The sequence below is a fragment of the Enterobacter asburiae genome (genome assembly GCF_024599655.1).
In the GTDB taxonomy this organism is placed as follows: Bacteria; Pseudomonadota; Gammaproteobacteria; order Enterobacterales; family Enterobacteriaceae; genus Enterobacter; species Enterobacter asburiae_D.
On sequence record NZ_CP102247.1, the window covers coordinates 402,293 to 514,492 of the forward strand.

The 112,200-nt window shown below is 56.7% G+C and carries 115 protein-coding genes and 1 pseudogene (2 of these 116 only partly in view); 74 read left to right on the plus strand and 42 right to left on the minus strand.

Features of this window, described 5'->3' with window-relative positions; all coding sequences use genetic code 11:
* From NQ230_RS01860 to NQ230_RS01900, 9 genes are all read right to left on the minus strand, one after another.
* On the minus strand, positions 1–1,105 hold the 5' portion of the coding sequence (locus NQ230_RS01860) for a class I adenylate-forming enzyme family protein (protein WP_257259727.1). Its footprint begins 257 nt before the window's first position; only the first 1,105 of its 1,362 coding nucleotides appear in the window; the start codon lies at positions 1,103–1,105; the stop codon falls past the left edge of the window.
* Complete coding sequence (locus NQ230_RS01865; protein ID WP_257259729.1) at positions 1,098–1,685, minus strand: COG4648 family protein; 588 nt, start codon at positions 1,683–1,685, stop codon at positions 1,098–1,100. The genes NQ230_RS01860 and NQ230_RS01865 overlap by 8 nt, the downstream gene beginning before the upstream one ends.
* A 6-nt stretch (positions 1,686–1,691) precedes the next feature.
* A complete protein-coding gene (locus tag NQ230_RS01870; RefSeq protein WP_257259731.1) occupies positions 1,692–1,943 on the minus strand; it encodes an acyl carrier protein in 252 nt (83 codons plus the stop codon).
* Between the two features lie 12 nt (positions 1,944–1,955).
* The gene (locus NQ230_RS01875) at positions 1,956–2,213 is read right to left on the minus strand and encodes a phosphopantetheine-binding protein (protein WP_008503081.1); all 258 of its coding nucleotides are present in this window, start codon (positions 2,211–2,213) and stop codon (positions 1,956–1,958) included.
* Positions 2,194–3,009, minus strand: coding sequence for a lysophospholipid acyltransferase family protein (locus NQ230_RS01880; protein ID WP_257259734.1), 816 nt, complete (start codon positions 3,007–3,009; stop codon positions 2,194–2,196). The genes NQ230_RS01875 and NQ230_RS01880 overlap by 20 nt, the downstream gene beginning before the upstream one ends.
* On the minus strand, positions 3,006–3,728 hold the full coding sequence (locus NQ230_RS01885) for a beta-ketoacyl synthase chain length factor (RefSeq protein ID WP_257259735.1): 723 nt from the start codon (positions 3,726–3,728) through the stop codon (positions 3,006–3,008). Before NQ230_RS01885 ends, NQ230_RS01880 begins: the two co-directional genes overlap by 4 nt.
* A gap of 68 nt (positions 3,729–3,796) precedes the next feature.
* On the minus strand, positions 3,797–4,861 hold the full coding sequence (locus tag NQ230_RS01890; RefSeq protein ID WP_121426139.1) for a class I SAM-dependent methyltransferase: 1,065 nt from the start codon (positions 4,859–4,861) through the stop codon (positions 3,797–3,799).
* Positions 4,862–4,930: 69 nt separating this feature from the next.
* Positions 4,931–5,320, minus strand: coding sequence for a lipoprotein (locus NQ230_RS01895; protein ID WP_213822700.1), 390 nt, complete (start codon positions 5,318–5,320; stop codon positions 4,931–4,933).
* A 335-nt stretch (positions 5,321–5,655) separates the two neighbouring features.
* Positions 5,656–6,705 (minus strand): AI-2E family transporter, encoded by a 1,050-nt coding sequence (locus NQ230_RS01900; protein ID WP_032644598.1) that lies wholly within the window; start codon positions 6,703–6,705, stop codon positions 5,656–5,658.
* A gap of 109 nt (positions 6,706–6,814) precedes the next feature.
* On the opposite strand from NQ230_RS01900, the pseudogene NQ230_RS01905 reads away from it, so the two are divergent.
* Positions 6,815–8,066 (plus strand): annotated as a pseudogene (locus NQ230_RS01905) (MFS transporter).
* Positions 8,067–8,070: 4 nt separating this feature from the next.
* Here the strand turns inward: NQ230_RS01905 and NQ230_RS01910 are convergent.
* Complete coding sequence (locus NQ230_RS01910; RefSeq protein WP_023309515.1) at positions 8,071–8,628, minus strand: DcrB family lipoprotein; 558 nt, start codon at positions 8,626–8,628, stop codon at positions 8,071–8,073.
* Between the two features lie 72 nt (positions 8,629–8,700).
* Positions 8,701–9,366, minus strand: a complete 666-nt coding sequence (locus tag NQ230_RS01915; RefSeq protein WP_032648297.1) for a 7-cyano-7-deazaguanine/7-aminomethyl-7-deazaguanine transporter — start codon at positions 9,364–9,366, stop codon at positions 8,701–8,703.
* A gap of 167 nt (positions 9,367–9,533) precedes the next feature.
* Here NQ230_RS01915 and tusA point away from each other — a divergent pair, with 167 nt between their 5' ends.
* The gene (tusA, locus tag NQ230_RS01920) at positions 9,534–9,776 is read left to right on the plus strand and encodes a sulfurtransferase TusA (RefSeq protein WP_008503071.1); all 243 of its coding nucleotides are present in this window, start codon (positions 9,534–9,536) and stop codon (positions 9,774–9,776) included.
* 199 nt (positions 9,777–9,975) lie between these two features.
* On the opposite strand, the gene yhgN is transcribed toward tusA, so the two are convergent.
* Positions 9,976–10,569, minus strand: coding sequence for an NAAT family transporter YhgN (yhgN, locus tag NQ230_RS01925; protein WP_003861574.1), 594 nt, complete (start codon positions 10,567–10,569; stop codon positions 9,976–9,978).
* 177 nt (positions 10,570–10,746) lie between these two features.
* On the opposite strand from yhgN, the gene asd reads away from it, so the two are divergent.
* From asd to glgP, 6 genes are all read left to right on the plus strand, one after another.
* Positions 10,747–11,850 carry an aspartate-semialdehyde dehydrogenase gene (gene asd / locus NQ230_RS01930; protein ID WP_033146834.1) on the plus strand — a complete coding sequence of 368 codons (1,104 nt, stop codon included), beginning with the start codon at positions 10,747–10,749 and terminating at the stop codon, positions 11,848–11,850.
* Between the two features lie 249 nt (positions 11,851–12,099).
* Complete coding sequence (glgB, locus tag NQ230_RS01935; RefSeq protein ID WP_121426199.1) at positions 12,100–14,286, plus strand: 1,4-alpha-glucan branching enzyme; 2,187 nt, start codon at positions 12,100–12,102, stop codon at positions 14,284–14,286.
* Complete coding sequence (gene glgX / locus NQ230_RS01940) at positions 14,283–16,256, plus strand: glycogen debranching protein GlgX (protein WP_121426136.1); 1,974 nt, start codon at positions 14,283–14,285, stop codon at positions 16,254–16,256. Before glgB ends, glgX begins: the two co-directional genes overlap by 4 nt.
* A 17-nt stretch (positions 16,257–16,273) precedes the next feature.
* The gene (gene glgC, locus NQ230_RS01945; protein ID WP_023333724.1) at positions 16,274–17,569 is read left to right on the plus strand and encodes a glucose-1-phosphate adenylyltransferase; all 1,296 of its coding nucleotides are present in this window, start codon (positions 16,274–16,276) and stop codon (positions 17,567–17,569) included.
* Positions 17,569–19,002 carry a glycogen synthase GlgA gene (glgA, locus tag NQ230_RS01950; RefSeq protein WP_023309509.1) on the plus strand — a complete coding sequence of 478 codons (1,434 nt, stop codon included), beginning with the start codon at positions 17,569–17,571 and terminating at the stop codon, positions 19,000–19,002. Before glgC ends, glgA begins: the two co-directional genes overlap by 1 nt.
* A gap of 18 nt (positions 19,003–19,020) precedes the next feature.
* Positions 19,021–21,468 carry a glycogen phosphorylase gene (glgP, locus tag NQ230_RS01955; RefSeq protein WP_029740650.1) on the plus strand — a complete coding sequence of 816 codons (2,448 nt, stop codon included), beginning with the start codon at positions 19,021–19,023 and terminating at the stop codon, positions 21,466–21,468.
* A gap of 85 nt (positions 21,469–21,553) precedes the next feature.
* On the opposite strand, the gene glpD is transcribed toward glgP, so the two are convergent.
* Positions 21,554–23,062 (minus strand): glycerol-3-phosphate dehydrogenase, encoded by a 1,509-nt coding sequence (gene glpD, locus NQ230_RS01960; RefSeq protein WP_023333722.1) that lies wholly within the window; start codon positions 23,060–23,062, stop codon positions 21,554–21,556.
* Positions 23,063–23,250: 188 nt separating this feature from the next.
* Here glpD and glpE point away from each other — a divergent pair, with 188 nt between their 5' ends.
* The 3 genes from glpE to NQ230_RS01975 are packed head-to-tail and all read left to right on the plus strand — an operon-like array spanning position 23,251 to position 25,236.
* Positions 23,251–23,583 (plus strand): thiosulfate sulfurtransferase GlpE, encoded by a 333-nt coding sequence (glpE, locus tag NQ230_RS01965; protein WP_006177908.1) that lies wholly within the window; start codon positions 23,251–23,253, stop codon positions 23,581–23,583.
* 47 nt (positions 23,584–23,630) lie between these two features.
* Positions 23,631–24,461, plus strand: a complete 831-nt coding sequence (gene glpG / locus NQ230_RS01970) for a rhomboid family intramembrane serine protease GlpG (RefSeq protein ID WP_121426134.1) — start codon at positions 23,631–23,633, stop codon at positions 24,459–24,461.
* Positions 24,462–24,477: 16 nt separating this feature from the next.
* On the plus strand, positions 24,478–25,236 hold the full coding sequence (locus NQ230_RS01975; RefSeq protein WP_008503060.1) for a DeoR/GlpR family transcriptional regulator: 759 nt from the start codon (positions 24,478–24,480) through the stop codon (positions 25,234–25,236).
* Between the two features lie 81 nt (positions 25,237–25,317).
* Here NQ230_RS01975 and malT read toward each other — a convergent pair whose 3' ends face one another.
* On the minus strand, positions 25,318–28,023 hold the full coding sequence (gene malT / locus NQ230_RS01980) for an HTH-type transcriptional regulator MalT (RefSeq protein ID WP_257259749.1): 2,706 nt from the start codon (positions 28,021–28,023) through the stop codon (positions 25,318–25,320).
* Positions 28,024–28,609: 586 nt separating this feature from the next.
* Between malT and malP the strand changes: the two genes are divergently transcribed.
* Both malP and malQ read left to right on the plus strand, forming a co-directional pair.
* A complete protein-coding gene (malP, locus tag NQ230_RS01985; RefSeq protein ID WP_121426132.1) occupies positions 28,610–31,003 on the plus strand; it encodes a maltodextrin phosphorylase in 2,394 nt (797 codons plus the stop codon).
* A 9-nt stretch (positions 31,004–31,012) separates the two neighbouring features.
* Complete coding sequence (gene malQ, locus NQ230_RS01990; RefSeq protein WP_257259752.1) at positions 31,013–33,094, plus strand: 4-alpha-glucanotransferase; 2,082 nt, start codon at positions 31,013–31,015, stop codon at positions 33,092–33,094.
* 86 nt (positions 33,095–33,180) lie between these two features.
* Here the strand turns inward: malQ and gntT are convergent, their stop codons facing one another.
* The 3 genes from gntT to gntX all read right to left on the minus strand — a co-directional run bounded on the left by gntT (position 33,181) and on the right by gntX (position 36,212).
* Positions 33,181–34,497 carry a gluconate transporter gene (gene gntT / locus NQ230_RS01995; RefSeq protein ID WP_121426130.1) on the minus strand — a complete coding sequence of 439 codons (1,317 nt, stop codon included), beginning with the start codon at positions 34,495–34,497 and terminating at the stop codon, positions 33,181–33,183.
* A gap of 394 nt (positions 34,498–34,891) precedes the next feature.
* Entirely contained in the window at positions 34,892–35,467 is a 576-nt protein-coding gene (gene nfuA / locus NQ230_RS02000) for a Fe-S biogenesis protein NfuA (RefSeq protein WP_029742206.1), read from the minus strand.
* Positions 35,468–35,528: 61 nt separating this feature from the next.
* The gene (gntX, locus tag NQ230_RS02005) at positions 35,529–36,212 is read right to left on the minus strand and encodes a DNA utilization protein GntX (RefSeq protein ID WP_159515059.1); all 684 of its coding nucleotides are present in this window, start codon (positions 36,210–36,212) and stop codon (positions 35,529–35,531) included.
* Positions 36,213–36,249: 37 nt separating this feature from the next.
* Here gntX and bioH point away from each other — a divergent pair, with 37 nt between their 5' ends.
* The gene (bioH, locus tag NQ230_RS02010) at positions 36,250–37,023 is read left to right on the plus strand and encodes a pimeloyl-ACP methyl ester esterase BioH (protein ID WP_213329112.1); all 774 of its coding nucleotides are present in this window, start codon (positions 36,250–36,252) and stop codon (positions 37,021–37,023) included.
* 111 nt (positions 37,024–37,134) lie between these two features.
* Positions 37,135–37,404 carry a YdgH/BhsA/McbA-like domain containing protein gene (locus NQ230_RS02015; RefSeq protein ID WP_023309499.1) on the plus strand — a complete coding sequence of 90 codons (270 nt, stop codon included), beginning with the start codon at positions 37,135–37,137 and terminating at the stop codon, positions 37,402–37,404.
* 33 nt (positions 37,405–37,437) lie between these two features.
* Here NQ230_RS02015 and feoC read toward each other — a convergent pair whose 3' ends face one another.
* The 5 genes from feoC to greB form a co-directional block, all read right to left on the minus strand.
* Positions 37,438–37,674 (minus strand): [Fe-S]-dependent transcriptional repressor FeoC, encoded by a 237-nt coding sequence (gene feoC, locus NQ230_RS02020; RefSeq protein ID WP_121426127.1) that lies wholly within the window; start codon positions 37,672–37,674, stop codon positions 37,438–37,440.
* A gap of 10 nt (positions 37,675–37,684) precedes the next feature.
* Complete coding sequence (feoB, locus tag NQ230_RS02025) at positions 37,685–40,003, minus strand: Fe(2+) transporter permease subunit FeoB (protein ID WP_257259757.1); 2,319 nt, start codon at positions 40,001–40,003, stop codon at positions 37,685–37,687.
* Between the two features lie 30 nt (positions 40,004–40,033).
* A complete protein-coding gene (feoA, locus tag NQ230_RS02030; protein ID WP_008503050.1) occupies positions 40,034–40,261 on the minus strand; it encodes a ferrous iron transporter A in 228 nt (75 codons plus the stop codon).
* 351 nt (positions 40,262–40,612) lie between these two features.
* Positions 40,613–42,943, minus strand: coding sequence for a Tex family protein (locus NQ230_RS02035; protein WP_257259760.1), 2,331 nt, complete (start codon positions 42,941–42,943; stop codon positions 40,613–40,615).
* 87 nt (positions 42,944–43,030) lie between these two features.
* The gene (gene greB, locus NQ230_RS02040; protein ID WP_014885539.1) at positions 43,031–43,504 is read right to left on the minus strand and encodes a transcription elongation factor GreB; all 474 of its coding nucleotides are present in this window, start codon (positions 43,502–43,504) and stop codon (positions 43,031–43,033) included.
* A 228-nt stretch (positions 43,505–43,732) separates the two neighbouring features.
* Here greB and ompR point away from each other — a divergent pair, with 228 nt between their 5' ends.
* Together ompR and envZ are read left to right on the plus strand one after the other, a co-directional pair.
* Positions 43,733–44,452 carry an osmolarity response regulator transcription factor OmpR gene (ompR, locus tag NQ230_RS02045; RefSeq protein WP_001157751.1) on the plus strand — a complete coding sequence of 240 codons (720 nt, stop codon included), beginning with the start codon at positions 43,733–43,735 and terminating at the stop codon, positions 44,450–44,452.
* Positions 44,449–45,795, plus strand: coding sequence for a two-component system sensor histidine kinase EnvZ (envZ, locus tag NQ230_RS02050; RefSeq protein WP_023309494.1), 1,347 nt, complete (start codon positions 44,449–44,451; stop codon positions 45,793–45,795). The genes ompR and envZ overlap by 4 nt, the downstream gene beginning before the upstream one ends.
* 128 nt (positions 45,796–45,923) lie before the next feature.
* Here envZ and pckA read toward each other — a convergent pair whose 3' ends face one another.
* From pckA to NQ230_RS02075, 5 genes are all read right to left on the minus strand, one after another.
* Positions 45,924–47,540: a phosphoenolpyruvate carboxykinase (ATP) gene (gene pckA, locus NQ230_RS02055; protein ID WP_121426125.1), complete on the minus strand. Its 1,617-nt coding sequence runs from the start codon at positions 47,538–47,540 to the stop codon at positions 45,924–45,926.
* Positions 47,541–47,931: 391 nt separating this feature from the next.
* Complete coding sequence (gene hslO / locus NQ230_RS02060; RefSeq protein ID WP_162269339.1) at positions 47,932–48,816, minus strand: Hsp33 family molecular chaperone HslO; 885 nt, start codon at positions 48,814–48,816, stop codon at positions 47,932–47,934.
* Positions 48,817–48,833: 17 nt separating this feature from the next.
* A complete protein-coding gene (gene hslR, locus NQ230_RS02065; RefSeq protein ID WP_023333710.1) occupies positions 48,834–49,235 on the minus strand; it encodes a ribosome-associated heat shock protein Hsp15 in 402 nt (133 codons plus the stop codon).
* The gene (yrfG, locus tag NQ230_RS02070) at positions 49,232–49,915 is read right to left on the minus strand and encodes a GMP/IMP nucleotidase (RefSeq protein WP_032641117.1); all 684 of its coding nucleotides are present in this window, start codon (positions 49,913–49,915) and stop codon (positions 49,232–49,234) included. The genes hslR and yrfG overlap by 4 nt, the downstream gene beginning before the upstream one ends.
* A 67-nt stretch (positions 49,916–49,982) precedes the next feature.
* Complete coding sequence (locus tag NQ230_RS02075) at positions 49,983–52,118, minus strand: intracellular growth attenuator family protein (protein ID WP_121426124.1); 2,136 nt, start codon at positions 52,116–52,118, stop codon at positions 49,983–49,985.
* A 321-nt stretch (positions 52,119–52,439) separates the two neighbouring features.
* Between NQ230_RS02075 and nudE the strand changes: the two genes are divergently transcribed.
* Positions 52,440–53,000 carry an ADP compounds hydrolase NudE gene (nudE, locus tag NQ230_RS02080; RefSeq protein ID WP_023333707.1) on the plus strand — a complete coding sequence of 187 codons (561 nt, stop codon included), beginning with the start codon at positions 52,440–52,442 and terminating at the stop codon, positions 52,998–53,000.
* Between the two features lie 79 nt (positions 53,001–53,079).
* On the opposite strand, the gene mrcA is transcribed toward nudE, so the two are convergent.
* The gene (mrcA, locus tag NQ230_RS02085) at positions 53,080–55,632 is read right to left on the minus strand and encodes a peptidoglycan glycosyltransferase/peptidoglycan DD-transpeptidase MrcA (RefSeq protein WP_257259764.1); all 2,553 of its coding nucleotides are present in this window, start codon (positions 55,630–55,632) and stop codon (positions 53,080–53,082) included.
* Positions 55,633–55,752: 120 nt separating this feature from the next.
* On the opposite strand from mrcA, the gene NQ230_RS02090 reads away from it, so the two are divergent.
* The 12 genes from NQ230_RS02090 (at position 55,753) to trpS (ending at position 65,736) form a co-directional block, all read left to right on the plus strand.
* Positions 55,753–56,529 carry a pilus assembly protein PilM gene (locus NQ230_RS02090; protein ID WP_159515052.1) on the plus strand — a complete coding sequence of 259 codons (777 nt, stop codon included), beginning with the start codon at positions 55,753–55,755 and terminating at the stop codon, positions 56,527–56,529.
* Entirely contained in the window at positions 56,526–57,020 is a 495-nt protein-coding gene (locus NQ230_RS02095) for a PilN domain-containing protein (protein WP_121426120.1), read from the plus strand. Before NQ230_RS02090 ends, NQ230_RS02095 begins: the two co-directional genes overlap by 4 nt.
* A 3-nt stretch (positions 57,021–57,023) precedes the next feature.
* Positions 57,024–57,479 (plus strand): HofO family protein, encoded by a 456-nt coding sequence (locus NQ230_RS02100; RefSeq protein ID WP_121426119.1) that lies wholly within the window; start codon positions 57,024–57,026, stop codon positions 57,477–57,479.
* A complete protein-coding gene (locus tag NQ230_RS02105; RefSeq protein ID WP_159515051.1) occupies positions 57,469–57,873 on the plus strand; it encodes a HofP DNA utilization family protein in 405 nt (134 codons plus the stop codon). Before NQ230_RS02100 ends, NQ230_RS02105 begins: the two co-directional genes overlap by 11 nt.
* The gene (gene hofQ, locus NQ230_RS02110) at positions 57,785–59,023 is read left to right on the plus strand and encodes a DNA uptake porin HofQ (protein WP_257259769.1); all 1,239 of its coding nucleotides are present in this window, start codon (positions 57,785–57,787) and stop codon (positions 59,021–59,023) included. Before NQ230_RS02105 ends, hofQ begins: the two co-directional genes overlap by 89 nt.
* 286 nt (positions 59,024–59,309) lie before the next feature.
* Complete coding sequence (gene aroK, locus NQ230_RS02115) at positions 59,310–59,831, plus strand: shikimate kinase AroK (RefSeq protein WP_003861630.1); 522 nt, start codon at positions 59,310–59,312, stop codon at positions 59,829–59,831.
* A 57-nt stretch (positions 59,832–59,888) separates the two neighbouring features.
* On the plus strand, positions 59,889–60,977 hold the full coding sequence (aroB, locus tag NQ230_RS02120; RefSeq protein WP_121426116.1) for a 3-dehydroquinate synthase: 1,089 nt from the start codon (positions 59,889–59,891) through the stop codon (positions 60,975–60,977).
* A gap of 92 nt (positions 60,978–61,069) precedes the next feature.
* Positions 61,070–62,386, plus strand: a complete 1,317-nt coding sequence (gene damX / locus NQ230_RS02125; protein ID WP_257259770.1) for a cell division protein DamX — start codon at positions 61,070–61,072, stop codon at positions 62,384–62,386.
* A 67-nt stretch (positions 62,387–62,453) separates the two neighbouring features.
* A complete protein-coding gene (gene dam / locus NQ230_RS02130) occupies positions 62,454–63,266 on the plus strand; it encodes an adenine-specific DNA-methyltransferase (protein WP_023309480.1) in 813 nt (270 codons plus the stop codon).
* A 41-nt stretch (positions 63,267–63,307) separates the two neighbouring features.
* Complete coding sequence (gene rpe, locus NQ230_RS02135) at positions 63,308–63,985, plus strand: ribulose-phosphate 3-epimerase (RefSeq protein WP_024907923.1); 678 nt, start codon at positions 63,308–63,310, stop codon at positions 63,983–63,985.
* Positions 63,978–64,739 (plus strand): phosphoglycolate phosphatase, encoded by a 762-nt coding sequence (gene gph, locus NQ230_RS02140; protein ID WP_213822715.1) that lies wholly within the window; start codon positions 63,978–63,980, stop codon positions 64,737–64,739. Before rpe ends, gph begins: the two co-directional genes overlap by 8 nt.
* Complete coding sequence (gene trpS / locus NQ230_RS02145) at positions 64,732–65,736, plus strand: tryptophan--tRNA ligase (RefSeq protein ID WP_193140123.1); 1,005 nt, start codon at positions 64,732–64,734, stop codon at positions 65,734–65,736. Before gph ends, trpS begins: the two co-directional genes overlap by 8 nt.
* 139 nt (positions 65,737–65,875) lie before the next feature.
* Here trpS and NQ230_RS02150 read toward each other — a convergent pair whose 3' ends face one another.
* The 4 genes from NQ230_RS02150 to nirB all read right to left on the minus strand — a co-directional run bounded on the left by NQ230_RS02150 (position 65,876) and on the right by nirB (position 70,564).
* Complete coding sequence (locus tag NQ230_RS02150; protein ID WP_008503029.1) at positions 65,876–66,046, minus strand: YhfL family protein; 171 nt, start codon at positions 66,044–66,046, stop codon at positions 65,876–65,878.
* Between the two features lie 143 nt (positions 66,047–66,189).
* Positions 66,190–67,563 carry a siroheme synthase CysG gene (gene cysG, locus NQ230_RS02155; protein ID WP_257259773.1) on the minus strand — a complete coding sequence of 458 codons (1,374 nt, stop codon included), beginning with the start codon at positions 67,561–67,563 and terminating at the stop codon, positions 66,190–66,192.
* A gap of 134 nt (positions 67,564–67,697) precedes the next feature.
* Positions 67,698–68,024: a nitrite reductase small subunit NirD gene (gene nirD / locus NQ230_RS02160; RefSeq protein WP_121426111.1), complete on the minus strand. Its 327-nt coding sequence runs from the start codon at positions 68,022–68,024 to the stop codon at positions 67,698–67,700.
* Positions 68,021–70,564, minus strand: coding sequence for a nitrite reductase large subunit NirB (gene nirB, locus NQ230_RS02165; protein ID WP_257259776.1), 2,544 nt, complete (start codon positions 70,562–70,564; stop codon positions 68,021–68,023). Before nirB ends, nirD begins: the two co-directional genes overlap by 4 nt.
* A gap of 239 nt (positions 70,565–70,803) precedes the next feature.
* Between nirB and NQ230_RS02170 the strand changes: the two genes are divergently transcribed.
* Positions 70,804–72,120 (plus strand): cytosine deaminase, encoded by a 1,317-nt coding sequence (locus NQ230_RS02170; protein WP_257259778.1) that lies wholly within the window; start codon positions 70,804–70,806, stop codon positions 72,118–72,120.
* A 3-nt stretch (positions 72,121–72,123) separates the two neighbouring features.
* Here NQ230_RS02170 and tsgA read toward each other — a convergent pair whose 3' ends face one another.
* The gene (gene tsgA, locus NQ230_RS02175; protein WP_121426109.1) at positions 72,124–73,308 is read right to left on the minus strand and encodes an MFS transporter TsgA; all 1,185 of its coding nucleotides are present in this window, start codon (positions 73,306–73,308) and stop codon (positions 72,124–72,126) included.
* 278 nt (positions 73,309–73,586) lie between these two features.
* Here tsgA and ppiA point away from each other — a divergent pair, with 278 nt between their 5' ends.
* The 4 genes from ppiA (at position 73,587) to argD (ending at position 76,751) form a co-directional block, all read left to right on the plus strand.
* Positions 73,587–74,159, plus strand: coding sequence for a peptidylprolyl isomerase A (gene ppiA, locus NQ230_RS02180; RefSeq protein ID WP_023309471.1), 573 nt, complete (start codon positions 73,587–73,589; stop codon positions 74,157–74,159).
* Between the two features lie 106 nt (positions 74,160–74,265).
* Positions 74,266–74,850: a putative adenosine monophosphate-protein transferase Fic gene (locus NQ230_RS02185; RefSeq protein WP_159515045.1), complete on the plus strand. Its 585-nt coding sequence runs from the start codon at positions 74,266–74,268 to the stop codon at positions 74,848–74,850.
* A gap of 30 nt (positions 74,851–74,880) precedes the next feature.
* Positions 74,881–75,444 carry an aminodeoxychorismate synthase component 2 gene (gene pabA / locus NQ230_RS02190; protein ID WP_257259779.1) on the plus strand — a complete coding sequence of 188 codons (564 nt, stop codon included), beginning with the start codon at positions 74,881–74,883 and terminating at the stop codon, positions 75,442–75,444.
* Positions 75,445–75,530: 86 nt separating this feature from the next.
* Positions 75,531–76,751, plus strand: coding sequence for a bifunctional acetylornithine/succinyldiaminopimelate transaminase (gene argD / locus NQ230_RS02195; protein WP_029742139.1), 1,221 nt, complete (start codon positions 75,531–75,533; stop codon positions 76,749–76,751).
* On the opposite strand, the gene NQ230_RS02200 is transcribed toward argD, so the two are convergent.
* Positions 76,748–78,835, minus strand: a complete 2,088-nt coding sequence (locus tag NQ230_RS02200; protein ID WP_121426106.1) for a YccS/YhfK family putative transporter — start codon at positions 78,833–78,835, stop codon at positions 76,748–76,750. The genes argD and NQ230_RS02200 overlap by 4 nt on opposite strands.
* Positions 78,836–78,892: 57 nt before the next feature.
* Entirely contained in the window at positions 78,893–79,525 is a 633-nt protein-coding gene (crp, locus tag NQ230_RS02205; protein WP_000242758.1) for a cAMP-activated global transcriptional regulator CRP, read from the minus strand.
* 311 nt (positions 79,526–79,836) lie between these two features.
* Here crp and NQ230_RS02210 point away from each other — a divergent pair, with 311 nt between their 5' ends.
* A complete protein-coding gene (locus NQ230_RS02210; RefSeq protein ID WP_008503018.1) occupies positions 79,837–80,241 on the plus strand; it encodes an OsmC family protein in 405 nt (134 codons plus the stop codon).
* 86 nt (positions 80,242–80,327) lie between these two features.
* On the opposite strand, the gene NQ230_RS02215 is transcribed toward NQ230_RS02210, so the two are convergent.
* Genes NQ230_RS02215 through NQ230_RS02225 form a run of 3 tightly spaced genes read right to left on the minus strand, consistent with a single transcriptional unit; the run spans position 80,328 to position 82,465 of the window.
* The gene (locus NQ230_RS02215) at positions 80,328–81,197 is read right to left on the minus strand and encodes a phosphoribulokinase (protein WP_032662303.1); all 870 of its coding nucleotides are present in this window, start codon (positions 81,195–81,197) and stop codon (positions 80,328–80,330) included.
* 30 nt (positions 81,198–81,227) lie between these two features.
* Positions 81,228–81,446 carry a YheU family protein gene (locus NQ230_RS02220; protein ID WP_063144226.1) on the minus strand — a complete coding sequence of 73 codons (219 nt, stop codon included), beginning with the start codon at positions 81,444–81,446 and terminating at the stop codon, positions 81,228–81,230.
* Entirely contained in the window at positions 81,443–82,465 is a 1,023-nt protein-coding gene (locus NQ230_RS02225; RefSeq protein ID WP_121426105.1) for a hydrolase, read from the minus strand. Before NQ230_RS02225 ends, NQ230_RS02220 begins: the two co-directional genes overlap by 4 nt.
* 228 nt (positions 82,466–82,693) lie before the next feature.
* Here NQ230_RS02225 and mdcA point away from each other — a divergent pair, with 228 nt between their 5' ends.
* The 8 genes from mdcA (at position 82,694) to mdcH (ending at position 89,745) form a co-directional block, all read left to right on the plus strand.
* The gene (gene mdcA, locus NQ230_RS02230; protein ID WP_032648362.1) at positions 82,694–84,349 is read left to right on the plus strand and encodes a malonate decarboxylase subunit alpha; all 1,656 of its coding nucleotides are present in this window, start codon (positions 82,694–82,696) and stop codon (positions 84,347–84,349) included.
* Entirely contained in the window at positions 84,349–85,206 is an 858-nt protein-coding gene (locus NQ230_RS02235) for a triphosphoribosyl-dephospho-CoA synthase (RefSeq protein WP_257259781.1), read from the plus strand. The genes mdcA and NQ230_RS02235 overlap by 1 nt, the downstream gene beginning before the upstream one ends.
* A 9-nt stretch (positions 85,207–85,215) precedes the next feature.
* Positions 85,216–85,515 (plus strand): malonate decarboxylase acyl carrier protein, encoded by a 300-nt coding sequence (gene mdcC, locus NQ230_RS02240; RefSeq protein ID WP_257259782.1) that lies wholly within the window; start codon positions 85,216–85,218, stop codon positions 85,513–85,515.
* Complete coding sequence (locus NQ230_RS02245; RefSeq protein WP_257259784.1) at positions 85,508–86,341, plus strand: biotin-independent malonate decarboxylase subunit beta; 834 nt, start codon at positions 85,508–85,510, stop codon at positions 86,339–86,341. Before mdcC ends, NQ230_RS02245 begins: the two co-directional genes overlap by 8 nt.
* On the plus strand, positions 86,341–87,141 hold the full coding sequence (gene mdcE / locus NQ230_RS02250; protein ID WP_121426198.1) for a biotin-independent malonate decarboxylase subunit gamma: 801 nt from the start codon (positions 86,341–86,343) through the stop codon (positions 87,139–87,141). Before NQ230_RS02245 ends, mdcE begins: the two co-directional genes overlap by 1 nt.
* 128 nt (positions 87,142–87,269) lie before the next feature.
* On the plus strand, positions 87,270–88,229 hold the full coding sequence (locus tag NQ230_RS02255) for an AEC family transporter (RefSeq protein ID WP_257259785.1): 960 nt from the start codon (positions 87,270–87,272) through the stop codon (positions 88,227–88,229).
* 2 nt (positions 88,230–88,231) lie between these two features.
* A complete protein-coding gene (locus NQ230_RS02260; RefSeq protein ID WP_257259787.1) occupies positions 88,232–88,849 on the plus strand; it encodes a malonate decarboxylase holo-ACP synthase in 618 nt (205 codons plus the stop codon).
* Entirely contained in the window at positions 88,849–89,745 is an 897-nt protein-coding gene (mdcH, locus tag NQ230_RS02265; protein ID WP_257259790.1) for a malonate decarboxylase subunit epsilon, read from the plus strand. Before NQ230_RS02260 ends, mdcH begins: the two co-directional genes overlap by 1 nt.
* A 63-nt stretch (positions 89,746–89,808) precedes the next feature.
* Here mdcH and NQ230_RS02270 read toward each other — a convergent pair whose 3' ends face one another.
* Positions 89,809–90,741: a LysR substrate-binding domain-containing protein gene (locus tag NQ230_RS02270; RefSeq protein ID WP_213822723.1), complete on the minus strand. Its 933-nt coding sequence runs from the start codon at positions 90,739–90,741 to the stop codon at positions 89,809–89,811.
* Positions 90,742–90,756: 15 nt separating this feature from the next.
* Complete coding sequence (locus NQ230_RS02275; protein ID WP_257259793.1) at positions 90,757–92,661, minus strand: ABC transporter ATP-binding protein; 1,905 nt, start codon at positions 92,659–92,661, stop codon at positions 90,757–90,759.
* A 138-nt stretch (positions 92,662–92,799) separates the two neighbouring features.
* Between NQ230_RS02275 and kefG the strand changes: the two genes are divergently transcribed.
* From kefG to slyD, 4 genes are all read left to right on the plus strand, one after another.
* Positions 92,800–93,351: a glutathione-regulated potassium-efflux system ancillary protein KefG gene (gene kefG / locus NQ230_RS02280; RefSeq protein WP_014885493.1), complete on the plus strand. Its 552-nt coding sequence runs from the start codon at positions 92,800–92,802 to the stop codon at positions 93,349–93,351.
* Complete coding sequence (kefB, locus tag NQ230_RS02285) at positions 93,351–95,156, plus strand: glutathione-regulated potassium-efflux system protein KefB (RefSeq protein WP_023309462.1); 1,806 nt, start codon at positions 93,351–93,353, stop codon at positions 95,154–95,156. The genes kefG and kefB overlap by 1 nt, the downstream gene beginning before the upstream one ends.
* 13 nt (positions 95,157–95,169) lie before the next feature.
* Positions 95,170–95,370, plus strand: a complete 201-nt coding sequence (locus NQ230_RS02290; protein ID WP_010436300.1) for a YheV family putative zinc ribbon protein — start codon at positions 95,170–95,172, stop codon at positions 95,368–95,370.
* A gap of 94 nt (positions 95,371–95,464) precedes the next feature.
* The gene (gene slyD, locus NQ230_RS02295; RefSeq protein ID WP_257259795.1) at positions 95,465–96,055 is read left to right on the plus strand and encodes a peptidylprolyl isomerase; all 591 of its coding nucleotides are present in this window, start codon (positions 95,465–95,467) and stop codon (positions 96,053–96,055) included.
* A gap of 197 nt (positions 96,056–96,252) precedes the next feature.
* Here the strand turns inward: slyD and NQ230_RS02300 are convergent, their stop codons facing one another.
* Complete coding sequence (locus NQ230_RS02300) at positions 96,253–96,471, minus strand: protein SlyX (RefSeq protein ID WP_121426197.1); 219 nt, start codon at positions 96,469–96,471, stop codon at positions 96,253–96,255.
* 238 nt (positions 96,472–96,709) lie between these two features.
* On the opposite strand from NQ230_RS02300, the gene fkpA reads away from it, so the two are divergent.
* From fkpA to bfr, 11 genes are all read left to right on the plus strand, one after another.
* The gene (gene fkpA / locus NQ230_RS02305) at positions 96,710–97,528 is read left to right on the plus strand and encodes an FKBP-type peptidyl-prolyl cis-trans isomerase (RefSeq protein ID WP_023309460.1); all 819 of its coding nucleotides are present in this window, start codon (positions 96,710–96,712) and stop codon (positions 97,526–97,528) included.
* A 166-nt stretch (positions 97,529–97,694) separates the two neighbouring features.
* Entirely contained in the window at positions 97,695–98,417 is a 723-nt protein-coding gene (locus NQ230_RS02310) for a helix-turn-helix transcriptional regulator (RefSeq protein ID WP_045330517.1), read from the plus strand.
* Positions 98,417–98,803 carry a sulfurtransferase complex subunit TusD gene (gene tusD / locus NQ230_RS02315; protein WP_121426097.1) on the plus strand — a complete coding sequence of 129 codons (387 nt, stop codon included), beginning with the start codon at positions 98,417–98,419 and terminating at the stop codon, positions 98,801–98,803. The genes NQ230_RS02310 and tusD overlap by 1 nt, the downstream gene beginning before the upstream one ends.
* Positions 98,803–99,162 (plus strand): sulfurtransferase complex subunit TusC, encoded by a 360-nt coding sequence (gene tusC, locus NQ230_RS02320; RefSeq protein ID WP_121426096.1) that lies wholly within the window; start codon positions 98,803–98,805, stop codon positions 99,160–99,162. Before tusD ends, tusC begins: the two co-directional genes overlap by 1 nt.
* A gap of 7 nt (positions 99,163–99,169) precedes the next feature.
* Positions 99,170–99,457: a sulfurtransferase complex subunit TusB gene (gene tusB / locus NQ230_RS02325; RefSeq protein ID WP_054830114.1), complete on the plus strand. Its 288-nt coding sequence runs from the start codon at positions 99,170–99,172 to the stop codon at positions 99,455–99,457.
* A gap of 124 nt (positions 99,458–99,581) precedes the next feature.
* Positions 99,582–99,956, plus strand: a complete 375-nt coding sequence (gene rpsL, locus NQ230_RS02330) for a 30S ribosomal protein S12 (protein WP_000246815.1) — start codon at positions 99,582–99,584, stop codon at positions 99,954–99,956.
* A 96-nt stretch (positions 99,957–100,052) separates the two neighbouring features.
* Positions 100,053–100,523, plus strand: a complete 471-nt coding sequence (gene rpsG / locus NQ230_RS02335) for a 30S ribosomal protein S7 (RefSeq protein ID WP_004106370.1) — start codon at positions 100,053–100,055, stop codon at positions 100,521–100,523.
* Positions 100,524–100,619: 96 nt separating this feature from the next.
* Positions 100,620–102,734, plus strand: a complete 2,115-nt coding sequence (gene fusA / locus NQ230_RS02340; protein ID WP_032662329.1) for an elongation factor G — start codon at positions 100,620–100,622, stop codon at positions 102,732–102,734.
* A gap of 69 nt (positions 102,735–102,803) precedes the next feature.
* Positions 102,804–103,988 (plus strand): elongation factor Tu, encoded by a 1,185-nt coding sequence (gene tuf, locus NQ230_RS02345; RefSeq protein ID WP_014068448.1) that lies wholly within the window; start codon positions 102,804–102,806, stop codon positions 103,986–103,988.
* A gap of 179 nt (positions 103,989–104,167) precedes the next feature.
* Entirely contained in the window at positions 104,168–104,362 is a 195-nt protein-coding gene (bfd, locus tag NQ230_RS02350) for a bacterioferritin-associated ferredoxin (protein WP_008503493.1), read from the plus strand.
* A gap of 72 nt (positions 104,363–104,434) precedes the next feature.
* Positions 104,435–104,911, plus strand: a complete 477-nt coding sequence (bfr, locus tag NQ230_RS02355; protein WP_008503492.1) for a bacterioferritin — start codon at positions 104,435–104,437, stop codon at positions 104,909–104,911.
* Here the strand turns inward: bfr and NQ230_RS02360 are convergent.
* Positions 104,895–105,368, minus strand: coding sequence for a prepilin peptidase (locus tag NQ230_RS02360; RefSeq protein WP_121426196.1), 474 nt, complete (start codon positions 105,366–105,368; stop codon positions 104,895–104,897). The genes bfr and NQ230_RS02360 overlap by 17 nt on opposite strands.
* 380 nt (positions 105,369–105,748) lie before the next feature.
* Here NQ230_RS02360 and rpsJ point away from each other — a divergent pair, with 380 nt between their 5' ends.
* The 15 genes from rpsJ to rpsN all read left to right on the plus strand — a co-directional run.
* The gene (gene rpsJ, locus NQ230_RS02365; RefSeq protein WP_001181005.1) at positions 105,749–106,060 is read left to right on the plus strand and encodes a 30S ribosomal protein S10; all 312 of its coding nucleotides are present in this window, start codon (positions 105,749–105,751) and stop codon (positions 106,058–106,060) included.
* 32 nt (positions 106,061–106,092) lie between these two features.
* The gene (gene rplC / locus NQ230_RS02370) at positions 106,093–106,722 is read left to right on the plus strand and encodes a 50S ribosomal protein L3 (RefSeq protein WP_006178923.1); all 630 of its coding nucleotides are present in this window, start codon (positions 106,093–106,095) and stop codon (positions 106,720–106,722) included.
* A gap of 10 nt (positions 106,723–106,732) precedes the next feature.
* Positions 106,733–107,338 (plus strand): 50S ribosomal protein L4, encoded by a 606-nt coding sequence (rplD, locus tag NQ230_RS02375; RefSeq protein WP_000424395.1) that lies wholly within the window; start codon positions 106,733–106,735, stop codon positions 107,336–107,338.
* Positions 107,335–107,637 carry a 50S ribosomal protein L23 gene (gene rplW / locus NQ230_RS02380; protein WP_000617546.1) on the plus strand — a complete coding sequence of 101 codons (303 nt, stop codon included), beginning with the start codon at positions 107,335–107,337 and terminating at the stop codon, positions 107,635–107,637. The genes rplD and rplW overlap by 4 nt, the downstream gene beginning before the upstream one ends.
* Before the next feature lie 17 nt (positions 107,638–107,654).
* Positions 107,655–108,476, plus strand: coding sequence for a 50S ribosomal protein L2 (gene rplB / locus NQ230_RS02385; RefSeq protein ID WP_000301859.1), 822 nt, complete (start codon positions 107,655–107,657; stop codon positions 108,474–108,476).
* Between the two features lie 16 nt (positions 108,477–108,492).
* A complete protein-coding gene (gene rpsS, locus NQ230_RS02390) occupies positions 108,493–108,771 on the plus strand; it encodes a 30S ribosomal protein S19 (protein ID WP_001138117.1) in 279 nt (92 codons plus the stop codon).
* A 14-nt stretch (positions 108,772–108,785) separates the two neighbouring features.
* Positions 108,786–109,118, plus strand: a complete 333-nt coding sequence (gene rplV / locus NQ230_RS02395) for a 50S ribosomal protein L22 (RefSeq protein ID WP_002919773.1) — start codon at positions 108,786–108,788, stop codon at positions 109,116–109,118.
* Between the two features lie 17 nt (positions 109,119–109,135).
* Positions 109,136–109,837 carry a 30S ribosomal protein S3 gene (gene rpsC, locus NQ230_RS02400; protein WP_000529945.1) on the plus strand — a complete coding sequence of 234 codons (702 nt, stop codon included), beginning with the start codon at positions 109,136–109,138 and terminating at the stop codon, positions 109,835–109,837.
* Between the two features lie 12 nt (positions 109,838–109,849).
* A complete protein-coding gene (gene rplP / locus NQ230_RS02405) occupies positions 109,850–110,260 on the plus strand; it encodes a 50S ribosomal protein L16 (protein WP_002919759.1) in 411 nt (136 codons plus the stop codon).
* Entirely contained in the window at positions 110,260–110,451 is a 192-nt protein-coding gene (gene rpmC / locus NQ230_RS02410) for a 50S ribosomal protein L29 (protein WP_003863282.1), read from the plus strand. Before rplP ends, rpmC begins: the two co-directional genes overlap by 1 nt.
* Positions 110,451–110,705, plus strand: a complete 255-nt coding sequence (rpsQ, locus tag NQ230_RS02415) for a 30S ribosomal protein S17 (RefSeq protein WP_008503489.1) — start codon at positions 110,451–110,453, stop codon at positions 110,703–110,705. The genes rpmC and rpsQ overlap by 1 nt, the downstream gene beginning before the upstream one ends.
* 166 nt (positions 110,706–110,871) lie before the next feature.
* Positions 110,872–111,243, plus strand: a complete 372-nt coding sequence (gene rplN, locus NQ230_RS02420) for a 50S ribosomal protein L14 (protein ID WP_002919748.1) — start codon at positions 110,872–110,874, stop codon at positions 111,241–111,243.
* 10 nt (positions 111,244–111,253) lie between these two features.
* Positions 111,254–111,568, plus strand: a complete 315-nt coding sequence (rplX, locus tag NQ230_RS02425) for a 50S ribosomal protein L24 (protein WP_003863287.1) — start codon at positions 111,254–111,256, stop codon at positions 111,566–111,568.
* A gap of 14 nt (positions 111,569–111,582) precedes the next feature.
* A complete protein-coding gene (gene rplE, locus NQ230_RS02430; protein ID WP_001096206.1) occupies positions 111,583–112,122 on the plus strand; it encodes a 50S ribosomal protein L5 in 540 nt (179 codons plus the stop codon).
* A 14-nt stretch (positions 112,123–112,136) separates the two neighbouring features.
* Positions 112,137–112,200, plus strand: the 5' portion of a protein-coding gene (rpsN, locus tag NQ230_RS02435; RefSeq protein ID WP_003863291.1) for a 30S ribosomal protein S14. It continues 242 nt past the right edge of the window; the window shows 64 of its 306 coding nt (coding positions 1–64); the start codon lies at positions 112,137–112,139; the stop codon falls past the right edge of the window.

The following is a 112,200-nucleotide window of genomic DNA, read 5'->3' on the forward strand; positions in this document are numbered from 1 at the left end:
CGCAAATGCCGTCGAGCTCCAGAAGGCGACGTTCGATCTCATTAAGCGAGATGCGCTTTTCTTCAATTTTGACCACCCGCCCGCGACGACCGACGATGCTGAACAGCCCCTCGCTGTCGAAGTGGAGGATATCGTCCAGCTGGAGTCCTTCTTCCTCATGGATCAGTGGCGACGTGACGCGACAGGCGTCATCTTCCTGATGGAATATGACGCCGGGGAACGCGAGCCACGGGACGTTATCCTGCTGGCGATGGCGCCAGGCGAGGATCCCGGTTTCGGTACTGCCATAAATTTCGTCCGGCCAGATGTTAAGCCAGCCCGCGGTGGTGGAGACGTCACACCAGGGCAGCATTCCGCCTGCTGAAATCAGCATCCTGACGGGCGGCGCGGCCAGCTCGGTATCCAGGCGCTTCAGGAACGCCGGGCTGCTGATGAACAGGTAATGCCTGTCATGAGGAAGGGCGGACAGCTGCTCAGCGTAGTAGAGCATCGCGGCATGCAGCGGCAGGCCCAGCGCCATCGGCAAGACAATGCGGAATGTCAGACCGTACAGATGTTGCGGTACGACCGAGGCGACAACGCTACAGCCGGCCAGACGATCGCCGAAGCGGTCAGCCAGCAGACGGGCTTCGCGATCCAGACTGACGATGTGCTTAATCACCCGGCGCGGGGTACCCGTGGAGCCGGAGGTGAACAGTTCAACGAAGCGGCTTTCGTCAATCTCCGGCAGGGCCGCCCAGCGGCTAGCCGTCTGATGGCTTGAGGCCACCACGATCAGCTTCCCATGGAAGCCGAGAGTCCGATCGCTCAGAATGCCGCTAAACAACGCCTGCTGCTCTTCAAGCTGCGAGACGCGGCTATGGCCGGGAATGACCGGCGTTTTACCGGCGTGCAGCGAGGCCAGCAGCGCAACAATAAACAGGTAGCTGTTTTCAAAGCACAGCGCCCAGCGTTCGCCATCCTGCTGACGCAGGGTGTCGACCAGTAAGGTCACGTCGTGGCGCAGCTGGCCCAGCGTCCAGGTACGATCGTCAAGCCAGGCAACGGGCGTATCGTCAGGGCGCGGCGCGTTTAGCCACTGGCCCAGCGGAAGGGGGTTAGTCATTGTGCATCTCTTTTTTTATCACCCGCTGGCGTACCAGCCACTCGGCCGCCATCAGCGTCCCCATCAGGATGTAGGCCACCATACCGTTCCACAGCGTCCACAGATGCATGTCGCCGTGGAGGACGGTGAACAGCGCCATCGCGCCGTTACCGATGAAAAAGCCGCACCAGACGAGGGTCACCTTGCGGGTATAGCGCACGCCCTCCGGGGGCAAATTTGGCTCGCGCAGGCGCGCCAGCCGCTCGACAAGCGGCATTGCGGTCCACAGCGACCCCCCGAACACGGCCAGCATCACAAGGTTGACGACCACCGGGTAGAGCAGCAGCCACTGGTGGGTTTTCAGCAGGTAGCTGGCCGCGCAGAGCGTGATACCCGCCAGCGCCACGCACTGCACCACATACCGCATCGGGCCAGCGTTCCGCTGCGCCTGACGCAGCCGCAGCAGCAATACCAGCGCCATCACCGGTAACAGCCACTGCAGGCTGTTATGGGTCAGCCCAAATCCAATCAGGAAGGGCCACGCCAGCAGCATCAGCCCCGTCAGCAGTGGGATGACCGGGAACGTCCGTCCACCACGCACCGTGTCTTACTCTTCGCGCAGAAGCTGTTCGACGGCGTCTACCACATCCTGAACGGTACGAACCGATTTAAAGGTTTCCGGCTTGATTTTCTTGCCCGTTTTTTTCTGCAGATGAACAATCATGTCCACCGCGTCAATGCTGTCCAGCTCCAGGTCTTCGTAAAGACGGGCTTCGGGCGAAATATCCTGCGGGTCGATTTCAAAAAGCTTGGTCAGAAGACCACAGACTTCCTGATAAATGGTTTCTTGTTCGATCATCGTGATCACATCTCAGGCGCGTTGAGCGTTAATAAAGGACGCCAGCGTGGCGACGGAAAAGAAGTGCTGGCGCATCTCTTCGCTTTCGGCGGAAAGCACCACGCCATACTGGTTTTTCACGGCCAGACCCAGTTCCAGCGCGTCGATAGAGTCGAGACCCAGCCCGTCGCCAAACAGCGCGGCATCGGTGTCAATGTCCTCTGCGGTAAGCTCGTCCAGATTCAGCGTGGTGATAATGAGATTCTTAATTTCAAGATAAAGCGCTTGCATCATTAATTCCTGACAAAGATTGAAGGCCTGATGTTAATCGATGCTGTAGATGCCGGTTTAACTGCCTTGCCGCCAGCGCCGGTTCTTGTTCATTTGCATCGTAAAATTCGTCGATGTTCACGCGGTCGCGGACATCCACGGTGAAGACAGGTTTTTCTGGCGGTACATCATACCAGCGACTTTTTTTATCCAGCAGGTGTTGGCTGCAGTGGATCAGCACCACCCGCAGATCGCTGTTACAGCGCACGGCGATATTTGCCGCGCCGCGCTGGAGGGAGATAGCCTCGCCAAACCGGGTACGCGTGCCTTCCGGGAAGATTAAAAGCGTGTCGCCCTGAGCCAGACGCTGCTGGCTGGCCGCGAGCAGGGGCCCGGCTTCGCTGTTAATCAGGTAATCCGCCGCGCGGATAACGCCGCTGACAAAGGGGTTGCGCAGCAGCGCGCTCTTCACCAGACAGTCGGTTTCCGGCATCACCGACGCCAGAATCACGTAGTCAATTAACGTGGGGTGGTTAGCCACCACCAGACAACCCCGATCGCTGCGCAGCGCGTCAAGATTGTGAATGCGATAGTCCAGTACTCCGAGGCTGCGCGCCACGGTCAGGAAGAAGCGGAAGCTGGCCGCAATGCTGCGACGCGCCAGGCGACGACGGCTGGCGCGGTCGCGCTGGACGATCAGCAGCAGGTTGAACCAGACCAGCGACAGCAGCAGCCCGCCCACGCCAAACAGCGCGAAGCAGAAGCCGGTCATCGCCAGACGCCATAGCCAGTTGATACGGGCGGCCAGGCGGTTCATGCGCGCGTCCATTGCCACAGCAAACGTTCGCCCGGCACGACAAACTGACGTTCCTCGCTGAGATAGCGTTGCAGGAACATCAGGCTTTGCGGCAGGGCGGGTTCTTCACCCGTGCTGCCGCTGCGGGTTTCGCACTGCAAGTCGTTGCCGGATTCAATCACCAGCGCCAGCGCGTACGGCCAGGTGGGCATCTGCGGCGGTAACGCCGAATGGTAAAATTCCGGCAGCGCGCCGTCAAAATCGACCAGCAGGACGCGGGAGTAGCCCGCATGCAGCAGGCTCAGCACTTCGCATAAGGCCTGCTGGAAGGTGTCCAGCCCGGCCGAAATGGATGACGAGACGATGGGCTGGCGTGCGGTAATCGTGAGATTGCCCACTGCGGAATTGTGCACGGACATGGCGAAGTCGGTGGGGGAAACGGACTGCCCGGTCGCCAGAGCATGCAGAATACGGTAGTTGCGCTCCAGCTCGCCGTGACGGCTGGCATAGACGACGGCATCAATGGCGTGGTTTTGCAGCATGGCAAGACCAATGTCCACCGCCAGCTTACTGCCTGAATTGAGGCGGCGCGCGGTCATCATGGGTAGAGCGGTCAGCCGGGGAAGCGGGGCCGCTGGGTCAACGGCCAGCTGCAGGCGCGACCACGCCTGCCACTCTGTGGCATCGCTGAGTCCTGGCGCTCTCGCCTGCCAGTCGATAATGTTCAGTGAAAATTTCATCTACGCGCGTCCGCGAAAAAAAACCGTATTCAAAGGGCAGTCTGGGCCACCCGGGCAGCTAAGCTGCTCTATTGTTCACGTTTGGTGCATATCAGCAGGGTATGACCGACCCCGAGGTTGTCCAGCCGCTGTTCAACGCTGAAACCTGCGCTCTCCAGATAGCGATAAAACTTCTCTACGCTGTAAAACCGGCTATTACCATTCGCCATACAGGTGAAATAGAGCGAGGTGGCATTCAGGCTGAAAGAGGCCGCTTCAAATTTCTGGGCATCCCAGAAAAGCTCCATGATGCACAAACGTGCGCCTGGCTTCATGACCTGTGCGACGCGCGTCAGCATGGCGACAATCTGATCCGGAGAGAAACAATCCAGGAACTGGCTCATCCACCAGACGTCGGCGTCACCCGGCAATGCTGCTGGGCTAAGCATATCGACAGCATGGAATGCAATACGATGAGAAAAACCTGCTTTTGCGATGTTTTCCTGCGCCAGCGCTATCTGCTGCGGCAGATCGAGGATCGTCACGGCAACATTTTCGTCATAGCGGCAGCAGCGTAACGACCATTTACCCGTATTTCCGCCCACATCGTACAATTTTGTCGGCGAGCTTGCGAATATATATGGCAACGCAGCGTCAAAAGCGGCGTCAGAATAGTAATGATCGAAGGCGAACCAGCTCTCTTTCGCCGGAGCCGGTAATTGGGATAAGGCCGGGTAGATGGTTGGCCAGTTGCCAAACACGGCTAATCCGGCTGGCTTTTCTTCCTGCAGGGCGTCCGCCAGGTGAAATAGCCCCTGGTAACAAACGTCCTGGGTGAAATCCATATTTACGCGGGTCATTTCGTCGTGCAGTAAAAAATGGCCCACTTTCGCCAGAAAATAACGTCCATTCTGTTGGGTAACGATTCGACCGCTTAATCCCATATCCAGCAGTACGCTGACGCTATAGCCGCCGAGCGTGCTGTGTTCGGTTATTTCCTCGAGGCTGGCACCCTGTTTACCTTGTTTATCGAGCCAGGCGAGAACGCCTGAGTTACGCAGACAAAGCGCAGTCTGGAATAACATCGGGGCAAAGGCGATGCGCTGCGCTTCGGTAATGGCATCCAGTGCGCTGAGTGTGTCCTTTTCGTACATTACTGCGTAACCTTTTAGGGCAATAAAGAGAGGTTATCGGGCCATACGCGGCCCGACTTTAGAAAAATATTACAGCGCGGCGCCAGCGGAGAGGTTCAGCTGAATATCGTGGTCGAGGTTATTCACCCAGCGGTTATAATTTTTGTGAATTTTACCGTCTGCCGCTTTCAGGTTAAGGCTGTTTTCATAGTTGATTGAATAGCTTGTTGCCGTGTACGGAATACTCACCTGGACCGAGTGATCGCGTGACTGCAGACGTCCCTTAATCACCCCTGGACCCGCTTCCGTCATGATCCAGTCACGCTTTTGGCCTGCTTTCAAAATAGCCGTTTTTACCTGATCGGCAGTATGACCCGGGCTGACAATAGAGTGAACCTGAGCGATTGGGGCGGTACGCGCACAGCCTGCCAGTGCGCCAACGAATACGGCAGCAGCACACCATTTAACGATCTTTTTCATCAACAACTCCATATCAATAATAACAATTAAAGGTAGTGTTTTTTACAAATAATATTCATCCGGCTTTAGTTAGCGCCAGATGTCTTTTTAATCAATATTAATGTTTGCATTACGTTGACGCGAAGATGGGCATAATATCATGGAAAATAAATAAGAATTTCATTTTTTATAATTTGCGTTAAATCATGAATTGCGTATCAACATAATGCGTGCGGCGTAAATAAAGACAGGGCGAATATCGCCTTAACGCAAATAAAAATACCGCGACGGATTAAGGTCGCGGTAATTTACGGCGTATTACTGACGGTTTAAACCTACCTGTACAGGTAGGTCGGTTACCCGGGTAGCCGGCTTTTCGGCCTCCCCGGCCCGAGCAGGATCGCCAGCTTGCTGCCGCCTTTGGTGGTTTCCATCCAGATTTTACATACGCTGGTCAGGGGGACCGACAGCAGCATGCCGACCGGGCCCAGCAGCCATCCCCAAACCAGTAAGGATAAAAACACCACCAGCGTCGACATGCCCAGCCGGTGTCCCATCATGCGCGGCTCAAGAATATTGCCCAGCACCATATGCACGACGAGGAACAGTGCGCCGACCAGCATACATTCGTAGAAGCCGTTAAACAGAAACGCCTGAATCATCGGCGGCACGGCGGAAAGCACCGCGCCAATATTGGGCACGTAGTTCAGCAGAAAGGCCAGCACGCCCCACATCAGCGCGAACTGCACGTCCATCAGCATCAGTCCCAGCCAGACTATGACCCCGGTCCAGACGCTCAGGAGCGTTTTCAGCGCCAGGTATTTGGAGACGCCCTTCAGTGCGCGGTGTAATCCCGCAATGTGAATTTGTGGATTGTTCAGTGCAAAGCGCAGCTTATAGGGGACGTGGCGGACTTCGAACAGCATGAACACCACCGTCATGACCAGCAGCAGAATGCTGGCCATCGCGCCGGAAAGCCCCGTCATCAAGGTGGTGGCGTAGGTCATGACCTTCTCTGAGTCCATCCTGCGCAGCATCCGTTCGGGTGAGATATGCAGATTAAGAAAGGGCACCATCTCCTGCAGCGCGACAATCTTACGCGTCAGCTCTTTGTTGTACTGCGGCAGCATGGTGGAGAATTCGCTCAGCGATGCCGCCAGCACGCCGAAGAGCGCCGTCAGGGCAATCAGCATCACGATGACGACGATGGTGATGGCTACCGGACGGCTGACGCCCCGGCGTAAAAACCAGGTGACCAGAGGATTAAGCACAATGGCAAAAAAGAGCGCCAGCAGGAGCTGAACAATAATGTCGGCGGCAGCATGGATACCCGCAAGGATAACCACCAGACAGGCGAGTTTTAATAAGATGTGGAGTCCTGCTTTGTCGGACGGGTTAGCGATCATGCGTGTTCCTTAATATGATGACCCGGTAAGTGTAGTGCCCGGGCTCCGCTTCGTCTGGGGCCGTTAATCTGAAAGTCGGGGCTGATTTTCTTATTGCGCCGTGGTAATAGTGAAACACTGTTGTAAAAAACCCAGGTAGAACCCCATGCCGAACCTGCCGCTGAACCGGCACTGAGCGGACTGCGCCTCAATCTGCGCATCGTTTCCGTTGTGATTTTCAACTTTGCCAGCTATCTGACCATTGGGCTGCCGCTGGCGGTCCTGCCGGGCTATGTCCATGACGTGATGGGCTTCAGCGCTTTCTGGGCGGGGCTGGTGATTAGCCTGCAATATTTCGCCACGCTCCTCAGCCGCCCGCATGCCGGGCGCTACGCGGACACGTTCGGTCCAAAAAGCATCGTGGTGGTGGGACTGTGCGGCTGTTTCCTCAGTGGCCTGAGCTATCTGATGGCTGCCGCAACCAGCCACTGGCCGCTGGTCAGCCTGGCGCTGCTCTGCCTGGGCCGCGTCATTCTGGGCATTGGACAAAGTCTGGCGGGAACCGGCTCGACGCTGTGGGGCGTGGGTGTGGTAGGCGCGCCGCACATTGGCCGGGTGATCTCCTGGAACGGGATTGTCACCTACGGTGCGATGGCGCTCGGTGCGCCGCTCGGCGTGGCCTGCTATGCGCTGGGCGGGCTGCATGGGCTGGCCATCACCATTATGGCGGTCGCGCTGCTGGCGATCCTCTTTGCGCTGCCGCGCCCGAAAGTGAAGGCCAGCAAAGGCAAGCCGCTGCCGTTTCGGGCGGTTCTGGGGCGCGTCTGGCCGTACGGCATGGCCCTGGCGCTGGCGACCACCGGCTTCGGCGTGATAGCGACCTTCATTACTCTGTTCTACGACGCCAAAGGCTGGGACGGCGCGGCCTTTGCGTTAACCCTGTTCAGCTGTGCGTTTGTTGGCGCCCGCCTGCTTTTCCCTAACGGCATCAACCGTCTGGGCGGGCTGAACGTGGCGATGATCTGCTTTACGATAGAGATTGTCGGGCTGCTGCTGACCGGAATAGCGATGGTGCCCTGGGTCGCGAAAGTGGGCGTGTTCCTCGCGGGGCAGGCTTTTCCCTGGTCTTCCCGGCGCTGGGCGTGGTGGCGGTAAAAGCCGTCCCGCAGCAGAATCAGGGGGCGGCGCTGGCGACCTATACGGTGTTTATGGATATGTCTTTAGGCGTTACCGGCCCGCTGGCGGGGCTGGTGATGGCCTGGGCAGGAGTTCCGGTGATCTATCTTGCCGCGGCGGGTCTGGTGGTGATTGCGCTGCTGCTGACGTGGCGGCTAAAAAAATGGCCCCCGGTGCTGGCACCGGAGGCCACGTCATCGTCGTGACGCGTTACTGGATCACGATGGTGTTAATGATGTTTTCAGCAGCCGTCTGCGCTTTCTGCTGATCTTCCGCTGGCAGGGTGATCTGCAGGGTCAGCAGTTTGTTATCAACCTTGCCCAGCACCACAGAAGAGTAGGCGGTCTGGCCTTTTGCAGAGATGATGCTGTCGAGCTGTTGCAGCGTGTGGCCTTTCAGCTCGATGGATTTATTGGTCACGACCTGCAGCTGCGGATCGCGGCCGCGCTGCTGATCTTCCAGACGTTTGGACAGAACGGCCAGGTCTTCGCTGGTGTCGTCGCCCACAATCACAATGACCGCTTTCTGCCCGGTTGCGTCGGAGTACACGTGCATGTTGTTCGCCTGGGTGCCCAGCTTGCCGCTCTGGTCAGTCATATCGGCTGGCAGAGAGAAACTGAGTTTGCCATCCATCAGATTCACCGGCTGGCCGGTCGCGTTGCTCTCTGCGGATGCGCCCTGAGCAGGCGTTTTCGTGTCGCTGTTATCACAGGCTGCAAGACCCACAACCAGCAGGCCAATCCCGACATATTTAACCAGATTGCGCATTGACTTCTTCCTTTCGATAAACGGCCATAACGGCTCATTCGCTCATCTTATCACAACTGATAAAGCGAACCCTTAACCAGCCTGCAATGCCGTGATTTCAGATTTATCTGCCAGCCTTTTCAGCAGCATATTGAGCAGCACGCCGTACATTGGCAGGAAGAAGACAATGCTGATGAGGACCTTGAAGCAGTAGTCCACCAGCGCGATTTCCATCCAGTGTTCAGCCATGAACGCATCCGGGCTGCGCCAGAAGGCGATGAAGAAGAAGGCCAGCGTATCGCTCACGTTCCCGAACAGCGTGGAGGCGGTTGGCGCCATCCACCAGCGATGATTCTGACGCAGGCGGTTAAACACATGCACGTCGAGGATCTGCCCCAGCGCGTAGGCCATAAAGCTTGCCGCGGCGATACGGGCAACAAACAGGTTGAAGTGGGTTAACGCCTCAAAGCCCTGCCAGCTTCCCATATAAAACAGAGACGAAATCACGTACGAGATGAACAGCGCCGGGAGCATGACCGAAAAAATAATGCGGCGAGCCAGCGGAGCGCCAAAGATACGCACGGTCAAATCGGTCGCGAGGAAAATAAACGGGAAGCTGAACGCGCCCCAGGTGGTATGAAAACCAAAGATGGAGATCGGGAGCTGCACCAGATAGTTGCTGGAGGTGATCACCAGCAAATGGAAAAGCGAAAGCCAGAACAACGCTTTTACGCGCTGTGATTCAGAAAACGACGTCATATTGTGACCTTTTTATACGTTGGGGTGAGGGAACCCAATAAAAACCGCAGCATGATACTGCTTTGGCAGGACATTGCAATGGTTAGTTTTTACGCAATCGTTAACCTGGTTTGCATTGATCGCAACCGGGCGTAAACTACAGCCGTTTTTACCAGACCGAGAAGACCATGACCGACCTGTTTTCCAGCCCAGACCACACTCTTGATGCCCAGGGCCTTCGCTGCCCGGAGCCGGTAATGATGGTACGCAAAACCGTGCGCAACATGCAGACCGGTGAAACACTGCTGATTATTGCCGATGACCCGGCCACGACCCGCGATATTCCCGGTTTTTGTACCTTTATGGAACATGAGCTGGTGGCACAGCAGACCGAGGCGCTGCCGTACCGGTATTTGATTCGTAAGGGTTAGATGGGCTGTCCTTTGCGGCCTGATGCCCTCACCCCGGCCCTCTCCCACGGGGAGAGGGAGAAAGTCAGCCTTTCACCAAAATAAGGCTCCAGTGCGTTAGTTGTAGGCCGGGTAAGGCGAAGCCGCCACCCGGCAAAAATCTGTCCTCTGCGGCCTGACGCCCTCACCCCGGCCCTCTCCCACAGGGAGAGGGAGAAAGTCATCCTTTCATCCACGCCCTGATCCCGTCCAGGAACATCTGCGTTGCCATCATTACCAGAATCAGCCCCATCAGGCGTTCCAGCGCGTTTACCCCTTTCTCACCCAGCAGGCGAAGGAACAGGGACGACTGCAGCAGGATAATAAACGTTCCGCCCCAGGCGATCAGCAGGGCAATCACCAGATGGCTCATCTGGTTAGGATACTGATGCGACAGCAGCATCAGCGTAGCCAGAATGGTTGGCCCGGCGACGAGGGGAATCGCCAGCGGCACAATAAACGGCTCTTCACCCGCAGGCAGGCCGCTGCTGCTGCCTTCCGCGCTCGGGAAAATCATCTTAATGGCAATCAGGAACAGAATAATCCCGCCGGAAATCGAAACGGTTTCGGCGCGCAGGTTCAGGAACGCGAGAATTTTTTCACCCGCAAACAGGAAGATAAACATCACCAGCAGGGCGATGAGCAGCTCGCGGATCATGATCGCCCGGCGGCGCTTCGGCTCGGTGTGCTTCAGCACCGACATGAAGATCGGCAGGTTACCCAGTGGATCCATTATCAGAATCAATAAAACCGCTGCGGAAATGATTTCACTCATGTAAATTATCCCTGAAATTCTCTATGGTTATTATGATAATTAGCTGTATTTCTGATTGCCGGGCAATCATCGATTAATTTCGCTTGCGACTTTGGCAGCATTTTGTAATGTGAAGCATATCCCAGTTCAATACTGGCTTGCACAAACAGCACACACCCTCAGCAGGAAAAAAATGCTATGAAAAACGTTGGTTTTATCGGCTGGCGCGGTATGGTCGGCTCTGTACTCATGCAACGCATGGTTGAAGAGCGCGATTTCGACGCTATCCGCCCGGTCTTCTTCTCCACTTCCCAGCTCGGCCAGGCTGCTCCGTCCTTTGGTGGTACCACAGGCACGTTGCAGGATGCTTACGATCTGGAAGCGCTGAAGGCACTCGACATTATTGTGACGTGCCAGGGCGGCGATTATACCAACGAAATCTATCCAAAGCTGCGTGAAAGCGGCTGGCAGGGCTACTGGATTGACGCGGCCTCTTCGCTGCGTATGAAAGACGATGCCATCATCATTCTCGACCCGGTTAACCAGGGCGTCATCACCGACGGCCTGAACAACGGCGTGAAAACCTTTGTTGGCGGCAACTGCACCGTCAGCCTGATGCTGATGTCCCTCGGCGGCCTGTTCGCGCAGGATCTGGTGGAGTGGGTTTCCGTGGCGACCTACCAGGCCGCGTCAGGCGGCGGCGCGCGTCACATGCGCGAGCTGCTGACCCAGATGGGCCAGCTGCACCAGAGCGTCGCGACCGAGCTGGCAAACCCGGCGTCTGCGATTCTGGATATCGAGCGTAAGGTCACCCAGCTGACCCGCAGCGGCGAACTGCCGGTAGACAACTTCGGCGTACCGCTGGCCGGTGGCCTGATCCCGTGGATCGACAAACAGTTGGATAACGGCCAGACCCGCGAAGAGTGGAAGGGCCAGGCTGAGACCAACAAAATCCTCGCGACCGCGAACACCATTCCGGTTGACGGTCTGTGCGTGCGTATCGGCGCGCTGCGCTGCCACAGCCAGGCCTTCACCATTAAACTGAAAAAAGATGTGTCTATTCCGACCGTGGAAGAGCTGCTGGCCGCGCACAACCCGTGGGCGAAAGTGGTGCCAAACGATCGCGATATCACCATGCGCGAACTGACGCCGGCAGCCGTCACCGGCACGCTGACCACGCCGGTTGGCCGTCTGCGCAAGCTGAACATGGGGCCGGAGTACCTCTCCGCGTTCACCGTTGGCGACCAGCTCCTGTGGGGCGCCGCCGAGCCGCTGCGCCGCATGCTGCGCCAGCTGGCGTAATAATTTGTTAAATACCGGGGGTGATTTTCACCCCTTTTTTTTGCGTACTACATGGAGTAACACGCGTATGTCTTATTTTTTATCAGGAGTCATCTAGAGCGTTGGCTATGCTTTAAGGAAGAGTCATTTCTTACCTGAGGTTCGAACGGAGCAGAATGGATGCACATTTTTGTGCTGTCCCGTTCAGGTCACATTAAAAGTCGTCCCGGAGCGCTTAAAAAGGACGACATAAAAAACAGGATGAATACCATGTCCGATCGTGTGGATAGAGACGTGATTAATGCGCTTATTGCGGGTCATTTTGCTGACCCCTTTTCTGTGCTTGGGATGCATCAAACTGAGAATGGCCTTGAAGTTCGGGCACTGTTACCGGATGCCACAGAAGTCTGGGTGATTGAACCCAAAACCGGCCGCAAGGTGGGTAATCTTGAATGCCTCGATTCCCGTGGCTTCTTCTCGGGCGTAATGCCCCGTCGTAAAAACCCTTTTCGCTATCAGCTCGCCGTTCTCTGGCACGGTCAGCAAAACCTGATTGACGATCCTTACAGCTTTGGCCCTCTGCTTAAAGAGATGGACGCCTGGCTGCTCTCCGAAGGAACGCACCTTCGCCCTTATGAAACGCTGGGTGCCCATGCCGATACCATGGACGGCATTACCGGCACGCGGTTCTCCGTGTGGGCGCCTAACGCCCAGCGCGTCTCCGTTGTCGGCCAGTTCAACTACTGGGACGGTCGCCGCCATCCGATGCGCCTGCGCCGGGAAACCGGCATCTGGGAGCTGTTTATCCCCGGCGCGCACCCCGGGCAGCTTTATAAATTCGAGATGATCGACGCCAACGGCAAGCTGCGCATTAAAGCCGACCCGTATGCCTTCGAAGCGCAGATGCGCCCGGATACCGCGTCGCTGATTTGCGGCCTGCCTGAGAAGGTCGTCCAGACGGAGGAGCGTAAACAGGCCAACCGCTTTGATGCACCCATCTCCGTCTATGAGGTACATCTTGGCTCCTGGCGTCGCCACACCGATAACAACTTCTGGCTCAGCTACCGTGAGCTTGCCGACCAGCTGGTGCCGTATGCCAAATGGATGGGCTTTACCCACCTTGAGCTGCTGCCGGTCAACGAGCATCCGTTCGACGGCAGCTGGGGCTATCAGCCCACCGGACTGTATGCGCCAACGCGCCGCTTCGGCACGCGCGATGACTTCCGCTATTTCATTGATGCCGCGCACGCCGCCGGGCTGAACGTCATCCTCGACTGGGTGCCGGGCCATTTCCCGTCGGATGATTTTGCGCTGGCAGAGTTTGACGGCACGAAGCTGTACGAGCACAGCGACCCGCGCGAAGGGTATCACCAGGACTGGAACACGCTGATCTACAACTATGGTCGCCGTGAGGTCTCAAACTACCTGGTCGGGAATGCCCTTTACTGGATCGAGCGGTTTGGTATTGATGCCCTGCGCGTCGATGCGGTGGCGTCGATGATCTACCGGGACTACAGCCGCAAAGAGGGTGAGTGGATCCCGAACGAGTTTGGCGGCCGTGAAAACCTGGAAGCGATTGAATTCCTGCGCAATACCAACCGCATTATCGGCGAGCAGGTGGACGGTGCCGTGACCATGGCGGAAGAGTCCACCGACTTTGCGGGCGTCTCCCGTCCGCCGTCATTAGGCGGTCTGGGGTTCTGGTATAAGTGGAACCTGGGCTGGATGCACGACACGCTCGACTACATGAAGCTGGATCCGGTCCACCGTAAGTACCATCACGACAAGCTGACGTTCGGGATGCTCTACAACTACACCGAAAACTTCATGCTGCCGCTGTCGCACGATGAAGTGGTGCACGGCAAAAAATCCATTCTCGACCGCATGCCGGGCGACGCGTGGCAGAAGTTTGCCAACCTGCGCGCCTACTACGGCTGGATGTTTGCCTTCCCGGGCAAGAAACTGCTGTTTATGGGCAATGAGTTCGCTCAGGGTCGCGAGTGGAACCACGACGCCAGCCTCGACTGGCATCTGCTCGAAGGCGGTGACAACTGGCACCACGGGGTGCAGCGCCTGGTGCGCGACCTGAACCTGACCTATCGCCACCACAAAGCGCTGCACGAGCTCGACTTCGATCCGTACGGCTTTGAATGGCTGGTGGTGGACGACCATGAGCGCTCGGTGTTTGTCTTTGTGCGTCGTGACAAAGCGGGTAACGAGATCATCGTCGCCAGCAACTTCACGCCGGTGCCGCGCGAACACTACCGCTTCGGCATTAACCAGCCGGGCAAATGGCGCGAAATTCTGAATACCGACTCGATGCACTACCACGGCAGCAACGCCGGTAACGGCGGGCTGGTACAGAGCGACGCCATCGAAAGCCACGGACGACCCAACTCCCTGAGCCTGACGCTGCCGCCGCTTGGTACCATCTGGCTGATGCGGGAGGGCGAATGACGCAGCTTTCGGCAGGTAAACCCGAACCGCTCGGCGCGCGTTTTGACGGAAAGGGGGTCAATTTCACCCTCTTTTCCGCTCACGCTGAGCGGGTAGAACTGTGCGTGTTTGATGGGGAAGGTAACGAGCACCGTTACGATTTACCTGAGCGCACGGGGGATACCTGGCACGGCTACCTGGCCGGAGGACGGCCAGGCATGCACTACGGCTTTCGTGTACACGGTCCGTGGGATCCGGCGCAGGGCCACTGGTTTAACCCGGCGAAGCTGCTGATCGACCCGTGCGCGCACCGCGTGGACGGTGAATTTAAAGATGACCCGCTCTTCCACGTGGGCTACGGCGAGCCCGACCACCGCGACAGCGCGCCCGTCGCGCCAAAAAGCGTGGTGGTGAACGATCTTTATGACTGGGAAGACGATGCCCCGCCGCAGACGCCGTGGGGCAATACCGTCATTTATGAAGCCCACGTCAAAGGGCTGACGTACCTGCACCCGTCAATCCCCAAAGAGATGCGCGGCACCTATAAGGCGCTCGGGCATCCCACCATGATCGCCTACCTGAAACACCTCGGCATCACGGCGCTGGAACTGCTGCCCGTCGCCCATTTTGCCAGCGAGCCGCGCCTGCAGCGGCTGGGGCTAAGCAACTACTGGGGCTACAACCCGCTGGCGATGTTCGCGCTTGAGCCACGCTATGCCGCCCATCCGGAAAAGGCGCGGGACGAGTTTCGCGATGCGGTGAAGGCGCTTCATACGGCGGGCATTGAGGTCATTCTGGACGTCGTGCTGAACCACAGTGCCGAAAGCGATCTCGACGGTCCGACGCTCTCCATGCGCGGAATTGATAACCGTAGCTATTATTGGATCAGGCAGGATGGCGATTATGAGAACTGGACCGGCTGCGGTAACACGCTCAACCTCAGCCATCCGGCGGTCACGCATTTTGCTTATGAATGCCTGAAATACTGGGTAGAAACGTTCCACGTCGACGGTTTTCGTTTTGACCTGGCGCCCGTGATGGGCCGCACGCCGGCGTTCAGCCAGCAGGCGCCGCTGTTTGAGGCGATAAAAAACTGTCCGGTGCTCTCGCAGGTGAAGCTCATTGCCGAGCCGTGGGACATCGGGGAAGGCGGTTATCAGGTCGGGAATTTCCCGCCGCTGTTTGCCGAGTGGAACGATCACTACCGCGATGCCGCGCGCCGCTTCTGGCTGGAACGGAATTTGTCGCTGGGGGAGTTCGCCGGACGCTTTGCCGCTTCAAGCGATCTCTTTAAGCGCGACGGCAAACGCCCGTCGGCTACCGTCAATCTGTTGACGGCGCACGACGGTTTTACGCTCAGGGACTGCGTTTGTTTCAATCAGAAACACAATGAGGCAAACGGCGAAGAGAATCGCGATGGCACTAACAATAACCATAGCTTTAATCATGGTATAGAAGGGTTAGGCGGAAGCCTTGACGTTATCGAGCGGCGACGCGCCAGCGTACATGCGCTGCTGACAACGCTTTTATTGTCGCAGGGCACGCCGATGCTGCTGGCAGGCGATGAGCACGGCCACAGCCAGCACGGTAACAACAATGCGTATTGCCAGGACAACACGTTAACCTGGCTCGACTGGGGTGAAGCCAACAGCGGGCTGATTCATTTTACCGCTGCGCTGATCCATCTTCGCCAGCAGATCCCCGCGCTGACCGCCGACCGCTGGTGGGAAGAGGGTGACGGCAACGTTCGCTGGTTGAATCAAGACGCGCAACCGTTAAGCGCGCAAGAGTGGCAACACGGCGTACCACGCCTGCAAATCCTGCTCTCGGATAAATGGCTGGTCACGCTGAACGCGACGGATGACGTCGCAGAGATTGTTTTACCTGAAGGGGAATGGCGAGCTGTTCCCCCCTTTGCCGGAGCGGATAATCCGGTAGTAATGGCTGTCTGGCACGGGCCTGCGCACGGAGTGTGCGTATTCCAAAGATGATAAAAAAGGAGTTAGTCATGGTTAGATTAGAGAAGAACGATCCCTTAATGTTGGCACGCCAGCTACCATTAAAAACGGTTGCCCTGATACTTGCGGGTGGGCGTGGTACCCGTCTGAAAGATTTGACCATCAAGCGCGCCAAACCGGCTGTTCACTTTGGTGGTAAGTTCCGCATCATCGACTTTGCGCTCTCCAACTGCCTGAACTCGGGCATTCGCCGTATTGGCGTCATCACGCAGTATCAGTCGCACACGCTGGTTCAGCATATCCAGCGCGGCTGGTCATTCTTCAGCGAAGAGATGAACGAGTTTGTCGATCTCCTTCCCGCTCAGCAACGCGTCCACGGCGAGAACTGGTACCGCGGGACGGCGGATGCGGTGACGCAGAACCTCGATATCATTCGTCGCTACAGCGCGGAATACATCGTGATCCTCGCCGGGGACCACATCTACAAGCAAGATTACTCCCACATGCTCATCGACCACGTCGAAAAAGGGGCGCGCTGCACCGTGGCGTGTCTGCCTGTGCCCGTTGCTGAAGCGACGGCGTTTGGCGTGATGCACGTGGATGCCGACGACAAAATTATCGACTTTGTTGAAAAACCGGCGAACCCGCCAACCATGCCGGGCGATGACACCAAATCACTCGCCAGCATGGGGATCTATGTCTTTGATGCAGATTATCTTTATGAGCTGCTGGAAGAAGACGACAAAGACGAAAACTCCAGCCACGACTTCGGTAAAGACATCATTCCGAAAATCACGAAAGCTGGCATGGCGTATGCACATCCTTTCCCGCTGTCCTGCGTGCAGTCCGACCCGAATGCGGAACCCTACTGGCGCGATGTGGGAACCCTGGAAGCGTACTGGAAAGCGAACCTCGACCTGGCGTCGGTCACGCCTGAGCTGGATATGTACGACCAGAACTGGCCGATTCGTACCCATATGGAATCGCTGCCGCCGGCGAAATTCGTGCAGGACCGCTCCGGCAGCCACGGTATGACTCTGAACTCGCTGGTGTCCGGCGGGTGCATTATTTCAGGCTCGGTGGTGGTGCAGTCGGTGCTGTTCCCCCGCGTGCGGATAAATTCATTCTGTAATATCGATTCGGCAGTCTTACTGCCTGATGTCTGGGTAGGGCGCTCGTGTCGTCTGCGTCGCTGCGTTATCGATCGTGCCTGCGTCATTCCCGAAGGGATGGTGATTGGTGAAAACGCGGAAGAAGACGCACGTCGTTTCTATCGTTCGGAAGAGGGGATCGTGTTAGTCACACGGGAAATGTTGCGGAAGCTGCAGATCAAACAGGAGCGATGATGCAGGTTTTACACGTATGTTCTGAGATGTTCCCGTTGTTAAAAACGGGCGGTCTGGCAGATGTTCTGGGCGCATTACCGGCGGCGCAAATCGCCGGAGGCGTGGATACCCGAGTCCTGCTGCCCGCCTTTCCGGATATCCGGCGCGGTATACCTGATGCAAAAGTGGTGACCCGCCGTGAGACCTTCGCCGGACGCATCACCCTGCTGTTTGGACATTACAATGGCGTAGGGATTTACCTGATCGACGCGCCGCACTTATACGATCGACCGGGCAGCCCGTATCACGATACGAACCTGTTCGCCTACACCGACAACGTGCTGCGCTTTGCGCTGCTCGGCTGGGTCGGCGCAGAAATGGCGACGGGGCTGGATCCGTTCTGGCGCCCGGATGTGGTGCACGCGCACGACTGGCACGCCGGGCTTGCCCCAGCGTATCTCGCGGCGCGCGGCCATCCGGCCAAATCGGTCTTTACCGTGCATAACCTGGCATATCAGGGGATGTACTATGCCCATCACATGAGTGAAATCGATCTGCCATTATCGTTCTATAACATGCACGGGCTGGAATTTAACGGGCAGATCTCGTTCCTGAAAGCCGGGCTGTACTACGCCGATCACATCACGGCGGTGAGCCCGACCTATGCGCGTGAGATCACCCAGCCGGAGTTTGGCTACGGTATGGAAGGGTTGCTTCAGCAGCGCCATCGCGAAGGCCGCCTGTCGGGCATTCTGAACGGCGTGGATGAACAGATCTGGAGCCCGGAGACCGATCTCCTGCTGGCGGCGCGCTATGGCCGTGATTCCGTGGAAGACAAAGCGGAAAACAAACGCCAGCTGCAGATTGCGATGGGCCTGAAGGTTAACGACAAGGTGCCGCTTTTCGCGGTGGTCAGCCGCCTGACCAGCCAGAAAGGGCTGGATCTGGTGCTGGAGGCGCTGCCCGGTTTACTGGAGCAGGGCGGGCAGCTGGCGCTGCTCGGCGCGGGCGACCCGGTGCTGCAGGAAGGTTTCCTTGCCGCCGCGGCGGAACATCCGGGGCAGGTGGGCGTGCAGATTGGCTACCACGAAGCGTTCTCGCACCGCATCATGGGCGGCGCGGACGTCATCCTGGTGCCGAGCCGTTTCGAACCCTGCGGCCTGACGCAGCTTTACGGCCTGAAATACGGCACGCTGCCGCTGGTACGCCGCACGGGCGGGCTGGCGGATACCGTATCCGATAGCTCTCTGGAAAACCTGGCGGACGGTATCGCCAGCGGGTTTGTCTTTGAGGACAGTAATGCCTGGTCGCTGCTTCGGGCGATTCGGCGTGCTTTCGTCTTGTGGTCCCGTCCATCGCTCTGGCGTTACGTTCAGCGTCAGGCGATGTCCATGGACTTTAGCTGGCATGTCGCGGCGCAGTCATACCGCGATCTCTATCAACGCTTGATGTAACGAGGCGAAGTTACTGATATGAACGCTCCATTTAGCTACTCTTCACCCACGCTCAGCGTTGAGGCGTTAAAGCACTCCATCGCCTATAAGCTGATGTTCACCATCGGGAAAGATCCGGTTATTGCCAACAAGCACGAGTGGCTGAACGCCACCCTGTTTGCGGTGCGTGACCGTTTAGTGGAACGCTGGCTGCGCTCAAACCGCGCCCAGCTCTCGCAGGAAACGCGTCAGGTTTACTACCTGTCGATGGAATTTTTGATTGGCCGCACGCTGTCCAACGCGCTGTTGTCGCTCGGTATTTATGACGACGTCAAAACCGCACTGGAAGAGATGGGGTTAGATTTAGAAGAACTGATCGACGAAGAGAACGACCCGGGCCTCGGCAACGGCGGCCTGGGGCGCCTCGCCGCCTGCTTCCTCGACTCGCTGGCGACGCTGGCGCTGCCGGGCCGCGGCTACGGTATTCGCTACGACTACGGTATGTTCAAACAGAACATCGTCGACGGGCGCCAGAAAGAGTCGCCGGACTACTGGCTGGAGTACGGCAACCCGTGGGAGTTCAAGCGCCACAATACGCGCTACAAGGTGCGCTTTGGCGGGCGTATCCAGCAGGAAGGCAAAAAATCCCGCTGGGTAGAAACGGAAGAGATCCTGGCCGTGGCCTACGACCAGATTATCCCAGGCTATGACACCGATGCCACCAACACGCTGCGCCTGTGGAGTGCCCAGGCCAGTAGCGAAATTAACCTCGGTAAATTCAACCAGGGTGACTACTTTGCGGCGGTGGAAGATAAAAACCACTCTGAGAACGTGTCCCGCGTGCTGTACCCGGATGACTCGACCTACTCTGGCCGCGAGCTGCGCCTGCGTCAGGAGTATTTCCTCGTCTCCTCGACGATTCAGGATATCCTCAGCCGCCACCATCAGCTGCACAAAACCTACGCCAACCTGGCGGAGAAAACGGCGATTCACCTTAACGACACCCACCCGGTGCTCTCCATTCCGGAGCTGATGCGCCTGCTGATCGACGAGCATAAGTTCAGCTGGGATGACGCGTTTGAAGTGACCTGTCAGGTATTCTCCTACACCAACCACACGCTGATGAGCGAAGCGCTGGAAACGTGGCCGGTGGACATGCTCGGCAAAATCCTGCCGCGCCATCTGCAGATTATCTTTGAGATTAACGACTACTTCCTCAAGACGCTGCAGGAGCAGTACCCGAACGATACCGGGCTGCTGAGCCGCGCGTCCATCATTGATGAATCGAACGGTCGCCGCGTGCGCATGGCCTGGCTGGCGGTGGTCATAAGCCACAAGGTCAACGGCGTGTCCGAGCTCCACTCGAACCTGATGGTGCAGTCGCTGTTTGCGGACTTCGCGAAGATCTTCCCTACGCGGTTCTGCAACGTGACCAACGGCGTTACGCCGCGCCGCTGGCTGGCGCTGGCCAACCAGCCGCTCTCTGAGGTGCTGGACGAGAATATCGGCCGTACCTGGCGGACCGATTTGAGCCAGCTGAGCGAGCTGGAACAGCATATTGATTTCCCGACGGTGAACAAAGCCGTGCGCGAAGCCAAGCTGCTGAACAAAAAGCGTCTGGCGGTCTGGCTGGCGATGCACCTCAACGTGGTGGCAAACCCGAAAGCGCTGTTCGACGTTCAGATCAAACGCATCCACGAATACAAGCGTCAGCTGATGAACGTGCTGCACGTGATCACCCATTACAACCGCATCAAGGCCGATCCAACGGCCGAATGGGTACCGCGCGTGAAGATCTTCGCCGGTAAGGCGGCCTCTGCCTACTACATGGCGAAGCACATCATTCATCTCATCAACGATGTGGCGAAGGTGGTTAACCAGGATCCGGATATTGGCGACAAGCTGAAGGTAGTATTCATTCCGAACTACAGCGTGAGCCTGGCGCAGATGATCATCCCGGCGGCGGATCTCTCTGAGCAGATTTCCACGGCGGGTACGGAAGCATCCGGCACCAGTAACATGAAGTTTGCCCTTAACGGCGCGCTGACCATTGGTACGCTTGACGGGGCAAATGTCGAGATGCTGGAGCACGTGGGCGAAGAAAATATCTTTATCTTCGGTAATACGACGGAAGAGGTGGAGGCGCTGCGCAGGAAAGGCTACTCGCCCCGTCAATATTACGAAGAGGATGAAGAGTTACGCCAGGTGCTGACGCAGATCGCAACCGGCGTGTTTAGCCCGGATGAACCAAGCCGCTATCGCGATCTGGTGGATTCGCTGATTAACTTTGGCGATCACTACCAGGTGCTGGCGGATTATCGCAGCTACGTGGACTGTCAGGATAAGGTGGACGAACTGTATCGTCAGCAGGAGAAGTGGACCAGCGCCGCGATGTATAACATCGCCAATATGGGCTATTTCTCGTCTGACAGGACCATTAAGGAGTATGCCGAGACGATCTGGCATATTGATCCGGTGCGGTTGTAAAAACATTGCCCGGTGGCGCTGCGCTTACCGGGCCTACGGGATTGAGTAGGCCGGGTAAGGCGGAGCCGCCACCCGGCTTTTTACATCACGACGCCAGCGACAGCTCACGCTTCCCCGCATTTTGCAGCAACCACTGCGCCACGCGAGACTGCTGCTCGGCGTTGAGCCACATCCCTTCTTTGGTACGACGCCAGATAGCATCATCCAGACGACGAACCCACTCGTGCTCAACCAGGTAGCGCAGCTCGGCTTCGTACAGCTCGTGGCCAAAATGCTCGCCCAGATCCGCAATGTCCTTCGCATCGGCCAGGAACAGCTCGGTATTGCTGCCGTAGGTGCGGGCATAGTGGCGCGCCATCCCTTCGGTGATGAACGGGAAGCGACGGCGCAGCTTGGCGGCGTAATCATCGCGGTTATCGCCGATATCACCGCCGGGCAGTACCGCGCCTTTGGTCCATGCCGGGCCAATGCCTTTGTAGTACGGCGCCAGTTTTTCCAGCGCGTGCTCGGCCAGCTTGCGGTAGGTGGTCAGCTTGCCGCCAAACACGGAAAGCAGCGGCGCCTGACCGTCAACGTCGTGAATATCGAGCGTATAGTCGCGGGTAATCGCCTGCGGCGAGTCAGACTCGTCATCGCACAGCGGACGCACGCCGGAGTAGGTCCAGACCACGTCATCGCGTGACAGCTGTTTCTTAAAGTGTGCGTTATACACTTTGAGCAGGTAGTTCACTTCGCTCTCGTCGATCTCGACGTTCTTCGGATCGCCTTTGTACTCCACGTCGGTGGTACCGATGATCGAGAATTCGTCCATCCACGGGATCACAAACACGATGCGCTTGTCTTCGTTCTGCAGAATGTAGGCCTGCTTCTGCGTATGCACGCGCGGCACCACAATGTGGCTGCCCTTGATCAGGCGAATGCCGTACGGCGAAGGCAGATGCATGCCGTCGTCGAAGAACTGCTTCACCCACGGGCCGGTAGCGTTCACCAGGCCGCGCGCTTTCCAGCTGAATTTCTCGCCGGTATCGATGTCTTCCGCTTCCACAATCCACAGGCCGTTTTCACGACGGGCAGCGGTCGCGCGGGTACGGGTTTTCACCTCGCCACCTTTCTTCTCGACCATCTGGGCATTCGCCAGCACCAGACGCGCATCGTCCACCCAGCAGTCGGAATATTCGAAACCGCGCACGATTTCAGGCTTAAGGACCGATTCTGAGCCAAAACGCAAACCTTTCGAACCCGGGAGGCTGGTGCGTTTACCCAGATGATCGTACATAAACAGACCAATTCGGATCATCCACGCCGGACGCAGATGCGGGCGATGGGGCAGGCGAAAGCGCATCGGAATAGCCAGATGCGGCGCCATTTTCAGCAGCACTTCACGTTCGGCCAGTGCTTCACTGACCAGGCGGAATTCGTAGTGTTCCAGGTAGCGCAGGCCACCGTGAATCAGTTTGGAGCTGGCGGACGACGTCGCGCAGGCGAGATCGTTAGCTTCCAGCATCAGTACGGATAAACCGCGTCCTGCGGCATCGACCGCAATACCGGCACCGTTGATGCCACCGCCTATCACAATCAGATCTTTGGTTTCCATAACACCCTCATGCACTTTCGTTAAAGCTCAGAAATGTTCGATATCGCTCATAATAGCAAAGGAACGCGCTTTTGGTAACATCAAAAAAACAATTTAGAGTGATATGGATAACATAATGGCGTTTACCCGCCGCCAGGACGTACACTACGGGGTAAAATCTTGTCGTTGACCACTGTAAAGAGAGCACCATGGATCAGTTTGAATGTATTAACGTAGAAGAAGCCCACCAGAAGATGCACCAGGGAAAAGCGGTGCTGGTGGACATCCGCGATCCGCAGAGTTTTGCGATGGGCCACACGCCGGGCGCGTTCCATCTCACCAACGACACGCTGGGCGCGTTTATGCGCGATAATGACTTCGAGACGCCGGTCATGGTCATGTGCTACCACGGCAACAGCAGCAAAGGCGCGGCGCAGTATCTGCTTCAGCAGGGCTACGACGCGGTGTACAGCGTCGACGGCGGCTTTGATGCCTGGCATCGTCATTTCCCGGCAGAAGTGGAATACGCTTTTGAGCGCTGATCCCGCTATACTGTCCCCTTTTGTGTGGAAATAAGCGACCGCTGCCCATGTTGATGATCACCTCTTTTACCAACCCGCGCGTCGCCCAGGCGTTTGTCGACTATATGGCGACGCAGGGCGTTATTCTGACCATTCAGCAACATAACCAGACCGACGTCTGGCTGGCCGACGAGAGCCAGGCCGCGCGCGTAAACGAAGAGCTGGCGCGTTTTCTTGAGAACCCCGGCGACCCGCGCTATCTGGCGGCCAGCTGGCAGTCCGGGCAGACCGGCAGCGGATTGCACTACAGCCGTTTTCCCTTCCTTGCCACCATCCGCGAGCGCGCGGGCCCGTTTACGCTGCTGCTGATGGCGGCCTGCATTATCGTCTTCATTATTATGAACGTGGTGGGCGACCAGAGCGTGATGATTGCTCTGGCCTGGCCCTATGACCCGTCTCTTGAGTTTGACGTCTGGCGCTACTTTAGCCACGCGCTGATGCACTTCTCGGTGATGCATATCCTCTTTAACCTGCTGTGGTGGTGGTATCTCGGCGGTGCCGTTGAAAAGCGTCTGGGCAGCGGCAAGCTGATCGTTATCACCCTTATCAGCGCCCTGCTGAGCGGCTATGTGCAGCACAAGTTCAGCGGACCGTGGTTCGGCGGGCTGTCGGGCGTCGTGTATGCCCTGATGGGCTATGTCTGGCTTCGCGGGGAGCGCGATCCGGAAAGCGGCATCTATCTGCAACGCGGATTAATAACCTTTGCGTTAATATGGCTAATTGCCGGATGGTTTGATCTGTTTGGTATGTCTATCGCCAACGGTGCACACGTCGCCGGGCTGGCCGTGGGGCTGGCGATGGCGTTTGCCGACACGCTCCATGCGCGAAAACGAACATAATTCTCAGGGATAATTGATGAAACAAACACAACGTCATGACGCTATTATCGAACTGGTAAAAAAACAGGGATACGTCAGCACCGAAGAGCTGGTGGAGCAGTTTGCCGTCAGCCCACAAACCATCCGTCGTGACCTGAACGACCTGGCCGATCAGAACCGCATTCTTCGCCACCACGGCGGGGCGGCGCTGCCGTCCAGTTCGGTCAACACCTCCTGGCACGACCGTAAAGCCACGCAGACGGCAGAGAAAGAGCGCATTGCCCGCAAGGTCGCCAGCCAGATCCCGAACGGGGCGACGCTGTTTATTGATATCGGCACCACGCCGGAAGCGGTGGCCCATGCGCTGCTGGATCACGAGAACCTGCGCGTGGTCACCAATAACCTGAACGTGGCCAATACCCTGATGCAGAAAGACGATTTCCGCATCATCCTCGCGGGCGGCGAACTGCGCAGCCGCGACGGCGGGATTATCGGCGAAGCGACCCTCGATTTCATCTCTCAGTTCCGCCTCGACTTCGGCATTCTGGGGATCAGCGGCATCGACAGCGACGGCTCGCTGCTGGAGTTCGATTATCACGAGGTGCGCACCAAGCGCGCGATTATTGAAAACTCACGCCACGTGATGCTGGTGGTGGATCATTCCAAGTTTGGCCGTAACGCGATGGTGAACATGGGCAGCATCAGCATGGTGGATGCGGTCTATACCGACGTGATGCCGCCGGCGGGCGTGATGCAGGTGATTAAAGATAATAATTTGCAGCTGGAACTGTGCTAACGGTTGTGTCGGGTGGCGCTGCGCTTACCCGACCTACAAAACCCGTAGGCCCGTGCAAGCGTAGCGCCGCCGGGCAATGAATTACACGCCGTATCCCATCATCTTCAACAATTGCTGCGCATGCTGCACCGCATCCTGTCGATGCGCCACTCCCAGCTTCTGATACAGATTGCGGATATGCGTTTTGATGGTGGTCGCCGCCACCGCCAGCTCGCCGGCAATCTGCTCGTTGCTGTAGCCTGAATAGATCAGCCCCAGAACCTGCCATTCGCGCTGGGTGAGCGGGCTGGTGCGAATAAGCTCCGGCACTTCCGGGTGGTTCAGCAGACGTTCAACGAAGTTCTCATCAAAGTGCGCGAACTTGTGCCGATGATGCTGGTTAATCTCGCGCAGAATGCGCTGGGCGCGATGCTGGTCCAGCTCCGGCAGTGTATTGAGCTGAATAAGCTGACGCAGCTGCTGCGCCATTACTTCACCTTCAATCACAAAATGGCTGATAAACCCGGTGCGGTTAGCCAGCTGCAGCGCTTCCAGCAGCACGCGCTGGGCATCGTTTTTACGACCCGCCTGCCAGTAGAGCTGGTTCAGCAGCAGCAGGTTGCGGTTCAGGTCGCTCATCAGACGCAGGCTGCGCGCGTTCTCGTTCAGCTCTTCCAGCACAATCTCTGCAGGCTCTAATTCACCGAGCAGGATCTGCGCGCGGGCAATGTTGCGCCACTGGCTCTGCAGGAAGTGGTTGTTCGCAAATTCTGGTTTTGGCGTCTGACGCAGCCAGTTGGCGGCGGATTTTTTATCGCCGGTCATCTGCCAGTAAATCACCCGGACCTTATCGGCGTTGGAGACCCAGTCGCTATGATATTGACCGTTGCCGAGCAGGTTCTCCAGGCGGTTAAGATGGTTGCGGGCGTTATCGAGATCGCCGCGCGCCAGCGAGCACTGCACCAGCAGCGCCAGACACTGCAGCTGCTGCTGAGGCTGGAAGCTGGAAAGGACATCCACACCCTGACGGGCGCAGCTTTCGGCCTCGTCCAGACGCGACCACGCCCACAGCAGCTGAGCGCGAATACGCAACAGGAACTCGTGCATCGGCAGCTGTTCCAGGTGCTGTTCACGAATTAGCTGGAACGCTTTTTCCTGGTTTTCCCAGGCGGCCTGCAGGAACCCCTGCGCAAATAAAATCTCGCTCTGTTGGATCAGGCTCCACAGCGCGTAATGCCAGACATCGTGCCGACGCGCCATCTGTTCGGTTTGCTGCATCAGTGAAAGCGAACGGGTGAGGTCGCCTTTGCAGTGCAGCACCTCGCCGTGCACCGAGGTCGCCACGATGCGGCTGTAGAAGTTAGCCAGCGGCAGCTCGTCCAGCGCGACCATCGCCAGCCGTTCAGCTTCCTCCGGGTCGCCGTCGTTAATGGCCACCTGAGCGCGCAGCGCGTTGAACTCGCCGTGCAGGGTGGCATCCATTTCGCTTTCCATCTCCTGCTCGGCGCGCGCCAGCAGGGTGTTAACTTCGCTGTAGCGATGCTGACTCTGCATCAGCCAGGCCTGCAGCAGCACCAGACGCGGGTTCTCCAGCAGGCTTTCCCACGGCAGGGCTTTGAGAGACTCTTCCAGCAGCGTCAGTTCGCTGTGGTTAAACAGGCCCCACGCATGGTTGAGGAGGATATCGCGCAGCATGCTGGCATCACCGGCGGCCAGCGCGTGATGGATGGCCTCGCTCGGGAAGCCTTGTGCCATCCAGCTTTCGGCAGCGGCTCGGTGGATCTCCGGAAGTTCAACCGCCAGTTCCCACTGGCAGCGCTGGCGCAGGAAGCTGCCAAACAGCGGGTGATAGCTAAACCACTCGCCCGGATCGTCCATGCGCGTCAGGAAAAGGCCCTGACGTTCAATCTCTTCGAGCTGTAGCTGACCGTTTTCACAACCGGTGACGCGCACGATGAGCGCATCGTTCATGGAACGCAGCAGAGAGCTTTTCAGCAGGAAATTACGCGTCGAAGGATCGACGCTGTCCAGCACCTCATCCACGAGGTAGTCAGAAAGGTGGCTGGCGTTGATGCCCGCCAGACGCCGCGCGGACTGATGCGCCGGACTGTTGTTTTGCCGGGCAGAGAGCGCGATAAGCTGCAGCGCCGTGGCCCAGCCGGCAACGTCATCGCACAGGCGGCTGCTTTCGGCGGCTTCAATGGGCGATGTCAGGCGGCAGTCAAAGAACTGTTTCGCTTCCTGGTGGGTAAAGGCCAGCTGCTGGCTGCCCACTTCCAGAAGCTGATCGCGCACGCGCAGGTTGGCAATGCCCAGCTGAGGCAGGTTGCGTGACAGCACGACTAAGGTCAGGTTTTCCGGCTGATGGCGCAGGAAGAAACGCATCGATTCATGAATCACTGGGTTAGTGATGAGATGGTAATCATCAATCACCACGTAAAGCGGGCGATGCCATTCGGCCAGTTCGATAAACAGCTGAGAGAAAAGGGAGGACAGGCTGGCGTACTGGCGCTTTTGCACCATCACCTCACTGGCGACGCAGTGTCCATGGGTGGCTTGCTGTATGGCGGCAATCAGATAGCTGGCAAAACGCTCTTGCTGGTTATCGCCCTCGTCGAGGGAGTACCAGCCAAGATCGCTCTTACCCGCGGCCCATTGCGAAATGAGCGTTGTTTTTCCATAGCCTGCAGGGCTCGTAACCAGCGCCAGTCGGAAATTATGCGCGCCGGAAAGTTTAGCCAACAGACGCTCGCGGACCACTGTATGGTCAAGACGAACCGGGCGACTTAATTTAGACGGAATCAACATAGGTTTCACTTCACTGTGGGGAACGAGAGATTTTATTTTTTTTGCGCTTCGTAATTAATAGGATATAAGGTCGAACAGAAAGAGAACTATTGCAAGTTATGTCTGGGTTTTGTGGTTCTGAATTTGCACTCTGTCACAAAACATTCAGGCAAATGTTGGAACTTTCTCGAAAGGGGCTTAACGCCGCGTCACTGCTGGCTTGTCTGTAAACATTACCGCTGCGCTGAAACTGGTTTCAGAAAGGTATAGTGACGTCAAATTTAATAAAGTGCGGGTAAAGTTGAGTGAGAGTAATAGTCTCCGGAGATGTAACCCGATGACTAAATTATTATTCTACGTAAGTAATCATTTCAGGACGGATTAATTTCACCCGAAACTGCATTTCATTTCTTTGACATTCTCCCCGGTTACTTTTTTATCTTCCGGGCACACTCGAACTATGCTCTGAGAGTGGCCTCGATCACACTTTTCTGCTCATCCCCGCTACTCCTCCCTGTCTAATCCCCCACAGGAGGAGGAAGAGGGGAAATGAGCCAGGCACACTAGCGCCAACTTGTGTTTTCTTTCTAAAGGATGCCGATCCCCTATGTCACAGCCTACCTTCAACAAAGCTCAATTCCAGGCTGCCCTGACGCGTCAGTGGCAGCGTTTTGGCCTTCATGCTGCAAACGAAATGACGCCTCACCAGTGGTGGCAGGCCGTGAGCGGTGCGCTCGCAGAACAGCTGGATGCTCAACCGGTGGCGAAGCCTGTTAAGGGCCAGCGTCACGTGAACTATATCTCGATGGAATTTCTGATTGGCCGCCTGACCGGCAACAACCTGCTGAACCTCGGCTGGTATCAGGACGTCGGCGATGTGCTGAAAGAACACAACATTAACCTGACCGACCTGCTGGAGGAAGAGATTGACCCGGCGCTGGGCAACGGCGGTCTGGGTCGTCTGGCGGCCTGTTTCCTGGACTCTATGGCGACCGTCGGCCAGTCGGCGATCGGCTATGGTCTGAACTATCAGTACGGCCTGTTCCGTCAGTCGTTTGCCGATGGCCATCAGATGGAAGCGCCGGACGACTGGCATCGCAATACCTATCCGTGGTTCCGCCACAACACGCAGCTGGATGTGCAGGTCGGCATTGGCGGGAAAGTCACTAAGCAGGGGCTCTGGGAACCGGCGTTCACCATTACCGGTGAAGCCTGGGATCTGCCGGTGCTTGGCTACCGTAACGGCGTGGCGCAGCCGCTGCGTCTGTGGCAGGCGAAGCACGCGCATCCGTTTAACCTGACCAAATTCAACGACGGCGATTTCCTGCGCGCCGAGCAGCAGGGCATCGACGCCGAGAAGCTGACCAAAGTGCTCTACCCGAATGACAACCACCTGGCGGGTAAAAAGCTGCGCCTGATGCAGCAGTACTTCCAGTGTGCCTGCTCCGTGGCGGACATCCTGCGTCGCCATCACCTGGCGGGCCGCAAGCTGGCGCAGCTGCCGGACTTCGAAGTGATTCAGCTCAACGACACGCACCCGACGATTGCCATCCCGGAACTGCTGCGCGTGCTGATCGACGAGCATCAGCTGAGCTGGGACGACGCCTGGGCCATCACCAGCCGTACCTTTGCCTACACCAACCACACCCTGATGCCAGAAGCGCTCGAGTGCTGGGATGAGAAGCTGGTGAAAACGCTGCTGCCGCGCCACATGCAGATCATCAACAAGATTAACGACCAGTTTAAAACCCTGGTGGATAAAACCTGGCCGGGCAACAAAGCGGTCTGGGCGAAGCTGGCGGTGGTTCACGACAAGCAGGTGCGCATGGCGAACATGTGCGTAGTCAGCGGCTTTGCGGTAAACGGCGTGGCGGCGCTGCACTCGGATCTGGTAGTCAAAGATCTGTTCCCGGAATACCACCAGCTGTGGCCGACCAAATTCCACAACGTGACCAACGGCATCACGCCGCGCCGCTGGATCAAGCAGTGCAACCCGCTGCTGGCAGGGCTGCTGGACAAGACCCTGAAGAAAGAGTGGGCCAACGACCTGGACCAGCTCATCAACCTGGAAAAACAGGCTGACGACGCGAAGTTCCGCGAGCAGTACCGCGCGATCAAGCTGGAGAACAAGGTTCGCCTGGCGGAGTTCGTGAAAGTGCGCACCGGGATTGAGATCAACCCGAATGCCATTTTCGATATCCAGATCAAACGCCTGCACGAGTACAAACGTCAGCACCTCAACCTGCTGCACATTCTGGCGCTGTACAAAGAGATCCGCGAGAACCCGCAGGCCGACCGCGTGCCGCGCGTGTTCCTGTTCGGTGCGAAAGCGGCGCCGGGCTACTACCTGGCGAAAAACATTATCCTCGCCATCAATAAAGTGGCGGCGGCGATCAACAGCGATCCGAAGGTGGGCGACAAGCTGAAGGTAGTGTTCCTGCCGGACTACTGCGTCTCGGCGGCTGAAATGCTGATCCCGGCGGCGGATATCTCTGAGCAGATCTCGACCGCAGGGAAAGAGGCGTCCGGTACCGGCAACATGAAGCTGGCGCTGAACGGCGCGCTGACCGTCGGTACGCTCGACGGGGCCAACGTCGAAATCGCCGAGAAGGTCGGTGAAGAGAATATCTTTATCTTTGGCCATACCGTGGAAGAGGTGAAAGCCATCAAGGCCAAAGGCTATGACCCGGTGAAATGGCGTAAGAAAGACAAAGTGCTGGATGCTGTACTGAAAGAGCTGGAAAGCGGTAAATACAGCGACGGCGACAAGCACGCGTTTGACCAGATGCTGCACAGCATGGACAAACACGGCGGTGACCCGTATCTGGTGATGGCGGACTTCACGGCCTACGTTGAAGCGCAAAAGCAGGTCGACGTGCTGTATCGCGACCAGGAAGCGTGGACCCGCGCGTGCATTCTGAACACCGCCCGCTGCGGTATGTTCAGCTCTGACCGTTCAATCCGTGATTATCAGGCCCGTATCTGGCAGGCAAAACGCTAAGGAAGCGCGATGGAGAGTAAACGTCTGGACAGCGCCGCGCAGGCGGCGGGGATCAGCCTCAGTTACATTAATGCTCACGGCAAACCGCAGTCTATTGGCGCCGACACCAAAAGACGTTTGCTGGACGCTATGCACAAAGCCGACGCGAAAGCGTCGGTTGCGCCGGTGCCGAACGTGAAGGTATTCACCGCAGGCAAAAAGATGCCGCTGGCGGTGGAGGGGCGCGGCGAGTTTAGCTGGCTGCTTACCACCGAAGAGGGGCATCAGCACAAAGGCCACGCCACCGGCGGCAAAACGTTAAACCTTCCGGCGAAGCTGCCGGAGGGGTATCACACCCTCACGCTCACCCAGGATGACCTGCGTTTCCACTGCCGGGTGATCGTCGCGCCAAAACGCTGCTACGAGCCGCAGGCGCTGCTCGAAGGCAAAAAGCTGTGGGGCGCCTGCGTGCAGCTCTACACCCTGCGCTCAGACAGCAACTGGGGCATCGGTGATTTTGGCGATCTGAAAAAGATGCTGGCTTCCGTGGGCGAGCGCGGCGGCGCGTTTATCGGCCTCAACCCGATCCACGCGCTCTATCCGGCCAACCCGGAGAGCGCCAGCCCGTACAGCCCGTCGTCCCGTCGCTGGCTGAACGTGATTTATATCGACGTTAACGCGTTAGATGACTTCAAAAACAGCAAAGAGGCGCAGGCGTGGTGGAAACTCAGCACCACGCAGCAGGCGCTGAAGCAGGCGCGCGACGCAGACTGGGTGGACTATTCCACCGTCACGGCGCTGAAAATGGCCGCGCTGCGTCTGGCGTGGAAAGGCTTTTCGCAGCGTGACGACGAGCAGATGGCCGCGTTCCGCCAGTTTGTGATGCAGGAGGGCGAGAGCCTGTACTGGCAGGCGGCGTTTGATGCGCTGCACGCGTATCAGGTGAAAGAGGACGAAATGCGCTGGGGCTGGCCGGTCTGGCCTGAAGCGTATCAGTCCGTCGACACGCCTGAAGTGAAAGCGTTCTGTAATAAATATGCCGATGAAGTGGATTTCTACCTGTGGCTGCAGTGGCTGGCGTACAGCCAGTTTGCCGCCTGCTGGCAGGTGAGCCAGGGCTATAAGATGCCGATCGGCCTGTATCGTGACCTGGCCGTGGGTGTGGCAGAAGGCGGCGCGGAAACCTGGTGCGATCGTGAACTTTACTGTCTGAAAGCCTCCGTGGGTGCGCCACCGGATATCCTTGGCCCGCTCGGCCAAAACTGGGGGCTGCCGCCGATGGATCCGCACGTCATGGCGGCGCGCGCCTACGAGCCGTTTATCGACCTGCTGCGCGCCAACATGCAGAACTGCGGCGCGCTGCGTATCGACCACGTGATGTCCGTGCTGCGCCTGTGGTGGATCCCGTACGGTGAAACGGCCGATCACGGGGCGTACGTGCAGTACCCGGTTGACGATCTGCTGTCGATCCTGGCGCTGGAAAGCAAGCGCCACCAGTGCATGGTGATCGGTGAAGATCTCGGTACCGTGCCGGTGGAAATTGTCAGCAAGCTCCGCGACAGCGGCGTCTACTCCTATAAAGTGCTCTATTTTGAAAACGACCATGAGAAAACCTTCCGCGCGCCGAAAGCGTACCCTGAACAGTCAATGGCAGTCGCGACGACGCATGACCTTCCTACGCTTCGTGGCTATTGGGAAAGCGGCGATCTGACGCTCGGCAAAACGCTGGGTCTGTATCCTGATGAAGAGGTTTTGCGCGGCCTGTATCAGGATCGCGAGCTCTCGAAACAGGGGCTGCTGGATGCGCTGCACAAGCAGGGCTGTCTGCCGAAACGTGCCGGGCATAAGGCGTCGTTGATGTCGATGACCGCTACCCTCAATCGCGGCCTGCAGCGCTATATTGCCGACAGCAACAGCGCCCTGCTGGGCCTGCAGCCGGAAGACTGGATTGATATGGCGGAGCCGGTGAACATCCCGGGCACCAGCTATCAGTACAAGAACTGGCGTCGCAAGCTGTCCACAACGCTTGAGAAGATGTTTGCCGATGACGGGGTGAACAAGCTGATTAAGGATTTGGACAAGCGCAGAAGGGCGGTGGGTAAGAAGCGGTAGTTTCACCCTCACCCTAACCCTCTCCCAGAGGGAGAGGGAATAGAATGTAGGCCGGGTAAGCGTCAGCGCCACCCGGCTTTTTTACATCAGACAACCATATTCAACAGCAGCACCCCGACCAGACCGCACACCGAAATAATGGTTTCCAGCGCGGACCAGGACTTGATGGTTTCACCGATCGTCAGGTTGAAGTACTCCTTGAACAGCCAGAAGCCAGGGTCGTTAACGTGAGAGAAAATCACGCTACCGGAACCGACGGCGATAACCATCAGCTCAGGGCTTACGCCCGTGGTCGCAATCAGCGGGGCAACGATACCGCCCGCAGTGATCGCCGCAACGGTTGCAGAACCCAGGGCAATACGCAGAACCGCAGCAATAGACCAGGCCATCAGGAGCGGCGACACGTTGGTTTCATGCATCATGGCCGCGATGTATTTATCCACGCCGCTGTCGACCAGAACCTGCTTGAACGCACCGCCACCGCCGATGATCAGGAGCATCATGGCAATGATTTTGATGGAAGAGGTCAGCGTGTCGTTGATCTGATCCATTGAGCGACCGCGGTTCAGGCCGAAGGTGAACATTGCGATCAGCACCGCAATCAGCGTTGCCATTACCGGGTCACCCAGGAATTCCGCAACGGACAGGAACGCGTGACCTTTTGGCAGGATCATCTCCGCCACGGCACGCATCGCCATCAGGATCACCGGGACCAGAGAGGTCCAGACGCTGACGCCGAAGCCAGGCATCTCTTCTTCGGTGAAGGTTTTGGCGCTGTACAGACCTTCCGGGATCGGCTTATCAATGCCTTTCAGGAAGCGGGCGTAAACCGGGCCTGCCAGAATAACGGTTGGGATCGCCAGAATCGTACCGAACAGCAGGGTTTTACCCATATCCGCGTGGAAGATGGTCGCGATAGCGGTTGGACCCGGGTGCGGCGGCAGGAAGCCGTGGGTCACGGACAGCGCCGCAGCCATTGGCACACCGACATACAGCAGCGGGATGTTTGCCGCAGCCGCGATGGTGAACACCAGCGGCAGCATCAGCACGAAGCCCACTTCATAGAACAGCGCGAAACCGACGGTAAAACCGGTTAAGACCACGGCCCACTGAATGTGCTGTTTACCGAATTTGGCAATCAGGGTGGTGGCGATACGCTGCGCGCCCCCGCAGTCCGCCAGCATTTTGCCGAGCATGGCACCGAAGCCCATGATCAGCGCCAGGCTGCCGAGCGTGCCGCCGACGCCGGCTTTGATGGAACTGATAACCTTAACCAGCGGCATCCCTTGCATCAGACCGACTGCAAGTGCCACCAGAACCAGAGCGATAAACCCGTTCAGCTTGAAGCGGATCATCAAGAGCAGTAATAACACAACACCGATAGCAACGATGACTAATGGCATGATTTACCTGGCCTTTGAATTGTTATGGGTAACGTCATTGTTTCAACGACAAATTCCGATTGTCCCAACTGGGAACAGAGTGTTAACGGCACTAATACTGATGCCTTGGAAACCATTAAGTTTAGTCGGCTGTTATGAGTGTGCTTAGTGCCCATGGGAATGATACGGGTAACATGATGTGATTGAGAATCACCCAGGCAGGCAAAATGTGAATTATGAGACGCAGGTCAACATATAGAAGGAGAGGTAAACGCAAAACGGTAACCACGAGGTTACCGTTTTTAATGTTTTCACCCTCTCCCGTGGGAGAGGGCCGGGGTGAGGGCATCAGACCGCACTATTTTTGTAGGCCCGGTAAGCGCAGCGCCACCGGGCAATACGGGCGGATACTGAATTAGTAGTAAGAGTGCTCGCCGCGCTGGTGCTCGGTGAGGTCACGCACGCCTTTCAGTTCCGGGAATTCGTTCAGCAGCTGCTTCTCGATCCCTTCCTTCAGGGTCACGTCGACCATCGAACAGCCGTTACAGCCGCCGCCGAACTGCAGGATCGCCAGACCGTCTTCCGTGATTTCCATCAGGGTTACACGGCCGCCGTGGCCCGCCAGCTGTGGGTTGATCTGGGATTGCAGCAGATACTCAACGCGCTCCATCAGCGGGGCATCGTCAGACACTTTACGCATTTTCGCGTTCGGCGCTTTCAGGGTCAGCTGAGAACCCAGCTGATCGGTGACGAAGTCGATCTCCGCATCTTCAAGATACGGAGCGCTCAGCTCATCAACGTAGGCGGTGAGCTGTTCAAATTTAAGGGCAGTGTCAGTCGCTTCCACAGCGTCCGGAGGACAATAAGAAACACCACATTCTGCATTCGGAGTGCCTGGATTAATCACAAACACGCGGATCTGCGTCCCTTCTTCCTGATTTGCCAGCAGTTTGGCAAAGTGCGCTTGTGCAGAATCGGAAATACGGATCATAGCTTTGGCCTAATAGTTGACTAAATTACCTGGGTATAATCATACGCCCATTGAAGAAGGGCTACAAGGTACGGCACAGACACCATACCTGAACCGACGCGGCGCCGCTTCGCAAAAGCAGTCGGGAAAGTTCAGCAACGGTACTGCCCGTGGTGACGACATCATCCACAATCGCGATATGGAGGCCGTCGACCGGCAATTCAAGGCGAAAGGCATTTTTGAGGTTTCTTTTGCGCAGCCGGGCGCTGAGCTGATGTTGGATGGCGGTGGCATGAACACGTGTAAGCGCGCTGGCCTCATACCGACAGCCGAGCCACCGCGCGAGGGGACGGCAGATCAGGTCGCTCTGGTTATAGCCGCGCCGCCAGTGCCGACGCCGGTATAGGGGGACATTCACCACCATGTCGATTTTCGCCAGCGCGCGCTGACGCCGTGCCTGCAAAACCGCCAGCAATAGCAGGCGGGCAAGGGGCTGTGCCAGCGAGCTCTGCCCGGAAAACTTCAGCGCGTGAATCAGCCTGCTCAGCGGGGGAACATAATCATCCACCGCCACCAGCGCGCTCCACGGCGGGGATTTTTTCAGGCAGCGGCCACAGGGCAAAGAGGGATTTGTGGCCGGTAAACCACATTGTGGACAGGTCCCGATACGCCATTCCAGCGATCGCGTGCAGACGGAGCAGACGCCCCACCGGCTGAGCGCCAGCGGCATTTGGCATAGCCAGCACAAGCCGGGTACTGTTAGCATGTGCAACCTCCATGTGAAAAAAAGAGAACAGTAACTGATGAAGACGCTGTGGTGGCAGACCGTAGGGACAGGAAATTGCCATCTTGTGCTGCTGCACGGATGGGGCCTGAACGCGGAGATATGGCATTGCATACGTGAGGAACTTGCCTCGCATTTCACGCTGCATCTGGTGGATTTACCCGGCTTTGGCCGCAGCCGCGGATATGGCGCGTTATCGCTTGATGAGATGGCGCAGCAGGTTCTGGACGCAGCGCCGCAAAACGCGGTCTGGCTGGGCTGGAGCCTGGGCGGGCTGGTGGCGAGCCAGATTGCGCTGTCGCGGCCTGACCGCGTACAAGCCCTGGTAACGGTGGCGTCGTCGCCCTGTTTTAGCGCGCAGGACGCGTGGCCAGGGATCAAACCTGAAGTGCTGGCGGGTTTCCAGCAGCAGCTGAGCGAAGATTTCCAGCGGACCGTAGAGCGGTTCCTGGCATTGCAGACAATGGGCACTGACACCGCGCGTAAAGATGCCCGAACGCTGAAGCAGACCGTGCTTTCGCTGCCGATGCCGGAGGTCGAGGTGCTTAACGGGGGGCTTGAACTCCTGAAAACGGTTGACCTGCGCGAGCCGCTGGCCGCGCTGACGGTGCCGCACCTGCGTATCTACGGTTACCTCGACGGGATTGTGCCGCGCAAAGTAGTTCCGCTGCTGGATTCGCTCTGGCCGGACAGCGAATCGCAGATTATTGCCAAAGCCGCACATGCCCCGTTTATCTCCCATCCGACGGAGTTTTGTTCAGCGCTCATTGCGTTAAGTCAACGTTTAGACTGATTATTTTCTATCCAGCCTGGAAAAAGTTACACACCGCAACCATACTCCAGATGTCGTTGCGGTTGTTCTGCCTACGATAATCAAAACAACAATCCTATGGAGAGTCAGGCTATGAAACTTGTTACAGGTATTGTCACTTCTCTGGTTATTGGGTCACTGTCATTTGGCGTCTTTGCGGCAAAAGAGCTGGAAAAAGATAAAGTTGCCGGTATGAATCTGACGAAAATTGGTGAGATTTCTACGTCTGACACCACCGCGCCGATGGACGCGAGAAAAGAGCTGTCGAAGAAAGCGGATGAGCTGGGCGGAACGTACTACGTCGTCACCAGCGCTGAAAAGCAGACCAAAAACGTACGCGCAACGGCGGACGTCTATAAGTAATACGATAAAGCCGGGCAGCGATGCCCGGCTTTGTTAACGCAGCGCCCACCACTCCCTGAGGCAGGCCTTTCCTTCCGGACAGCTTTTACAACTGCCGGAGAGACAGCCGTACGCGTCTTCCTGAATTCGCACGGCTTTCCCCATGGCTTCCAGTCTTTCCAGCATGGCATCGATCATCGGCTGCGGCGTATGCAGGCTGAGGCTCAGCTGTTTCGCCTCCATCCGCCCTTGTAGTGCCAGCAGGTCACGAACCTGAATTAACGATGCCATGGTGTGCTCCTTAGTGGCAGTCGCCCGCCGGGCTGCTGCAGCAGGTCGCGGCGGTTTTACGGTTTGCCAGCAGGTCGATGTCGACGCGGCTGCGTGCCCGCCGCAGAAGACCGAGCACGATCGCGTTAAACAGCACAACCGCGAGAATGCAGACCAGGCTGTAGCGCGGATGCTGGCTAAAGTTAACGGTTTGATAAAAGAGCGTCGACAGCGAGTACGCAATGTTTAACCCCCACAGGATGGAGAAGCCCATCCAGCCGCGGCTGGACTCGCGGGCAATCGCCCCCATCACGGAGATGCACGGAATGTAGAGCAGAACAAAGATGAGGTAACTGTAGGCCGCAGACGCGCTGCCAAATTTCTCGCCCATCACGCCCATGGCACCCGTCGCCATTTCGCCGTCGCCTTTGCTCGCCTCAATAGGGTTCGCCAGCACGCTCAGGCTGAACGTGTCTTTCAGGCTCTGCCAGGTCTCCTCTACGGCACCTAGCAGTTCATGACCGAGATGAAACTCTGCCGGATTAAATTCCTGTTCCTGGATGTTCTCAGCGGTGTAAAGCGTGTTCAGGGTGCCGACAACCACCTCTTTCGCCATCGCGCCGGTGAACAGCCCGACGGTTGCCTGCCAGTTATCCTCATGCACGCCAATCGGTTTGAAGACCGGCGTGATGACGCGGCTGACGGAGGCGAGAGCAGAGTCGTTGATGTTATCTGCCGCCTGCCCGCTGAGGGTGAAGCTGTTCAGCGCGCTCAGGAAAATGCTGACGATGACAATGACCTTACCGGCGCGCAGCACAAAGCCTTTCAGGCGCTGCCAGGTCTGGATCGCCAGGCTTTTCAGGTGCGGCACGTGATACACCGGCAGCTCCATCACAAATGGTGATGCTTCACCGCGCATGATGGTGTGCTTCAGCATCAGACCGGTGAGGATCGCCATCACGATGCCCAGCACGTACAGCGAAAAGACCGCCAGCGCGCCCTGCTGACCGAAGAAGGCTGCGGCAAAGACCGCAAAGATTGCCAGGCGGGCACCGCAGGACATAAACGGCGCCATCATGATGGTCATCAGACGTTCACGCGGCGCATCCAGCGTGCGTGCGCCCATCACCGACGGCACGTTACAGCCGAAGCCGACAATCAGCGGGACGAAGGATTTACCCGGCAGACCCAGCGCCTGCATCAGACGATCCATCACGAACGCGGCGCGGGCCATGTAACCGGAATCTTCCAGGAACGAGAGGAACAGATACATCATGCCGATCTGCGGCACCAGAGGCAGAACGGTGTTGATACCGCCGCCGATCCCCTGAGCGAGGAAGATGGTGAGCCATTCCGGGAAGTGCAGGGTGTAACCCACCCACTGAATACCGTGTACGAAGACCGCGACGGAACCGGCGTCGAAAATGGGCTGGAGTGCGCCACCGATGTTAATGGCGAGCAGGAACATTACGTACATCACCAGCAGGAAGATGGGCAAACCGAGGAAGCGGTTAAGCACCACTTTATCCACCGCTGCCGTAAAGCGGCTGGGTTCTGCCGTCAGGGCGTTGCTGACAACGTCGCAAATCGAGGCGATGGCCTGATAACGCGCATCGGCGATGTGCAGCGCCGGGTCGTCCAGCTCGTCGCTAAGACGGGCCACCGTCGCGTCCAGCTTATCTGCCGCATGCCCGGCGTAAGCGCGGCTGTAGATATCGCCTTCCAGCATCTGCAGGCCGAGCCACAGGCGCTGTTTCGCAGGCATGCTGTTGTCCATCTCCTGCGCCAGCAAATTGGCTTCGCGCAGGAGAGGCTGCGCGTAATGCACCAGCTCAATGTCGCGATTACCCTGGTGACGGTCAATGGCCAGCTTCAGCGCGTCAATACCGCGAGCGCGCGTCGAGACCAGCGGAACGACCGGGCACCCCAGGCGCGCGGAGAGGGCATCGACGTCGATGCGCAGCTTTTGTTTCTCCGCAATGTCGAGCATGTTGAGCGCCACGATGCAGGGGATACCCAGCTCCAGCAGCTGCAGCGTCAGATAAAGGTTACGTTCGAGATTGGAGGCGTCGACCACGTTGATCAGCAGGTCTGCGTCGCCGCCGAGAATATAGTGGCAGGCGATCTGCTCATCGAGCGAGGTTTGCGACGAAATGGTGGTTAAGGAGTAGGTGCCGGGAAGGTCAACCAGCGTCACCTGATTGTCCGTTGTCGTGAACTGGCCCTCTTTACGCTCAACCGTCACGCCCGCCCAGTTGCCCACGCGCTGGCGTGCGCCGGTCAGCTGGTTAAAAAGGGTGGTCTTGCCGGAATTAGGATTGCCAATTAAGCCAATAGTTAACTTTTTCATTTTTTTAGACTCACTGAAACCGCTGGCTTGTTATCGGGATAAGGCTTCGACTTCTATTAACGCGAGGTCTTTCTTACGCAGCACCAGATTCACGCGGCGGGTTTCGATGTGAACCGGGTCACCTAGCGGCGCCACGCGCACGACCTGGAATGACGAGCCGGGCAGCATGCCCAGCGACAGCAGCTTTTGCCGATAGGCCGGGCTAATTTCGCGGGTAAAACCGGTAATCTTCCATGCACTGTCTGGAGTGAATTGCATAACGCCTGATTCCACGAAAGGTTAAATTATCTACTATGGGATGATAATGAGAATAGTTTTTATCAGCAATATTAAAACTGTGACGGAATGTTGTTTGCGGTATTAATTTACGGCCTGTTTGACCTTGCTCAATATTTGCTGAATTGCCTGGAAAATGAAAAGGGGAGTATTTGTTAACGGGGTGATAATTAGCGGTTTAAATATGGCTATGCAATCGGTTTCATATATTTCGATATGATTTTATTCCCCTCACCCCGGCCCTCTCCCCATGGGGGCGAGGGAGAAAAGACCGCACTGTGCGATCCCCTCTCCCCTTTGGGGAGAGGGTTAGGGTGAGGGGCATTGACAACCTTAGCGTTTCTTACCCATCGCTGCCGCCAGCGCATCCATCATCGCGCTGTTGCCTGCAGGCTGAGCATCACGTCCGCGCGGTTTTGCCGCTTTCGCGGCCGGGCGCTGCTGCTCGCGACCACCGCCATTGCCGCCACGGCGCGCGTTGGTGTCGCCAGGCTGCTCATCCAGACGCATGGTCAGGGCGATACGCTTGCGCTGCAGATCCACTTCCAGCACTTTGACCTTCACGATGTCGCCTGCTTTGACCACGGTGTGCGGGTCTTCAACGAACTTGTCGGCGAGGGATGAGATATGCACCAGACCGTCCTGATGCACGCCGATATCCACAAACGCGCCAAAGTTGGTCACGTTGGTCACCGCCCCTTCCAGCACCATGCCGGGCAGGAGGTCGTTCATGGTTTCCACGCCGTCGGCAAAGGTCGCGGTTTTGAACTCAGGACGCGGATCGCGGCCCGGCTTTTCCAGCTCTTTGATGATGTCGGTGACGGTTGGAACACCAAATTTGTCGTCGGTGAAATCCACGGCTTTCAGGTTGCGCAGGGCGCTGTTGTCGCCCATCAGGTCTTTCAGTGCCTGCTGGGTGGCGGCCAGAATGCGTTCCACCACTGGGTACGCTTCCGGGTGAACGGTAGAGGCATCCAGCGGGTTATCGCCGTGGTTGATGCGCAGGAAGCCCGCACACTGCTCAAAGGCTTTTGGCCCCAGACGGCTCACCTTCAGCAGCTGCTGACGGTTCTGGAACTGACCGTTTTCATCACGCCAGGCGACGATGTTCTGCGCCATCATGCGGGTTAAGCCCGCCACGCGGGTCAGCAGGGGGACGGAGGCGGTGTTCAGGTCAACGCCGACGGCGTTTACGCAGTCTTCCACCACCGCATCCAGCTTGCGCGCCAGCTGAGTCTGGCTCACGTCGTGCTGATACTGGCCCACGCCGATGGATTTCGGATCGATCTTCACCAGCTCCGCCAGCGGATCCTGCAGGCGGCGAGCGATTGAAACCGCACCGCGCAGGGAAACGTCCAGGTCCGGGAACTCCTGGGCCGCCAGTTCGGAGGCGGAATAGACGGATGCCCCCGCTTCGCTGACGATCACTTTCTGTGCCGTCACTTTCGGGAACTGCTTCTGCACGTCGAGGTAGAAACGTTCGGTTTCGCGGGACGCCGTACCGTTGCCGATGGCAACCAGCTCCACGTTGTATTTTTCGCACAGCGCCGCCACCACGACGGCCGCTTTCGCTGCCTGGCCGGTGTGCGGATAAATGGTATCGGTCGCCACCAGCTTGCCGGTGCCGTCAACCACAGCGACCTTCACGCCGGTACGCAGACCCGGATCGAGGCCCATGGTCGCGCGCAGGCCGGCGGGGGCGGCCATCAGCAGGTCGTGCAGGTTACGGGCGAATACGTTAATCGCTTCGTCTTCGGCACGCTCGCGCACGGTGCCCATCAGCTCGGTTTCAAGGTGCATCAGCACCTTGATGCGCCAGGTCCAGCTCACTACGCCTTTGCGCCAGCTGTCCGCCGGGGCGTTGTTCAGGCGCAGGCCGAGATGATCGATAATGATCTGCTCGCAGTGGCTCTCTTTCGGCGGCTCGTCAAACTGCGGGTCGGCGTTCAGGGAGAGCTGGAGCACGCCTTCGTTGCGGCCGCGGAACATTGCCAGCACGCGGTGTGAAGGGGCGGTAGAGATCGGTTCGTGGTGATCGAAGTAGTCGCGGAATTTCGCGCCTTCTTCCTCTTTACCCGCGACGACGGTAGAGACGATGTGGGCATTCTTCCACAGGTAATCACGCACCTTCGCGAGCAGGGCGGCGTCTTCGGCGAAGCGCTCCATCAGAATGTAGCGCGCGCCGTCGAGGGCGGCCTTGGTATCCGCTACGCCTTTGTCAGCGTCGATAAATTTGGCGGCTTCGGTTTCCGGGTCGTGGGACGGTTCGTTCCACAGCAGGTCGGCCAGCGGCTCAAGGCCCGCTTCAATCGCAATCTGCCCGCGCGTGCGGCGCTTCGGTTTGTACGGCAGATAGAGATCTTCGAGTTCGGTTTTGCTCAGGGTACCGTTAATGGCGCTTTCCAGCTCGCTGGTCAGCTTGCCCTGTTCGCCGATGGATTTGAGGATCGCCTGACGACGTTCTTCCAGCTCGCGAAGATAGCCCAGACGGGTCTCCAGGTTACGCAGCTGCGTGTCGTCCAGACCGCCGGTGACTTCCTTACGATAGCGTGCAATAAACGGCACGGTGTTCCCTTCATCAAGCAGGCGAACGGCAGCTTCTACCTGTTCGGCTCTGGCCTGAATATCACCCGCAATAATGCGGCAGAGCGAATCTTTCATCATGGCTTTATCATCTGTTGAGTCGAAAAATCAGGGGATAGTTATACGGGCTGACACGGCAAAATGCCAGCCGGGGAGGGCGCTCTCGGACTATTTTACGTAGACGATCTCATTGACGTACCAGCTGGCTTCACCGGCTGGGGTCTGAACGACGGCCAGATCGCCCACTTCCTTTTTCAGCAGCGCGCGGGCCATCGGTGAGTCGATGGAGATGTAATCCTTACGACCAAAAATTTCATCGTAGCCGACAATGCGAAAACGCAGGGTGTCACCGTCGTCGTTTTCAATCTCGACCCAAGCGCCGAAGAACACTTTGCCCTCCTGCTGCGGGGAGTAATCGACAATTTTGAGATTCTCGAGGCACTTCGTCAGGTAGCGAACCCGGCGGTCAATTTCGCGCAGCCGCTTTTTATTGTACTGGTAGTCAGCGTTTTCGCTGCGATCGCCCAGGCTTGCCGCCCAGGTCACCTTTTTGGTCACTTCAGGACGCTCTTCGCGCCAGAGGTAATCCATCTCTTTTTTGAGTTTCTCATACCCTTCGCGGGTGATCAGGGGCGTTTTCATGGTAAAGCCTTTGCTGCCGGTTTTCTGTCTTGCGCACAATACGTACCACACAGTGTAACAGACAGGATTAATAATGATTTATGTGATGAAATGAGCAGATAAGCTGCTGTTAAATATGCTTTGTAACAATTTCGACTAGAATTTATACCAGAATTAGCTGGTCGAATACGTGCACTTTTTTAGAATACGCTGTTACAAAGACTATCCGAACCTTTGGGAGTACACACAATGCAAGAGAACTACAAAATTCTGGTCGTGGATGACGACATGCGCCTGCGTGCGCTGCTGGAACGTTATCTGACCGAGCAGGGCTTCCAGGTTCGTAGCGTCGCGAACGCTGAGCAGATGGATCGTCTGCTGACCCGTGAATCTTTCCACCTGATGGTTCTCGACCTGATGCTGCCCGGCGAAGACGGGCTCTCTATTTGCCGCCGTCTGCGCAGCCAGAGCAACCCGATGCCGATCATCATGGTGACGGCGAAGGGTGAAGAAGTTGACCGTATCGTGGGCCTCGAAATCGGCGCGGACGACTATATTCCTAAACCGTTTAACCCGCGTGAACTGCTGGCGCGTATTCGCGCTGTTCTCCGCCGTCAGGCGAACGAACTGCCTGGCGCACCTTCGCAGGAAGAAGCCGTCATCGCCTTCGGCAAGTTCAAGCTGAACCTCGGCACGCGCGAGATGTTCCGTGAAGACGAGCCAATGCCGCTCACCAGCGGCGAGTTTGCGGTACTGAAAGCGCTGGTCAGCCACCCGCGTGAACCGCTTTCCCGTGACAAGCTGATGAACCTGGCGCGCGGTCGCGAATACTCCGCAATGGAGCGCTCCATTGACGTGCAGATCTCTCGCCTGCGCCGCATGGTGGAAGAAGATCCTGCTCATCCTCGTTATATTCAGACCGTATGGGGTCTGGGCTACGTGTTCGTCCCGGACGGCTCTAAAGCATGAGGCGAATGCGCTTCTCGCCGCGTAGCTCGTTTGCCCGCACCCTGTTGCTGATCGTCACCCTGCTGTTCGTCAGCCTGGTGACGACCTATCTGGTGGTGCTGAACTTTGCGATCCTGCCGAGCCTCCAGCAGTTTAATAAGGTCCTGGCCTACGAAGTCCGTATGCTGATGACCGACAAACTGCAGCTGGAGGACGGCACGCAGCTCGTCGTTCCCCCGGCGTTTCGCCGTGAAATCTACCGTGAGCTGGGCATTTCGCTCTACTCCAACGAAGCGGCGGAAGACGCGGGCCTGCGCTGGGCGCAGCATTACGAATTCCTCAGCCAGCAGATGGCGCAGCAGCTGGGCGGCCCAACGGAAGTGCGCGTTGAGGTCAACAAAAGCTCGCCCGTCGTCTGGCTGAAAACCTGGCTGTCACCCAATATCTGGGTGCGCGTTCCGCTGACCGAAATCCATCAGGGCGACTTCTCGCCGCTGTTCCGCTACACCCTGGCGATTATGCTGCTGGCGATAGGCGGCGCGTGGCTATTTATCCGTATACAGAACCGACCGCTGGTCGACCTGGAGCACGCTGCGCTGCAGGTCGGTAAAGGGATTATTCCTCCTCCGCTGCGCGAGTATGGCGCCTCGGAAGTTCGTTCGGTGACGCGCGCGTTTAACCATATGGCGGCAGGCGTGAAGCAGCTGGCGGATGACCGTACGCTGCTGATGGCGGGCGTCAGCCATGACCTGCGCACGCCGCTAACGCGTATTCGCCTGGCGACGGAGATGATGGGGGAAGAGGACGGTTATCTCGCCGAGTCCATCAACAAGGACATCGAAGAGTGTAACGCCATCATCGAGCAGTTTATTGACTACCTGCGCACCGGACAGGAGATGCCGATGGAGATGGCGGATCTGAACGCGGTGCTGGGCGAGGTGGTAGCGGCGGAAAGCGGCTACGAGCGCGAGATTGATACCGACCTGCAGGCGGGGGAGATCCAGGTACGCATGCACCCGCTCTCCATCAAACGTGCGGTCGCCAACATGGTGGTCAACGCGGCGCGGTACGGTAACGGCTGGATCAAAGTCAGCAGCGGGTCTGAACTCAACCGCGCCTGGTTCCAGGTGGAAGACGATGGTCCGGGTATCAAGCCCGAGCAGCGTAAGCATCTGTTCCAGCCGTTTGTGCGCGGCGACAGCGCGCGCAGCACCAGCGGTACGGGCTTAGGCCTGGCGATTGTGCAGCGTATTATCGATAACCACAACGGGCTGCTGGAGATTGGCACCAGCGAGCGGGGTGGATTGAGCATTCGCGCCTGGCTGCCGGTACCGGTGACGCGGGGGCAGGTGAAAGAGAGTTAAAAAAAGGGTGGCACTAGCCACCCCCCGACAAAATGTGGTCTCTGCGGCCTGATGCCCTCACCCCGGCCCTCTCCCACGGGGAGAGGGAGAAAACATTAAAAAAGGCAACTTTCGTTGCCTTTTTACTTTTACCTTGGTCCCGCGCTCACCAGCGCAGCACCCGCCGGGGTATCGGTATACTTCTCGAAGTTCTCAATAAACAGCTTCGCCAGCGATTCCGCCTTCTCGCGCCACTGCTCCGGAGAACCGTACGTGTTGCGCGGGTCGAGGATATGCGTATCCACACCCGGCAGCGACGTTGGGATCGCCAGGTCAAACATCGGCAGCGTGAAGGTTTCGGCGTCGTCCAGAGAACCATCCAGAATGGCGTCGATAATCGCGCGGGTATCTTTGATAGAGATACGTTTGCCGGTACCGTTCCAGCCGGTGTTCACCAGGTAGGCCTGCGCGCCGGATGCCTGCATGCGTTTCACCAGCACTTCAGCGTACTGCGTCGGGTGCAGCGACAGGAAGGCCGCGCCGAAGCAGGCGGAGAAGGTTGGGGTTGGCTCCGTCACGCCGCGCTCGGTACCCGCCAGCTTGGCGGTAAAGCCGGAGAGGAAGTGGTACTGCGTCTGGCTGGCAGTCAGGCGAGACACCGGAGGCAGCACGCCGAACGCATCCGCCGTCAGGAAAATGACCTTCGTGGCATGACCTGCTTTTGACACCGGCTTCACGATATTGTCGATGTGGTAGATCGGGTAAGAGACGCGGGTGTTTTCCGTTTTCGACGCATCGTCGAAGTCGATGGAGCCGTCGGCACGCACGGTGACGTTTTCCAGCAGCGCATCGCGACGGATCGCGTGGAAGATATCCGGCTCGGCCTCTTCGGACAGGCGAATGGTCTTCGCGTAGCAGCCGCCTTCAAAGTTGAACACGCCGTCGTCATCCCAGCCGTGTTCGTCATCGCCAATGAGACGACGTTTCGGATCGGTGGACAGGGTGGTTTTACCGGTGCCGGACAGGCCGAAGAATACCGCCACGTCGCCTTTTTCACCGACGTTAGCCGAGCAGTGCATGGAGGCGATGCCCCGCAGCGGCAGCAGGTAGTTCATGACGGAGAACATCCCTTTCTTCATTTCGCCGCCGTACCAGGTTCCGCCGATCAGCTGGATACGTTCGGTCAGGTTGAAGGCAACAAAGTTTTCGGAGTTCAGACCCTGCTCTTTCCACTGTGGATTCGTGCATTTCGCACCGTTCATCACGATGAAGTCCGGGGTGAAATCCTGCAGCTCTTCGTCGGTTGGACGAATAAACATGTTTTTCACGAAATGCGCCTGCCAGGCCACTTCAGTGATAAAACGCACGGAGAGACGGGTATCAGCGTTAGCGCCGCAGAAAGCGTCGACAATAAACAGGCGCTTGCCGGAAAGTTGATGGGTGACGAGCCCTTTCAGGTGCTGCCAGGTTTCCGGGGAGAGCGGTTTGTTGTCGTTCTTCCCTTTGCCCTTGTCAGCCCACCACAGCGTATCGCGGGTGGTTTCGTCTCGGACGATATACTTATCTTTCGGCGAACGACCGGTAAAGATACCGGTATCGACGGCGATAGCACCAAGATTCGTCAACACACCACGCTCGTATCCTTCCAGTGCTGGATTGAGCTCTTCCTGATACAGCGTATCGTAGTCGGGGTTGTAGACGATTTCCTGGACGTCGTGAATACCATAAGCCTTGAGATCTTGCGGGGTTAAACCAGTAACACGCATATCACTGCTCCTTAGCCAATATGTACTGCCTGAAATTGTAGGGTTTTTCTGAGGTTGTTAACCGCGACGGGGCTCATAGATTTACGCATCTGGACAAAACCCTTACTAACGGAAAACGCTGCGACTCCAGTCACAGCGCAGGCGGATTATCGCAGGAATCACTTTTTTGTTGGGGAAAATGTTCCGAAAAGGTTAAAGAGTGGTGATTTTATCGGAAAGAATGTGAATGTAATCGCATACACGTAAGAAAATTACGTAAGAGTTACATTATGAAAACGATTCAGCTTGGGGGAGTTTTTTACCCCTCATCCCAGCCCTCTCCCCAAAGGGGAGAGGGGGTTCAAGTTCCCTCTCCCCTTTGGGGAGAGGGTTAGGGTGAGGGGAAAGAAGTTTAGTGAACCTGCGGATCCGCCGGGGAGGCGTTATTGCGGATCTCAGCAATATCCATCGAATTGAACACGTAGTGCGTACCGCAGTAGTCACAGTGCATATCAATTTCGCCGTCTTCCGCCATGATGCTGTCGATCTCTTCATCCGGCAGGGTTTTCAGCGCGCCAGCGCAGCGCTCGCGGGAGCAGGTGCACTTAAATTCCACCGCCTGCGGGTCGTAAACCGTCACTTCTTCTTCGTGGTACAGACGCCACAGCACGTCGGTCGCTGACAGGTTGAACAGCTCTTCCGCTTTGATGGTTTCGGTCAGCGTCGCCAGGTGCTCGAAGTCATTGGTCTGTGCGTCCTGCGCAGGCAGAACCTGCAGCAGCATACCGCCGGCAGCAGGCTGACCGTCCACTTCACCGGTGCGGATGAAGAGACGCGTCGGCAGCTGTTCAGAACGCATGAAGTAATCTTCCAGGCAGGCTGCCAGAGTATCGCCTTCCAGACCCACCACGCCCTGATAGCGCTCACCTTCCTCAGGGGAGATGGTGATCACCAGGTAGCCATTACCTACCAGCGTTTTGAGGTCCGCATTTTCAGGCACGTCGCCCTGAACGCGCGCCACGCCGCGCATCTGCTGCTGGTTATTGCCGTTGATCACCGCCAGCGTCATCGGGCCGTCACCCTGCAGCTGCACGGTGATATCACCGGCAAACTTCAGCGTCGCCGTCAGCAGGCTGGTGGCAACCAGCAGTTCACCCAACAGGGTCTTCACCGGCAGCGGGTAGTTGTGGTTTTCCAGAATCTGTTTCCAGGTTTCGGATACGGTGACCAGCTCGCCGCGCACGGCGAATTGTTCAAACAGATAGCGGTGTAATTGGTCGTGTTGGGCCATTTTCATCTCTCGTGCGGGTGAGGTTATTCAGTCTCACCGTGTTTAAATTTCATCAGATCGCGGCGCTCTTTTTTATCCGGCCGCCGGTCCGGGTGAGGCATCGTCAGCGCGTTCATTTTGCGCGCCAGCGCGGTCTTCTCGCGTTTTTCAATGCTCTCCGCCGTCTCTTCATAAAGCAGTACGGCTTCCGTTGCGGGTCGACGCTGTTCGGTAATGGCTTTAATCACCACCGTACGTTCATCGTTGCCCTGACGCAGCGTTAAGGTGGCATTCAGCTCAACCAGCTTGCTCGGTTTGCTGCGCTGGCCGTTGTAATGCACTTTTCCGCCGTCAACCATCTCGCGGGCAAGGGCGCGTGTTTTATAAAAACGCGCTGCCCACAGCCATTTATCCAGTCTTACCCCGTCAGAGGGTTTTTCTTTCATGGCGTCTCCTTCACGGTCAGTGAGGGGATCATCTGGCGATAGTCGTTCAGTCCAGGGTGGCGCAGATAGCTTTTTTCAGCCAGGCCAGAGTCAGGATTGGTCACGCCCAGACAGTAGCGAATGCCAAACCTTGCTGCGGAATCCAGAATGGGCTCGCTGTCATCAATGAACAGCGTACGTTCTGGCTGCAAACCCGTCTCTTCCTTCACCGCATGCCACAACCGCTGATCCTCTTTCGGATAACCAAATGTGTGGGTGGAAAGTAATAAATCAAGGTGCGACGCCAGGCCGGTATGCTCCAGCTTCACCGCCAGATTATGTGGATGCGCGTTGGTCAGCAAAATACGGCGCTTGCCGCTTGCTTTCAGCGCATCCAGAAAGGGCACGGTATCCTCGCGCAGAACGGCGCGCGGGCCCTGGGCGGTGGTCATGGCACAAATATCCAAACCGAGGCGCTCGCTCCAGTAGTCAAGACAGTACCAGTTTAGCGTATGTTGCACCGCGCTATATTGCGAACGAATGAATGCCTGCGCTTCTGCCGGGGAGATCCCCTGCTGTTCGCCGTAGGTTTCAGGAACCAGCGTTTGCCAGAAATAGTTATCAAAGGCGAGATCGAGCAGCGTGCCGTCCATATCCAGCAGAACGGTATCAACCTCCTGCCAGGCGATATCAAGATGCATTAGGGGGAACTCCAGCCAGAAGAAACGTGCGCGACAGGGTAGCACATCTTGTCGCGCAACGACGTTATCAGATCAGGCTCTCAGACGAGGGGATCAGCTTAGGATTGAGGCAGTTTTCATAATACTGCTGGATGTCGGCAAGCCGGGTGCGCGAGCGCTGGTAGCGGCGCAGGGCCATAAAGCCGTTCCAGAAAATGGCGGCAAGCATCGCGGTCATCAGCAGAGAGGTGCCGATGTAGCGCCATAAACCTGCACTGTCTGGCATCCGGTGCAGGCCGATATGGCGAGTGCCGTTGGCATCGGTGTAGATGCTTGTGACAATCCCTTCGGCGCTGAACGGCGTTTGCATCAGCATCTGCGCCAGGCGCTGGAATTGGCTCCACTGCTCCTGCGCCGGGTAGTCATAAAGCGCAACCTGAGGATATGGCTGATCGACCAGGTCGCTGCCTTCATCGCTGGCAATCACAAATCCGCCCGGTGCCGGGCTGTTCAGCGCCTGAGCCGCACGGGTGGTCTCGCGCATCATGAACGGCGAGGTCGAGGTGGCGACCAGGTTATCCAGCGATTCAGCGCTCACCGGCCGCAGCAGCACGTTAACACCATCCAGTCGTCCCGCTTCGGCGCGTTTTACCAGCGAGTCCCAGTCCTTACTGTTACCCAGGTTTACCAGGGCGTTTTTAAGACGTATGCACTCATCCTGAGAGGAGCATAAATCCTGCGTTTTCAGGACGATGTCACCAAAATCATCCAGCAGAACCATGCCTGATTTCTGAATGGCCGAGCGCAGCGCAGGGCTGACGCGCGAATCATCGTCCGGTTTCGGGTGCAGCTGGCGGTTCACCGTCTGGGTCAGCGCCGTGGCCTTATTCACTACTTCGGATTCCGGCAGCGGCAGCGGCGGCGCGTCGTTCCAGATAATTTGCGAGCAGTCGAACGGCATGAACGGCGAGTTCTGGCGGGTGTTCCACGCCCCCGGGGTGTGAATATTACACATCCCGGTACCCTTCAGGCGCAGCGTGTCCCCCACGCGCACACCGGCTTCATCCAGTTTGTTAACGCTGGTCGCTTCAATGGTTTGCGCGCCTTTGATCCACGACAGGGTGAATTTAATGGGCATATCCAGCGGCACGAAAAGCAGCAGCATCACTAATACCAGCGCGGCGCCGCCGGCAATGACCGCGCTGCGCAGCCAGTGCTGAAGCGGGAAGTTTTTGACTTCATCATGCAGAGACAGGAAGCGCCCCTGACGCACAACGTGGCGGTCAAGGTAGATATCAATATCGGTTTTTTGCCCTAAGTCCTGCGCAATCCACGGTTGCCAGTGGCGCGGGTAGATAAGGTCGATAATACCGAGTGAAATATTGTTGAGATGTTCCTGATCGTTTTCACCAAACAGGCCCCAGCGCTTTGGCGTACCGCGCAGGCAGTGGATCTCTCGTAACGAGGTTTTGGCCGGTGGGGCAAAGAGTCCCCACAGCCCGGCTGCCAGCAGCAGCACCGCGCCTCCCGCCAGCCAGGGAACAAACACATCCGGCGTGAGCAGGCAGATAAAAAAGAGCAGGAAGGCCGCGACGATCAGAATGGCTTCACGGATGCCGTCCGGGCGGCTCAGGGCGTACTCTTCATGCGTCTCCTGGCGAATGTTCAGCAGTTCGATCTGCTCAGTCTCTTCGCCACGAATGGATGCCTGCGTTGAACTCGCGCGCTCCAGCGCAAAACGCGGGGCTTCCTGAAGGTATTCATTCAGCGTATGGCCGTTAAGCGAGATAACCAGGGGCAACGAATCGGTGTGGATCAGCTCAACGCTGTTCTCGTCATTTATGTACTGCTCCCAGGACGGGGGCAGATGCACTTCGACGGAATCCAGGTAATAGCGCCATTTATTGGGGTCATCAGTGGTGATGCCATAGCGCGTGATGGAGCGCGTCACGCAGAGCACGGTATCACTTTGCGCGTTGAGCTTTAGCGCGACGGGCGCAGCGGTGGCTCCCGTTGGCCCAGGCGTTAGCTGAGTACGGTTCAGGATTTCGAGATAGTTTTCAACTGCATCACGCTCGTCTTGCGTGAGTTTACGCGTGCTCGCACCCGCAAATGCATTTAAAAAGGGCAGACGATAACGGCGCTGTACGCGGCGCCTGTACAACCACCCTGCAACCAATGCGCTGGCCAGCATAGCAGCGAGAACAATCAAAATGGTGCTCATGCTTTCCCCATCTTACTTATCTTACAGGTGTAGTCAGTAGCACCTTTACATTGAATGAGAGTCTGTGGTTGGCTATCGGCAAGTATGGAGTCGAACTTGAGCATTCTGAAGCGCATCCCAGTGACCGGTGATGATAGCAAAGCCTGTTATGGCGCGATATCAGCAAATTCCTGGAAACATTTCAACCTCTTGACATTTGTTTTGAATTGAGGATTGATCCCTGCTACGTTGCATAAATGTAAATAAAGAACGATTGACATTGCCGAAACCGTGCGGCATATCGCACAATAACGCCAGTTCTCACTGCTAAGACCCATCACGATGAGCAAACCACTACAAAAACCCACCATTCTGAATGTTGAAACTGTCGCCAAATCGCGCCTGTTTAATGTCGAAAGTGTGGACCTGGAGTTCAGCAACGGTGTGCGTCGCGTTTATGAACGTATGCGCCCCTCTTCGCGCGAAGCGGTGATGATTATTCCCATTATCGACGATCATCTGATTTTGATCCGCGAATACGCTGTGGGAACGGAATCTTACGAGCTTGGTTTCTCGAAAGGGCTTATCGACCCGGGTGAAACCGTCTTCGAAGCGGCAAACCGCGAGCTGAAAGAAGAGGTCGGCTTCGGGGCGAATGAGCTTTCATTCCTGAAAAAGCTGAGCATGGCGCCGTCCTATTTTTCCAGCAAAATGAATATCGTGGTGGCCGAAGATCTCTATCCTGAATCGCTCGAAGGGGATGAGCCGGAGCCGCTGCCGCAGGTTCGCTGGCCTTTAGCGCACCTGATGGATCTGCTGGAAGACCCTGACTTTAATGAGGCTCGCAACGTGAGCGCGCTGTTCCTGGTCCGGGAGTGGCTGAAGGGGCAGGGGCGACTGTAGGCCATAAAAAAGCCGGGTGGCGGCTTCGCCTTACCCGGCCTACGATGCTTTGCCCGGTTTTTACCGGGCATTTTTATTTTTAGAACAGCTCGTGCGTTTCGCCGTTATCAATAATCTCTGTACCCACCTCATGCACCGCCTGCGTGGTTGGCTGCGTGCCCTCGATGAAATACTCTGCGCGACTATTACCGCCGTTGGCGAGCTGGCCCGTGCTGCGGTCGATATTGACCGTCACCACGCCTGGCGGTGGCGTCAACGGCTGCTCCGGCACGCCTTCAAGAACGGACTTCATGTAGGCGTCCCAGGCCGGCTGCGCGCTCTTCGCACCGCCTTCGTAGCCGGAAATCTGATCCTTAATCGCGCCGGAGGCCGTTGTACGACCTAAGTCACGGCGGTGATCGTCGAAACCGATCCAGACCGATGTCACCACGCCCGGCCCGTAACCGGAGAACCACGCATCTTTCGAACTGTTGGTTGTCCCCGTTTTACCGCCGATGTCATGGCGCTGCAAATCACGCCCTGCACGCCAGCCTGTACCCTGCCAGCCCGGTTCACCGAAGATGTTGGTGTTCAGCGCGCTTTTGATCAGGAACGACAGCGGCGTGTTGATCACATGCGGGGCATACTCCGGCGCACCGGTCTGGGCTACCAGCGACTGGTTAGCCTGCTCGAGCTGCGGCTGCGGCACGACGCCGTTCTGCTGCTCCTGAGACACGGCAGGGTCTTCCATGTCCTTGTTTTCAAGCACCTCGGATTTCGGCGTATTGCCATAAATGACCGGAATATCGCAGTCAGGACAGGCAATTTTCGGCTTCGCTTCGAACAGCACGCCGCCCTGGTCGTTTTCGATCTTGCTGATGAAGTACGGGTCAATCAGGAAGCCGCCGTTGGCCATCACCGAGTACCCGCGTGCGACCTGAAGCGGCGTAAAGGAGGCGGAGCCTAACGCCAGCGACTCGGTGCGAACGATGTTCTGCGCCGGGAAACCGAAGCGCTGCAGATACTCTGCGGCATAGTCGACGCCCATCGCGCGCATGGCGCGCACCATCACCACGTTTTTCGACTGCCCCAGCCCCTGACGGAGACGAATAGGACCGGCATACTCCGCGGGGGAGTTCTTCGGCTGCCAGTCGGAACCGGCACCGGCATCCCAGCGGGAGATCGGCACGTCGTTCAGGATGCTGGCGAGGGTCAAGCCCTTATCCATCGCTGCCGTGTAGAGGAACGGTTTGATATTGGAACCGACCTGACGCAGCGCCTGGGTGGCGCGGTTAAATTTGCTCTGGTTGAAATCAAACCCGCCGACCAGAGCCAGGATGGCACCGTTCTGTGGGTTGATAGAGGCCAGGGCCGAGTTGACGTCCGGCACCTGGGCCAGCCACCAGGATTCACCTACCTTGCGCACCCAGATTTGCTGCCCGGTTTGTACCGCATCGGTCACTTTACGCGGCGTTGCGCCCTGCAGCGTATCCGAGCGGTACGGACGCGCCCAGCGGATACCGTCCATACGCAGGGAGACGGAGGTGCCGTCCGCGAGCGTCGCAACGGCTTCCTGAGGATCGGCCTGCGTCACCACGGCAGGAAGGAGCGGACCATAGGTTGGCAGCGCCTTCAGCGTACTGGTGATTTTTTTGCTGTCCCACGCGCTTTCGCCCACTTTCCAGAGCACGTTTGACGGGCCGCGATAGCCGTGACGCATATCGTAGTCCATCACGTTGTTCCGCACTGCTTCCTGAGCCGCCTGCTGGACCTTGCGGGTGACGGTGGTGTACACGCGATAGCCATCTTCATAGGCCTTGTCACCATAGCGATTCACCATCTCCTGGCGAACCATTTCGGTCAGGTAAGGGGACGCGAAGGCGATCTCAGGGGCGTGGTAGTTAGCGTCAATCACATCGTTACGCGCCTGGTCGTACTCGCTCTGGCTGATGTAGCCTTCGCTCAGCATACGTGACAGGACGACGTTACGACGCGCGGTGGCGCGATCGAGCGAGTAGAGCGGGTTGAACGTGGACGGCGCTTTCGGCAGACCGGCAATGGTTGCCATTTCGCTTAAGGTGAGTTGCTCAACAGGCTTACCGAAGTAAACCTGAGCGGCAGCCCCCACGCCATAGGCGCGGTAGCCCAGGTAGATTTTGTTGAGGTACAGCTCAAGGATATCGTCTTTGCTCAGCAGCTGCTCAATACGGATCGCAAGGAACACCTCTTTGATCTTACGTATCAGCGTCTTTTCAGGGCTGAGGAAGAAGTTACGCGCCAGCTGCTGCGTAATGGTACTCGCCCCCTGAGAGGCGTGACCAGAGAACAGCGCAATGCTCGCGGCACGGAAAATCCCCACCGGATCGACACCGTGGTGCTCGTAGAAACGGCTGTCCTCCGTGGCGATAAAGGCTTTCACCATCACAGGGGGGATTTGGTTTAAGGTCAGCGGAATACGACGCTTCTCGCCATACTGCGCCATCAGCTCGCCATCGGCGCTATAGACCTGCATCGGGATCTGGAGTCGCACATCGCGAAGCGTGGCGACATCAGGTAGCTGTGGCTCAATATATTTGTACAAACCGTAAATCGAGCCTGCTCCCAGCAGAATGCAACAAACTGCAAGGATGAATAAATACTTTACGAACTTCACCGGAGATTTCCCATTTGGTTTCACTTGGGCAGTTTCTAAACAATCGCGCGGTAGTATAAAGGCAAGCCTGATTCATTGATATAGCCGTCAAGGTGACGGGCGATAAGGAGATCGTGAAGCATGGCTTTCAAAACATGGCAAACGGGCGTTCATATTCAACAGGATAGGGTGCTGATCGTTGCGTTGGCCCGGGAGAAGTCCGGCTGGTGCTTGCGCCGCTGGTGGGCGATTCCTCTGGCCGAAGGCATCATTCGTGACGGCAAAATTTGTCAGCCAGAACAGCTGGTTGATGCGCTACGCGACTGGCGGAAAACGCTGCCGCACTACCACCGGGTGTTCCTCTCTTTCCCGGCAGCACGCACCCTGCAGCGGTCGCTTCCCCGCCCGTCAGTAGCATTGCGCGACAGCGAGCAGCTCTCATGGCTTGGCGCGGCGCTCGCGCGCGAACTGGAGATGTCTGCCGATACGCTTTGTTTCGATTACGCGCAGGACACCTTCAGCAATACCTTTCACGTGACCGCCGCGCAAAACAACGAGGTCGACACCCTTCTGGCGCTGGCGAAAACGCTGCGTGTGCGGCTGGTGGCCATTACGCCGGATGCCAGCGCGCTGGCGAATCTTCTTCCTGCGGTGGCACCAGCGACGTGCATCGCCTGGCGGGACGATCGGCAGTGGCTGTGGGCGATGCGCCACCAGTGGGGACGCCGCCTTACCACAGAAGCCGAAAGCGTGGCCGAACTGGCGGCGCTGCTGGCGCTTGGACCGGATGACATCGCGCTGTTTGATAACCGACGTAACCCGTGGGAAATCCTGGAACGCTGCCATGCCCCGCTACCGGACTGCGGCGCTGATTATACCGTTGCGCTGGCGCTGGCCATGAGCGAGGTGCCCGGATGAGCATCATGAACTTTCTGCCCTGGCGACAGCAGCGGCGCGCGCGATGCCTGCGTTTCTGGGGCGCAATGGGTGTCGGCACCGTGCTGTTGATGTTCGTGATCATGTCCGGTCTGCGGATGAACCCTCTTATGAGGCTGTACGCGCTGCAAACGGATCTGACGGGAATGCAGACCGTGCAGCATGCGCTTCTCTCCCGGCAGAAACTCGCCTCACAGGCGCAGATGCCAGCGCAGACACTTCAACGACGCGCATGGCAACCGGTGCTGGGATCCCTTTCCCGCGCCATTCCGGCACAGGTCTGGCTGACAGAGCTGCGCTATCAGCCTCCCGCACTGATGCTGAGCGGGTATGCCCTAACCCTGCCGGCCCTGTCTGCTCTGCGCGATGCGCTTGGCCAAATAGCGGGTTTTACGCCCGGGACGACGGGTGAGCTTCGGCAGGACAGCCAGGGACGCTGGATGTTCACCCTTCATCTTAAAAGCGAGGGTTAACGCGTGGATACCCTGTTAGAACGCTGGTGCGAAAGCCGTCCCTGGAGTCGGGTGCTCTTCTGGTGTCTGGGGAGTTTCCTGGCCGGACTGGCCGCGTGGGGCACTTTGCTCAGACCGGTAGACAGGCAGTGTGCTGAACGACAACGCCAGCTGATTCAGGACGCGAGAGCTAACGCAGCGTTATGGCCTGCCGTCAGAAAGGTGCCGTTTCGTCCGGAAGCACCGGAATCACGGGAGCTGATATCTTTTTCCCCGCTCGATTTTCAGGGCGATAACGCGACGCTGGTTCACTGGAAGCCGCTGCAGAACGGAGGGGAATTGATGCTGGAGGTTGAGTGGCAGGCGCTTCCGGCGCTTTTTTCCCGGCTGGCGCAGCGGGATGTGCAGATCGCCGCTTTCGCGATTGCGCCACAGGGTAAAGCGCTGCGCCTGCGGCTGGAGCTGGAACATGCGAAATAGCGCGCGATATTTGCTGGTTTGCTCAGCGCTGCTACTGACCGGCATGCGCGATCCGTTTCGCCCGCCGGACGATCCCTGCGCCATTGGCGAGCTGGCGCAATGGCACTATCGCGGCATGGTGGGAGGACAGCAGGCTATCGGCATTTTACAGGATGGGCAAAAGCGCTGGTACCGGCTGAAAACGCATGAGCGCTTGCCGGCAGGCTGGACGATAACAGCCATCAATGAAACGGAACTGGTTGTTGATGTGGGTGATACATGTGAACCAGAAAAATGGACGTGGCAACGAGAAGGAACGGATAAGAATGAATTTACGGATAATGCTGTGGCTGCTGGCGTTCAGCCATCCGCTGTGGGCCGCCGCGCCAAAACCGGTCACGCTGGTGGTGGATGACGTTCCTGTGGCCCAGGTGCTTCAGAGCCTGGCCGCGCAGGAGAGCCGTAATCTGGTGATATCGCCCGATGTCGGCGGCACACTTTCGCTTAACCTGACGCGCGTCCCCTGGCGTCAGGCATTACAGACGGTTGTCGCCAGCGCTGGCCTCGTTTTGCGAGAGGAGGGCGGCATTTTTTACGTGCATACCGCGGCCTGGCAGCGTGAACAGCAGGAACGCTCAGAGCAGGAGCGAGCGCGTCGACAGCTTGATGCGCCGCTGGTGTCTCACAGTATCCCTTTTTCCTATGCCGATGCCGGAGAGCTGCAAAAAGCCGCGGAAAAACTCCTGAGCCCAAAGGGGAGTTTATCCGTCGACAAACGCACCAACCGCCTGCTGATTCGGGATAACCAGACGGTGGTGGATATGCTGCAGCGCTGGGCCGCTCAGATGGATATTCCCGTCGAACAGGTCGAGCTGGCGGCGCATATTGTGACCATGAATGAAAAAAGCCTGAGTGAGCTGGGAGTGAAGTGGAATCTCGCCGACGCCACCGACGCGGGTAAGGTTGGTCAGCTCACCACGCTTGGCAGCGATCTTTCCGTCGCCAGCGCCACCAGCCACGTGGGTTTTAACATCGGGCGGATCAATGGTCGGCTGCTGGATCTGGAGCTCTCTGCGCTGGAGCAAAAGCAGCAGGTCGATATCATCGCCAGCCCGCGGCTGCTGGCCTCGCATATGCAGCCGGCCAGCATCAAGCAGGGGAGTGAAATTCCGTATCAGGTCTCAAGCGGTGAAAGCGGCGCCACCTCCGTTGAGTTTAAGGAGGCGGTATTAGGGATGGAGGTCACGCCGGTGGTGTTACCGGGAGGGCGCGTGCGCCTGAAATTGCACATCAGCGAAAATATGCCGGGACAGGTTCTGCAGCAGGCGGACGGCGAAACGCTGGCGATCGACAAACAGGAGATAGAAACCCAGGTGGAGGTAAAAAGTGGAGAAACGCTGGCGTTAGGCGGAATTTTTTCGCAGAAGAACAAAACCGGCAGTGACAGCGTGCCGGGGCTGGGAAAAATACCCTGGCTTGGGCAGCTTTTTCGCCACGATGGTAAGGATAATGAACGGCGCGAGCTAGTGGTGTTTATTACGCCACGTCTGGTCGGTATTCGCTGACGGGTAACGATCCCCGCAATGATTTTGCATTCAGTTTGTTGCAGATGTTTGACGTGGGGCATGAATTAGCATACAAGGAGTACCGATTTGAGTTGGACTTACGTCTTATTACCTTATGCGCCCGACGCGGTGATTTAATCAGTTGCCAAACAAGCCGGAGTATTGAGATAATTTTTAGTCTGACTCTCGCTCTATTGCATATGAGGTTTCAGTTCATGTCCTGCTACGCTGAGTGTCTGCGCAGCGGGGATTACCATTAACGAATAGTCTTAGTAGTACCGATAAAATGGCAGAGAAACGCAATATCTTTCTGGTTGGGCCTATGGGTGCCGGCAAAAGCACTATTGGGCGTCAGTTAGCTCAACAACTCAATATGGAATTTTACGATTCTGATCAAGAGATTGAGAAACGAACCGGAGCTGATGTGGGCTGGGTTTTCGACGTAGAAGGCGAAGAAGGTTTCCGTGACCGAGAAGAAAAAGTGATCAACGAACTCACGGAAAAGCAGGGCATCGTTCTGGCAACAGGCGGCGGCTCTGTGAAATCTCGCGAAACCCGCAACCGTCTCTCCGCCCGTGGCGTAGTGGTCTATCTTGAGACGACCATCGAGAAACAGCTGGCACGTACGCAGCGCGATAAAAAGCGCCCGCTGCTGCAGGTTGAAACGCCACCACGCGAAGTTCTGGAAGCGTTGGCCGATGAACGCAATCCGCTATATGAAGAGATTGCCGATGTGACCATTCGTACTGACGACCAGAGCGCTAAAGTGGTTGCAAACCAGATTATTCATATGCTGGAAAGCAACTGATTCTGGCTTTATATACACTCGCCTGCGGGTAAAAGCATTAAAGGTGGATGTCGCGTCATGGAGAGGATTACAGTTACTCTCGGGGAACGTAGTTACCCTATCACCATCGCGGCTGGTTTGTTTAACGACCCAGCTTCCTTTTTACCACTGAAAGCGGGTGATCAGGCGATGCTGGTCACCAATGAGACGCTGGCTCCGCTTTATCTCGACCGCGTACGCCACCTGCTTGAGCAGGCGGGCGTAAAAGTCGACAGTGTGATTCTCCCCGATGGCGAGCAGTATAAAAGCCTGACGGTACTGGATACCGTCTTTACCGCATTGCTGCAAAAACCGCACGGTCGCGATACAACACTGCTTGCCCTGGGCGGCGGTGTTGTGGGCGATCTGACCGGCTTTGCGGCCGCAAGCTATCAACGTGGCGTCCGTTTTATTCAAATCCCGACCACGTTGCTGTCCCAGGTCGACTCCTCTGTGGGTGGCAAAACGGCAGTCAACCATCCGCTCGGCAAAAACATGATTGGCGCGTTCTACCAGCCCGCATCGGTGGTGGTGGATCTCGACTGTCTGAAAACCCTGCCGAAGCGCGAACTGGCTTCTGGTCTGGCGGAAGTGATCAAATACGGCATTATTCTGGATGGCGAGTTCTTTAACTGGCTGGAAGAGAATATGGATGCGCTGCTGTGCCTGGATGAGGCTAAACTGGCATACTGCATCCGCCGTTGTTGTGAGCTGAAAGCAGAAGTTGTCGCAGCAGACGAGCGTGAAACGGGCTTACGTGCTTTACTGAATCTTGGGCATACGTTTGGTCACGCGATTGAAGCCGAAATGGGTTACGGTAACTGGCTGCACGGTGAAGCCGTCGCGGCTGGAATGGTAATGGCTGCCCGCACTTCAGAACGTCTCGGGCAGTTCACACCGGAAGAGACGGCACGCATCATTGCGCTGCTTGAGCGTGCAGGTTTGCCGGTGACCGGACCGCAGGAGATGTCGGCGCAAGCGTATTTACCCCACATGATGCGCGATAAAAAAGTATTGGCAGGTGAGATGCGTCTTGTACTCCCGCTTGCAATAGGGAAGAGTGAAGTGCGCGGCGGAGTGCCGCACGATGTCGTTCTTGGCGCTATCGCTGATTGTCAGCAGGCGTAACAACTAGAAAGGTCAGGCCACTGTCGCCGGTGGTCGTTTAGCTTCAGGTGAAATGCAAAGTCGTTAGCATAAGCCTTTGAGTGGGGTGTTAAATGGATGAATTCAAACCAGAAGACGAGCTGAAACCCGATCCCAGCGATCGTCGTACTGGTCGTTCTCGTCAATCTTCAGAACGTGATAACGAGCCGCAGATCAACTTTGACGATGTTGATCTGGATGCAGACGATCGTCGCCCTTCGCGCAGCCGCAACGCGCACGAAGAGCGAGCAGAAGAGGATTATGAGTCCGAAGAAGATTCAATGGACGAACAGCCTGTAGAGCGTCGCCCGCGTAAACGTAAAAAAGCCGCTGCGCCTAAACCGGCGTCCCGCCAGTACATTATGATGGGCCTTGGCGTTCTGGTGCTTGTGCTGCTGATTGTCGGCATTGGCTCCGCGCTTAAAGCACCGTCAACGAACTCAACCGAGCAAACTGCTTCCGCTGAGAAGAGCATCAACCTGTCCGGTAACGATGCGACCAATCAGGCGAATGGCGCACAGCCTGCACCGGGTGCGACTTCCGCAGAGCAGACCGCAGGTAACACCACAGCGCCGCAGGATGTTTCTCTGCCGCCCGTTTCTTCAACCCCAGCTCAGGGTCAGGCACCTGCTACGCCTGAAGGCCAGCAGCGCGTAGAAGTTCAGGGTGACCTGAACAATGCGCTGACGCAGCCGCAGAACCAGCAGCAGGTTGATAACGTCGTGGTTAACTCCACGCTGCCAACCGAGCCGGCAACCGTTGCCCCTGTTCGCGGTGGTAACGCACAACCGCAAACGGCTGCGACGGAAACCAAACCGCGCCAGACGCAAACTGCGACGCGTCCTGAACGTAAGCAGGCGGTGATTGAGCCTAAGCGTGAAACCAAACCTCAGGCAGTCGTCAAAGCGCCTGAAGTGAAAGCCGTACCGGCACAGCCGAAGCACACCGAAATGGCTGCGGTGAGCGAGCCTGCTAAAGCGCCAGTCTCGCAGACTGCGCCGAAAGCAACGGCGACCACAACGGCACCGGCTGCCACAGCTGCACCTGCAGCAACGGCTCCAGCAGCCACGGCAACAGCCTCCAGCAGCGCCGCAGGCAAAACTGCAGGTAACGTTGGTTCGTTGAAGTCTGCGCCATCCAGTAACTACACGCTGCAGCTGAGCAGTTCGTCTAACTATGACAACCTCAACAGCTGGGCGAAGAAATCAAATCTGAAAAACTACGTTGTTTATCAGACGACCCGTAACGGTCAACCTTGGTATGTGCTGGTCAGCGGCGTTTATTCGTCCAAAGATGAAGCGAAACGTGCCGTTGCGGCACTGCCAGCGGATGTTCAGGCGAAAAACCCGTGGGCGAAGCCGATTCATCAGGTTCAGGCCGATCTGAAGTAATGTTTAAAGCGCAGGATGCTGTCGGAGCTTTCTCCACAGCCGGAGAAGGTGTAATCAGTTAGTCAGCATGAAAAAAAATCGCGCTTTTCTGAAATGGGCAGGGGGGAAATACCCCCTGCTCGATGATATTAAAAAGCACCTGCCTAAAGGCGAGTGTCTTATCGAGCCTTTCGTGGGTGCGGGATCGGTGTTCCTCAACACCGATTTTTCTCGTTATATCCTGGCGGATATCAACAACGACCTTATCAGCCTCTATAACATCGTTAAGCTGCGTACCGAAGAGTATGTCGCAGAGGCGCGCAAGCTGTTTACGCCGGAGAATAATCACCCGGACGTTTACTACCAGTTCCGCACTGAGTTTAATCAGAGTCAGGATCCGTTCCGCAGAGCGCTGCTGTTCCTCTATCTCAACCGCCATGGTTACAACGGCCTGTGCCGGTATAATCTGCGCGGGGAATTTAACGTACCGTTTGGTCGCTATAAACGCCCGTATTTCCCGCAGGACGAGCTGTATCACTTTGCCGAAAAAGCGCAGAACGCAGAGTTTCATTGCCTCTCCTATGAAGAGTGTATGGAACTGGCAGGCGTAAACTCGGTGGTTTACTGTGACCCACCTTACGCCCCCCTGTCTGCAACGGCGAATTTCACCGCTTATCACACCAACAGCTTCAGCCCTGCCGAACAGGCGCGTCTGGCGGAGATGGCGGAAAAGCTGGTCAGCAAAAGAATTCCGGTGTTAATTTCGAATCACGATACCCCTGATACGCGCGAATGGTACAAAGCCGCGAAGCATTTTCAGGTCAAAGTGCGGCGTAGCATTAGCAGCAACGGCGGCACACGTAAAAAGGTGGACGAACTTCTGGCTCTTTATCGCCCCTGAGCCGTTTTGCCCGCCGGTAAACACATTTCAAGGAGAAGCGGATGAAACAGTTTTTGATTGCTCCCTCAATTCTGTCGGCCGATTTTGCCCGCCTGGGTGAAGACACAGCCAAAGCTCTCGCGGCTGGCGCAGATGTCGTCCATTTCGACGTTATGGACAACCACTACGTCCCGAATCTGACCATTGGCCCAATGGTGCTTAAGGCATTGCGTAACTATGGCATTACCGCGCCGATCGACGTTCACCTGATGGTGAAGCCTGTTGATCGCATCGTGCCTGACTTCGCCGCAGCGGGTGCCAGCATCATCACTTTCCATCCGGAAGCCTCTGAACACGTCGACCGCACGCTGCAGCTGATCAAAGAGAACGGCTGTAAAGCAGGGCTGGTGTTTAACCCGGCCACGCCGCTGAGCTATCTCGACTATGTCATGGACAAGCTGGACGTGATCCTGCTGATGTCCGTGAACCCGGGCTTTGGCGGTCAGTCGTTTATCCCCCACACGCTGGATAAGCTGCGTGAAGTGCGCCGTCGTATTGATGAGTCTGGTTACGATATTCGTCTGGAAGTGGACGGCGGGGTTAAAGTGAATAACATTGGTGAAATTGCGGCAGCGGGCGCGGATATGTTCGTTGCAGGTTCGGCAATTTTCGACCAGCCGGATTACAAAAAAGTCATTGATGAAATGCGCCGTGAGCTGGCGAAGGTAAGTCATGGATAAATTGCAGGCAATTCGGGGTGTGGCATTCGACCTCGACGGCACGCTGGTCGACAGCGCGCCGGGCTTAACGAGCGCCGTAGACCAGGCGTTGTACGCTCTTGAACTGCCCGTTGCGGGCGAAGAACGCGTAGTGACGTGGATTGGCAACGGTGCCGATGTTCTGATGGAGCGCGCGTTGACGTGGGCTCGTCAGGAGCGCGCGTCGCAGCGTTCCGCGCAGGGTAAACCGAGCGTTGACCACGCTGACATCCCGAAGGATGAGCAGCTGCGTATTCTGCGTAAACTGTTCGATCGTTTCTACGAAGAGACCGTCGAGGAGGGCAGTTTCCTGTTCCCGGACGTTCAGGAAACGCTGAGCGCGCTGCACGCGAAGGGCCTCCCGCTGGGGCTGGTGACCAACAAGCCAACCCCGTTCGTTGCGCCTCTGCTGGAAGCGCTCGATATCGCGAAGTACTTCTCCGTGATTGTGGGCGGCGATGACGTGCAGAACAAAAAGCCGCATCCGGAACCACTGTTGCTGGTGGCAGGAAAATTATCCTTAACGCCTGCGGAGCTGCTCTTTGTCGGGGATTCGCGCAATGATATTCTGGCTGCCCGAGCGGCAGGGTGTCCTTCCGTCGGATTAACCTATGGTTACAACTACGGTGAGGCCATCACGCTAAGTGAGCCGGATGTGGTCTTCGACCACTTCAAAGATTTGTTGCCCGCACTCGGGCTTTCGCACAGTGAACATCAGGAATTGAATCATGACTAAGCCCATCGTTTTTAGTGGCGCACAGCCTTCAGGTGAATTGACCATTGGTAACTACATGGGTGCGTTACGTCAGTGGGTCAGCATGCAGGATGACTACCATTGCATTTACTGCATCGTCGATCTCCACGCGATTACCGCGCGTCAGGATCCTGAGAAGCTGCGTAAAGCCACCCTGGATACGCTGGCGCTGTACCTGGCCTGCGGCATCGATCCAGAGAAGAGCACCATTTTCGTTCAGTCTCACGTGCCAGAGCACGCGCAGCTGGGCTGGGCGCTGAACTGCTACACCTATTTCGGTGAGCTGAGCCGCATGACCCAGTTCAAGGATAAATCCGCGCGCTACTCTGAAAACATCAACGCTGGCCTGTTCGACTATCCGGTGCTGATGGCGGCGGACATCCTGCTGTATCAAACCAATCAGGTGCCGGTAGGTGAAGACCAGAAGCAGCATCTGGAGCTGAGCCGCGATATCGCCCAGCGCTTTAACGCGATTTACGGTGATGTGTTTAAAGTGCCAGAGCCGTTTATTCCAAAATCCGGCGCGCGCGTGATGTCGCTGCTGGAGCCGACCAAGAAGATGTCTAAGTCTGACGATAACCGCAACAACGTTATTGGCCTGCTGGAAGATCCGAAATCCGTCGTCAAAAAGCTCAAGCGTGCGGTCACCGACTCCGACGAGCCGCCTGTTGTGCGCTACGACGTGCAGAACAAAGCGGGCGTCTCCAACCTGCTGGATATCCTCTCCGGCGTGACCGGCCAGAGCATTCCTGAGCTGGAGCAGCACTTCGAAGGCAAGATGTACGGCCACCTGAAAGGTGAAGTGGCAGACGCCGTTTCCGGCATGCTGACCGAGCTGCAGGAGCGCTATCATCGCTACCGCAACGACGAAGCTTTCCTGCAGAAGGTGATGAAAGACGGCGCGGAAAAAGCCAGCGCGCGCGCGTCTGAAACCCTGAAAGCGGTGTATGAAGCGATTGGGTTTGTGGGTAAACCTTAAGCCTGCTTTGCCGGGTGGCGCTAACGCTTACCCGGCCTACGGGATCCTGTAGGTCGGGTAAGCGTTAGCGCCACCCGACGAAAAACCGCCCAAACAAAAAAACCGGGAAAGCCCCGGTTTTTTTACGCCTGAAAATCGCTTACTGCTGCGCCGCCGGACCGCAACCGCCGATGATCTTCGAAATGGAGATCGCCGGGTGCAGCAGATAATCGTAGCTGCAGTTATTTTTGGTGTTCTGTACGTGACCGGTGCAGGCAGTCAGAGTCGATAACAGGCCAACCAGAACGGCGGCTTTTGCCAGTTTGAACATACGCATTCCTTGTCTTAAAAACGAAAATTGGATGTAACTCAAGGGAATAAAGGGAAAAGTTCCACTTCGGGGCGGTATGTTATCGACAGCGGTAAGAGGGGAGTAGTCCGCTTAAGGACTACTCCGGAAAGGAAGAATATGCGTTAGTGATTCGAGAACCAGTTCAGCTTGTCGCGCAGTTCAACCACACGACCCACCACAATCAGCGCCGGGCTTTCAACCTGCTGCGCCAGCTCGCCGAGCTGCGTCAGCACGCCGTTCACCACGCGCTGCTTGATGGACGTACCGTTTTCCACCAGCGCGACCGGCATATCTGCCTCCATGCCGTGCTCCAGCAGCTTCGCCTGGATAGTCGCGGCCTGGTTCAACCCCATGTAGAACACCAGCGTCTGCTTTTCGGCGGCCAGGTTATGCCAGTCCAGCTCGCTGCCGGTTTTCAGGTGCCCCGTCACCAGACGCACGCTCTGGGCGTAGTCGCGGTGGGTCAGCGGAATGCCAGAGTAGGCTGAACAACCGGATGCCGCCGTAATGCCCGGCACGACAGAGAACGGAATGCCCGCGTCACACAGGGTTTCCAGCTCCTCGCCGCCGCGCCCAAAGATAAACGGATCGCCGCCCTTAAGGCGTACCACGCGCTTACCTTTCTGCGCTTCGCGCAGTAGGATCTGGTTAATCTCCTCCTGCGGCACGCAGTGGTAGCCCGCGCGCTTGCCGACGAATACGCGGTCGGCGTCGCGGCGCACCAGGTTCATGATGTCATCGGAGACCAGGCGGTCATAAACCACGATATCGGCCTGCTGGATCTGCTGTAGCCCTTTCAGCGTCAGCAGGCCCGCATCTCCCGGCCCGGCCCCGACCAGCACCACTTCGCCGCGATGATCCAGCGGCTCGCTCAGCAGCCGCTCGGTCGTCTCTTCAACGGCTTTGGTGTCCTGATTGGCCAGCGACTGCGCCAGCCTGTCGTTCACAAAGAATTTTTCCCAGAAGCGACGGCGCTCGCCCACGGTCGTGAAGGTTTGCTTCACGCGGGAACGCAGCTGCCCGGCGTAATGGGCAATCTGACCAAGATGCTGGGGTAGCAAGGCCTCCAGCTTTTCCCGCAGCAGGCGGGCGAGAACCGGCGAGCGTCCGCCGGACGATACCGCAATCATCAGCGGCGAGCGGTCGATAATCGACGGCATGATAAAGCTGGCCTCTTTCGGCGCATCCACCACGTTGCAGAAGATGCGGCGCGCTTCGCAGGCGTCGCTAACGCGCTGGTTTACTTCATCATTATCCGTCGCGGCGATGGTCAGCCAGCAGGTATTCAGAAGGGATTCATTAAACTCCCCCTGTTCCAGCGTGAGCATCCCTTCCTGGGCCCAGACCTCAAACTGTGGGGCAAAGGCGAGGGCGTTGACGGTCAGTCGGGCCCCAGCCTCTAACAGCAGGCGCGCTTTGCGTTCGGCCACGTCGCCGCCGCCCACCAGCAGGCAGTCGCGGTTGCGTAATTGACAAAAAATCGGCAGGTGATCCACGACGTTACCTCGCAGCATTCATGGAGGGGTAAGAATTGACGTCAGGATAACAGCAGGAATCGTACAAAACATACGGTTTTTCCTGCCGTTACCCATAAGGGGTCATAAGCTTTTCGTATTGAAAAGGCGGGGGATTAGCCTTTCAGCTGCACCTTGCCGTCCTTCACGCGAACGTCATAGTGCTTCACTGAATGACTCTCATCTTCCATGCAGTAGCCGTCGCTTAAGCGGAAACGCTGCTTTTTCAGCGGACTGGCGACCCACAGCTCCCCCTGATGTTCGGCAATCAAGCCGCGGGAGAGTACGCTGGCTTCGAAGAACGGGTCGATATTGCTGATGGCAAAAACCTGTTCATCGTGGCGAGGGCGGAAAATCGCGACCTGTTCTTTGCCCAGCAGCGCGCACACGCCGGTGGCGGGGGTGATGTCGTTAATATCGCAAATGTTTATCCACTGGCTCATGCGTTTTCCTCCACCAGCGTCACCGGAATACGCTCATACGGTGTCGCCGGACGATGCTGTTCACGCTCCGGCACAACCTGTACGTTCGGGTCGCGCTGGGTGCTGTTGATAAAGTGTTTGAAGCGCGTCTGCGCCGCCGGGGTGTTGACGGTTTCCGTCCACTCGCAGATCACCGCCTCGCGAAGGCGCGCCATCTCGGCTTCCAGATGTTCGTTCAGACCCAGCTTGTCATCGATGATGACCGATTTCAGGTAATCGATGCCGCCTTCCAGATTATCGAGCCAGGAAGCGGTACGGGTCAGCTTATCGGCGGTACGGATGTAGAACATCATGAAGCGGTCGAGATACTGAATCAGCGTGTCGCGATCGAGATCCGCCGCCAGCAGGTCCGCATGGCGTGGCTTCATCCCGCCGTTGCCGCAGACGTACAGATTCCAGCCTTTCTCTGTGGCGATGATACCCACGTCTTTACTCTGCGCTTCCGCACATTCGCGGGTACAGCCGGAGACGCCAAACTTCATTTTGTGCGGGGTGCGGATGCCTTTGTAGCGGTTCTCCAGCTCCACGCCGAAGCCCACGCTATCGCCGACGCCGTAGCGGCACCAGGTGCTGCCCACGCAGGTTTTTGCCATGCGCAGCGCTTTTGCGTACGCGTGGCCGGTTTCGAAGCCGGCTTCAATCAGCTGACGCCAGATTTCCGGCAGGTCGTCCTTCTGCGCGCCAAACAGGCCGATACGCTGGGAGCCGGTGATTTTGGTGTACAGATTAAATTCACGGGCGATACGGCCTACGGCCACCAGCCCTTCCGGCGTGATTTCGCCACCGGCGGAACGTGGAATAACGGAGTAGGTGCCGTCTTTCTGGATGTTGGCCAGGAAATTGTCGTTGGTGTCCTGCAGCGGCGTATGCTCGGGTTTAAGCACGTACTCGTTCCAGCAGGAGGCCAGCAGGGAGCCGACGGTCGGTTTACAGACTTCGCAGCCGTAGCCCTGGCCGTGCTTCGCCAGCAGTTCGTCGAAGGACTTAATGCCCTCCACGCGGATCAGGTGGTACAGCTCCTGGCGAGAATACGCGAAGTGCTCGCACAGGTTGTTGTTCACTTCGATGCCCTGTTTCGCCAGCTCGGCGTTCAGCACCTGAGTGACCAGCGGAATACAGCCGCCGCAGCCGGTACCGGCTTTGGTTTCGGCTTTCAGGGCCGCCACGGTGTGGCAGCCTTTGTTGATGGCGGAGATCAGCATGCCTTTGGTGACGTCGAAGCAGGAGCAAATCTGCGCGCTGTCCGGCAGTTTATCCACGCCGATAGACGGCTTGCCGCTTGAGGCATGAGCCGGGAGGATCAGCGCGTCCGGGTTTTCCGGCAGTTCGATGGCGTTCAGCACCAGCTGGAGCAGGTTGCCGAAGTCGCTGGTGTCGCCCACCAGCACCGCACCGAGCAGGGTTTTATTGTCCTGGCTGACGATAAGGCGTTTGTAGACTTCTTTGCTTTCGTCGAGATAGACATAGCTGCGGGAATTCGGGGTGCGGCCGTGCGCATCGCCAATACCGCCCACGTCCACGCCCAGCAGCTTCAGCTTGGCGCTCATGTCTGCACCGGTAAACGCGTTTTCGCTGCCGAGGATATGGTCCACGGCGACCTGCGCCATTTTGTAGCCCGGCGCCACCAGGCCGTATACGCGGTTGTTCCAGCTGGCGCATTCGCCGATGGCGTAGATATCCGGATCGGAGGTCTGGCAGGCGTCGTTGATCATGATCCCGCCGCGCTGCGCCACGGCCAGACCGCACTGGGTCGCCAGCTTGTCGCGCGGACGAATACCGGTGGAGAAGACGATGAAGTCCACTTCCAGCTCGCTGCCGTCGGCAAAGCGCATGGTTTTGCGTGCTTCTGTCCCTTCCTGAACGATCTCTTTAGTGTTCTTGCTGGTGTGAACCTTCACGCCCATGCTTTCGATTTTACGACGCAGCTGGTCGCCGCCCATATGGTCCAGCTGTTCGGCCATCAGCATCGGGGCAAATTCGATGACGTGGGTTTCAACGCCGAGGTTTTTCAGCGCGCCAGCCGCTTCCAGGCCCAGCAGACCGCCGCCGACAACCGCACCGCGTTTGCTTCGGCGCGCGCAGGACTCAATGGCGTTGAGGTCCTCAATGGTACGGTAGACGAAGCAATCTTGAGTTTCCGAGCCTTTGATCGGCGGGATCCACGGATAGGAGCCCGTCGCCATGATCAGCTTGTCGTAAAAAACCGTACGCCCGGCGCTGGAGTGGATCACTTTTTCCTGACGGTTGATGGTGATAGCGCGTTCGCCCACCAGCACTTTTACGCCATGCTTCTCGTAGAAACCTTCCCGCACCAGAGAGAGCTCTTCGGCGGTATGATGGGAGAAGTAGGAAGACAGGTGCACACGGTCGTACGCCTTGCGGGGTTCTTCACAGAACACGGTAATATCGAACTGCTCAGCATCGGCCTTATCGAGAAGATCCTCAATAAAGCGGTGGCCGACCATGCCGTTACCGATGATAGCGAGTCTGACTTTGCTCATTATTGCCTCGATTTCTTTTCTATTATTGCCTACCTTAACGATTCAGCAGGGGCGCTTATTGATGCAAATCAAATACGTCTTCGCCTACTCCTTAGGTGGTATGCGACTGATTTGTCAGGATTTTTATAAGTGGCGGAAATCGCAGGCTTTTCGTGCTCGTTGAATTTGTGTACAAATCAGGGGCGGTTTTGCCAAAATCGATACGCCTGAATATCAGCGGCGTTTTTTAGGGGAAAGGTATGTCTACAACACCGTTATGGCTTGTTCAGAATGTTCGTTTACCGGGTCGGGAAGGGCTGTGGCAGCTTGCCATTGAGAACGGGCGATTTGGTGACATCACCCCGATGGACGACACCCACGCCGAAAGTTATGAAGTATTGAACGCGCGCGGCGGGCTTGCTATCCCGCCGTTCATTGAGCCGCATATCCATCTTGATACGACCCAGACCGCGGGCGAGCCGAACTGGAACCAGTCCGGCACGCTGTTCGAAGGCATTGAGCGCTGGGCGGAGCGCAAGGCGCTGCTCAGTCATGAGGATGTGAAAGCGCGCGCCTGGAAAACGCTGAAGTGGCAAATTGCCAACGGCATCCAGTTTGTCCGTACCCATGTGGATGTCTCCGACCCGACGCTTACCGCCCTTAAGGCGATGCTGGAGGTGAAGCAGGAGGTGGCCCCGTGGGTGACGCTACAAATCGTCGCGTTCCCGCAGGAAGGTATTCTCTCTTACCCGAACGGCGCGGCGCTGCTGGAAGAGGCGTTAAGGCTGGGGGCCGACGTGGTGGGGGCGATCCCACACTTTGAGTTCACCCGCGAGTATGGCGTGCAGTCGCTGCACATCGCGTTTGAGCTGGCGAAGAAGTATGACCGTCCTCTGGATATCCACTGCGATGAAATTGACGACGAACAGTCGCGGTTTGTCGAGACGGTGGCAACGCTGGCGTACGAAGCAGGTATCGGCCCGCGCGTGACGGCCAGCCACACCACCGCCATGCACTCCTACAACGGCGCTTACACCTCGCGGCTCTTCCGTCTGCTGAAAATGTCGGGGATTAACTTCGTCGCTAACCCGCTGGTCAATATTCACCTGCAGGGGCGCTTTGATGACTATCCGAAGCGCCGCGGCATCACCCGGGTGAAAGAGCTGCAGGAGGCGGGCATTAACGTCTGCTTCGGTCATGACGACGTCTTCGACCCGTGGTACCCGCTCGGCACCGGCAACATGCTGCAGGTGCTGCATATGGGGCTGCACGTCTGCCAGATGATGGGCTATCCGCAAATCGACCGCGGACTGAATCTCATCACCCATAACAGCGCCCGGACCTTCGGTCTGAGCGATTACGGTATTGCCACGGGAAACCCGGCGAACCTGATTATTCTGCCTGCGGAGAGCGGGTTTGAAGCGGTGCGCTGCCAGGTGCGGGTGCGCTGGTCGATTCGTCAGGGACGCGTGATTGCCACAACGCAGCTGGCGCAGACGTGGATCCAGACGGACGTCGGGGGAGAAGAGGTAAGCTTTGCCAGAAACAGCCCCTCTGCAGAGCGCAAAGGGGCGTAAGGGTTAGTGAGACGCTGCTGCCGCGTTGTGCTGGCGGTGGCGGGTCACGAAGCCCAGGATGAAGCACATGATGAACACCACGGCATACAGACCGTTAGCGGTGTGCAGCGCCGCCAGCGGGCCGCTGTGGGCCACGATCGGGCCGGTTACCACGAAGGTCAGCATGGTGCCGATGGTGCCGCAGGTCAGGACGAAGTTAACCAGCTTCGGCGAGGCCACTTTGGTCTGCAGGGAACCCAGGGTGATGATCGAGGTATAAATGGCGCTGGAGAAGAAGCCCAGGGTCAGAATGAACCACGGCATATGTTCCGGTGAACCGTTGATGAACAGGTACATCAGCACGGTCGCCATGCCTGCCAGCACGGTCAGAATGCGCTGCAGGTCGAAGAAGCGCAGGATGAAGCTAAACGCCCACATGCCGAACATGTAAGACATCCAGAAATCGCTTACCAGTTGACCCGCATCGTTCAGGCTCATGCCCAGACCTTTGGCGTATTCCGGTACCCAGGAGATAAAGCCCAGCTGGCCCAGGATGTAGCACAGGGCGGCAACGGAGAGGAACAGCACGCCGATGCCCCATTTTTCTTTCGCAACGGGCTCGGCGGTGGTTTGCGCTTTCTTGCCCAGCACCGGGAATTCGCAGCCAAAGGTCAGGATAAAGATCGCCACGTAGACCAGACCGATGCAGGCATAGACCCAGTACCACTCGATGCTGCGCGCCAGCAGAACGGCCGCGACCATCGGGAAAATCATTCCGGCCATGCTGAAGAAGGAGTCGGTAAACAGCAGGCGCGCGCCGCGCTGGCGGCCTTCATACATATGGGTAATCAGGAACGTACCGATCGACATGGTGATCCCGCTGACCAGACCGAGCACGAACATGGCGGCTGAGAACAGCGCGATGCTGTGGCTCAGCATCAGGCCCGCCACGGCGGCGACCATCAGCACAAAGCCAAAACGCAGCTGGGTTTTCAGTGGGACGATTTCCATCAGCCAGGCATTCAGGAAGATAGAGATCAGGATCCCTGCGTTGAGGAAGGTGAAGGTATTACTCATGCTGGAAACGGGCAGCTGGAAGTAGTCTGCGATATTCCCCATCACCATCCCGGTGACGATCACCAACGCGCCGGTCAGGGCGTAGGAGAAGAAGCTGATCCATGTGAGCTTGATGCGATTGCTGTTAGTCATGTCTGGCCTGTTCAGAAAAAGAAAAGCGCCCAGGGGGCGCTGAGAGCGGGCAGATTTTAGACATTAAAGTGATCCATTCATATCTTTTAAGAGAAATTAGAAGTTCATTGCATGGTTTTGTGTGATCTTGATCACACAAAAAGGCGCTAAAGCCAACCGTTTGCGCGGTTACAACTGTTTCAATTTCGTAAAATTAGGTAAAAGGCTGGTCTCCGTTCATACTGCTCTTTAGAATCAAGCCATTCGCTTTTTATACTGCGCTTTGTTAAGGAATTCTCATGCTCAAATCAACACTGGCGGCTGTCGCAGCTGTGTTTGCTCTTTCTGCCGTTTCCCCTGCTGCGCTGGCGGCCAAAGGGGACCCTCACGTTCTGCTGACCACCTCCGCCGGGAACATTGAGCTGGAACTGAATAGCCAGAAAGCTCCGGTTTCTGTGAAAAACTTCCTCGACTACGTGAACAGTGGTTTCTATAACAACACCACCTTCCACCGCGTGATCCCGGGCTTTATGGTGCAGGGCGGCGGCTTCAACGAGCAGATGCAGCAGAAACAGCCGAACCCGCCTATTAAAAACGAAGCGGACAACGGCCTGCTGAACAAGCGCGGCACCATCTCCATGGCGCGTACCGCAGACAAAGACAGCGCGACCAGCCAGTTCTTCCTCAACGTGGCGGATAACGCCTTCCTCGACCACGGTCAGCGCGACTTCGGCTATGCCGTTTTCGGTAAAATCGTGAAAGGGATGGACGTGGCCGACAAGATTTCTCAGGTGCCTACTCACGACGTCGGTCCGTATCAGAATGTGCCGTCAAAACCGGTGGTTATCCTCTCCGCAAAAGTTCTGCCGTAATTCTTCTGAACGCGGGCTTCTCCTGCCCGCGTTATGTAACCCTCCCTGCGAAAGCGCGTTTTGCTGCTTATACTTGTGGCAAACGGACTATTCAGGGAGGCGTTAAGTGAAAAAACTCACCGACAAGCAAAAATCCCGTCTCTGGGAGCAGCAGCGTAACGTCAATTTACAGGCCAGTTGTCTCCTTGAAAAAGGTAATGGTCCCTCAGAACCCCATATTGAGACGCTGGCGCTTGGGCCTTCTGCGCCCGGGTTGCCCCATCTGTGTCTGATTCACCGTCATTTGTACCGCAGCGAGATGAAGCGGGCAGGCGAGCTCCGTACCGACGATATTTTTAAAGGTGACATCCCCTTCTGCCATTTTGAGTACATCGAGAAGATGGGCAACGAGCTGATGGCGGCGCTGGAAGGCGAAAAGTATCTTGTGGGTCTTGAGAAAGCGGCGTTTGTTGACCGGGTTAGCCACTATTACTGCGAAATCAACATGCTGCATCCCTTCATGCGCGGCAACGGTATTGCCCAGCGCGTTTTCTTCGAGCAGCTGGCGCTCCACGCGGGTTACGCGCTGGACTGGCGGGATATCGATCCCGAGCAGTGGGTGGCGGCGAACCGAAGTGGCGCAACGGGAGATTTAACCGCGTTAAACGCTATCTTTGCCAAAGTAGTGAGCGAAGCGCGGGAATCTGAGTAGAATAGGGCGGCATTTTTTTCGGGAGCCGCCATGATTCTGCTGATTGATAACTACGATTCCTTCACCTGGAACCTTTACCAGTATTTTTGTGAACTGGGTGCAGAGGTGGTTGTCCGCCGCAACGACGAGATCGATCTCGCCGATATCGAGACGCTGGCTCCGCAGAAAATCGTGATTTCTCCGGGGCCGTGTACGCCGTCGGAGTCGGGTGTTTCTCTGGATGTTATCCGCCACTTTGCAGGCAAACTGCCGATCCTGGGCGTCTGTTTGGGCCATCAGGCGATTGCCCAGGCGTTTGGTGCCACTATCGTGCGCGCCGCCAAAGTGATGCACGGAAAAACCTCTCCTGTCACCCACACCGGCACCGGGGTATTCACGGGGCTCAATAACCCGTTAACCGTGACGCGCTACCATTCCCTGGTCATTGACCCATCGACGCTGCCCGACTGCTTTGAGGTGACCGCCTGGAGCGATACGCAGGAGATCATGGGGATTCGTCACCGCGAATGGGACCTCGAAGGCGTGCAGTTCCACCCGGAAAGCATCCTCAGCGAGCAGGGGCACGCGCTGCTGGCAAATTTCCTCAATCGCTGAATATCTGTTGCCTTGCTGTGATTTTTTATGCATATTTTGTGATTATATTTTCACAATCACTGTGACATAAAATGGATGGTCATGACATGGCAACTGAACAACCAGCAATTACCCGCGCGACTTTCGATGAAGTGATCCTGCCGATTTATGCACCGGCTGAATTTATCCCGGTGAAGGGAAAGGGCAGCCGCGTCTGGGATCAGCAGGGTAAAGAGTATGTGGATTTTGCGGGCGGTATTGCGGTCACGGCGCTGGGTCATTGCCATCCCGCGCTGGTGGAGGCGCTGAAAACCCAGGGCGAAACCCTGTGGCACACCAGCAACGTGTTCACCAACGAACCGGCGCTGCGCCTGGGACGTAAGATCATCGATGCCACCTTCGCCGAGCGCGTGCTGTTTATGAACTCCGGCACCGAAGCCAACGAAACCGCTTTTAAGCTGGCGCGCTACTACGCGACAACGCGCCACAGCCCGTACAAAACCAAAATCATCGCCTTCCATAACGCCTTCCACGGACGCTCCTTCTTTACCGTTTCCGTTGGCGGCCAGCCGAAGTATTCCGACGGGTTTGGCCCGAAGCCGGCCGATATCGTCCACGTGCCGTTTAACGATCTGCATGCGGTGAAAGCGGTGATGGACGACCATACCTGCGCGGTGGTGGTCGAGCCGATCCAGGGTGAAGGCGGCGTGACCGCGGCAACCCCTGAATTCCTGAAAGGGCTGCGCGCGCTGTGCGACGAACATCAGGCGCTGCTGGTCTTTGATGAAGTGCAGTGCGGGATGGGGCGTACCGGCGATCTGTTCGCGTATATGCACTACGGCGTGACGCCGGATATTCTGACCAGCGCTAAAGCGCTCGGCGGTGGTTTCCCGGTGAGTGCGGTACTGACAACGCAGGAGATCGCCTCCGCGTTCCACGTCGGTTCTCACGGCTCTACCTACGGCGGCAACCCGCTGGCGAGCGCCGTGGCGGGCGCCGCATTCGACATTATCAACACGCCGGAGGTGTTGAACGCCGTGAGCGCGAAGCGCGAGCTGTTCGTAAAACACCTGCAAAAGATTGATGAGCAGTACGACGTGTTCAGCGAAATCCGCGGGATGGGGCTGTTGATTGGCGCCGAGCTGAAGCCGCAGTACAAGGGCCGCGCGCGTGATTTCCTGCACGCCGCCGCGCACGAAGGGGTGATGGTGCTCAATGCCGGGCCGGACGTGATGCGCTTTGCGCCGTCGCTGGTGGTGGAAGACAGGGATATTGAGGACGGGTTAACCCGCTTTGCCGCGGCGGTCGCGAAGATCGTAAAAGGCTAATACTCGGTTCGCTTTAACCGGCGGGTTAACCAAATCCCGTGATGCGGACGCTGACGCCATGCCACCGACGAAATGGTGTGCATGGTGTTCAGATGTCCCAGAACGCGCTGCAAATGCTGCTCCAGCGTGCTCATTGGCCCGTGGGTTAACGTCTCCGGCGCTTCCAGAATGTTCGAATCTCCCGACTCACCCGGCGAGTCATACTCCAGACGCTGCTGACAGCGCTGCAGCGCAATTTCACACGACTGCAAATAGCGCTGCGCCAGATCGGGCGTCAGCATCGTGTGCTCGCGCGCCAGCGTGGTCATGGCGTTAATGTGCTCGACGATAAACTGGCTGTGCGTCACCCAGAGCTTCATGTCTGCAAGATAGTGCGAGTTAAAGCCCGGCTCCTGCATCGCCTGGTTGAGCGAGTTAAACAGAGCGTTGTGCGCCTGGTTGACCTTCATCCGCTGCCAGGCCAGCGGCGTCGGTTGAGGATTGTCGCTGAGGATCAGCCTGATGGCCTCCTGATCCGCTTCCAGCGCGTCGTGGGCGTTCTGGCGCAGCAGTCCGCTTTGCCACTGCGGCCACAGCCAGACCATGCCGCCAAAGGCAATCAGACAGCCGATCAGGGTATCAATCAGCCTGGCGACAATAAACTGTTCGCCATTGAGCGTGAGCAGCTGCAGGGTATATACCGCCGTCACCGTAAAGCCCACCATCGCCCAGCCGTAGTTTTTGCGGATAATCAGGTAGCTCACCAGCGTAACCGCCAGCATGCCTGCCAGGGTATAACCTTGCGGCACGTGGAAGTGCAGCGTCACCCCCGCAATGATCAGCCCGGCCATCGTTCCGCCAGCCCGATGCAGAATACGCACCCGCGTGGCGCCGTAGCCGTTCTGGGTGACAAACAGCACGGTCATTAAGATCCAGTAGGGTTTCGGCAGGTGCAGCGCCATGCCCATCAGGCTGGCGGTACTGAGCATCACGCTAATCCTTGCGGCGTTGCGCAGGGCGGACGATTTAAGAGAAAGATAGCTTTTGAGCGCGGGCAATAGCGGAAGCCGTTTCTGCTTATCCGCCATCAGGTCGCGGGGATAAAGCGGGCGCTGCGTGCGCAACACGCGGGCGATGCGGCTGAAGTGCCAGGCGGCAAACTGGCCGACGGGGTTATCCGGATGCTGACGGGCGATTTTCTCCAGCGCGCCCAGCTGCTTATCCATGTTAAAGCGCGTCGGGTAGCGGTGATAGAGAATGTCATCGGCCAGCACGCGCAGGCGTGCGGATACGGTCTGCGCGTTCCAGCGGATCACCGCTTCGGCGTGGCTGCGCTCGACCAGCTTTTGCACCTCCTGCGGGTGGTGCAGGCTCACGGAGATATGCTCCTGCAGATCCAGCCCGACCTGGAAGGTGCGCAGCAGCCGTTTGTACTCGTGGTTCTTGTTGGCGGCGAGCATATGCAGCTGCTGATAGCACTGGCTAATCAGATCCACCACCTTCTGCTGGCGCGTCAGCAGCGGCGGTAAGGACTTTTCCGGATCGGTATGCTGGGTGAGCAGGGTGTATTTGGCTTCGCAGTAATCCGCAAGCTGCACATAGAGCAGGCTCAGGGATTCACGCAGCGGCTGTTCGCGCCACAGCCAGAACCAAAACCAGTTAAACAGCCCGTACCATAATGTCCCCAGGGCATAGATCAGCAGCGGCTCCCACACCGGCATATTCCCGGCGAGGCTCAGCGTGAAAATAGCTGCAATCAGCGAGGCGGGAAGCAGGCGGGCGTGCAGCGAACTGATTTCCGCCGTGACGCCGAGGGTCATCGCCAGCACGGTCAGGATCAGCGGCAGCGGGATATCACGAGCCAGTAATAGCTGTACGGCGAGGCTACAGCCCGCAAACAGGCAGCCGCCGATAATCAGGCGTTTGAAAAAGCGCTTATGCGGCGTGTCCAGACCGGCGATGTTGCAGCAGGCAGGCACGAGGGAAAACAGCAGACCTTGCTGAAGATGTCCGAGGATCAGGCCTATGGCCACGGGAAGACACAACACCAGCGTTTGTCGCAGTGCGTAGTTAACTTCCGGGTGATAGATCAGCCTGCGCCACATGGGGAGTAGAGACAAAAACGGCGTGACACCTTGCGATGGCACGCCGTTTAAGCGGAATTAACGCGTTCCGTAAACCACGATGGTTTTACCGTGGGCGGAGATCAGGTTTTGATCTTCCAGCATTTTCAGGATACGGCCCACTGTTTCACGGGAGCAACCGACGATTTGACCAATTTCCTGACGGGTAATTTTAATTTGCATGCCGTCCGGGTGGGTCATAGCGTCTGGCTGTTTCGCCAGGTTCAGCAGGGTTTGTGCGATACGGCCGGTAACGTCCAGGAAGGCGAGGTTACCCACTTTCTCTGACGTGACCTGCAGACGGCGCGCCATCTGGGAAGAAAGACGCATCAGGATGTCAGGGTTAACCTGAATCAGCTGACGGAACTTCTTGTAAGAAATTTCAGCCACTTCACATGCTGTCTTTGCACGAACCCAGGCGCTACGTTCCTGGCCCTCTTCAAACAGGCCCAGTTCACCGATGAAATCGCCCTGGTTCAGATAAGAAAGGATCATCTCTTTCCCTTCTTCATCTTTGATCAGCACTGCCACCGAGCCTTTAACGATGTAATACAACGTTTCCGCTTTTTCACCCTGGTGAATCAGCGTGCTCTTTGATGGGTACTTATGAATGTGGCAATGAGACAAGAACCATTCGAGAGTCGGGTCTGTTTGCGGTTTGCCAAGCACCATGCGCTGTTATCCTCTGTTATAAGCTGTCACCAGAGTCATCAGATGCATCCGGACTCTGGGGTTGCAATCGAATTCTTACCCATACCCTGGGAAGTCGGCTACCGTAACGTTTCGCAGCCAGTAAAGTTTGATGTCCTCTGCATACATGTGTAACGTCAATGTATTACTGTAGCATCCAGAGTGTTTTAGCATAGCTTTCGCCGCGTGTCTCCTGGTGTCTCGCTTCAGCATGATGCAGGTCGCCTTCCATTGCGAGAAATGTAACGCACGCGTAATCTGTCACCAAAAATGCAACGTTGGAGTTTAAGAATATGCAAGCGCGCGTGAAATGGGTTGAAGGTTTAACGTTCCTGGGCGAGTCCGCGTCAGGACACCAGATTTTGATGGACGGCAACTCCGGCGATAAAGCACCCAGCCCAATGGAAATGGTGCTGATGGCGGCAGGGGGATGCAGCGCAATCGACGTGGTGTCGATTCTGCAAAAAGGTCGTCATGACGTGACGGATTGTGAAGTCAAACTCACGTCTGAACGTCGCGAAGAGGCGCCACGCCTGTTCACCCATATTAACCTGCACTTTGTGGTCACCGGTAAAGAGCTGAAAGACGCGGCCGTCTCGCGTGCGGTGGACCTGTCTGCGGAGAAGTACTGCTCGGTGGCGTTAATGCTGGAGAAAGCGGTAAAAATCACGCATTCGTATGAAGTGATCGAGGCCTAATCTTTTGGCGGGTGGCGCTTCGCTGACCCGCCCTACAAAAGCACGACCGTAGGCCCGGTAAGCGCAGCGCTACCGGGCAAAACAACTCACGCGATCTGCTTCCCTTCCATCAGTCGCTCCACCAGCGGCGTCATGATGAGCTCCATCGCCAGCCCCATTTTTCCGCCCGGCACCACTAACGTATTCATGTGCGAAATAAACGAGCCCTGCAGCATGGCCAGCAGCCAGGGGTAATCAATGCCGTCGAGGTTGCGGAAATGGATCACCACAAAGCTCTCATCCAGAGACGGGATACTTTTGGCGGCAAACGGGTTGGAGGTATCTACCGTCGGCACGCGCTGGAAGTTGATATGGGTGCGGGAGAACTGCGGCGTCAGGAAGTTAATGTAATCCTCCATGGAGCGCACCACGGAGTCCATCACCGCTTCGCGAGAATGGCCGCGCTCGCTCATGTCACGCGTCAGCTTCTGGATCCACTCCAGGTTAACGATAGGGACCACGCCGACCAGCAGATCCACGTGGCGGGCCACGTCGTGTTGAGGGGTGACCACGCCACCGTGCAATCCTTCGTAAAACAGGACGTCGGTGGGTTCCGGCAGCGGTTGCCACGGGGTAAAGGTTCCCGGCACCTGATTCCAGGGAACGGCTTCATCATAGGTATGCAGATACTTGCGGGACTGCCCTTTGCCGCTCTGACCGTACTCGATAAAGGTTTGTTCCAGCAGGCCGAAGTCATTGGCTTCCGGGCCGAAGTAGCTGATGTGTTTACCCGAATCGCGCGCCTTACGGATGGCCATGTCCATTTCCGGACGCGTGTAGCGGTGAAAGCTATCGCCTTCGACCTCCGCCGCACGGAGATTCAGCTGGGCGAAAATCTTGCGAAATGCGAGGCTGGTGGTGGTGGTTCCCGCACCACTCGACCCCGTAACGGCAATAACCGGATGTCTGGCAGACATAGCAACTCCCTGACTGAAAAGTGTGGAAGATCAGCCGTGAAACGCGTTGCGGGGCATGATATTGACCGTCTCATGCAGTTCTGACCACACCAGCAGCACGTCGCCGCTTTTCAGCTGGCGCTTAACATCGTTGACCTTTTGCTCAAGCGAGCGTTCCTGTTCACCATAATCGGTGCCTTCGCGTAATACAAAGCTTTCAATCAGATTATCGAGCGTTTCGGGAGCCAGATCCTGCCAGGGAATAATCATTTTGCACCGTCCAGATAAGGGGTTAGCCAGTCAGGAATTCGCGCCTCAAGCCACATTTTCGGGCGGCGCAGCGTGCCGCCGATAAACCCGACGTGGCCGCCGTGCTCGGTCAACTGATAGTGAACGTTGTCGGGCAGGAACTCCTGAGCGGGGATCGAGTGATGATCCATAAACGGGTCATCTTTGGCGTGAATAATCAGCGTTGGCTGCGTGATCTTGCTGAGCAGCGGCATGGCGCTGCACTGACGATAATAGTCAATCGCATCGGCGAAGCCGTGGATTTTCGCGGTGATCAGGTCGTCGAACTCGCGAATACGGCGCACCTTTTTCAGCTGGCGCAGGCTGACCGGCAGGGTATCCGGGTAGGCCTTCAGCTTACGCGCCGCGTTGGCCTTCAGCAGGTTGAGCAGGTAGCGCTGATAGACGCGGGAAAAGCCTTTATCCATGTGGTAGCTGCACTGCTCCAGCATAAACGGCGCGGAGACAATGACGGCGGCATCCAGCGGGACGCTTTCGCCCTCTTTGGCCAGCAGACAGGCCAGCATATTTCCGCCCAGCGAGTAGCCCACCGCGGCGGTTGGCACGGTGCCAAAGTTGTCCCGCAGCCAGTGTAAAAACCACGTACCGTCTTCGGTTTCACCCGAGTGATAAATGCGTTTCTGACGATTCGGTTCGCCGCTGCAGCCGCGAAAATGCATCACCACGCCGAGCCAGCCGCGCGCTTTTGCCGCCTCAATTAATCCATGCGCATACGGGCTGTGCAGGCTGCCTTCCAGACCGTGAAAGACCACCAGACGCGGCTTATGGCGGGCCTGTTCCGGCGCTTCGCTCCAGGCGAGATCCAGAAAATCACCGTCTGGCAGGTCAAGCCGTTGCCAGTGCGGGATGAACTGAACCTTGCGGCGGATCAGTCGCGGCAGCATGGTCTGCAGGTGGGGGTTAGCCACGCCGCGCATGGGCACGAACTCAGTGCTGTCTTCGGCCGCAATGTCGAAGTCTGATGGAATGATTTGGGTCATAAGGGCGATGCTGATTCTTGTCAGAAATTTACGGTACTTTCCGAATTGTACCCCGTTTAGCCTGGTTTTCCGAAACATGAACTGATCCCGATCACAAATCTTTACCTTGATTATTACTCTCAGGCTAATGATTCCGCTCTACGCTTAATTGATGCCTTTCTCACCAGAGCGCACACTTTACTCAACGTTAAGCAAATCAAAATGATTAGCTGAATCAGGAGGTTAATAATGTTATCTGGGCAAACACCCACCCGGCAATGGAACACGCGACGCAGCGAAAAAGCGCGTCGTCTGGCCTCCGTACCGGTGCAGGGCAAGGTACTGCCAACCGGCGATCTTGTCGCCATGCTGGAAAAATTAATCGCGCCTGGCGATAAGGTCGTTCTGGAAGGTAACAACCAGAAGCAGGCGGATTTCCTTTCCCGCTCGCTGGCCGAAGTGAACCCGCAAATCGTTCACGACCTGCATATGATCATGCCGAGCGTCGGCCGTAGCGAGCATCTGGACATCTTCGAGAAAGGCATCGCCCGCAAGCTGGACTTCTCCTTCTCCGGGACGCAAAGCCTGCGTATTTCGCAGCTGCTGGAAGACGGTCAGCTCGAAATCGGTGCGATTCACACCTACATCGAACTTTACTCACGCCTCTACGTCGACCTTTCGCCCAACGTGGCGCTGATTGCCGGTTTTAAAGCCGACCGCAAAGGCAACCTCTATACCGGAGCGAGTACCGAAGATACCCCGGCGCTGGTGGAAGCCGCCGCGTTCCACGACGGCATCGTCATCGCACAGGTGAACGAGCTGGTGGACGACGAGTGCGAGCTGCCGCGCGTGGATATTCCGGGCTCCTGGATCGACTACGTGGTCGTTGCGGACAAACCGTTCTTTATTGAACCGCTGTTCACCCGCGACCCGCGCCTCATTAAGCAGGAGCATATCCTGATGGCGATGATGGCCATCAAAGGCATCTACGCAGAGCACCAGGTGCAGTCCCTGAACCACGGTATCGGCTTTAACACCGCGGCGATTGAGCTGCTGCTGCCCACCTACGGCGAACAGCTCGGCCTGAAGGGCAAAATCTGTAAACACTGGACGCTGAACCCGCATCCGACGCTGATCCCCGCCATTGAAAGCGGCTGGGTGGAGAGCGTGCACTGCTTCGGCGGCGAGCTGGGGATGGAAGAGTACATCCGCGCCCGTCCGGACGTGTTCTTTACCGGTGCCGACGGCTCCATGCGTTCCAACCGCGCCTTCTGCCAGCTGGCAGGCCAGTACGCGGTGGATATGTTCATCGGCTCTACGCTGCAGGTTGACGGTTACGCCAACTCCTCAACGGTGACGCGCGGTCGTCTTTCCGGCTTCGGCGGTGCGCCAAACATGGGCCATGACCCGCACGGTCGTCGTCACGCGACCCCGGCCTGGCTGAACATGATCACCGAGCCGGACCCAATGCAGCGCGGTAAAAAACTGGTCGTGCAGATGGTGGAAACCTTCCAGGCGGGCGTGAAGCCAACCTTCGTGGAAAAACTTGATGCCGTTGACGTGGCGAAAGCCTCCGGCATGCCGCTGGCACCGGTGATGATTTACGGTGATGACGTGACGCACGTGCTGACGGAAGAGGGGATTGCCTACCTCTACCGGGCGAAAGATCTGGAAGAGCGTCGGGCCATGGTTGCCGCCGTCGCGGGGATCACCGATATCGGCCTGGGCGTTGACGCCAAACGCGTGGCGGAACTGCGCCAGAGCGGCAAAGTGGTGTACCCGGAAGATATGGGGATTCGCCGCACCGACGCCACCCGCTCTCTGCTGGCTGCGGGCAGCGTGTCTGACCTCGTGGAGTGGTCCGGCGGTCTGTATAACCCACCTGCGAAATTCCGGAGCTGGTAATGAAACTTCTGCCCCAGATTCAGGTTGAAGGCGGTGCCGAATGGCTGGCGCGAACCGCCACGCAGTGTCTGATTGACGAAGCACGTTTAAGCCCGAAACCCGGTCTGGTGGACAGTCGGGGGAACGGCGCGCACCACGATTTATCCCTTGCGCTGATGGAGCGCTCCGCGCACAGCCTGACTCCCACGTTTCAGGCGCTGGCGCAGCAGAGCTGGCTGCGTCCGGCAGATATTGCGCTTCGGCAAACCGTTGGCCGTCTTGGCCGCGAAGGCGAGCAGCAGATGATGGCGGCCACCGACGGGGTGAATACCCATCGTGGCGCGATCTGGGCGCTGGGATTGCTGGTGAGCGCGGTGGCGATGCTGGGCGGTGATGCAGCTGCGCAGGCCGTCGCGAATACCGCCGCGCAGCTGGCGAAACTCCCGGACGACGCGGCACCGAAGGTGTTCAGCAAAGGCCTGCGCGTCACGCACCGCTACCGCGTGCCGGGCGCACGCGAAGAGGCGCAGCAGGCGTTCCCGCACGTTATGCAGCGCGCGCTGCCGCAGCTTCGCCTCAGCCGTCTCAACGGCAGCAGTGAGGCGCAGGCCAGGCTCGACGCGCTGATGGCCATCATGACCTCCCTCACCGACACCTGCGTGCTGTCGCGCGCCGGAATGGAGGGGCTGGACGCCATGCAGAGCGGTGCCCGTGCGGTACTGAATGCAGGAGGCTGTGCAACGGCTGCGGGCCAGCAGGCGCTGGCGAGCTTAGATCGCCAGATGCTCTCGCTCAACGCCTCGCCGGGCGGCGCTGCCGACCTGCTTGCCGCCACGCTGTTTCTCGACCGCGTCGAAACGCCTTATTCAAAGCATTAAGAGGAAGTTATGGAAAAAATTACATTGACCGTGCCAGCCAGCCGCGCGTTAAGCGGCAGGGCGCTGGCGGGCGTCGTCGGCTCCGGGGATATGGAGGTGCTCTTCAGCGCCGAACCGGGCCAGACGCTAACCATTGATATCACCACCTCAGTCGACAACAGCCGTGGCCGCTGGGAGGCGCTGTTCAACCGCCTGCAAACGGTCAGCAGCCTGCCTGCAGGCAAACTGACCATTCATGACTTCGGCGCGACGCCGGGCGTGGCGCGCATTCGCATCGAACAGGTTTTTGAGGGGGTGAGCCATGCGTAACGACAGCAGCTTTATCGAACTAAAAGCGCGCCAGCGCGCGCAGGCTCTGCTTGACGAGGGCAGCTACCGCGAACTGCTGGATCCGTTTGAAGGCATTATCTCTCCGTGGCTTGGGCCGCAGGGGATTGTTCCGCAGGCCGATGACGGCATGGTCGTCGCAAAAGGCACCATCAACGGTCAGCCTGCGGTCGTGGTCGCGATTGAAGGCGCGTTCCAGGGCGGCAGCATGGGCGAAGTGTCCGGTGCAAAAATGGCGGCGGCGCTGGAGCTGGCGGCGGAAGATAACCGCAACGGCATTCCGACGCAGGCTGTGCTGTGCCTCGAAACCGGCGGCGTGCGTCTTCAGGAGGCTAACCTCGGCCTGGCGGCGATTGCCGATATCCACGCCGCGATTGTAGACCTGCGTCACTACACGCCCGTTATCGGGATTGTGGCCGGGACCGTGGGCTGCTTCGGCGGGATGTCCATTGCCGCGGCGCTATGCAGCTACCTGATTGTGACCCGCGAAGCGCGTCTTGGCCTCAACGGCCCGCAGGTTATCGAGCAGGAGGCGGGCATTGAAGAGTACGACTCCCGCGACCGTCCGTTTATCTGGAGCATGACCGGTGGGGAAGTGCGCTATCAAAGCGGGCTGGTGGACGCGCTGGTGGGCGACGGTGTAAATGCGGTGAAAGCGGCGATGAACGACGCGATTGCGAAAGGCGTACCGGCGAAACACCGCACCGATAACTACGACGATTACCTGAACCGTCTGACGAATTTCGACACCCGCAAGCAGGCCGATGCCGAACAGATTAACGCGCTTTTTGCCCGGGAGGTGAAATGATGAGTAATTCAAAAAGCCGTGGCGAGCTCTGGCTGGAAACCCTCGCCCCGAATGCCAAACGTATCGAAGGGCTGTGCCCGTCCGTGCAGGCAGCAGACGGCGAGCTGAACGGTGAGGCGGTGCGCTTTGTGGCCGTGGTGCCGGATGCCAACAACCACTTCCCGCGCGCGGCGAAAGGTGAAGTCGGTCTGCTGGAAGGCTGGACGCTGGCGAAGGTGGTTAGCGAAACCGTCGCCGCTGACGCAGAGAAGTCCGTCAAACGCCCGATTGTGGCGGTGATTGACGTCCCAAGCCAGGCCTATGGCCGTCGCGAAGAGGCGTTTGGTATCCATCAGGCGCTGGCAGGATCCGCTGCTGCATATGCTAACGCGCGCCTGGCCGGTCACCCGGTGATTGGGCTTATCGTCGGCAAGGCGATGTCCGGCGCGTTCCTGGCGCACGGCTACCAGGCCAACCGTCTGATCGCCTTTAACGACAAGGGCGTGCTGATCCACGCGATGGGCAAAGAGTCCGCCGCTCGCATCACGCTGCGTACCGTCGAGGCGCTGGAAAAACTGGCGGCGACCATTCCGCCAATGGCCTACGACATCAGCAACTACGCGACGCTGGGGCTGCTCTCCAGCCTGCTGGACATCAGCAACCCGGATGCCCCATCCGATAACGATCTGGCGCAGGTGAAATCCACCCTGCAACAGGCCATCAGCGATGCTCGTCAGGACGCGACGCTTAAAAACCGTCTGGGTGCTGACAACCGCCGCAGCTCGGCGCTCGTACGCGAACGTATGCGAGCCAGCTGGTAAGTAAAAAAAAGACCTGCCAGAGATGCAAACCCCCGCGAGCGCGTCCGCTGCGCCCGCGTGGGAGCCTGCATCCTGAAAAATAATAAACATCGCACCAGTGCTAAAACTTTTTTTACTACAGGTGATTTATGACTTACGTAATTGTTCATGCTCTTGCACCGATTTTCGTCATCATGCTGCTGGGATTCTGGGCCGGTAAGGCAAAGATGGTCGATAACAAAAACGTTTCCCTGCTCAATATCTTCGTGATGGATTTTGCACTGCCTGCCGCGCTGTTTAGTGCCACCGTGCAAACGCCGTGGACCGGCATCGTGGCGCAGTCGCCGCTGATTCTGGTGCTGACGCTGGCGATGTGGATTACCTATGCGGCCATCTACTTCCTCGCGACTAAAGTCTTTAATAAATCCCCGCAGGACGCGGCCGTGCTGACCCTGACGGTGGCGCTGCCTAACTACGCGGCGCTGGGCCTGCCGATTCTGGGCAGCGTGCTGGGTGAAGGATCGTCCACGTCGCTCTCCGTGGCGGTCTCTATTGCCTGCGGTTCAGTGCTGATGACCCCGTTCTGCCTGCTGATCCTGGAGCGTGAGAAAGCGCGCGCCGAGGGGAATAACTCTGGCTCAACGCTCTCCATGCTGCCGGTGCTGATGTGGCGCTCCATTAAGAAACCGATCGTGATGGGCCCGCTGCTGGGCGTGATTCTGTCCGCCATCGGGATCAAAATGCCGGAGCTGGTGCTTGCGGCGATTAAACCGCTGGGGCTGTCGGCGACCGCTGCGGCGCTGTTCCTGACCGGGGTGATCCTCTCTGCCCGCAAGCTGCAGATCAACACCATGGTGATCACCTCCACCATCGCCAAGCTGCTGATTCAGCCTGCGATTGCCTGGGGTATTGTGCTGATCTTCGGTCTGCACGGCTCCGTGGCGATCACCGCTATCCTGATGATTGCGCTCTCTGCGGGCTTCTTCGGCGTGGTGTTCGGTAACCGCTTTGGCGTGCAGTCGCCGGATGCTGAAGCCGTGCTGCTGTTAAGCTCCGTACTGTGTATCCTGTCGCTGCCGCTGTTTATCTCGCTGACTTCAGGAATGTAATTATGACCACAACATTACGCCCGCACGACCTCATCTGGCTTACCGCGCGCGACGCGCTGGAAGGCATCACCGAATCCTGGGTGGAGGCGGCCTGGCATACCGGCCTGCCGGTGGTGGTGCGGCGTGATGTTGATAGCGAAGGCCGCATTCCCGTTGGCGTGCGCGGATTACGCCGCGACCAGCGGGCGGCCGGATGGGTGAAGCCCGAAAACGTCCATCGCGTCGTTTCGCCTGAGGCGTTGAGCGTGACGGCCGATCTGCTGCGTTCGCCGTTTGTGACACAGCCGCCGGTTCAGGTGGCGCTGCAGCTTGCGCAGCAGGCGTGGCCGTGGACGTGGGGGATCACCGGCAGCACCGGCTACGCGCTGGCGACGGGTATTCCGGTTATTCATGCCGACAGCGATCTTGACCTGCTGATCCGCGCGCCGCAGCCGATTTCCCCCGATGCTTTTACCGCATGGCAGTCGCAGCTGAGCCGCGCGCTGTGTCGGGCGGATACGCAGGTGGATACCCCCGAGGGCGGCTTCGCGCTGGCGGAGTGGCTGCGTGACGGCAAAACGCTGCTGAAAACCCGTCGCGGACCGCGCCTGGTGGCGGATCCGTGGCGCAGGGAGGAGTGATGAAACTACTGTTTACCTTTCCGGGACAGGGCACGCAGCATGAAGACATGCTGCAAAACCTGCCGGGAACGGAACTGGAACAGGCGCGAGAGGTGCTGGGCGCCGAAGTGGATACGCTGGACAGCGCGGACGCGTTAACCCATACCCGCGCGGTTCAGCTTTCGCTGCTGATTGCCGGTGTGGCCTGGGGGCGCGAGCTGGATCGTCGCGGCGTGACGCCGGATATCGTCAGCGGCCTGTCCATCGGCGCTTATCCGGCGGCGGTTATCGCGGGCGCGCTGGACTTTTCGGACGCGCTGAGGCTGGTGGCGCTGCGCGGTGATTTGATGGAGCAGGCGTACCCGCACGGCTACGGCCTGACGGCAATCATGGGCTTAACCCTGCCGCAGGTAGAAACGCTGATTGAAGGCACCGGAACCTACATTGCCAACCTGAACGCAGAAACGCAGATCGTGATTGCCGGAAGCGATGACGGGATGGCGCAGGTGGCGGCGCGAGCGCTGGCCAAAGGGGCGAGCAAGGCCAAACGGCTGGCGGTCAGCGTGCCGTCCCACTGCGAACTGCTGGCGGAACCGGCGAAAAAGCTGGCGGCGGCATTTGAGTCCGTCACGCTGGCTCGTCCACGCTGCGCGTACCTGAGCGGCAGTACCGGCCGCGTGCTCTGGCAGCCGGAAAAAATCGCCGACGATCTGGCGATGAACATGGCGCGAACCGTGCGCTGGCAGGAGGCGGTGATTTCCGCTAACGAGCGTGAAGCGCGGCTGGCAATTGAGATGCCGCCCGGCGGCGTACTGACCTGCCTGACGCGGCAGGCTGCGTGGGAAGGGGAGACCCTTTCGCTGGAACGCAGCGGGGTAGACGTGGCGGTGCATCTGGCGAAGCGGCTTCGTGCGTGAGTTTTTTTGCCCGGTGGCGGCTGCGCCTTACCGGGCCTACGGGTTCGGTTGTCTTGTTTTATATCACACACTTTCCTGCAGGCTGCGCGCATACATCCGCCCTTCGGCGGCTAATGCCCGCAGGCTCGGGTCCTGCTCGCGGTTGCGGGCGAAGACGATGGCGATCAGCTGCTGCATCTGGTACGGCTCCGCCAGCTTCAACAGCTGCACCGAATTCTCGTAGACCTTCTTCATCCTGCCCGGCATCAGCGTAAAACCCACGCCTGCCTGCACCAGGCTCAGCATCGAGAAGATGTCATTCACGCGGGTGACAATTTCCGGCTCGAACCCGGCGATATGAAACGCCTCCTGAAACCCGGCGTAGGTCGCAAAACCTTCTGCAAGCGCGACAAATTTCTGATCTTTGTAATCGCGGAGATCCGCTGGCCCGTGGGTATTCAGCGTGGCGGAAGCCGGTGCGGCGAGGAAGATGTCGTCGTGGAAGAGCGGCAGAACCTCAAGGCTGTTGCGGTCTATGTCGCTTTCGGAGATGGAGATAAGAATCGCGTCCAGCGAGCCTTCATCCAGCATGTGCAGCAGGGTGTCGTTGGAGCCCATCGTCAGATCCATCTCCAGATCCGGACGGCGCAGCTTCATGCCCATAATCAGGCGCGGCACGGTTTCCAGCGTCAGGGAGTAGAGCGTGCCCACGCGCAGCCGCCCCTGGCCGATACCGGCGATTTTGCGCGACTCTTCCAGCCCGCGCTCCATCACCTGCATCACCTCCTGGCAATACTCCAGCAGCGTCCAGGCGGAAGGCAGGGCAATCAGGTTGCGCCCCTTGTGGGTAAAGAGCGGGCAGCGCACGTTCTCTTCCAGCGTGTGCAGCGCGCGGTGCACGCTGACGCCGCTCAGGCCCAGCGTTTCGGCGGTACGCGCGATATTCCCTTTCTCCATAAACGTCATGAAGATGCTGAGCTTGCGGAATGTAATATCGCTCGTGGTATCGAAACGCATAACCCTCCCGATGGTTTAGTCGGCCTGAAGCATCGCTTCCAGCTGTTCCTGCGCGTCCAGCCACGCCATCTCGCACTCTTCGAGGCTGGATTTGGTTTTCGCCTGGGTTTGCAGGCAGTCCGTCAGCTCAGCCTTGCGGCTCTGGTCATACAGACCGCTGTCGCCGAGCTTCTCTTCAACGATAGCCAGCGTGGCGTTGAGCTTTTCCATCTCTTTTTCGAGTCGGGTAATCTCTTTACGCAGCGGCTGCGTCTGGGTGCGCAGCTCCGCTTCACGACGCTTCTGGTCTTTACGCGCCTGCGCGCTGTTGGCGTTGTCTTTTGCTGACTCTTCCGGCTGGTTCTCCTGCTTCTGCACGTCCGTCAGCCACTGCTGGTAGTCTTCAAGGTCGCCGTCGAACGGTTCAACTTTGCCGCCGTGCACTAAATAGAGATCGTCCGTGGTGGAGCGGATCAGGTGACGGTCGTGCGAGACGACAACCAGCGCGCCTTCGAACTCAATCAGCGCTTCGGTCAGCGCCTGGCGCATGTCGAGATCCAGGTGGTTGGTCGGTTCATCGAGCAGCAGCAGGTTCGGGCGCTGCCAGACGATCAGCGCCAGCACCAGACGGGCCTTTTCGCCCCCGGAGAAGCGCTCGGTGTTTTCAGTCACCTTATCGCCCTGGAAACCGAAGCCGCCGAGATAGTCGCGCAGCTTCTGCTCCAACTCCTGCGGTGCCAGGCGCGCGAGGTGCTGAATCGGCGATTCATCCGCGCGTAAAAATTCCAGCTGATGCTGGGCGAAGTAGCCCAGCTTGATGCCCTTCGCCAGGCCGATTTCACCGCTGACCGGGTTAAGCTCGCCCGCCAGCAGCTTGATCAGCGTCGATTTACCGGCGCCGTTACGCCCCAGCAGGCCAATGCGCGAACCCGGCACCAGGTTGAGCTTGATGGAATCGAGAATAATGCGGTCGGCATAGCCCGCGCTGACCTTCTCCATCTTCAGGAGCGGGTTTGGCAGGCTTTCCGGTTCGCGGAAGCTGAAGTGGAACGGGTTATCCACGTGCGCCGGGGCAATCATCTCCATGCGTTCCAGCATCTTGATGCGGCTCTGGGCCTGCTTGGCTTTTGAGGCTTTGGCCTTGAAGCGATCCACGAAGCTCTGCAGGTGCGCCACGCGCTGCTGCTGGCTTTCGTACATCGACTGCTGCTGGGCAAGACGCGTCGCGCGCTGGCGCTCGAAGGAGCTGTAGTTGCCGGTATACTCGAACATCGTTTGCTGTTCGATATGAATGATTTTATCCACCACCGGGTCAAGGAAGTCGCGGTCGTGGGAGATCAGAATCAGAGTGCCCTGATAGCTCTTGAGCCACTTCTCCAGCCAAATAACCGCATCGAGATCGAGGTGGTTGGTCGGTTCATCGAGCAGCAGCAGGTCAGAGCGGCAGATCAGCGCCTGCGCCAGGTTGAGGCGCATACGCCAGCCGCCGGAGAAGTCGCTGACCGGGCGTTCCAGCTGTTCATTGCTGAAGCCCAGGCCGTGCAGCAGGCTGGAGGCGCGGGAGCGAATGGTCCACGCGTCGATAGCGTCCAGCTTGCCGTGAACGGTGGCGATGGCGTGACCGTCGTTGCGCTCGTTAGCAGAATGAAGTTCCGCCTCGAGCTTACGGTATTCACGGTCGCCGTCGATAACATAGTCGAGTGCCGGTTCGCTCAGCGCCGGCGTCTCCTGGTTTACCCAGGCGAGCTGCCAGTTCCCCGGGAAGGTAAAGTTACCGCCATCCGCGCTAATCTCGTTTTTCAGCAGCGCCAGCAGGGTTGATTTACCGCAGCCGTTTTTGCCGACCAGGCCCACTTTTTGGCCTGGGTTGATGGTAGCAGTGGCGTTATCCAGCAGGACGCGCACGCCGCGACGAATTTGTAACGAGGAGAAAACAATCATAGAAGCGCCGTATGTTCCGACTATGTTAATTTGTCATTATGATAATGTAAGGTGTGGGCCATTTTCCGCACCGGGCCGCCATGGTAGCCCAAAACAACGACGATACACAAAAACAGAAACAAGACCGGGAGGGGAATGATGTCTCAGACAGCAAAAGTGCTGCTGCTGTATGCCCATCCGGAATCTCAGGACTCGGTGGCAAACCGGGTGCTGCTTAAGCCGGCCACACAGCTTAGCAACGTGACGGTGCACGATCTCTACGCGCACTATCCTGATTTCTTTATTGATATCCCTTACGAGCAGGAGCTGCTGCGTCAGCATGACGTGATTGTGTTCCAGCATCCGCTTTATACCTACAGCTGTCCGGCGCTGCTCAAAGAGTGGCTGGACCGCGTGCTGAGCCGGGGCTTCTCCAGCGGGGTGGGGGGCAACCAGCTGGCGGGAAAGTACTGGCGTAGTGTGATTACGACCGGTGAACCCGAAAGCGCTTACCGTCACGACGGGCTGAACCGTTATCCGATGAGCGACATCCTGCGGCCTTTCGAGCTGACGGCGGCGATGTGCCGTATGCACTGGATGAGCCCGATTATTGTCTACTGGGCGCGGCGACAGGATCCGAAAGAACTGGCAAGCCACGCCAGAGCCTACGGTGAATGGCTGGCGTCACCGATTCCGGCAGGAGGTCGTTAATGGAAGGATCGAATTTGCTCCTCGCCGGGGTGCTGTTTTTATTTGCGGCCGTCGTCGCGGTGCCGCTTGCTGCACGCATTGGTATCGGTGCAGTGTTGGGTTATCTGCTGGCGGGGATCGCGATTGGTCCCTGGGGACTGGGATTCATCAGCGATGTAGATGAGATCCTCCATTTCTCCGAGCTGGGCGTGGTGTTCCTGATGTTCATCATCGGCCTGGAGCTGAATCCTTCGAAATTGTGGCAACTCCGACGCTCTATCTTTGGCGTGGGCGCCGCGCAGGTGTTGTTCAGCGCCGCTATCCTGGGCGGCCTGCTAATGCTGACCAACTTTTCATGGCAGGCGGCGGTGATTGGCGGGATAGGCCTCGCGATGTCCTCCACGGCGATGGCGCTGCAGCTGATGCGCGACAAAGGGATGAACCGTAACGAAGCCGGTCAACTGGGCTTTTCGGTGCTGCTGTTCCAGGATTTGGCGGTGATCCCGGCGCTGGCGCTGGTGCCGCTGCTGGCGGGCTCCGGGGACGATCATTTCGACTGGGCTAAAATCGCCATGAAGGTGCTGGCCTTCGCGGGCATGCTGATCGGCGGGCGTTTCCTGCTACGTCCCGTGTTCCGCTTTATTGCCGCGTCGGGCGTTCGCGAGGTGTTTACCGCCGCGACGCTGCTGCTGGTGCTGGGATCGGCGTTATTTATGGACGCGCTGGGGCTGTCGATGGCGCTCGGGACCTTTATTGCCGGGGTGCTGCTGGCGGAGAGCGAGTATCGCCACGAGCTGGAAATTGCCATCGATCCCTTCAAAGGGCTGCTGCTAGGTCTGTTCTTTATTTCGGTCGGGATGGCGCTTAACCTTGGCGTGCTCTATACCCATCTGCTGTGGGTGGTCGTGAGCGTCGCCATCCTGGTGGCGGTGAAGATGCTGGTGCTGTACGTCATGTCACGTATTTACGGGCTGCGCAGTTCGGAACGCATGCAGTTTGCCAGCGTGTTAAGCCAGGGGGGCGAGTTCGCGTTTGTGCTGTTCTCGACCGCTTCCTCCCAGAAGCTCTTTAAAGACGATCAAATGGCGCTTTTGCTGGTAACGGTCACGCTGTCTATGATGACTACGCCGCTGCTGATGAAGCTGGTGGATAAACTGCTGTCGCGCCGCCTGAACCCGACGGACGATGAAGACGAAGCGCCGTGGGTGGAAGACGACAAGCCGCAGGTGATTGTGGTGGGCTTTGGTCGTTTCGGACAGGTTATCGGACGTTTGCTGATGGCGAACAAAATGCGCATTACGGTGCTGGAACGGGATATCAGCGCGGTCAACCTGATGCGCAAATATGGTTATAAGGTTTACTACGGCGATGCGACCCAGCTCGAGCTGCTGCGCTCGGCGGGGGCGGAAGCGGCAGAGTCCATCGTGATTACCTGTAATGATCCGGAAGACACGATGAAGCTGGTGGAGCTGTGCCAGCAGCATTTCCCGCATCTGCATATTCTGGCGCGTGCGCGGGGACGTGTTGAAGCTCACGAATTGTTGCAGGCGGGTGTGAAACACTTCTCCCGTGAGACGTTCTCCAGTGCGCTGGAGCTGGGCCGTAAGGCGCTGATCTCGCTCGGCATGCATCCGCATCAGGCGCAGCGCGCCCAGATGCACTTCCGCCGGCTGGATATGCGGATGCTGCGCGAGCTGATGCCGGTCCATACCGATACGGCGCAGATCTCCCGCGTGCGGGAAGCGCGTCGCGAGCTGGAGGAGATCTTCCAGCGAGAGATGCAGCAGGAACGACGCCAGCTCGATGGCTGGGATGAATTTGAATAAAGGGTAACGAAAAATGGCTGTACGTAAACGCTTTATTGCGGGTGCAAAATGCCCGACCTGCCAGGCGCAAGATACCCTGGCGATGTGGCGGGAAAATAATATTGATGTTGTTGAGTGTGTTAAGTGCGGTCACCAGATGCGTGAGGCCGATAAAGAGGCCCGCGATCACGTTCGCAAAGAAGAGCAAGTTATCGGGATTTTTCATCCGGACTAGCGATATGCCCTGAGTTTTTTTAAGCTAAAGGGTACACGGGTGCAGATTTCCGCTACAATCTGCGCCAGCAATTTTCCCACACTCAGGAGATATCATGAAAGTAGCAAAAGACCTGGTGGTCAGCCTGGCCTATCAGGTACGTACAGAAGACGGTGTGTTGGTTGATGAGTCTCCGGTGAGTGCGCCGCTTGACTACCTGCATGGTCACGGTTCCCTGATTTCTGGCCTGGAAACCGCGCTGGAAGGTCATGAAGTTGGCGACAAATTTGACGTTGCTGTAGGCGCGAACGACGCTTACGGTCAGTATGACGACAACCTGGTTCAGCGCGTTCCTAAAGACGTGTTCATGGGTGTTGACGAGCTGCAGGTTGGCATGCGCTTCCTGGCTGAAACTGACCAGGGCCCGGTTCCTGTTGAAATCACCGAAGTGGAAGATGACCACGTCGTGGTTGACGGTAACCACATGCTGGCTGGCCAGAACCTGAAGTTCAACGTAGAAGTTGTTGCGATCCGTAAAGCGACCGAAGAAGAGCTGGCTCATGGCCACGTTCACGGTGCGCACGGTCACGACCATGACCACGATCACGGCCACGACGGCTGCTGCGGTGGTCACGGCCACGATCACGACCATGGTCACGACCACGGTAAAGGTGGTTGCGGTAACGGCGGCTGCGGCTGCCACTAATACCCGTCGTCTTTCAAGCCGCAGGTGCGTTGGCTGCGCTTTCAAACCCCGGTCACATAGTTATCTATGCTCCCGGGGATTTTCAAGCTTGCCGCCTTCCTGCGACTCGAAATCCATAGGGTATTTGGTATGTAGGCCCGGTAAGCTTCGCGCCACCGGGCACAAAAAAAGCGGGATAATCCCGCTTTTTTTACGCCTCAGTAATGAGGTGGTGGCGTCTCTTCAGATTGAGAGGCGATGTGCGATGCCTGTGTGGCCTTCACTTTTTCAGTGAGCAGACGCAGCAGATCCCGCAGTTTTGCCATTTCTAGCTCGTGGGCGGTCACCGTTTGGTTGAGCTCTTCGATGGTGATGTCCTGAAAAGCCAGGCGGCTTTCCAGCTCAGCCAATCTCGCTTCTATTGCTGTATCCTTCATCATTCACCTCGTTTATTTCAGATTCGCCATAATGGCCCTGCGGCGGCGCAGTTTAACTGAGTTTATCCTTAAGTACAGTTCGCATCTCCTTGGCAGGAAACTTATTTAAACAAAAATAGTCTGAAAAGTGGCGAGAATTGGAAGTGTCTGTCTGTAGATTTCTTCCGCAACGTTTTATAGTACGTAACTCATTTACGTTTAACGCTGGGGTGAGAGTCCCCAGGCCCTGGAGATATGGATGAAATCACTGTTTAAAGTAACGCTGCTGGCGACCACGATGGCTGTTGCGCTGAACGCGCCGCTGTCATTCGCTGCTGATACTGCTGCGAAGCCTGCTGCTACTGCAGACAGCAAAGCGGCGTTCAAAAATGACGACCAGAAATCCGCCTACGCACTGGGCGCATCTCTGGGTCGTTACATGGAAAACTCTCTGAAAGAACAAGAGAAACTGGGCATCAAACTGGATAAAGCTCAGCTGATCGCGGGCGTTCAGGACGCATTTGCAGATAAGAGCAAGCTGTCTGACCAGGAAATTGAACAGACTCTGCAGGCGTTTGAAGCGCGCGTGAAGGGTGCCGCGCAGACTAAGATGGATGCGGACGCGAAAGACAACGAAGCGAAAGGCAAAGCCTACCGCGATACCTTTGCTAAAGAGAAGGGTGTGAAAACCTCTTCTACTGGCCTGGTATACAAAGTTGAGAAAGAAGGCACCGGCGATGCGCCTAAAGACAGCGACACCGTTGTTGTGAACTACAAAGGTACGCTGATCGACGGTAAAGAGTTCGACAACTCCTACACCCGCGGTGAGCCGCTCTCTTTCCGTCTGGACGGCGTTATCCCGGGCTGGACTGAAGGTCTGAAAAACATCAAGAAAGGTGGCAAGATCAAGATGGTTATCCCACCGGATCTGGCCTATGGCAAAACCGGCGTTCCGGGTATCCCTGCCAACTCTACGCTGGTCTTTGACGTAGAGCTGCTGGACATCAAACCGGCACCGAAAGCGGATGCCAAAGCAGACGCGCCGGCTGACGATAAAGCCGCTGCTGCTAAGAAGTAATGCTGAAAAAAAACCGCCGCCTTTAAGGCGGCGGTTTTTTATTGTGGGGCAGATATAATTAACACTGGAAAGCGTTAGGCACGCTGTATTAATTTAGTTGTCCGTGTAGATAATGAGCCTGCCCTGAAAACCTAACGACAGGCTCCTGAAAAGGAGTGTTTTTTTCATGTCCAGGTCGCTTTTAACCAACGAAACCAGTGAACTTGATTTGCTGGATCAACGTCCTTTCGATCAGACCGACTTCGATATTCTGAAATCCTATGAAGCGGTAGTGGACGGGTTAGCGATGCTCATTGGCTCCCACTGCGAAATCGTATTGCACTCCCTGCAAGATCTGAAGTGTTCCGCCATCCGCATTGCGAATGGTGAGCATACTGGCCGTAAAATTGGTTCGCCAATTACCGACCTTGCATTGCGTATGCTGCATGACATGACCGGCGCGGACAGCAGCGTCTCCAAATGCTATTTCACCCGCGCCAAAAGCGGCGTGCTGATGAAATCAGAAACCATCGCGATTCGAAACCGCGAGCATCGTGTTATTGGGCTGCTGTGCATCAACATGAACCTTGATGTGCCATTCTCGCAAATCATGAGCACCTTTGTTCCACCAGAAACGCCGGACGTTGGCTCTTCTGTTAACTTTGCCTCCTCCGTTGAAGATCTGGTGACGCAGACGCTTGAGTTTACGATTGAAGAGGTGAATGCCGATCGCAACGTCTCGAACAACGCCAAGAATCGTCAGATCGTGCTCAATCTCTATGAGAAAGGGATTTTTGATATTAAAGACGCCATCAACCAGGTGGCCGATCGTCTGAACATCTCCAAGCACACGGTCTACCTCTATATTCGCCAGTTCAAAAGCGGCGATTTCCTGGGACAAGATAAGTAATGCGTTTTGCGTTAATGGTGACAGGCCCGGCGTACGGTACTCAGCAGGCCAGCAGCGCGCTGCAGTTTGCGCATGCGCTACTGGCGGCCGGGCATGAGCTGGCGAGCGTCTTCTTCTATCGGGAAGGGGTGTATAACGCGAATCAGTTTACGTCACCGGCGAGCGATGAGTTCGATCTGGTGCGCGGCTGGCAGGCATTAAACGAAAAGCAGGGCGTAGAACTGCACATCTGCGTGGCGGCGGCTCTGCGCCGCGGGGTGACTGATGCAACCGAAGCCGCTCGTCTAGGTTTATCGGGTTCTAACCTGCAGCCCGGTTTTTCGTTGAGTGGTCTGGGTGCACTGGCACAGGCGGCATTAACCTGCGACAGAGTGGTGCAATTCTGATGAAGCGCGTGGCATTTGTTTTTACCTCTGCGCCGCACGGCAGCGCTTCTGGCCGAGAAGGGCTGGATGCGTTACTTGCGACTTCCGCGCTGACCGAAGATATCGGTGTCTTCTTTTTGGGCGACGGGGTATTTCAGCTTCTGGCGGGGCAACAGCCTCAGGCCATTCTGGCGCGTGATTACATCGCGACGTTCAAAGTGTTACCGCTTTACGATATCGAAACCTTCTATGTTTGTGCTGACTCTTTGGCCGCGCGTGGTTTAAACGAGGCAACGCCTTTCGTGCTGGATGTGACAGTCCTGTCTTCTGCTGCATTGCGCGAACACCTTTCCCACTACGACACCGTTCTGACTTTCTGAGGCTGACATGCTCCATACTCTGAGCCATTCACCATGGCAATGTGATACCGACGCGTTACTGAGTATGCTGCGCGAAGGTGATGACCTGCTGCTGATTCAGGACGGCGTGCTTGCCGCACTGGAAGGCAGTCGTTTCGTTGAAATTCTCACGAATGCCCCCATAACAGTCTCTGCGCTGAAAGACGATCTGGATGCGCGGGGTCTTTCTGGTCAAATTTCAGCCAAAATTGACGTGGTTGGCTATACTGATTTCGTCAATCTTACTGTGACGCACGCCAGTCAAATGAACTGGTGATCTGAGATCGCTGTATATTTCTTGACACCTTTTCGACGTAGCCCTAAAATTTCGCGTCCTCATATTGTATGAGGTCGATTTATTACGTGTTTACGAAGCAAAAGCTAAAACCAGGAGCTATTTAATGGCAACAGTTAACCAGCTGGTACGCAAACCACGCGCACGCAAAGTTGCAAAGAGCAACGTGCCTGCGCTGGAAGCCTGCCCGCAGAAACGTGGCGTATGTACTCGTGTATATACCACCACTCCTAAAAAACCAAACTCCGCACTGCGTAAAGTATGCCGTGTGCGTTTGACTAACGGTTTCGAAGTGACTTCCTACATCGGTGGTGAAGGTCACAACCTGCAGGAACACTCCGTGATCCTGATCCGTGGCGGTCGTGTTAAAGACCTTCCGGGTGTTCGTTACCACACCGTTCGTGGTGCGCTCGACTGCTCAGGTGTTAAAGACCGTAAGCAGGCTCGCTCCAAGTACGGCGTGAAGCGTCCTAAGGCTTAATGGTTCTCCGTTAAGTAAGGCCAAACTGATTTATCTTAATGTCACACTAAACTCTTTGAGTTTTGGACAATCCTGAATTAACAACGGAGTATTCCCATGCCACGTCGTCGCGTCATTGGTCAGCGTAAAATTCTTCCAGATCCGAAATTCGGATCAGAACTGCTGGCAAAATTTGTAAATATCCTGATGGTAGATGGTAAAAAATCTACTGCAGAAGCAATCGTATACAGCGCGCTTGAGACCCTGGCTCAGCGTTCTGGTAAAAATGAACTGGAAGCTTTCGAAGTCGCTCTCGACAACGTTCGCCCAACTGTAGAAGTTAAGTCCCGCCGCGTTGGTGGTTCTACTTATCAGGTTCCAGTTGAAGTTCGTCCGGTTCGTCGTAATGCTCTGGCAATGCGTTGGATCGTTGAAGCTGCTCGTAAACGCGGTGATAAATCCATGGCTCTGCGTCTGGCGAACGAACTTTCTGATGCTGCAGACAACAAAGGTACTGCAGTTAAGAAACGTGAAGACGTTCACCGTATGGCAGAAGCCAACAAGGCGTTCGCACACTACCGTTGGTAATCCCTTCGGAGTATTAGTCACCAGGCGGGCGCTTCAGAGAAGCCGCCCGCTCTGGGTAACTTAACTGAACGCCTAAAGATATAAACGAGGAATCAAATGGCTCGTACAACACCCATCGCACGCTACCGTAACATCGGTATCAGTGCGCACATCGACGCCGGTAAAACCACTACTACCGAACGTATTCTGTTCTACACCGGTGTAAACCACAAAATCGGTGAAGTTCATGACGGCGCAGCCACCATGGACTGGATGGAACAGGAGCAGGAGCGTGGTATTACTATCACCTCCGCAGCGACTACTGCATTCTGGTCAGGTATGGCTAAGCAGTACGAACCGCATCGCGTAAACATCATCGACACCCCAGGGCACGTTGACTTCACCATCGAAGTAGAACGTTCCATGCGTGTTCTTGACGGCGCGGTAATGGTTTATTGCGCAGTTGGTGGTGTTCAGCCACAGTCTGAAACTGTATGGCGTCAGGCGAACAAATATAAAGTTCCACGCATCGCGTTCGTTAACAAAATGGACCGTATGGGTGCTAACTTCCTGAAAGTTGTTGGTCAGATCAAAACCCGTCTGGGCGCGAACCCTGTTCCGCTGCAGCTGGCAATTGGTGCTGAAGAAGGCTTCACCGGCGTTATCGACCTGGTGAAAATGAAAGCCATCAACTGGAACGATGCAGACCAGGGCGTTACCTTCGAATACGAAGATATCCCGGCTGAAATGCAGGACCTGGCTGACGAATGGCACCAGAACCTGATCGAATCCGCTGCTGAAGCTTCTGAAGAGCTGATGGAGAAATACCTGGGTGGTGAAGAACTGACTGAAGAAGAGATCAAAAAAGCTCTGCGTCAGCGCGTTCTGAACAACGAAATCATCCTGGTAACCTGTGGTTCTGCGTTCAAGAACAAAGGTGTTCAGGCAATGCTGGATGCGGTAGTTGACTACCTGCCATCCCCGGTTGACGTTCCTGCGATCAACGGCATCCTGGACGACGGTAAAGATACTCCAGCAGAGCGTCACGCAAGCGACGAAGAGCCATTCTCTGCACTGGCGTTCAAAATCGCTACCGACCCATTCGTGGGTAACCTGACCTTCTTCCGCGTTTACTCTGGTGTGGTTAACTCCGGTGACACCATCCTGAACTCCGTGAAAGCGGCGCGTGAACGTTTTGGCCGTATCGTACAGATGCACGCTAACAAACGTGAAGAGATCAAAGAAGTTCGTGCGGGCGACATCGCTGCAGCTATCGGTCTGAAAGACGTGACCACTGGTGACACCCTGTGTGACCCAGATCACCCGATCATTCTGGAGCGTATGGAATTCCCTGAGCCGGTAATCTCCATCGCAGTTGAACCAAAAACCAAAGCTGACCAGGAAAAAATGGGTCTGGCTCTGGGCCGTCTGGCGAAAGAAGACCCATCATTCCGCGTATGGACTGATGAAGAATCTAACCAGACCATCATCGCTGGTATGGGTGAACTGCACCTGGACATCATCGTTGACCGTATGAAGCGTGAATTCAACGTTGAAGCGAACGTGGGTAAACCTCAGGTTGCTTACCGCGAAGCGATTCGCGCGAAAGTTACCGATGTTGAAGGTAAACACGCTAAGCAGTCTGGTGGTCGCGGTCAGTACGGTCACGTTGTGATCGACATGTACCCACTGGAGCCGGGCTCTAACCCGAAAGGTTACGAGTTCATCAACGACATCAAAGGTGGTGTAATTCCTGGCGAATACATCCCAGCCGTTGATAAAGGCATTCAGGAACAGCTGAAAGCGGGCCCTCTGGCTGGCTATCCGGTTGTTGACATGGGTGTTCGTCTGCACTTCGGTTCTTACCACGACGTTGACTCCTCTGAACTGGCGTTTAAACTGGCTGCGTCTATTGCCTTTAAAGAAGGCTTTAAGAAAGCAAAACCAGTTCTGCTTGAGCCAATCATGAAGGTTGAAGTAGAAACTCCTGAAGAGAACACCGGTGACGTTATCGGTGACTTGAGCCGTCGTCGCGGTATGCTGCGTGGTCAGGAATCCGAAGTAACTGGCGTTAAGATCCACGCTGAAGTTCCGCTGTCTGAAATGTTCGGATATGCAACTCAGCTGCGTTCTCTGACCAAAGGTCGTGCATCATACACCATGGAATTCCTGAAGTATGATGATGCGCCTAACAACGTTGCTCAGGCCGTTATTGAAGCCCGTGGTAAGTAATCCACAGGATTAAAACCTAAGTCCCGTGCTCTCTCCACAGGGGAGAGCACTATAGTAAGGAATATAGCCGTGTCTAAAGAAAAATTTGAACGTACAAAACCGCACGTCAACGTTGGTACTATCGGCCACGTTGACCATGGTAAAACTACCCTGACTGCTGCAATCACTACCGTTCTGGCTAAAACCTACGGTGGTTCTGCTCGTGCATTCGACCAGATCGATAACGCACCAGAAGAAAAAGCTCGTGGTATCACCATCAACACCTCTCACGTTGAGTACGACACCCCGACTCGCCACTACGCACACGTAGACTGCCCAGGCCACGCCGACTATGTTAAAAACATGATCACCGGTGCTGCGCAGATGGACGGCGCGATCCTGGTTGTTGCTGCGACTGACGGCCCAATGCCTCAGACTCGTGAGCACATCCTGCTGGGTCGTCAGGTAGGCGTTCCTTTCATCATCGTGTTCCTGAACAAATGCGACATGGTTGATGACGAAGAGCTGCTGGAACTGGTAGAGATGGAAGTTCGTGAACTGCTGTCTCAGTACGATTTCCCAGGCGACGATACCCCAATCGTTCGTGGTTCTGCTCTGAAAGCGCTGGAAGGCGAAGCTGAGTGGGAAGCGAAAATCATCGAACTGGCTGGCTTCCTGGATTCTTACATCCCAGAACCAGAGCGTGCGATTGACAAGCCATTCCTGCTGCCAATCGAAGACGTATTCTCCATCTCCGGTCGTGGTACCGTTGTTACCGGTCGTGTAGAGCGCGGTATCATCAAAGTTGGCGAAGAAGTTGAAATCGTTGGTATCAAAGAGACTGCGAAGTCTACCTGTACTGGCGTTGAAATGTTCCGCAAACTGCTGGACGAAGGCCGTGCTGGTGAGAACGTTGGTGTTCTGCTGCGTGGTATCAAACGTGAAGAAATCGAACGTGGTCAGGTTCTGGCGAAGCCAGGCTCAATCAAGCCACACACCAAGTTCGAATCTGAAGTGTACATCCTGTCCAAAGACGAAGGCGGCCGTCATACTCCGTTCTTCAAAGGCTACCGTCCACAGTTCTACTTCCGTACAACTGACGTGACCGGTACCATCGAACTGCCAGAAGGCGTTGAGATGGTAATGCCAGGCGACAACATCAAGATGGTTGTGACTCTGATCCACCCAATCGCGATGGACGACGGTCTGCGTTTCGCAATCCGTGAAGGCGGCCGTACCGTTGGCGCGGGCGTTGTTGCTAAAGTTCTGGGCTAATTAATTATCCCTGAATAAAAAAAGGACGCTTCGGCGTCCTTTTTTGTTTTCTGCCGTTCAGGCACTGTCACAAAATTTCGCATTTTTTGCCTGCTCCCGCCCCGTATTGTGGCGCTTGTGCTATTGTAATCATAACCATTCTCACTTACACTTTGCGCATAATTTGAACGGGAGTCTCTATGTACGTTTGTTTATGTAATGGTGTAAGCGACAAGAAAATACGTCAGGCCGTTCGCCAGTTTCAGCCTCAGTCATTTCAGCAGCTACGCAAATTTGTTCCGGTGGGAAATCAATGCGGTAAATGCGTACGTGCTGCGCGAGAGATCATGCAGGACGAATTGATGCAGATCCCGGAATACAAAGAGATCGCGTAAGCGCCCATCTTTTTTTTGACATCCCTGTAGCCCGATCTACGCTTCAATGAGTGGAAGCGGAGGGACTATATAATGAAAGGTGATGTTAAAATCATAAGTTATCTCAATAAATTATTGGGAAATGAGCTTGTCGCAATTAACCAGTACTTTCTTCACGCGAGAATGTTCAAAAACTGGGGGCTTAAACGTCTGAACGACGTTGAGTACCATGAATCGATCGATGAAATGAAGCACGCTGATAAATATATCGAGCGTATTTTATTCCTTGAAGGCATTCCAAACCTGCAGGACCTCGGAAAGCTGGGCATCGGAGAAGATGTCGAAGAGATGCTGCGTTCCGACCTCAGGCTGGAGCTGGAAGGCGCCAAAGATCTCCGTGAAGCCATTGCCTACGCAGACAGCGTACATGACTACGTCAGTCGCGATATGATGATCCAGATCCTGGCCGATGAAGAAGGCCACATTGACTGGCTGGAAACGGAACTGGACCTGATTGCTAAAATCGGCCTGCAGAACTACCTTCAGTCGCAGATTAAAGTGGAAGAGTAACCACCGTCTTCCAACCTACGCATAAACCCGCTGCTGCCAGAAATGGCCCAAAAGGCAGTGGGTTTTTTAATGCCCCTTTATCAGGGGTGAGAAAAGAAAACACAAGAATGCTGAGTAGCGCCATAAGCGCAGCGAGTAATGCCAGCGTAGGCAGCATGCACCAGCCATGCCACGCGCCAAGCGCCGCCAGGTATTTTACATCGCCATATCCCATCCCTTCGCGCCGGCAGATTAACCGATATCCCCAGTAGATAACGGCAAATCCGATATATCCCGCCATCGCACCCACCACCGCACTCGGCAGAAAATCAGGATGGATACAGAGCTGAAAGAGCAGGCCCGTCCAGAGTAGCGGGCAGAGAAATTTATCGGGAAGCAGTCCGTAGCGAATATCTGCACGGACAAGAAAGGCCGTCAGCGAAAAATAGATCAGCAAAAAGGGGAGGGTGGTTAGCATGGAAATGGCCTCAAAAGGGTTTGAGCGCATACTCGTCATAAGCGGCCTGGCCGGCAATCGACAAAAACGACAATTGCGTAGGGGCTCCAGACAAAGCATTGAGAAGAGATAGATTGCGTAAAAAGTTGCGCGCCCTTACGCATACTGCACCTCAGGCGCTTAATTTCTAAACGGCACTTGCGTCTTGCCCAAATTTACGTATAATGCGCGGGCTTGTCGTAATTGACGGCGGGTTCAATCAGAACCAGAGTAGCTCATTTTGTTACTCAACAATGCTCCCAATTGGGGAGCTACGTAAGAACGGTTACACTCTCCCATCAATCGTAATGGGTTTGAGGAGTAATCATTTTCGTTTATAAAATAATTGGAGCTCTGGTCTCATGCAGAACCAAAGAATCCGTATCCGCCTTAAAGCGTTTGATCATCGTCTGATCGATCAATCAACCGCGGAAATCGTCGAGACTGCTAAGCGCACTGGTGCGCAAGTCCGTGGTCCGATCCCGCTGCCGACCCGCAAAGAGCGCTTCACCGTTCTGATCTCCCCGCACGTCAACAAAGACGCGCGCGATCAGTACGAAATCCGCACTCACAAGCGTCTGGTTGACATCGTTGAGCCAACTGAGAAAACCGTTGATGCTCTGATGCGTCTGGATCTGGCTGCCGGTGTAGACGTGCAGATCAGCCTGGGTTAATCAGGTCATCGAGCGATTGAGAGGTTGATACAATGATTGGTTTAGTCGGTAAAAAAGTGGGCATGACCCGCATCTTCACTGAAGATGGCGTTTCAATCCCAGTAACCGTAATCGAAGTTGAAGCAAACCGCGTTACCCAGGTTAAAGATCTGGCTAACGATGGCTACCGCGCTGTTCAGGTGACCACTGGTGCTAAAAAAGCTAACCGTGTAACCAAACCAGAAGCGGGTCACTTCGCTAAAGCTGGCGTAGAAGCTGGCCGTGGTCTGTGGGAATTCCGTCTTGCTGAAGGCGAAGAGTTCACCGTAGGTCAGGACATTAGCGTTGAGCTGTTTGCTGACGTTAAAAAAGTTGACGTAACCGGTACCTCTAAAGGTAAAGGTTTTGCTGGTACCGTTAAGCGCTGGAACTTCCGTACCCAGGACGCTACCCACGGTAACTCCTTGTCTCACCGCGTTCCGGGTTCTATCGGTCAGAACCAGACTCCGGGCAAAGTGTTCAAAGGCAAGAAAATGGCAGGTCAGCTGGGTAACGAACGTGTAACCGTTCAGAGCCTGGACGTAGTACGTGTTGACGCTGAGCGCAACCTGCTGCTGGTTAAAGGTGCAGTTCCGGGTGCAACCGGTAGCGACCTGATCGTTAAACCAGCTGTGAAGGCGTAAGGGGATAGCAATGGAATTAGTATTGAAAGACGCGCAGAGCGCGCTGACTGTTTCCGAAACTACCTTCGGTCGTGATTTCAACGAAGCGCTGGTTCACCAGGTTGTAGTTGCTTATGCAGCTGGTGCTCGTCAGGGTACTCGTGCTCAGAAGACTCGTGCTGAAGTAACTGGTTCTGGCAAAAAGCCATGGCGCCAGAAAGGTACCGGCCGTGCGCGTTCAGGTTCTATCAAGAGCCCGATCTGGCGTTCAGGTGGCGTGACCTTCGCTGCGCGTCCACAGGACCACAGTCAAAAAGTTAACAAAAAGATGTACCGCGGCGCGCTGAAAAGCATCCTGTCCGAACTGGTACGTCAGGATCGTCTGATCGTTGTCGAGAAGTTCTCTGTTGAAGCGCCTAAAACTAAGCTGCTGGCACAGAAACTGAAAGACATGGCTCTGGAAGATGTGCTGATCATCACCGGTGAGCTGGACGAAAACCTGTTCCTGGCCGCACGTAACCTGCACAAGGTTGACGTACGCGATGCGACTGGTATCGACCCGGTTAGCCTGATCGCCTTCGACAAAGTCGTAATGACTGCTGATGCTGTTAAGCAAGTTGAGGAGATGCTGGCATGATTCGTGAAGAACGTCTGCTGAAGGTGCTTCGCGCACCGCACGTTTCTGAAAAAGCGTCTACTGCGATGGAAAAAACAAACACCATCGTTCTCAAAGTTGCTAAAGACGCGACCAAAGCAGAGATCAAAGCTGCTGTGCAGAAACTGTTTGAAGTCGAAGTCGAAGTCGTTAACACCCTGGTAGTTAAAGGGAAAGTTAAACGTCACGGACAGCGTATCGGTCGTCGTAGCGACTGGAAAAAAGCTTACGTCACCCTGAAAGAAGGCCAGAATCTGGACTTCGTTGGCGGCGCTGAGTAAGTCGGAGGAGTAATACAATGGCAGTTGTTAAATGTAAACCGACATCTCCGGGTCGTCGCCACGTAGTTAAAGTGGTTAACCCTGAGCTGCACAAGGGCAAACCTTTTGCTCCGTTGCTGGAAAAAAACAGCAAATCCGGTGGTCGTAACAACAATGGCCGTATCACCACTCGTCACATCGGTGGTGGCCACAAGCAGGCTTATCGTATTGTTGACTTCAAACGCAACAAAGACGGTATCCCAGCAGTTGTTGAACGTCTTGAGTACGATCCGAACCGTTCCGCGAACATCGCGCTGGTTCTGTACAAAGACGGCGAACGCCGTTACATCCTGGCCCCTAAAGGCCTGAAAGCTGGCGACCAGATTCAGTCTGGCGTTGATGCTGCAATCAAAGCAGGCAACACCCTGCCGATGCGCAATATCCCGGTTGGTTCTACCGTTCATAACGTAGAAATGAAACCAGGTAAAGGCGGTCAGCTGGCACGTTCCGCTGGTACTTACGTTCAGATCGTTGCTCGTGATGGTGCTTATGTCACCCTGCGTCTGCGTTCTGGTGAAATGCGTAAAGTCGAAGCAGACTGCCGCGCTACTCTGGGCGAAGTTGGCAATGCTGAGCATATGCTGCGCGTTCTGGGTAAAGCAGGTGCTGCACGCTGGCGTGGTGTTCGTCCTACCGTTCGCGGTACTGCGATGAACCCAGTCGACCACCCACATGGTGGTGGTGAAGGTCGTAACTTTGGTAAGCACCCGGTAACTCCGTGGGGCGTTCAGACCAAAGGTAAGAAGACCCGCAGCAACAAGCGTACTGATAAATTTATCGTACGTCGCCGTAGCAAATAATTTTAGAGGATAAGCCATGCCACGTTCTCTCAAGAAAGGTCCTTTTATTGACCTGCACTTGCTGAAGAAGGTAGAGAAAGCGGTGGAAAGCGGAGACAAGAAGCCCCTGCGCACTTGGTCCCGTCGTTCAACGATCTTTCCTAACATGATCGGTTTGACCATCGCTGTCCATAATGGTCGTCAGCACGTTCCAGTCTTTGTTACCGACGAAATGGTTGGTCACAAACTGGGTGAATTCGCACCGACTCGTACTTATCGCGGCCACGCTGCTGATAAAAAAGCGAAGAAGAAATAAGGTAGGAGGAAGAGATGGAAACTTTAGCTCAACATCGCCATGCTCGTTCTTCTGCTCAGAAGGTTCGCCTTGTTGCTGACCTGATTCGCGGTAAGAAAGTGTCGCAGGCCCTGGACATCCTGACCTATACCAACAAGAAAGCTGCGGTATTGGTCAAGAAAGTACTGGAATCTGCCATTGCTAACGCTGAACACAACGATGGCGCTGACATCGACGATCTGAAAGTCGCGAAAATTTTCGTAGATGAAGGCCCAAGCATGAAGCGCATTATGCCGCGTGCGAAAGGTCGTGCAGATCGCATCCTGAAGCGCACCAGCCACATTACTGTGGTTGTGTCCGATCGCTGAGACTCTGGAGACTAGCAATGGGTCAGAAAGTACATCCTAATGGTATTCGCCTGGGTATTGTAAAACCATGGAACTCTACCTGGTTTGCGAACACCAAAGAATTCGCTGACAACCTGGACAGCGATTTTAAAGTACGTCAGTACCTGACTAAGGAACTGGCTAAAGCGTCTGTATCTCGTATCGTTATCGAGCGTCCAGCGAAGAGCATCCGTGTGACTATTCACACTGCTCGCCCTGGCATCGTTATCGGTAAGAAAGGCGAAGACGTAGAAAAACTGCGCAAGGTCGTAGCGGATATCGCTGGCGTTCCTGCACAGATCAATATCGCTGAAGTTCGTAAGCCTGAACTGGACGCTAAATTGGTTGCTGACAGCATCACTTCACAGCTGGAACGTCGTGTTATGTTCCGTCGTGCTATGAAGCGTGCTGTACAGAACGCAATGCGTCTGGGCGCTAAAGGTATCAAAGTTGAAGTTAGCGGCCGTCTGGGCGGCGCGGAAATCGCACGTACCGAATGGTACCGCGAAGGTCGCGTACCGCTGCACACTCTGCGTGCTGACATCGACTACAACACCTCTGAAGCGCACACCACTTACGGTGTAATCGGCGTTAAGGTATGGATCTTCAAAGGTGAGATCCTGGGTGGTATGGCTGCTGTTGAACAACCGGAAAAACCGGCTGCTCAACCTAAAAAGCAGCAGCGTAAAGGCCGTAAATAAGGAGCGTCGCTGATGTTACAACCAAAGCGTACAAAATTCCGTAAAGTGCACAAAGGCCGCAACCGTGGTCTGGCGCAGGGTACGGATGTTAGCTTCGGCACTTTCGGTCTGAAAGCTGTTGGCCGTGGTCGTCTGACTGCACGTCAGATCGAAGCAGCACGTCGTGCAATGACCCGTGCAGTTAAGCGTCAAGGTAAGATCTGGATCCGTGTATTCCCGGACAAACCGATCACCGAGAAGCCGCTGGAAGTTCGTATGGGTAAAGGTAAAGGTAACGTGGAGTACTGGGTTGCCTTGATCCAACCGGGCAAAGTCCTTTATGAAATGGACGGTGTTCCGGAAGAGCTGGCCCGTGAAGCCTTCGGCCTGGCAGCAGCGAAACTGCCTATCAAAACCACCTTTGTAACTAAGACGGTGATGTAATGAAAGCAAAAGAGCTGCGTGAAAAAAGCGTTGAAGAGCTGAACGCTGAGCTGCTGAACCTGCTGCGTGAGCAGTTCAACCTGCGTATGCAGGCTGCAAGTGGCCAGCTGCAACAGACTCACCTGCTGAAGCAAGTGCGTCGCAATGTTGCACGCGTTAAGACTTTACTGACTCAGAAGGCGGGTGCGTAATGACCGATAAAATCCGTACTCTGCAAGGTCGTGTTGTTAGCGACAAAATGGAGAAATCCATTGTTGTAGCTATCGAACGCATTGTGAAACACCCGATCTACGGTAAATTCATCAAGCGTACGACCAAACTGCACGTACATGACGAGAACAACGAATGTGGTATCGGCGACAAGGTTGAAATCCGTGAATGCCGTCCACTGTCCAAGACTAAGTCCTGGACGCTGGTTCGCGTTGTAGAGAAAGCGGTTCTGTAATACAGTACGCCTTCTCAATACGAATAAACGGCTCAGCGATGAGCCGTTTATTTTTTCTACCCATATTGCAGAAGCGGTGTTATAATGCCGCGCCCTCGATATGGGGCTTTTTAACGGCTCTGATTTTAGAGTCTCAGGTAGTAGTTGACATTAGCGGAGCACTAAAATGATCCAAGAACAGACTATGCTGAACGTCGCCGACAACTCCGGTGCACGTCGCGTAATGTGTATCAAGGTTCTGGGTGGCTCGCACCGTCGCTACGCAGGCGTAGGCGACATCATCAAGATCACCATCAAGGAAGCAATTCCACGTGGTAAGGTCAAAAAAGGTGATGTGCTGAAGGCGGTAGTGGTGCGCACCAAGAAGGGTGTTCGTCGCCCTGACGGTTCTGTCATTCGCTTCGATGGTAATGCATGCGTTATTTTAAACAATAACAGCGAGCAGCCTATCGGCACGCGTATCTTTGGGCCGGTAACTCGTGAACTTCGTACTGAGAAGTTCATGAAAATTATCTCTCTGGCACCAGAAGTACTCTAAGGAGCGAATCATGGCAGCGAAAATCCGTCGTGATGACGAAGTTATCGTGTTAACCGGTAAAGATAAAGGTAAACGCGGTAAAGTAAAAAATGTTCTGTCTTCCGGCAAACTTGTCGTTGAAGGTATCAACCTGGTTAAGAAACATCAGAAGCCGGTTCCGGCCCTGAACCAACCAGGTGGCATCGTTGAAAAAGAAGCTGCTATTCAGGTTTCTAACGTTGCAATCTTCAATGCGGCTACCGGCAAGGCTGACCGTGTAGGCTTTAGATTCGAAGACGGCAAAAAAGTCCGTTTCTTCAAGTCTAACAGCGAAACTATCAAGTAATTTGGAGTAGTACGATGGCGAAACTGCATGATTACTACAAAGACGAAGTAGTTAACAAACTCATGACTGAGTTTAACTACAATTCTGTCATGCAAGTCCCTCGGGTCGAGAAGATCACCCTGAACATGGGTGTTGGTGAAGCGATCGCTGACAAGAAACTGCTGGATAACGCAGCAGCTGACCTGACAGCAATCTCCGGTCAAAAACCGCTGATCACCAAAGCACGCAAATCTGTTGCAGGCTTCAAAATCCGTCAGGGCTATCCGATCGGCTGTAAAGTAACTCTGCGTGGCGAACGCATGTGGGAGTTCTTTGAGCGCCTGATCACTATTGCTGTTCCACGTATCCGTGACTTCCGTGGCTTGTCCGCTAAGTCTTTCGACGGTCGTGGTAACTACAGCATGGGTGTCCGTGAGCAGATCATCTTCCCAGAAATCGACTACGATAAAGTCGACCGCGTGCGTGGTTTGGATATTACCATTACCACTACTGCGAAATCTGACGAAGAAGGCCGTGCTCTGCTGGCTGCCTTTGACTTCCCGTTCCGCAAGTAAGGTAGGGTTACTGAATGGCTAAGCAATCAATGAAAGCACGCGAAGTAAAGCGCGTAGCTTTAGCTGATAAATTCTTCG

Coding starts and splice junctions, on each gene's coding strand:
- fusA (WP_032662329.1), top strand. CDS start 100,620: ATGGCTCGTACAACACCCATCGCACGCTACCGTAACATCGGTATCAGT.
- NQ230_RS02170 (WP_257259778.1), top strand. CDS start 70,804: ATGTCTACAACACCGTTATGGCTTGTTCAGAATGTTCGTTTACCGGGT.
- malP (WP_121426132.1), top strand. CDS start 28,610: ATGTCACAGCCTACCTTCAACAAAGCTCAATTCCAGGCTGCCCTGACG.
- rplB (WP_000301859.1), top strand. CDS start 107,655: ATGGCAGTTGTTAAATGTAAACCGACATCTCCGGGTCGTCGCCACGTA.
- aroK (WP_003861630.1), top strand. CDS start 59,310: ATGGCAGAGAAACGCAATATCTTTCTGGTTGGGCCTATGGGTGCCGGC.
- NQ230_RS01910 (WP_023309515.1), bottom strand. CDS start 8,628: ATGCGCAATCTGGTTAAATATGTCGGGATTGGCCTGCTGGTTGTGGGT.
- rpsG (WP_004106370.1), top strand. CDS start 100,053: ATGCCACGTCGTCGCGTCATTGGTCAGCGTAAAATTCTTCCAGATCCG.
- NQ230_RS02290 (WP_010436300.1), top strand. CDS start 95,170: ATGGCTGTACGTAAACGCTTTATTGCGGGTGCAAAATGCCCGACCTGC.
- rpsL (WP_000246815.1), top strand. CDS start 99,582: ATGGCAACAGTTAACCAGCTGGTACGCAAACCACGCGCACGCAAAGTT.
- nirD (WP_121426111.1), bottom strand. CDS start 68,024: ATGAGCCAGTGGATAAACATTTGCGATATTAACGACATCACCCCCGCC.
- rpe (WP_024907923.1), top strand. CDS start 63,308: ATGAAACAGTTTTTGATTGCTCCCTCAATTCTGTCGGCCGATTTTGCC.
- gph (WP_213822715.1), top strand. CDS start 63,978: ATGGATAAATTGCAGGCAATTCGGGGTGTGGCATTCGACCTCGACGGC.
- greB (WP_014885539.1), bottom strand. CDS start 43,504: ATGAAAACGCCCCTGATCACCCGCGAAGGGTATGAGAAACTCAAAAAA.
- feoB (WP_257259757.1), bottom strand. CDS start 40,003: ATGAAAAAGTTAACTATTGGCTTAATTGGCAATCCTAATTCCGGCAAG.
- NQ230_RS01875 (WP_008503081.1), bottom strand. CDS start 2,213: ATGCAAGCGCTTTATCTTGAAATTAAGAATCTCATTATCACCACGCTG.
- rpsQ (WP_008503489.1), top strand. CDS start 110,451: ATGACCGATAAAATCCGTACTCTGCAAGGTCGTGTTGTTAGCGACAAA.
- NQ230_RS02245 (WP_257259784.1), top strand. CDS start 85,508: ATGCGTAACGACAGCAGCTTTATCGAACTAAAAGCGCGCCAGCGCGCG.
- asd (WP_033146834.1), top strand. CDS start 10,747: ATGAAAAACGTTGGTTTTATCGGCTGGCGCGGTATGGTCGGCTCTGTA.
- gntT (WP_121426130.1), bottom strand. CDS start 34,497: ATGCCATTAGTCATCGTTGCTATCGGTGTTGTGTTATTACTGCTCTTG.
- NQ230_RS02095 (WP_121426120.1), top strand. CDS start 56,526: ATGAGCATCATGAACTTTCTGCCCTGGCGACAGCAGCGGCGCGCGCGA.
- tusB (WP_054830114.1), top strand. CDS start 99,170: ATGCTCCATACTCTGAGCCATTCACCATGGCAATGTGATACCGACGCG.
- pckA (WP_121426125.1), bottom strand. CDS start 47,540: ATGCGTGTTACTGGTTTAACCCCGCAAGATCTCAAGGCTTATGGTATT.
- glpG (WP_121426134.1), top strand. CDS start 23,631: ATGTTGATGATCACCTCTTTTACCAACCCGCGCGTCGCCCAGGCGTTT.
- envZ (WP_023309494.1), top strand. CDS start 44,449: ATGAGGCGAATGCGCTTCTCGCCGCGTAGCTCGTTTGCCCGCACCCTG.
- NQ230_RS02235 (WP_257259781.1), top strand. CDS start 84,349: ATGAAACTTCTGCCCCAGATTCAGGTTGAAGGCGGTGCCGAATGGCTG.
- mdcH (WP_257259790.1), top strand. CDS start 88,849: ATGAAACTACTGTTTACCTTTCCGGGACAGGGCACGCAGCATGAAGAC.
- NQ230_RS01880 (WP_257259734.1), bottom strand. CDS start 3,009: ATGAACCGCCTGGCCGCCCGTATCAACTGGCTATGGCGTCTGGCGATG.
- malQ (WP_257259752.1), top strand. CDS start 31,013: ATGGAGAGTAAACGTCTGGACAGCGCCGCGCAGGCGGCGGGGATCAGC.
- argD (WP_029742139.1), top strand. CDS start 75,531: ATGGCAACTGAACAACCAGCAATTACCCGCGCGACTTTCGATGAAGTG.
- rplD (WP_000424395.1), top strand. CDS start 106,733: ATGGAATTAGTATTGAAAGACGCGCAGAGCGCGCTGACTGTTTCCGAA.
- feoA (WP_008503050.1), bottom strand. CDS start 40,261: ATGCAATTCACTCCAGACAGTGCATGGAAGATTACCGGTTTTACCCGC.
- rplV (WP_002919773.1), top strand. CDS start 108,786: ATGGAAACTTTAGCTCAACATCGCCATGCTCGTTCTTCTGCTCAGAAG.
- NQ230_RS02210 (WP_008503018.1), top strand. CDS start 79,837: ATGCAAGCGCGCGTGAAATGGGTTGAAGGTTTAACGTTCCTGGGCGAG.
- tsgA (WP_121426109.1), bottom strand. CDS start 73,308: ATGACTAACAGCAATCGCATCAAGCTCACATGGATCAGCTTCTTCTCC.
- glgC (WP_023333724.1), top strand. CDS start 16,274: ATGGTTAGATTAGAGAAGAACGATCCCTTAATGTTGGCACGCCAGCTA.
- rplE (WP_001096206.1), top strand. CDS start 111,583: ATGGCGAAACTGCATGATTACTACAAAGACGAAGTAGTTAACAAACTC.
- kefG (WP_014885493.1), top strand. CDS start 92,800: ATGTCTCAGACAGCAAAAGTGCTGCTGCTGTATGCCCATCCGGAATCT.
- NQ230_RS02105 (WP_159515051.1), top strand. CDS start 57,469: ATGCGAAATAGCGCGCGATATTTGCTGGTTTGCTCAGCGCTGCTACTG.
- trpS (WP_193140123.1), top strand. CDS start 64,732: ATGACTAAGCCCATCGTTTTTAGTGGCGCACAGCCTTCAGGTGAATTG.
- tusD (WP_121426097.1), top strand. CDS start 98,417: ATGCGTTTTGCGTTAATGGTGACAGGCCCGGCGTACGGTACTCAGCAG.
- NQ230_RS01915 (WP_032648297.1), bottom strand. CDS start 9,366: ATGACGTCGTTTTCTGAATCACAGCGCGTAAAAGCGTTGTTCTGGCTT.
- NQ230_RS02035 (WP_257259760.1), bottom strand. CDS start 42,943: ATGATGAAAGATTCGCTCTGCCGCATTATTGCGGGTGATATTCAGGCC.
- rpsC (WP_000529945.1), top strand. CDS start 109,136: ATGGGTCAGAAAGTACATCCTAATGGTATTCGCCTGGGTATTGTAAAA.
- ompR (WP_001157751.1), top strand. CDS start 43,733: ATGCAAGAGAACTACAAAATTCTGGTCGTGGATGACGACATGCGCCTG.
- glpE (WP_006177908.1), top strand. CDS start 23,251: ATGGATCAGTTTGAATGTATTAACGTAGAAGAAGCCCACCAGAAGATG.
- bioH (WP_213329112.1), top strand. CDS start 36,250: ATGAAGACGCTGTGGTGGCAGACCGTAGGGACAGGAAATTGCCATCTT.
- mdcC (WP_257259782.1), top strand. CDS start 85,216: ATGGAAAAAATTACATTGACCGTGCCAGCCAGCCGCGCGTTAAGCGGC.
- hslO (WP_162269339.1), bottom strand. CDS start 48,816: ATGAAAATGGCCCAACACGACCAATTACACCGCTATCTGTTTGAACAA.
- slyD (WP_257259795.1), top strand. CDS start 95,465: ATGAAAGTAGCAAAAGACCTGGTGGTCAGCCTGGCCTATCAGGTACGT.
- nfuA (WP_029742206.1), bottom strand. CDS start 35,467: ATGATCCGTATTTCCGATTCTGCACAAGCGCACTTTGCCAAACTGCTG.
- nudE (WP_023333707.1), top strand. CDS start 52,440: ATGAGCAAACCACTACAAAAACCCACCATTCTGAATGTTGAAACTGTC.
- malT (WP_257259749.1), bottom strand. CDS start 28,023: ATGTTGATTCCGTCTAAATTAAGTCGCCCGGTTCGTCTTGACCATACA.
- ppiA (WP_023309471.1), top strand. CDS start 73,587: ATGCTCAAATCAACACTGGCGGCTGTCGCAGCTGTGTTTGCTCTTTCT.
- NQ230_RS01975 (WP_008503060.1), top strand. CDS start 24,478: ATGAAACAAACACAACGTCATGACGCTATTATCGAACTGGTAAAAAAA.
- NQ230_RS02225 (WP_121426105.1), bottom strand. CDS start 82,465: ATGACCCAAATCATTCCATCAGACTTCGACATTGCGGCCGAAGACAGC.
- NQ230_RS02220 (WP_063144226.1), bottom strand. CDS start 81,446: ATGATTATTCCCTGGCAGGATCTGGCTCCCGAAACGCTCGATAATCTG.
- bfd (WP_008503493.1), top strand. CDS start 104,168: ATGTACGTTTGTTTATGTAATGGTGTAAGCGACAAGAAAATACGTCAG.
- tusA (WP_008503071.1), top strand. CDS start 9,534: ATGACCGACCTGTTTTCCAGCCCAGACCACACTCTTGATGCCCAGGGC.
- nirB (WP_257259776.1), bottom strand. CDS start 70,564: ATGAGCAAAGTCAGACTCGCTATCATCGGTAACGGCATGGTCGGCCAC.
- rplW (WP_000617546.1), top strand. CDS start 107,335: ATGATTCGTGAAGAACGTCTGCTGAAGGTGCTTCGCGCACCGCACGTT.
- NQ230_RS02310 (WP_045330517.1), top strand. CDS start 97,695: ATGTCCAGGTCGCTTTTAACCAACGAAACCAGTGAACTTGATTTGCTG.
- rpmC (WP_003863282.1), top strand. CDS start 110,260: ATGAAAGCAAAAGAGCTGCGTGAAAAAAGCGTTGAAGAGCTGAACGCT.
- rpsS (WP_001138117.1), top strand. CDS start 108,493: ATGCCACGTTCTCTCAAGAAAGGTCCTTTTATTGACCTGCACTTGCTG.
- aroB (WP_121426116.1), top strand. CDS start 59,889: ATGGAGAGGATTACAGTTACTCTCGGGGAACGTAGTTACCCTATCACC.
- NQ230_RS01900 (WP_032644598.1), bottom strand. CDS start 6,705: ATGATCGCTAACCCGTCCGACAAAGCAGGACTCCACATCTTATTAAAA.
- kefB (WP_023309462.1), top strand. CDS start 93,351: ATGGAAGGATCGAATTTGCTCCTCGCCGGGGTGCTGTTTTTATTTGCG.
- fkpA (WP_023309460.1), top strand. CDS start 96,710: ATGAAATCACTGTTTAAAGTAACGCTGCTGGCGACCACGATGGCTGTT.
- rplC (WP_006178923.1), top strand. CDS start 106,093: ATGATTGGTTTAGTCGGTAAAAAAGTGGGCATGACCCGCATCTTCACT.
- glgA (WP_023309509.1), top strand. CDS start 17,569: ATGCAGGTTTTACACGTATGTTCTGAGATGTTCCCGTTGTTAAAAACG.
- NQ230_RS02270 (WP_213822723.1), bottom strand. CDS start 90,741: ATGCGTTTCGATACCACGAGCGATATTACATTCCGCAAGCTCAGCATC.
- NQ230_RS01890 (WP_121426139.1), bottom strand. CDS start 4,861: ATGTACGAAAAGGACACACTCAGCGCACTGGATGCCATTACCGAAGCG.
- gntX (WP_159515059.1), bottom strand. CDS start 36,212: ATGCTAACAGTACCCGGCTTGTGCTGGCTATGCCAAATGCCGCTGGCG.
- glpD (WP_023333722.1), bottom strand. CDS start 23,062: ATGGAAACCAAAGATCTGATTGTGATAGGCGGTGGCATCAACGGTGCC.
- glgP (WP_029740650.1), top strand. CDS start 19,021: ATGAACGCTCCATTTAGCTACTCTTCACCCACGCTCAGCGTTGAGGCG.
- NQ230_RS01870 (WP_257259731.1), bottom strand. CDS start 1,943: ATGATCGAACAAGAAACCATTTATCAGGAAGTCTGTGGTCTTCTGACC.
- NQ230_RS02090 (WP_159515052.1), top strand. CDS start 55,753: ATGGCTTTCAAAACATGGCAAACGGGCGTTCATATTCAACAGGATAGG.
- glgB (WP_121426199.1), top strand. CDS start 12,100: ATGTCCGATCGTGTGGATAGAGACGTGATTAATGCGCTTATTGCGGGT.
- NQ230_RS01895 (WP_213822700.1), bottom strand. CDS start 5,320: ATGAAAAAGATCGTTAAATGGTGTGCTGCTGCCGTATTCGTTGGCGCA.
- glgX (WP_121426136.1), top strand. CDS start 14,283: ATGACGCAGCTTTCGGCAGGTAAACCCGAACCGCTCGGCGCGCGTTTT.
- NQ230_RS02300 (WP_121426197.1), bottom strand. CDS start 96,471: ATGAAGGATACAGCAATAGAAGCGAGATTGGCTGAGCTGGAAAGCCGC.
- NQ230_RS02215 (WP_032662303.1), bottom strand. CDS start 81,197: ATGTCTGCCAGACATCCGGTTATTGCCGTTACGGGGTCGAGTGGTGCG.
- NQ230_RS02360 (WP_121426196.1), bottom strand. CDS start 105,368: ATGCTAACCACCCTCCCCTTTTTGCTGATCTATTTTTCGCTGACGGCC.
- crp (WP_000242758.1), bottom strand. CDS start 79,525: ATGGTGCTTGGCAAACCGCAAACAGACCCGACTCTCGAATGGTTCTTG.
- rplP (WP_002919759.1), top strand. CDS start 109,850: ATGTTACAACCAAAGCGTACAAAATTCCGTAAAGTGCACAAAGGCCGC.
- pabA (WP_257259779.1), top strand. CDS start 74,881: ATGATTCTGCTGATTGATAACTACGATTCCTTCACCTGGAACCTTTAC.
- NQ230_RS02015 (WP_023309499.1), top strand. CDS start 37,135: ATGAAACTTGTTACAGGTATTGTCACTTCTCTGGTTATTGGGTCACTG.
- feoC (WP_121426127.1), bottom strand. CDS start 37,674: ATGGCATCGTTAATTCAGGTTCGTGACCTGCTGGCACTACAAGGGCGG.
- mdcA (WP_032648362.1), top strand. CDS start 82,694: ATGTTATCTGGGCAAACACCCACCCGGCAATGGAACACGCGACGCAGC.
- damX (WP_257259770.1), top strand. CDS start 61,070: ATGGATGAATTCAAACCAGAAGACGAGCTGAAACCCGATCCCAGCGAT.
- tusC (WP_121426096.1), top strand. CDS start 98,803: ATGAAGCGCGTGGCATTTGTTTTTACCTCTGCGCCGCACGGCAGCGCT.
- NQ230_RS02260 (WP_257259787.1), top strand. CDS start 88,232: ATGACCACAACATTACGCCCGCACGACCTCATCTGGCTTACCGCGCGC.
- yrfG (WP_032641117.1), bottom strand. CDS start 49,915: ATGCATCTTGATATCGCCTGGCAGGAGGTTGATACCGTTCTGCTGGAT.
- NQ230_RS02200 (WP_121426106.1), bottom strand. CDS start 78,835: ATGTGGCGCAGGCTGATCTATCACCCGGAAGTTAACTACGCACTGCGA.
- rplN (WP_002919748.1), top strand. CDS start 110,872: ATGATCCAAGAACAGACTATGCTGAACGTCGCCGACAACTCCGGTGCA.
- rplX (WP_003863287.1), top strand. CDS start 111,254: ATGGCAGCGAAAATCCGTCGTGATGACGAAGTTATCGTGTTAACCGGT.
- rpsJ (WP_001181005.1), top strand. CDS start 105,749: ATGCAGAACCAAAGAATCCGTATCCGCCTTAAAGCGTTTGATCATCGT.
- bfr (WP_008503492.1), top strand. CDS start 104,435: ATGAAAGGTGATGTTAAAATCATAAGTTATCTCAATAAATTATTGGGA.
- NQ230_RS02075 (WP_121426124.1), bottom strand. CDS start 52,118: ATGAGCACCATTTTGATTGTTCTCGCTGCTATGCTGGCCAGCGCATTG.
- NQ230_RS02255 (WP_257259785.1), top strand. CDS start 87,270: ATGACTTACGTAATTGTTCATGCTCTTGCACCGATTTTCGTCATCATG.
- NQ230_RS02275 (WP_257259793.1), bottom strand. CDS start 92,661: ATGATTGTTTTCTCCTCGTTACAAATTCGTCGCGGCGTGCGCGTCCTG.
- mdcE (WP_121426198.1), top strand. CDS start 86,341: ATGAGTAATTCAAAAAGCCGTGGCGAGCTCTGGCTGGAAACCCTCGCC.
- hofQ (WP_257259769.1), top strand. CDS start 57,785: ATGAATTTACGGATAATGCTGTGGCTGCTGGCGTTCAGCCATCCGCTG.
- NQ230_RS02150 (WP_008503029.1), bottom strand. CDS start 66,046: ATGTTCAAACTGGCAAAAGCCGCCGTTCTGGTTGGCCTGTTATCGACT.
- hslR (WP_023333710.1), bottom strand. CDS start 49,235: ATGAAAGAAAAACCCTCTGACGGGGTAAGACTGGATAAATGGCTGTGG.
- NQ230_RS01885 (WP_257259735.1), bottom strand. CDS start 3,728: ATGAAATTTTCACTGAACATTATCGACTGGCAGGCGAGAGCGCCAGGA.
- yhgN (WP_003861574.1), bottom strand. CDS start 10,569: ATGAGTGAAATCATTTCCGCAGCGGTTTTATTGATTCTGATAATGGAT.
- dam (WP_023309480.1), top strand. CDS start 62,454: ATGAAAAAAAATCGCGCTTTTCTGAAATGGGCAGGGGGGAAATACCCC.